This window comes from Paenibacillus algicola, from assembly GCF_005577435.1.
Lineage (GTDB): Bacteria > Bacillota > Bacilli > Paenibacillales > Paenibacillaceae > Paenibacillus_AQ > Paenibacillus_AQ algicola.
This window is the reverse complement of record NZ_CP040396.1, coordinates 3,985,001-4,100,343: the sequence shown is the minus strand read 5'-3', so window position 1 is coordinate 4,100,343 and position 115,343 is coordinate 3,985,001. Positions and strand designations below refer to the sequence as shown.

Annotated in this window: 94 protein-coding genes (2 of these 94 running past the window's edge); 83 read left to right on the top strand and 11 right to left on the bottom strand. The window is 50.9% G+C overall.

Annotation, left to right across the window (positions count from 1 at the left end):
- The 34 genes from E6C60_RS19160 to argH all read left to right on the top strand — a co-directional run.
- On the top strand, positions 1 to 347 hold the end of the coding sequence (locus tag E6C60_RS19160) for a ComFC family protein (protein WP_233281064.1). 658 nt of this gene lie to the left of the window's left edge; only the last 347 of its 1,005 coding nucleotides appear in the window; its start codon lies beyond the left edge, outside the window; it ends in the stop codon at positions 345 to 347.
- A gap of 108 nt (positions 348 to 455) precedes the next feature.
- Positions 456 to 869: a TIGR03826 family flagellar region protein gene (locus E6C60_RS19155; RefSeq protein ID WP_138227266.1), complete on the top strand. Its 414-nt coding sequence runs from the start codon at positions 456 to 458 to the stop codon at positions 867 to 869.
- Between the two features lie 135 nt (positions 870 to 1,004).
- Entirely contained in the window at positions 1,005 to 1,286 is a 282-nt protein-coding gene (flgM, locus tag E6C60_RS19150) for a flagellar biosynthesis anti-sigma factor FlgM (protein WP_138227265.1), read from the top strand.
- A 10-nt stretch (positions 1,287 to 1,296) separates the two neighbouring features.
- Positions 1,297 to 1,800: a flagellar export chaperone FlgN gene (flgN, locus tag E6C60_RS19145; protein ID WP_138227264.1), complete on the top strand. Its 504-nt coding sequence runs from the start codon at positions 1,297 to 1,299 to the stop codon at positions 1,798 to 1,800.
- An 18-nt stretch (positions 1,801 to 1,818) separates the two neighbouring features.
- On the top strand, positions 1,819 to 3,411 hold the full coding sequence (gene flgK, locus E6C60_RS19140; RefSeq protein ID WP_138227899.1) for a flagellar hook-associated protein FlgK: 1,593 nt from the start codon (positions 1,819 to 1,821) through the stop codon (positions 3,409 to 3,411).
- Between the two features lie 17 nt (positions 3,412 to 3,428).
- The gene (gene flgL, locus E6C60_RS19135) at positions 3,429 to 4,346 is read left to right on the top strand and encodes a flagellar hook-associated protein FlgL (protein WP_138227263.1); all 918 of its coding nucleotides are present in this window, start codon (positions 3,429 to 3,431) and stop codon (positions 4,344 to 4,346) included.
- Between the two features lie 125 nt (positions 4,347 to 4,471).
- Positions 4,472 to 4,912, top strand: a complete 441-nt coding sequence (gene fliW / locus E6C60_RS19130) for a flagellar assembly protein FliW (protein ID WP_233281062.1) — start codon at positions 4,472 to 4,474, stop codon at positions 4,910 to 4,912.
- 2 nt (positions 4,913 to 4,914) lie between these two features.
- Positions 4,915 to 5,148, top strand: a complete 234-nt coding sequence (gene csrA / locus E6C60_RS19125) for a carbon storage regulator CsrA (RefSeq protein ID WP_138227262.1) — start codon at positions 4,915 to 4,917, stop codon at positions 5,146 to 5,148.
- Positions 5,149 to 5,296: 148 nt separating this feature from the next.
- Entirely contained in the window at positions 5,297 to 6,067 is a 771-nt protein-coding gene (locus E6C60_RS19120) for a flagellin N-terminal helical domain-containing protein (protein WP_138227261.1), read from the top strand.
- A 178-nt stretch (positions 6,068 to 6,245) separates the two neighbouring features.
- Complete coding sequence (locus tag E6C60_RS19115; RefSeq protein ID WP_138227260.1) at positions 6,246 to 6,620, top strand: flagellar protein FlaG; 375 nt, start codon at positions 6,246 to 6,248, stop codon at positions 6,618 to 6,620.
- 11 nt (positions 6,621 to 6,631) lie between these two features.
- Entirely contained in the window at positions 6,632 to 8,131 is a 1,500-nt protein-coding gene (gene fliD, locus E6C60_RS19110) for a flagellar filament capping protein FliD (protein WP_138227259.1), read from the top strand.
- Positions 8,132 to 8,147: 16 nt separating this feature from the next.
- Positions 8,148 to 8,531 carry a flagellar export chaperone FliS gene (fliS, locus tag E6C60_RS19105; protein WP_138227258.1) on the top strand — a complete coding sequence of 128 codons (384 nt, stop codon included), beginning with the start codon at positions 8,148 to 8,150 and terminating at the stop codon, positions 8,529 to 8,531.
- A 74-nt stretch (positions 8,532 to 8,605) separates the two neighbouring features.
- Complete coding sequence (locus E6C60_RS19100; RefSeq protein WP_138227257.1) at positions 8,606 to 8,872, top strand: hypothetical protein; 267 nt, start codon at positions 8,606 to 8,608, stop codon at positions 8,870 to 8,872.
- Between the two features lie 172 nt (positions 8,873 to 9,044).
- On the top strand, positions 9,045 to 10,850 hold the full coding sequence (locus E6C60_RS19095) for a motility associated factor glycosyltransferase family protein (RefSeq protein WP_138227256.1): 1,806 nt from the start codon (positions 9,045 to 9,047) through the stop codon (positions 10,848 to 10,850).
- A 48-nt stretch (positions 10,851 to 10,898) separates the two neighbouring features.
- Complete coding sequence (locus E6C60_RS19090; RefSeq protein ID WP_138227255.1) at positions 10,899 to 11,933, top strand: UDP-N-acetylglucosamine 4,6-dehydratase family protein; 1,035 nt, start codon at positions 10,899 to 10,901, stop codon at positions 11,931 to 11,933.
- On the top strand, positions 11,917 to 12,621 hold the full coding sequence (locus tag E6C60_RS19085; protein ID WP_138227254.1) for an acylneuraminate cytidylyltransferase family protein: 705 nt from the start codon (positions 11,917 to 11,919) through the stop codon (positions 12,619 to 12,621). Before E6C60_RS19090 ends, E6C60_RS19085 begins: the two co-directional genes overlap by 17 nt.
- 26 nt (positions 12,622 to 12,647) lie before the next feature.
- Positions 12,648 to 13,676, top strand: coding sequence for an N-acetylneuraminate synthase (gene neuB / locus E6C60_RS19080; protein ID WP_233281061.1), 1,029 nt, complete (start codon positions 12,648 to 12,650; stop codon positions 13,674 to 13,676).
- The gene (gene neuC / locus E6C60_RS19075; protein WP_138227253.1) at positions 13,673 to 14,812 is read left to right on the top strand and encodes a UDP-N-acetylglucosamine 2-epimerase; all 1,140 of its coding nucleotides are present in this window, start codon (positions 13,673 to 13,675) and stop codon (positions 14,810 to 14,812) included. The genes neuB and neuC overlap by 4 nt, the downstream gene beginning before the upstream one ends.
- A gap of 12 nt (positions 14,813 to 14,824) precedes the next feature.
- A complete protein-coding gene (locus E6C60_RS19070; RefSeq protein WP_138227252.1) occupies positions 14,825 to 15,457 on the top strand; it encodes an acetyltransferase in 633 nt (210 codons plus the stop codon).
- Between the two features lie 6 nt (positions 15,458 to 15,463).
- Positions 15,464 to 16,609, top strand: coding sequence for a DegT/DnrJ/EryC1/StrS family aminotransferase (locus tag E6C60_RS19065; RefSeq protein ID WP_138227251.1), 1,146 nt, complete (start codon positions 15,464 to 15,466; stop codon positions 16,607 to 16,609).
- Between the two features lie 166 nt (positions 16,610 to 16,775).
- Positions 16,776 to 17,963: an IS256 family transposase gene (locus E6C60_RS19060; protein ID WP_138227250.1), complete on the top strand. Its 1,188-nt coding sequence runs from the start codon at positions 16,776 to 16,778 to the stop codon at positions 17,961 to 17,963.
- 764 nt (positions 17,964 to 18,727) lie between these two features.
- Positions 18,728 to 18,925, top strand: coding sequence for a cold shock domain-containing protein (locus E6C60_RS19055; protein WP_138227249.1), 198 nt, complete (start codon positions 18,728 to 18,730; stop codon positions 18,923 to 18,925).
- 187 nt (positions 18,926 to 19,112) lie between these two features.
- Entirely contained in the window at positions 19,113 to 19,679 is a 567-nt protein-coding gene (hpf, locus tag E6C60_RS19050) for a ribosome hibernation-promoting factor, HPF/YfiA family (protein WP_138227248.1), read from the top strand.
- A 449-nt stretch (positions 19,680 to 20,128) separates the two neighbouring features.
- Complete coding sequence (gene secA, locus E6C60_RS19045) at positions 20,129 to 22,636, top strand: preprotein translocase subunit SecA (RefSeq protein WP_138227247.1); 2,508 nt, start codon at positions 20,129 to 20,131, stop codon at positions 22,634 to 22,636.
- A gap of 216 nt (positions 22,637 to 22,852) precedes the next feature.
- Positions 22,853 to 23,966 (top strand): peptide chain release factor 2 gene (gene prfB, locus E6C60_RS19040; protein WP_233281264.1). Its coding sequence is split into 2 segments (ribosomal slippage): positions 22,853 to 22,924 and positions 22,926 to 23,966, totalling 1,113 coding nucleotides; the frame shifts between segments, so codons are not numbered across the junction.
- Positions 23,967 to 23,984: 18 nt separating this feature from the next.
- Positions 23,985 to 24,869 (top strand): YitT family protein, encoded by an 885-nt coding sequence (locus tag E6C60_RS19035; RefSeq protein WP_138227245.1) that lies wholly within the window; start codon positions 23,985 to 23,987, stop codon positions 24,867 to 24,869.
- A 330-nt stretch (positions 24,870 to 25,199) separates the two neighbouring features.
- Positions 25,200 to 26,612 carry a methyl-accepting chemotaxis protein gene (locus E6C60_RS19030; RefSeq protein ID WP_217496354.1) on the top strand — a complete coding sequence of 471 codons (1,413 nt, stop codon included), beginning with the start codon at positions 25,200 to 25,202 and terminating at the stop codon, positions 26,610 to 26,612.
- 340 nt (positions 26,613 to 26,952) lie between these two features.
- On the top strand, positions 26,953 to 28,005 hold the full coding sequence (gene argC, locus E6C60_RS19025) for an N-acetyl-gamma-glutamyl-phosphate reductase (RefSeq protein ID WP_138227243.1): 1,053 nt from the start codon (positions 26,953 to 26,955) through the stop codon (positions 28,003 to 28,005).
- A gap of 15 nt (positions 28,006 to 28,020) precedes the next feature.
- Positions 28,021 to 29,247: a bifunctional glutamate N-acetyltransferase/amino-acid acetyltransferase ArgJ gene (gene argJ / locus E6C60_RS19020; RefSeq protein ID WP_138227242.1), complete on the top strand. Its 1,227-nt coding sequence runs from the start codon at positions 28,021 to 28,023 to the stop codon at positions 29,245 to 29,247.
- Between the two features lie 62 nt (positions 29,248 to 29,309).
- Positions 29,310 to 30,137, top strand: coding sequence for an acetylglutamate kinase (gene argB, locus E6C60_RS19015; protein ID WP_138227241.1), 828 nt, complete (start codon positions 29,310 to 29,312; stop codon positions 30,135 to 30,137).
- Positions 30,138 to 30,167: 30 nt separating this feature from the next.
- The gene (locus E6C60_RS19010) at positions 30,168 to 31,394 is read left to right on the top strand and encodes an acetylornithine transaminase (RefSeq protein ID WP_138227240.1); all 1,227 of its coding nucleotides are present in this window, start codon (positions 30,168 to 30,170) and stop codon (positions 31,392 to 31,394) included.
- 72 nt (positions 31,395 to 31,466) lie between these two features.
- Complete coding sequence (gene argF, locus E6C60_RS19005) at positions 31,467 to 32,426, top strand: ornithine carbamoyltransferase (RefSeq protein WP_138227239.1); 960 nt, start codon at positions 31,467 to 31,469, stop codon at positions 32,424 to 32,426.
- A gap of 78 nt (positions 32,427 to 32,504) precedes the next feature.
- Positions 32,505 to 33,737, top strand: coding sequence for an argininosuccinate synthase (locus tag E6C60_RS19000; RefSeq protein ID WP_138227238.1), 1,233 nt, complete (start codon positions 32,505 to 32,507; stop codon positions 33,735 to 33,737).
- Positions 33,738 to 33,890: 153 nt separating this feature from the next.
- The gene (gene argH / locus E6C60_RS18995; protein ID WP_138227237.1) at positions 33,891 to 35,294 is read left to right on the top strand and encodes an argininosuccinate lyase; all 1,404 of its coding nucleotides are present in this window, start codon (positions 33,891 to 33,893) and stop codon (positions 35,292 to 35,294) included.
- A 122-nt stretch (positions 35,295 to 35,416) separates the two neighbouring features.
- Here argH and E6C60_RS18990 read toward each other — a convergent pair whose 3' ends face one another.
- Complete coding sequence (locus E6C60_RS18990) at positions 35,417 to 36,199, bottom strand: alpha/beta hydrolase (RefSeq protein WP_138227236.1); 783 nt, start codon at positions 36,197 to 36,199, stop codon at positions 35,417 to 35,419.
- Between the two features lie 203 nt (positions 36,200 to 36,402).
- Here E6C60_RS18990 and E6C60_RS18985 point away from each other — a divergent pair, with 203 nt between their 5' ends.
- The 3 genes from E6C60_RS18985 to E6C60_RS18975 are packed head-to-tail and all read left to right on the top strand — an operon-like array spanning position 36,403 to position 39,330.
- Positions 36,403 to 36,975 (top strand): type IV pilus modification PilV family protein, encoded by a 573-nt coding sequence (locus E6C60_RS18985; RefSeq protein WP_138227235.1) that lies wholly within the window; start codon positions 36,403 to 36,405, stop codon positions 36,973 to 36,975.
- Positions 36,959 to 37,504, top strand: coding sequence for a type II secretion system protein (locus E6C60_RS18980; protein ID WP_138227234.1), 546 nt, complete (start codon positions 36,959 to 36,961; stop codon positions 37,502 to 37,504). The genes E6C60_RS18985 and E6C60_RS18980 overlap by 17 nt, the downstream gene beginning before the upstream one ends.
- Before the next feature lie 14 nt (positions 37,505 to 37,518).
- Positions 37,519 to 39,330: a hypothetical protein gene (locus E6C60_RS18975; RefSeq protein ID WP_138227233.1), complete on the top strand. Its 1,812-nt coding sequence runs from the start codon at positions 37,519 to 37,521 to the stop codon at positions 39,328 to 39,330.
- Between the two features lie 251 nt (positions 39,331 to 39,581).
- Here E6C60_RS18975 and E6C60_RS18970 read toward each other — a convergent pair whose 3' ends face one another.
- Complete coding sequence (locus E6C60_RS18970) at positions 39,582 to 44,057, bottom strand: collagen-binding domain-containing protein (RefSeq protein WP_138227232.1); 4,476 nt, start codon at positions 44,055 to 44,057, stop codon at positions 39,582 to 39,584.
- A gap of 312 nt (positions 44,058 to 44,369) precedes the next feature.
- On the opposite strand from E6C60_RS18970, the gene E6C60_RS18965 reads away from it, so the two are divergent.
- From E6C60_RS18965 to E6C60_RS21205, 9 genes are all read left to right on the top strand, one after another.
- The gene (locus E6C60_RS18965) at positions 44,370 to 46,034 is read left to right on the top strand and encodes a GspE/PulE family protein (RefSeq protein ID WP_138227231.1); all 1,665 of its coding nucleotides are present in this window, start codon (positions 44,370 to 44,372) and stop codon (positions 46,032 to 46,034) included.
- A gap of 14 nt (positions 46,035 to 46,048) precedes the next feature.
- On the top strand, positions 46,049 to 47,107 hold the full coding sequence (locus E6C60_RS18960) for a type IV pilus twitching motility protein PilT (protein WP_138227230.1): 1,059 nt from the start codon (positions 46,049 to 46,051) through the stop codon (positions 47,105 to 47,107).
- On the top strand, positions 47,107 to 48,312 hold the full coding sequence (locus tag E6C60_RS18955; RefSeq protein WP_138227229.1) for a type II secretion system F family protein: 1,206 nt from the start codon (positions 47,107 to 47,109) through the stop codon (positions 48,310 to 48,312). The genes E6C60_RS18960 and E6C60_RS18955 overlap by 1 nt, the downstream gene beginning before the upstream one ends.
- A 294-nt stretch (positions 48,313 to 48,606) precedes the next feature.
- Complete coding sequence (locus tag E6C60_RS18950) at positions 48,607 to 49,080, top strand: type II secretion system protein (RefSeq protein ID WP_138227228.1); 474 nt, start codon at positions 48,607 to 48,609, stop codon at positions 49,078 to 49,080.
- Positions 49,081 to 49,147: 67 nt separating this feature from the next.
- Positions 49,148 to 49,495, top strand: a complete 348-nt coding sequence (locus tag E6C60_RS21210) for a hypothetical protein (RefSeq protein ID WP_217496353.1) — start codon at positions 49,148 to 49,150, stop codon at positions 49,493 to 49,495.
- A 1,178-nt stretch (positions 49,496 to 50,673) separates the two neighbouring features.
- Complete coding sequence (locus E6C60_RS18945; protein ID WP_138227227.1) at positions 50,674 to 51,423, top strand: prepilin peptidase; 750 nt, start codon at positions 50,674 to 50,676, stop codon at positions 51,421 to 51,423.
- A 13-nt stretch (positions 51,424 to 51,436) separates the two neighbouring features.
- Positions 51,437 to 53,017, top strand: coding sequence for a pilus assembly protein PilM (gene pilM / locus E6C60_RS18940; RefSeq protein WP_138227226.1), 1,581 nt, complete (start codon positions 51,437 to 51,439; stop codon positions 53,015 to 53,017).
- A complete protein-coding gene (gene pilO / locus E6C60_RS18935; RefSeq protein ID WP_175415362.1) occupies positions 53,001 to 53,612 on the top strand; it encodes a type 4a pilus biogenesis protein PilO in 612 nt (203 codons plus the stop codon). The genes pilM and pilO overlap by 17 nt, the downstream gene beginning before the upstream one ends.
- Before the next feature lie 61 nt (positions 53,613 to 53,673).
- A complete protein-coding gene (locus E6C60_RS21205) occupies positions 53,674 to 54,024 on the top strand; it encodes a hypothetical protein (protein WP_138227224.1) in 351 nt (116 codons plus the stop codon).
- Positions 54,025 to 54,067: 43 nt separating this feature from the next.
- On the opposite strand, the gene E6C60_RS18925 is transcribed toward E6C60_RS21205, so the two are convergent.
- A complete protein-coding gene (locus E6C60_RS18925) occupies positions 54,068 to 55,489 on the bottom strand; it encodes a VanW family protein (protein WP_138227223.1) in 1,422 nt (473 codons plus the stop codon).
- 210 nt (positions 55,490 to 55,699) lie between these two features.
- Here E6C60_RS18925 and ftsE point away from each other — a divergent pair, with 210 nt between their 5' ends.
- The 7 genes from ftsE (at position 55,700) to E6C60_RS18890 (ending at position 62,999) form a co-directional block, all read left to right on the top strand.
- Positions 55,700 to 56,386, top strand: a complete 687-nt coding sequence (gene ftsE / locus E6C60_RS18920; protein ID WP_138227896.1) for a cell division ATP-binding protein FtsE — start codon at positions 55,700 to 55,702, stop codon at positions 56,384 to 56,386.
- Positions 56,376 to 57,293: a permease-like cell division protein FtsX gene (ftsX, locus tag E6C60_RS18915; RefSeq protein ID WP_138227222.1), complete on the top strand. Its 918-nt coding sequence runs from the start codon at positions 56,376 to 56,378 to the stop codon at positions 57,291 to 57,293. The genes ftsE and ftsX overlap by 11 nt, the downstream gene beginning before the upstream one ends.
- Before the next feature lie 158 nt (positions 57,294 to 57,451).
- Complete coding sequence (locus tag E6C60_RS18910; RefSeq protein ID WP_138227221.1) at positions 57,452 to 58,789, top strand: murein hydrolase activator EnvC family protein; 1,338 nt, start codon at positions 57,452 to 57,454, stop codon at positions 58,787 to 58,789.
- A gap of 129 nt (positions 58,790 to 58,918) precedes the next feature.
- Entirely contained in the window at positions 58,919 to 60,391 is a 1,473-nt protein-coding gene (locus E6C60_RS18905) for a S41 family peptidase (protein WP_138227220.1), read from the top strand.
- A 48-nt stretch (positions 60,392 to 60,439) separates the two neighbouring features.
- Positions 60,440 to 61,816, top strand: a complete 1,377-nt coding sequence (locus E6C60_RS18900) for a PDZ domain-containing protein (RefSeq protein WP_233281060.1) — start codon at positions 60,440 to 60,442, stop codon at positions 61,814 to 61,816.
- A gap of 448 nt (positions 61,817 to 62,264) precedes the next feature.
- Positions 62,265 to 62,591 carry a hypothetical protein gene (locus E6C60_RS18895; RefSeq protein WP_217496352.1) on the top strand — a complete coding sequence of 109 codons (327 nt, stop codon included), beginning with the start codon at positions 62,265 to 62,267 and terminating at the stop codon, positions 62,589 to 62,591.
- A 51-nt stretch (positions 62,592 to 62,642) separates the two neighbouring features.
- On the top strand, positions 62,643 to 62,999 hold the full coding sequence (locus E6C60_RS18890; RefSeq protein ID WP_138227218.1) for a hypothetical protein: 357 nt from the start codon (positions 62,643 to 62,645) through the stop codon (positions 62,997 to 62,999).
- A gap of 137 nt (positions 63,000 to 63,136) precedes the next feature.
- Here the strand turns inward: E6C60_RS18890 and E6C60_RS18885 are convergent, their stop codons facing one another.
- A complete protein-coding gene (locus E6C60_RS18885; protein WP_138227217.1) occupies positions 63,137 to 64,015 on the bottom strand; it encodes an OmpA/MotB family protein in 879 nt (292 codons plus the stop codon).
- Positions 63,999 to 64,799: a flagellar motor protein gene (locus tag E6C60_RS18880; protein WP_138227216.1), complete on the bottom strand. Its 801-nt coding sequence runs from the start codon at positions 64,797 to 64,799 to the stop codon at positions 63,999 to 64,001. Before E6C60_RS18880 ends, E6C60_RS18885 begins: the two co-directional genes overlap by 17 nt.
- Before the next feature lie 215 nt (positions 64,800 to 65,014).
- Between E6C60_RS18880 and uvrB the strand changes: the two genes are divergently transcribed.
- The gene (gene uvrB, locus E6C60_RS18875) at positions 65,015 to 67,006 is read left to right on the top strand and encodes an excinuclease ABC subunit UvrB (RefSeq protein WP_138227894.1); all 1,992 of its coding nucleotides are present in this window, start codon (positions 65,015 to 65,017) and stop codon (positions 67,004 to 67,006) included.
- Between the two features lie 19 nt (positions 67,007 to 67,025).
- Positions 67,026 to 69,929, top strand: a complete 2,904-nt coding sequence (gene uvrA, locus E6C60_RS18870) for an excinuclease ABC subunit UvrA (RefSeq protein WP_138227215.1) — start codon at positions 67,026 to 67,028, stop codon at positions 69,927 to 69,929.
- 200 nt (positions 69,930 to 70,129) lie between these two features.
- Here uvrA and E6C60_RS18865 read toward each other — a convergent pair whose 3' ends face one another.
- On the bottom strand, positions 70,130 to 71,758 hold the full coding sequence (locus E6C60_RS18865; protein ID WP_138227214.1) for a nitrite/sulfite reductase: 1,629 nt from the start codon (positions 71,756 to 71,758) through the stop codon (positions 70,130 to 70,132).
- 259 nt (positions 71,759 to 72,017) lie between these two features.
- On the opposite strand from E6C60_RS18865, the gene E6C60_RS18860 reads away from it, so the two are divergent.
- From E6C60_RS18860 to E6C60_RS18840, 5 genes are all read left to right on the top strand, one after another.
- A complete protein-coding gene (locus tag E6C60_RS18860; protein ID WP_138227213.1) occupies positions 72,018 to 72,233 on the top strand; it encodes a hypothetical protein in 216 nt (71 codons plus the stop codon).
- A 228-nt stretch (positions 72,234 to 72,461) separates the two neighbouring features.
- Entirely contained in the window at positions 72,462 to 73,484 is a 1,023-nt protein-coding gene (locus tag E6C60_RS18855; RefSeq protein WP_407669172.1) for a S1C family serine protease, read from the top strand.
- Entirely contained in the window at positions 73,481 to 75,421 is a 1,941-nt protein-coding gene (locus tag E6C60_RS18850) for a copper amine oxidase N-terminal domain-containing protein (protein ID WP_138227211.1), read from the top strand. Before E6C60_RS18855 ends, E6C60_RS18850 begins: the two co-directional genes overlap by 4 nt.
- Positions 75,422 to 76,224: 803 nt before the next feature.
- Complete coding sequence (locus E6C60_RS18845; protein ID WP_138227210.1) at positions 76,225 to 78,738, top strand: U32 family peptidase; 2,514 nt, start codon at positions 76,225 to 76,227, stop codon at positions 78,736 to 78,738.
- Positions 78,739 to 78,859: 121 nt separating this feature from the next.
- On the top strand, positions 78,860 to 79,468 hold the full coding sequence (locus E6C60_RS18840; protein WP_138227209.1) for a hypothetical protein: 609 nt from the start codon (positions 78,860 to 78,862) through the stop codon (positions 79,466 to 79,468).
- Positions 79,469 to 79,470: 2 nt separating this feature from the next.
- Here the strand turns inward: E6C60_RS18840 and E6C60_RS18835 are convergent, their stop codons facing one another.
- Positions 79,471 to 80,499 carry an acyltransferase family protein gene (locus tag E6C60_RS18835; protein WP_138227208.1) on the bottom strand — a complete coding sequence of 343 codons (1,029 nt, stop codon included), beginning with the start codon at positions 80,497 to 80,499 and terminating at the stop codon, positions 79,471 to 79,473.
- 193 nt (positions 80,500 to 80,692) lie between these two features.
- Between E6C60_RS18835 and galU the strand changes: the two genes are divergently transcribed.
- Positions 80,693 to 81,568: a UTP--glucose-1-phosphate uridylyltransferase GalU gene (gene galU, locus E6C60_RS18830; RefSeq protein ID WP_138227207.1), complete on the top strand. Its 876-nt coding sequence runs from the start codon at positions 80,693 to 80,695 to the stop codon at positions 81,566 to 81,568.
- A gap of 125 nt (positions 81,569 to 81,693) precedes the next feature.
- Here galU and E6C60_RS18825 read toward each other — a convergent pair whose 3' ends face one another.
- Positions 81,694 to 84,036, bottom strand: a complete 2,343-nt coding sequence (locus E6C60_RS18825) for an S-layer homology domain-containing protein (RefSeq protein ID WP_138227206.1) — start codon at positions 84,034 to 84,036, stop codon at positions 81,694 to 81,696.
- A 489-nt stretch (positions 84,037 to 84,525) separates the two neighbouring features.
- Between E6C60_RS18825 and E6C60_RS18820 the strand changes: the two genes are divergently transcribed.
- A complete protein-coding gene (locus E6C60_RS18820) occupies positions 84,526 to 86,673 on the top strand; it encodes a DUF2325 domain-containing protein (RefSeq protein ID WP_138227205.1) in 2,148 nt (715 codons plus the stop codon).
- A gap of 104 nt (positions 86,674 to 86,777) precedes the next feature.
- Here the strand turns inward: E6C60_RS18820 and E6C60_RS18815 are convergent, their stop codons facing one another.
- The gene (locus E6C60_RS18815; protein WP_138227204.1) at positions 86,778 to 89,237 is read right to left on the bottom strand and encodes an O-antigen ligase family protein; all 2,460 of its coding nucleotides are present in this window, start codon (positions 89,235 to 89,237) and stop codon (positions 86,778 to 86,780) included.
- A gap of 102 nt (positions 89,238 to 89,339) precedes the next feature.
- On the opposite strand from E6C60_RS18815, the gene E6C60_RS18810 reads away from it, so the two are divergent.
- The 21 genes from E6C60_RS18810 (at position 89,340) to ligA (ending at position 113,570) form a co-directional block, all read left to right on the top strand.
- The gene (locus E6C60_RS18810) at positions 89,340 to 90,644 is read left to right on the top strand and encodes a glycosyltransferase (RefSeq protein WP_138227203.1); all 1,305 of its coding nucleotides are present in this window, start codon (positions 89,340 to 89,342) and stop codon (positions 90,642 to 90,644) included.
- Positions 90,641 to 91,717, top strand: coding sequence for a mannose-1-phosphate guanylyltransferase (locus E6C60_RS18805; RefSeq protein ID WP_138227202.1), 1,077 nt, complete (start codon positions 90,641 to 90,643; stop codon positions 91,715 to 91,717). The genes E6C60_RS18810 and E6C60_RS18805 overlap by 4 nt, the downstream gene beginning before the upstream one ends.
- A gap of 26 nt (positions 91,718 to 91,743) precedes the next feature.
- On the top strand, positions 91,744 to 92,739 hold the full coding sequence (gene gmd, locus E6C60_RS18800) for a GDP-mannose 4,6-dehydratase (RefSeq protein ID WP_138227201.1): 996 nt from the start codon (positions 91,744 to 91,746) through the stop codon (positions 92,737 to 92,739).
- A gap of 7 nt (positions 92,740 to 92,746) precedes the next feature.
- Complete coding sequence (locus tag E6C60_RS18795; protein WP_138227200.1) at positions 92,747 to 93,688, top strand: GDP-mannose 4,6-dehydratase; 942 nt, start codon at positions 92,747 to 92,749, stop codon at positions 93,686 to 93,688.
- 2 nt (positions 93,689 to 93,690) lie between these two features.
- The gene (locus tag E6C60_RS18790; protein WP_138227199.1) at positions 93,691 to 94,317 is read left to right on the top strand and encodes an acetyltransferase; all 627 of its coding nucleotides are present in this window, start codon (positions 93,691 to 93,693) and stop codon (positions 94,315 to 94,317) included.
- 17 nt (positions 94,318 to 94,334) lie between these two features.
- On the top strand, positions 94,335 to 95,456 hold the full coding sequence (locus E6C60_RS18785; protein WP_138227198.1) for a DegT/DnrJ/EryC1/StrS family aminotransferase: 1,122 nt from the start codon (positions 94,335 to 94,337) through the stop codon (positions 95,454 to 95,456).
- 32 nt (positions 95,457 to 95,488) lie between these two features.
- Entirely contained in the window at positions 95,489 to 96,274 is a 786-nt protein-coding gene (locus tag E6C60_RS18780; RefSeq protein ID WP_138227197.1) for an ABC transporter permease, read from the top strand.
- A gap of 35 nt (positions 96,275 to 96,309) precedes the next feature.
- Positions 96,310 to 97,044 carry an ABC transporter ATP-binding protein gene (locus E6C60_RS18775; RefSeq protein ID WP_217496351.1) on the top strand — a complete coding sequence of 245 codons (735 nt, stop codon included), beginning with the start codon at positions 96,310 to 96,312 and terminating at the stop codon, positions 97,042 to 97,044.
- 17 nt (positions 97,045 to 97,061) lie between these two features.
- Entirely contained in the window at positions 97,062 to 99,269 is a 2,208-nt protein-coding gene (locus E6C60_RS18770) for a glycosyltransferase family protein (RefSeq protein ID WP_138227195.1), read from the top strand.
- Positions 99,266 to 100,843, top strand: a complete 1,578-nt coding sequence (locus E6C60_RS18765) for a glycosyltransferase (RefSeq protein ID WP_138227194.1) — start codon at positions 99,266 to 99,268, stop codon at positions 100,841 to 100,843. Before E6C60_RS18770 ends, E6C60_RS18765 begins: the two co-directional genes overlap by 4 nt.
- Complete coding sequence (locus E6C60_RS18760; protein ID WP_175415360.1) at positions 100,840 to 101,424, top strand: hypothetical protein; 585 nt, start codon at positions 100,840 to 100,842, stop codon at positions 101,422 to 101,424. The genes E6C60_RS18765 and E6C60_RS18760 overlap by 4 nt, the downstream gene beginning before the upstream one ends.
- Positions 101,425 to 101,455: 31 nt before the next feature.
- A complete protein-coding gene (locus E6C60_RS18755) occupies positions 101,456 to 102,199 on the top strand; it encodes a sugar phosphate nucleotidyltransferase (protein ID WP_138227192.1) in 744 nt (247 codons plus the stop codon).
- Positions 102,200 to 102,219: 20 nt separating this feature from the next.
- Entirely contained in the window at positions 102,220 to 102,768 is a 549-nt protein-coding gene (gene rfbC, locus E6C60_RS18750) for a dTDP-4-dehydrorhamnose 3,5-epimerase (RefSeq protein ID WP_138227893.1), read from the top strand.
- Between the two features lie 15 nt (positions 102,769 to 102,783).
- A complete protein-coding gene (rfbB, locus tag E6C60_RS18745) occupies positions 102,784 to 103,806 on the top strand; it encodes a dTDP-glucose 4,6-dehydratase (protein WP_138227191.1) in 1,023 nt (340 codons plus the stop codon).
- Positions 103,803 to 104,687: a dTDP-4-dehydrorhamnose reductase gene (gene rfbD / locus E6C60_RS18740; RefSeq protein ID WP_138227190.1), complete on the top strand. Its 885-nt coding sequence runs from the start codon at positions 103,803 to 103,805 to the stop codon at positions 104,685 to 104,687. The genes rfbB and rfbD overlap by 4 nt, the downstream gene beginning before the upstream one ends.
- Before the next feature lie 81 nt (positions 104,688 to 104,768).
- Positions 104,769 to 105,701, top strand: a complete 933-nt coding sequence (locus E6C60_RS18735) for a glycosyltransferase family 2 protein (protein ID WP_138227189.1) — start codon at positions 104,769 to 104,771, stop codon at positions 105,699 to 105,701.
- Positions 105,702 to 105,814: 113 nt separating this feature from the next.
- Positions 105,815 to 106,741, top strand: a complete 927-nt coding sequence (locus E6C60_RS18730) for a glycosyltransferase family 2 protein (RefSeq protein WP_138227892.1) — start codon at positions 105,815 to 105,817, stop codon at positions 106,739 to 106,741.
- Entirely contained in the window at positions 106,738 to 108,138 is a 1,401-nt protein-coding gene (locus tag E6C60_RS18725; RefSeq protein WP_138227188.1) for an undecaprenyl-phosphate glucose phosphotransferase, read from the top strand. The genes E6C60_RS18730 and E6C60_RS18725 overlap by 4 nt, the downstream gene beginning before the upstream one ends.
- Positions 108,139 to 108,381: 243 nt before the next feature.
- Positions 108,382 to 109,080: a heptaprenylglyceryl phosphate synthase gene (gene pcrB, locus E6C60_RS18720; protein ID WP_138227187.1), complete on the top strand. Its 699-nt coding sequence runs from the start codon at positions 108,382 to 108,384 to the stop codon at positions 109,078 to 109,080.
- 75 nt (positions 109,081 to 109,155) lie between these two features.
- The gene (gene pcrA / locus E6C60_RS18715; RefSeq protein WP_138227186.1) at positions 109,156 to 111,486 is read left to right on the top strand and encodes a DNA helicase PcrA; all 2,331 of its coding nucleotides are present in this window, start codon (positions 109,156 to 109,158) and stop codon (positions 111,484 to 111,486) included.
- A gap of 68 nt (positions 111,487 to 111,554) precedes the next feature.
- Positions 111,555 to 113,570 carry an NAD-dependent DNA ligase LigA gene (gene ligA, locus E6C60_RS18710; protein WP_138227185.1) on the top strand — a complete coding sequence of 672 codons (2,016 nt, stop codon included), beginning with the start codon at positions 111,555 to 111,557 and terminating at the stop codon, positions 113,568 to 113,570.
- Positions 113,571 to 113,675: 105 nt separating this feature from the next.
- Here ligA and E6C60_RS18705 read toward each other — a convergent pair whose 3' ends face one another.
- A complete protein-coding gene (locus E6C60_RS18705; RefSeq protein ID WP_138227184.1) occupies positions 113,676 to 114,929 on the bottom strand; it encodes an MFS transporter in 1,254 nt (417 codons plus the stop codon).
- 146 nt (positions 114,930 to 115,075) lie between these two features.
- Positions 115,076 to 115,343, bottom strand: partial view of a molybdopterin-dependent oxidoreductase gene (locus tag E6C60_RS18700; protein WP_138227183.1) — the 3' portion only. It continues 1,004 nt past the right edge of the window; only the last 268 of its 1,272 coding nucleotides appear in the window; its start codon lies beyond the right edge, outside the window; it ends in the stop codon at positions 115,076 to 115,078.

Sequence of the window (115,343 nt, the reverse complement as noted above, 5' to 3'; positions counted from 1 at the left end):
GACTGTCCTCCGCGGTTTCCGTCCCTTATTGTGAGCTTCTGCACCGAACTCGACATACAGATAAGCAGAGCTTCAAGAGCCGGATGGACCGGGTGCGGGATATGGAGAACCTTTTTGCCATGCTGCCATCTGCACCGGATGCTCTGCTCCTGAGATCAGAGGCTGTTCACGAAAGGAACAGCGCTGACAGCCGCTCCAAGACCCTCCGCCCACTTCGCATTCTGCTGCTGGATGACATTTATACTACAGGAAGTACGGTTAATGCCTGCGCTTTAGCCTTGAAGACAGCCGCGGCTTCCGCCGACATCCCGGCGGAGGTGTGCTGTCTGACTTGGGCGAGGTCGTGAGTGGAAAGGGAATATTTTATATTTTTTTCCTGTCATAATAGACGTAGACCTGCATATGCGCTAATCTAGGGATAGATCAGATTTATGGGTGTGTGGAGGGCGATGAGCATGAATTTGGGAAACTGTCCGCGGTGCGGCAAGCTGTACGCGTTGAACTTTAAGGATATGTGTTCTGACTGTATTAAGGATATTGAAGCAGAGTATCAGCGCTGCGCCGATTTTTTGCGGGAAACGCGTGGAGCGACAATCCAAGAGGTGTCTGAAGCGGTGGATGTGACGATCCGCCAGATTACCAAGTTTATTCGAGAGGGACGAATCTCGATTAAGGACGCGCCAAATCTGTCTTATCCGTGCGAGGTATGCGGTCATCTGATCCGGGAAAGCAACATATGCGAGTCATGCCGGACGCGACTGACGAAGGAGCTGCGGGGTGCATCTGCTGATGGAATGGAGCATGTCAGCCAGCAGAATCAGAAGAATCAAGCAACGTATAAAGCGATAGACAAATTACGCAAATACTAAAACGATACCAGCGAACTATTAAATATGTTTCAACAGCGGCCGATAATCTTAGTAAAGGTTATCGGTCTTTCACATAAATCATCAAGGATGATGAGGATGTTTATGAAGTTCTTATATATAAGGAAGGTGAACGTGATGAAAATCAACGAAACCGGACGCATTGGAGGCGTGAACTCTTACCAGCGGAGCATGGAAACACAGCGGCAGGAGCAGCAGCCGAAGGCCCGCCGTAAGGATGAGGTTTCAATCTCCACTGAAGCGATGGAGATGCTGCAGGCACAGGGTGCGAAGGACCCGGGCCGTGCGGAGAAGATTCAAGCGCTGAAGGAGCAGGTATCCTCAGGGACATACAAGGTCGATGCTGACAAGCTTGCGGAGAAGCTGCTGCCCTATTTCAAGCAGTTTCCCGAGAAATAAGGGTGCCTAAATGACAGTTCAATCGTTAATTCAATCGTTAGAGAATCTGGAGACTGTCCATCACGATATGATGGAGCTGTCGGATCTCAAGAAACAAGCCATTATGGAGAACAATATGGATGAGCTGGTAAAGCTGCTGAACCGGGAATCCAAGGGAATGAAGCTCATTGAGCAGCTGGAGCGTGAGCGGGTTGAGGCTGCGTATGCTTTTCTGCATTCCGTAGGCGTGAAGTCCCAGCTGGAGCTGACCGTAACGGAGCTTGCCAGGCTGGTATTTGATCCGGATGATAAGCAGAAGCTGCTTGAGGTACAAGCGCGCTTGTCCTCGGTGCTTCAGGAGCTGAAGCTGAAGAACGAGCTGAACCAGCAGCTTCTGCAGCAATCCCTTGAGTTTATTGATTTCTCTCTGGATATGCTGACGGGAAAGTCTTCTCAGGAGGAAGCGATTTACCACCATCCGTCCGATCGGGGCGGCAGTACAGGAAGGCCTGGGCTATTCGATACCCGGGCGTAAACAGGAGGATTGAGCGTGATGAGATCAACTTTTCATTCTATAGAAACGGCCAAGCGAAGCCTGTTTACTCAGACTGCTGCCCTTAGCACGACAGGACATAATATTGCTAACGCCAACACTGAAGGGTATTCCAGACAGGTTGTGAAGATGCAGGCCTCTCTGCCGATTGAAGCCTATGGCATCAATCGCTCCACGGCTCCGGGCCAGCTGGGCACGGGTGTGGAGTTTACTAGCATTGAGCGCATTCGGGAGCAGTTCTTAGACGACCAGTTCCGCGGAGAGAACAGCTCTTATGGCAGCTGGGGAATTCAGTATGACACGCTGGATAAGCTGGAAGCTATCATTAATGAGCCTTCCAATAGCGGCATTCGCAAGGTCATGGACCAATTCTGGAATTCATTTTCAGAGCTTTCGAAGAATCCGGAGGATCCTACAGCGCGCAAGATCGTGAAGCAGACCGCTGAATCATTAACCGACGCGCTGAATCACATGGACACCCAGCTGAACAATCTTAGCCGAGATTTGAATTCTAACATTGAAGTGAAAGCGAAAGAGATTCAGGGATACTTGACCTCTATCGCAGATTTGAACCATACAATTACCAGAATTGAGAGTGCAGGTAATCATGCAAACGACCTGCGGGATCAGCGTGATCTGATGGCGGACAAGCTGTCGCGCATTATGAACATCACAGTTTCTGAAGGAGCCGGCGGATATAACATATCTATGGGCGGGCAGAGTCTGGTAGAGGGCAGTGCGGTGACGGCAGCAGTGGACAGCACGTTCCTTGGCGCTGCCTTTGCTGGCGGTGATCTCAACAGCGGTGAGGTTCACGGGATGATCATCTCTCGGGATACGCTGCTGTCCGATTACCAGTCTCAGATTAATACACTGGCCAATACCCTTGTAAACGGCGATGTTACAGTGAAGCTTCCTGCGGGCGCAATGCCACCGGCAGGTACCATCCTGACGTCAGATGCTGAAGTGTCTGTGAGTGGTGTAACCAGCACGGTGACAGCCGGTCAACCGATCCCTGCCGGCGCTGTTCTGCAGAAGGATGTATCGACGGTCGTTCAAGGCTTCAATGGCCTGCACCAGCTGGGCTATACGATGGACGGCTCTACCGATCCGGGTGTTCCTTTCTTTACAGCCGCGGATGGCGGCAGCGTGATTACCGCCGGCAATATCCGCCTGAACCAGGTTATTTCGGACAATCCAGACAAGATCGCTACCTCCATGCGCCTGTCCTCCGACGGCAATTCAGTCATTAAAGGGAATAATGATATGGCGAAGCTGCTGACGACGCTGAAGGACTCCATGTTTACTGTTCCTGGCGGCAGCAATAGCTCCACCATCAACGGTCTATTCAGCTCTATGGTCGGACAGCTGGGTGTGCAAGCCCAGGAGACGGGACGGCAAACCGATAATGCTTCTTTTTTGGTGACACAGGTCGAGACTCGCCGCATGTCCGTCAGTGGCGTTTCCTTGGATGAAGAGATGACGAATATGATTAAATTTCAGCATGCCTACAGTGCGGCGTCTCGTTTCCTGACGACATTCGACCAGCTGCTGGATAAGCTGATTAATTCAACAGGCGTTGTTGGCCGATAAGGAAGGGGTGAGATAGCATGTTAAGAGTCACATCCAATATGATGAGCAATCAGCTGCTGCAGAACCTGAACCGTAATGCGAGAAGTATGAATGAGACACAAATTCAGATGTCCACTGGCATGAAGATTAACAAGCCGTCGGATGATCCTGTAGGGATCACTTATTCGCTTCGGTATCGCGGAGAGATTGCGTCGAATGAACAGTATCAGAAGAATGTGGACAGCGCGCTGTCGTGGCTTGGTTTTACGGATACGATGATGGATCAAGCCGGAAATGTTCTGCACCGACTGAAGGAAATAACAGTTCAGGGCTCCACAGGTACAAATCCTCAATCAGCCCTGGACAGTGTCAGCCAGGAAGTCTTGCAATTAAAGAATCAGCTTGTTGATATAGCAAATAGTAGATTGAATGGCAAGTATGTTTTTAACGGACAGCAGTATGATAAGGCCCCTTTTGATTTTCCTAACTATTTAGACGGCTCTATAGATACCTCTGGAGCATACGTAATTCAGACTGATCATGGATCGGTCGAATATCTTGTAGGAGAGAACGTAAAGATCGGGATTAACGTTTCAGGAAATGATGCTTTTGGTTCTGGAAATGATAACGTCTTTGTTATGATGGATCGCATCTCACATTCTCTTCTTGCAGGAGATCAAAGTGCCGTGAGTGATGAATTATCAAATATTGAGACGAGCCTCGAACGTATTCTTACGATGCGTGCGGAAGTAGGGGCCAAGACAAATCGGGTTGAGCTAATTGAAGGGCGATTGAAAGATCTTGATCTGAATTTATCAAAGTTGCAAGCTAAAACTGAGGATGCTGATTATACTGAATTAATTATGCGTTCGCAAATACAGGAGAATGTTTACAACGCTTCACTATCTGCTGGTGCCAAGATTATTCAGCCTTCGTTGGTGGATTTCCTGCGATAAATTTATAAATGAAGTGAATGAGTTAGAATAGTAATAGAAAGTACAAGATTAGAAAGTCGTAGATGCACGTAAACGTCTATGGCTTTCTTTCATTTATAATGAAATTAGGAGTGATCCCTCTGAACTTGAATACTGCAGTATTTGGAGAAATTGAAATGCCTGAAGAACAAATTTATCATTTCCCTAAGGGGATTCCGGGCTTCGAGAACGAACATCAATTTGCTCTGTTATTTGAAGAGAATAGTCCTTTTATGTATATGCAATCCCTGCAGAATAAGGACCTATCTTTTGTGGTGACCGATCCCTTTTCATTTTATCCAGATTATGAATTTGATCTACCGGATAACGAAGCAGAAGAGTTACACATTGATGATGATTTATTCATAAAGTGTATCTTAACCGTTAGGGACAGCGTTAAAGATTCCACGGTTAATCTCTTGGCTCCACTTGTGTTTAATCCGAAGAACAGGCTAGCCAAACAGATCGTTCTTCGTCAGGTTCCATATCAGACCAAGCATTTATTGTGGCAGCATCCACAAGGACTGAATGAAAAGGAAGGTGTATAGCCATGCTGGTGCTATCTCGGAAACTAGGAGAATCTATCGTTATTCAGGATCAAATCGAGCTTACGGTTCTTAGTGTTGAAGGAGAAACGGTTCGAATTGGAATAAAGGCTCCTAAGCATGTAGATATTTTCAGGAAGGAAGTATACCTTTCTATTCAGGAGTCGAATCAGGAATCTGCTAAACCATCACCTGCCGGAATGTTAGCGTTAATGAAAATGATGGATGATAATAAATAAATATTATAAAAAATTAGTTTAGCTATTAAATGACGATTCTTTCTGACGATATATATAATAGAGCGGCAATTCTTCAGGGCGGCCGACCTGTGAAGACGCTCATACCACAAGGATGTGGGATTAAACGATTTCAGGGAGGAAATAAACAATGATTATCAATCACAATATTCCAGCTTTGAACACTCACCGTAACATGGGTCTGAATACGAACGCAACTAGCAAGAACATGGAGAAATTGTCTTCCGGTCTTCGTATCAACCGTGCTGCTGACGATGCTGCAGGTCTTTCGATCTCCGAGAAAATGCGTGGTCAAATCCGTGGTCTTGAGCAAGCTCAACGTAACGTTCAAGACGGTATCTCCTTTGCTCAAACAGCTGAGGGTGCAATGAACGAAGTTAGTGCGATGCTGACTCGTATGAAAGAGCTTGGAGTACAGCAAGAGAACGGAACATACAGTGCTGGTGACAAGTCCAATATCAAAGCTGAGCTCGGACAATTGGGTGCACAAATCGACAGCATTTTGGAAAACACGAAGTTTAACGGAATTAACATTTCCGGTTCTTCTGTTGCTATCCAAGCAGATGATAATACTTTCCAAATCACGATTAATGGTATCGACTCAACTGGCTTTAAAGGTTTGGATTCTTCAGTAACACTTACAGCAACAACGGATGCAATTGAACAGGTTGCTAAGCAACGTGCTAAATTGGGTGCTGTTCAAAATCGTCTGGAGTACACTTCTAACAACCTGGGTACAACAGTAGAAAACCTGACTGCTTCCGAATCCCGTATTCGTGATACCGATATGGCTAAGGAAATGGTTAACCTGTCCAAGAACAATATTTTGCTGCAGGCTTCCCAGTCAATGCTTGCACAAGCAAACTCTGCGCCACAAGGCGTACTGTCACTGCTTCGTTAATAGCAACGGACATAGCAGCCTGAAAGAGCAAAAGATCCTGCGTTTAGCAGGATCTTTTTTTTTATTTTTCATAAATATATGTAATGATTGTCCGATATATAATGTAACAGCTATTTATAAATATCATCCTTGATCACACTCACTGAGTTTGTAATAACAATATGTGGAGGTTTATGATATGGATCGAATAGTCTCATCCAATAATGTTCCAGTCGTTACACAAACATCTGTAAACAAGCGAGTTACTTCAATGTTGGGTACAGAAAAGAGCCTGTCAATTATACAAGCAACGGCTCAGGTGCCATCAGGAGATACCAAACCACAGCAGACGATGGATGAAGCTATCCAGCAGCTTCAAAAGGCAATTGATGCAATACAAGGCCCGCAAAAGACACTTGAGTTTTCTATTCATGAGAAAACGAATACAGTGATGATTAAAGTCTTGAATAAAGAGACCGGTGATCTGATTCGAGAAGTTCCACCAGAAAAGATTTTAGATTTAGCAGCAAGGATGATGGAAATAACAGGGTTCATCATAGATGAGAAAGTATAGGAGATGAGAGCATGGTAACTAGAATTAGTGGTCTAGCATCCGGCATGGATATTGACGCAATGGTGAAGAAATTGATGCAAGCCGAGCGCAAGCCTCTAGATAAGCTAAATCAACAAAAGCAATTGCTGGAGTGGAAACGGGAGAGTTATCGTGAGACAAGTACGAAATTAGTATCGTTTCTTCAGGAAAAGCTTTCGAAGCTGAGTCTAAGCAGCTCGATCAGTGCTCAAAAGGCAAACGTCTCCGGTAACCTAGATATCTTGTCTGCCGTTGCTTCGTCTACAGCTAGTGGAACAATGGAAATTACCGTAAAGGACTTGGCGACGTCATCAAGGGCAGTTACAGCACTAAATGTAGATGCTAACGGAGATTCTATTAGCTTTAATGTAGCTAGCTCAACTTTGCTATCTAATTTGAATCCGAAAATTCTCCCAGGAGAGGTCCAAGTTGGTGAAGCAATGATAACCGTTACTGCTGAGGATACAATTGAATCCTTCGTGAAAAAGATTAATAGTAGCAAAGAGGCTGGTGTAACAGCCATTTATGACAATAGTTCCGGTCTATCCCTAACGAGTAAAGCAACAGGTTCAGCAGCAATTAAACTAGATGCAAATGTTGCATCAGCTTTTCAATTACACTCTAAAGCAGGTACCGATGCAGCATTAACGGTTAATGGATTGGCAATTACGAAATCGTCCAATTCATTTGAACTTAACGGAGTAAACATTACATTAAAGAGTAAGACACCGATCGGAGCCATTACTCGCATAGAGGTTTCGAAGGATACAGATAAAATTGTAGAGAATGTTCAAAGCTTTGTTGATGCATACAACGATGTCTTGGCCCTCTTAAACAGTAAGGTGGGCGAGGAGCGGTTTAGAAAGTATCATCCTCTCAGTACCGAGGAAAGAGCGGCTATGAGTGATGAGGAAGCCAAGCTTTGGACCTCTAAGGCTAAGAGTGGTATGCTGAAGAGTGATGGTATTTTGCAGGATACGATTACTCAGATGCGTACGGCTCTCATGCAAGGTGTAGATATCGGAAGAGATGATGGTAAACCGTTAATCCTGACAGAGCTTGGCATCACGACTGGAACGTACGATACTAAAGGGAAACTTATCTTGGATCAGGATAAGCTCAAAAAGGCATTAGAAGCTGACCCTGAGATCGTCAGCAACTTTTTTGTTAAAAAGGATCCTGCGACGGCTTTAAAAAGCGAATATACCCAGCTGGATGGTGTGTATACAAAACTGACAAAAATCACAAATCTAAGTCTTCAGCGGATGGCCGAGACTGCAGGTACGTCTAAGGTCAGCAGTGATTTATCATCAACGTTCCTTAATACGAGCTCAATGGGAGAGCAATTAACAAGTTTAGATCGCAGAATTAGCGATATGACAAGTCGGTTGAATCGAATTGAAACGAATTATTTCAAGAAATTTAGTGCAATGGAAACGGCTATTAATCGATATAACAGTACGTCTTCAAGTCTTGCAGGTTTTATGGCGTAAAAGGAGGTTATAAATAATGATTAACTCCCCCTATCAGAAATATCAGCAGGTACAGGCTCAGACTGCTTCGAAACCAAAACTTCTTATCATGCTTTATGATGGGGCTATCCGGTTTTTGCGCTCCGGAATTGAAGGAATTGAAGAGCGGGATATTGAGAAGTCAAACAATAACCTTTGTAAAGCGCAAGCAATTATACATGAATTAATATCTGCCTTGAATTTTGATTATCCGATTTCAAATGACTTATTGAAGATATACGATTACATGGTAAGTCAACTCATTGTAGCTAACGTAAATAAGGATGCGGCACCTGCTCGAGAAGTGCTGAATCATTTAACTGAATTACGTGAAGCTTGGGTGGAAGCGAGCAGAATGCCGGGAGCTGGTGGGGCTGTATGAGTTCGAATAGGCTGACTGAGTTGATTGATGGACTTGAATACCTGACGTTAAATCAGCTTATTAAACTGTCTAACATGGATGAGGATGGTTTTGAGCAATTTACGATGACAAGAGAAGATATCGTGAACCAGATGGAACCACTTCAAAAATTAATGAACGAAGAGCATAAACGAAGAATCGGTGAGATTTTAAAGCATGATCCCATCATTTTGGAGCGAATGCATTCTTTAAAAGATGAGGCCGGAAATTGGATGGAGCGAAGAGAGTCCATTCGTGTTCAGCAAAATGCGTATATGCATACTCATCAACTGGATAGCTACTTCATTGATAAAAGAAAATAAATAAGATTAAGCATCTCTGTTGTTGTAATTAAATCTACCAGATTTAATAAAGCGACAGGAGATGCTTTTTTCCTTTCTAGAGGGGTTTTTTTGATGTGATATTCACTACCGTAGAACCGATACCGATATATTTATTATAGAATCAACTTACTTTTGGATTGGTGGTATTCTCATGTCAATTTTACAATATAACTATAATCCGCTATCAGACCGATTTCCGCATGTTATAAAAGGACTAAATGATTCCAATAGTTTAAACAACCCTATTGATTATAAAGAAGCGATAGATCGTGATGACTTATGGCTTCAAGCTGTAGAAAATTCTATAAAAGACTGCAAAATTGTATTTGTATATGGCTTTGGAAGAGGGCTCAGTATTGCAGACCTGCTTGATCAATATCCGGATCGTTGGTTTTTTGTTTATGAACCAGATGTAAGCTTGTTTAATCAAACACTTTCCCAGTATGACGTTAGCCTGTTACTATCGCATCCTAACTTTTACTGGCTCTCTGTCGGAGAAAAACAATTAAACATGCTGTTTCATATGGTTTGTAGTTATATGATTAAAGATTTGGCATTTGTGGCCTTACGCCATTACTTGGAAATGGATATGGACCATTTACGGGATATTAAATCACAGTTTTTGGAATATAGAGACACCTTTTATGCCAATAAGTTCACGGAGAATCGTTTTCGAGAGGATTGGACTCAGAACTATTTGTATCATATAGCGGACACGCTACATACGCCATCAATTGAACAACTGTTTTACGCTTTTGAAGGAGTGACTGCGGTAGTTGTATCCTCCGGCCCGTCTCTTCAAGAGGACATTGACTACTTGAAAAAGCTAAAGCCACATGTTCTGATTATTGCAGCGGGTTCCAGTATACAGGCCCTAATTAAAAATGGTATTCAACCACATTTGACAGTTATTATGGACGGACACCCCATAAACAAAAAGGTTTTTTCAAACCCAAATGCTTTAAAATCACCACTGCTATTTACAACATCTTCGTATTATGAGATCTCAGATGCGAAGAAACATGAAAAGGTGCATAGCATTATGAAAGGTGATGCTGTCTCTCAATATTTTTTTCAGAAGGATAGAGATGAGCTTCTAATGTACCCTACAGCAACAGTTGCTGGGACATCCATTCAGGCGGCGGCTTATTTAGGAGCAAAGAGAATTATATTAGCTGGACAAGATCTATCATTTCCGAATCATCAACTGTACACGGATGGAATTAATCATTTTACCAATGAAACAGTAAATACAATGATTAAATCTGCGAATAAAGAGCTTCCTAATGTAAAGGGTGGTACAAACTTATCGAATGATACTTTTTTTCATATGAAAGAAAATATTGAAAGATTAATCGAAACACTGACCCAAGTAGAATTTATCAATACAAGTCGATATGGAGCTGTTATAGAGGGTGCGCCATTTCAGCCGATAGAGACATTGTATGATCAATTACTAGCTGAAAAAGATAATATTTCTCCAAATGCCATTGGGGACTGGATCAATGAAAATACAAACGGACTAGACCGTAATCGAGTATTGAACGTGCAACAAAGGGTGGAAGCTACGTTAACGGATTTACTTATTGTTCGCTCTGAAATCGTTGTTCTACAAAAAAACATGAATAAGTTACGGGAATTAAGCCGTACCAAGCCTTTAAAAGCTCAGAAAAAACTAGAACTTATCGAAAATTTATGGGGTTCTATTGCCAATAGAGATTGGTTTTCGCCGATTATGGAATCGATCATTCCGCTGCAAATTGCTAAATTTGATAAGCTGCTGCCTATCATTATTACGGAGCAGGATCTGATTCGTAAAACAGACTTGGTTTATGATCATTTGGGGCAGCTGCTTGTAGATATAGATGAACGGATCCCGCAGCTACAGGATATGTTCATGGAAGCCATTCGTCGAATGGATAAACTTCAAGAAGTCGAATCTTCGGATTTGGACTAATATTTTCTTATTTTATACATTCACAATGTCTTATATCCGGAGGTAAGCATGTTTACGAATAAAGTGATATTGATAACGGGTGGTACAGGCTCAATCGGCAGCGAAATTGTTCGAAAAATATTGATGCAGAGCCCTAAGGCAGTTCGTATATTTAGTCGAGATGAAAGCAAGCAGTTTGATCTGCAGCAGGAGCTCAAGCAATTCAATAATGTTCGTTATTTGATTGGTGACATTCGGGACAAGCAAAGGCTCAGCTACGCTATGGAAGGGGTGGATTACATATTCCATGCTGCGGCGCTTAAGCATGTTCCTTCTTGTGAATATAACCCGATGGAAGCGGTCAAAACAAACGTCATCGGGGTACAAAACTTAATCGAAACAGCGCTTGAGAACAATGTGGAGAAAGTCATTGCTATTAGCACAGATAAAGTAGTTAATCCAACGAACACCATGGGAGCAACAAAGTTGCTATCCGAAAGATTGATCTCTGCAGCTAGTCTATATAAAGGTAGTAAACGAACTGTATTTTCGTGTGTGAGATTTGGTAATGTGATGGGTTCGAGAGGCTCTGTCATTCCGCTGTTTCGGGAGCAGATCTTAAAGGGGCAGCAGGTGACGGTCACACATAAAGACATGACCAGATTTATGATGTCCATACCCCAAGCTGCTCAACTTGTTATAGATGCTGCGCAGTATTCTCAGGGCGGTGAGGTATTTGTTCTTAAAATGCCGATTCTCAAAATCACAGATCTTGCCCAGTGCTTGATCGAATCATTTCAAGAGGCGTCAGGGCACGGGTTTGCTGGCAAGATCACTGAAACGGGAATTCGACCGGGAGAGAAGATGTATGAAGAGCTGATGACGCTCGAGGAATCCGAGCGGGCTCTGGAGAATGACAGAATGTATATCATTCCTTCTTCATTCATAACGACTGAACCCCAATATGAAGGCTTTAATAAGGCTCCCCGTCAAGAATACTCATCTATGACGGCGCCGCGTATATACCCTAATGAGATACGGAAATTACTCGAAAATCATGGCTTGGGATTTGCGAAAGAGGCAACGTATGAAAAAGCTAGATAAATGTATAGCGATTATCCCTGCCCGGGGTGGATCAAAAGGAGTACCGCGAAAAAACCTGCGATTGATTAACGGGAAGCCGTTAATTCAATACACAATTGAGGCTGCCTTAGGCAGCCGATTTATTGATCAAACCATCGTATCGACAGATTGTCCGGAAATTGCACGGGTGTCAGTTGAAGCTGGAGCGAGGATTCCTTTCATGAGACCTGATGCATTAGCGGAAGATCACTCTAGAACGATTGATGTTCTCCAGCATGCTATTGAATTTTATGAGGGGCAGGGTAAGGTTTACGAGCATATCGTTCTGCTCCAACCAACCTCACCGCTGCGGAACTCACTTGATATTGATGAGGCGTACAGCATATTCCAACAAAATGATGCTGACTCTTTGCAGAGTGTCTGTCCGGTCATGCAGCATCCTTTTTTATTGAGGAAGTTTAATGATTCTCAGCTCAGTCCTTATCAATCGGTAGAAGATGAACGGTTAAGGAGACAGGATTTAGAAGAGCTATTTGTTTTAAATGGTGCGATCTATATCGTCAAGAAACAACTTTTAATGGAACAAAGCTCTTTAGTGGGAGCGAATAACTGTGGTTATATTATGCCGAAGAGCCGATCCATTGATATAGACGATGAGTTAGATTTAGAAGTGGCAGAGGTCTATCTACGCAAGACTCAGCATCACTGATATGACATGGGAGGGAGTGAGGAGCCATGAGTGAACCACGGCTATCCATGGGTGAGCATAAAGTATATGTTATTGCTGAAATTGGTGTTAATCACAATGGCTCACTTCAAAGAGCTAAGGAATGCATTGATCAGGCTGTGGCTTGCGGTGCAGATGCTGTAAAGTTTCAAACCTTTAAGAGCGAAAAGCTGGTGACTAAGCAAGCGGTGAAAGCGAAGTATCAAACAGAACATACGGATGCTACCGAGAGCCAGTTAAACATGCTCCGACAGTTAGAGCTGAGCTTTGAAGAGTTTATAGCTTTAAAGCAATATTGTGAGGACAAAGACATTGATTTTCTATCGACACCCTTTGATGAGGAAAGCGCTGAGTTTCTGAACCGTATTGAAGTGACTGCTTTTAAAATTGGATCAGGTGATATGAACAATCTTCCTTTTCTGGCTTGCATCAATCAATTTGAAAAACCGGTGATTCTGTCTACGGGCATGGCTAATCTTGAAGAGGTTGAAGCGTCCCTAGGTATGTTTACAAAGAGCGACGTCGCTCTTCTTCATTGTACATCTGATTATCCTGCTTCTTTGGAGGATGTGAATTTGTTGGCTATGAAAACGATGATGGACCGCTTCGGAAAAGTAACGGGATATTCCGATCATACCGATGGGATTGAAATTACTATTGCAGCAGTAGCGATGGGAGCACGAATCATAGAGAAGCATTTCACTTTAGATCGAACACTTCCAGGGCCCGATCATAAGGCGTCACTTGAACCTCAAGCATTCAAGCAGATGGTTCAAGCTATTCGTAATGTGGAACAGGCCTTAGGAGACGGTGTCAAAAGATGTATGCCCTCAGAAGAAAACACCAAATTAGTGGCTCGAAAAAGTATTGTCATGGCATGCCGAAAAAGTGCGGGGGACGTGCTAACACAGCAAGATATAGCTGTTAAGCGTCCTGGGACGGGAATAGAGCCGAAGTATTATTTTGAACTGATCGGAAGACAGTTGCTTCATGATGTGGAAGAGGAACAATTGCTTCAATGGAGCGACCTAAAATGAAGAAAATCGCGGTAGTAACAGGCACAAGAGCTGATTACGGCATTTATTATCCAATGCTGCGAGCGATAGAGAGCGATGTAGACCTAGATTTACATCTCATCGTAACCGGTATGCATTTATCGCACCAGCATGGCTATACTGTGGAGCAGATTCAGAAGGATGGCTTTATGATTTCAGCCCAAGTTTCATGCGTCCTTCAGGGGGCGACTCATGCCAATATGTCGCGAGGCGTCGGGCTGGCCATTATGGGAATGACTCAAGCTGTAGAGGAACTTCAGCCGGACAGCATAATCGTTCTAGGAGATCGAGGTGAAATGCTGGCGGCAGCCATTGCAGCCTCATATATGAACATTCCTCTGTTTCACATTCATGGTGGAGAGGTATCGGGCACGATTGATGAGTCTGTCCGTCACGCTATCAGCAAGCTTGCACATATTCATCTTGCAGCTACGGAAGGCAGTAGGCAGAGGCTTATTCAGCTAGGAGAAGACGAGTGGCGCATTCATGTCATAGGTGCTCCAAGGCTGGAGACGATAGAGAAGACAATATTACCTGAGTGGATGGAAGTAGCTGAACAATATGGCTTGCCCCTAGCGAAGGAGTATTTTTTATTCGCATATAACCCTGTGACAACAGAGGAGCATGATCTTCTGGTGCTTCGTTACATGCTGAATTCACTGCTCGCCAGTGGACGAGAGATCATATGCATCATGCCAAACTCGGATGCTGGAGCGGATTCTATTTTAGAAGTTTACGATTCATATGCTTCGGCACAAAAGCTGCACCGGGTGACGAATTTCAAACAACTGGAATATCTGACTGTTCTCAAGAATTGTTCTGTTCTGGTTGGTAACTCTTCCTCCGGAATTATTGAAGCTGCATCCTTTAATAAGCCTGTCATCAATATCGGTTCGCGTCAGAATAGGAGAGAAAGATCCGCTAATGTTATTGATATTCCCATCAGTGCAGAGGCTTTAATTATGGCGCTAAATGAGGTGTTCAGTGATTCGTTCCAGCGAAAGCTGAAGACTGTACATAATGTGTACAGTAGGCCGGATACAAGCGCTCGGATTGTGGAGCTATTAAAAAAAATATCGTACTCGCAGGAACTTATTCAAAAAACGATTACTTACTAAGGAGAGAGAGCCTTGAGTTATATCGTTTATGGAGCTGGCGGACATGCTAAGGTTGTCATTGACATTTTGCGCTCCCGTTCCGAGAAGATCGTTGGTGTCATGGATGATCAGGCTCAGACTAAAGAATGGAACGGTCTTTCGGTCTTAGGTGGTGCTGATCGTTTGCCAGATATCCAGAATCAATTTCCAGAGGCATTGTTTATCATAGCTATTGGTGACAATGAAACCAGAAAAAAAATAGCTTGTATGCTAGCTAAATCCGGTGGGCGCTTCGGTAATGCTATACATTCTAGTGCAGTCATATCATCTAATGTAACTATAGGAGAAGGCACTGTTGTCATGCCAATGGTCGTTATCAATACGGACGCGGTTATCGGTGAACATGTCATTATTAACACATCGGCAACGGTAGATCATGACTGTCATATTTCTGATTATGCCCATATATCTCCTGGGGTGAATATGGCTGGCTCTGTAAATATTGAAGCTTCTGTTCATATTGGAATCGGTACAGCTATCGTCCCAGGAGTGAGAGTAGGCCGCAATACCGTTATCGGAGCGGGTGCATGCGTAATCTGCGATTTACCTAATCATGCGGTAGCCGTTGGTTGTCCAGCGAAAATTATCAAATTACGTAAGGGATGATACAACATGGTAGAACGTGGTGGCAGAATTTATTTATCTTCCCCGCATATGAGCGGTCAGGAGCAGCAGTATATCTCGGAAGCGTTTGAGACAAACTGGATAGCCCCGCTAGGTCAAAATGTAAACTGTTTTGAACAAGAACTTGCACAATTTGTTGGTAGCAAAGGGGCTGTAGCTTTAAGTTCAGGGACTGCTGCCATTCATCTGGCACTTATATTGCTCAATGTTGGTCGTGGAGATGTTGTTTTCTGTTCATCACTGACTTTTGTGGCAAGTGCTAACCCTATTCTGTATCAAGGCGCAACACCTGTCTTTATTGACTCCACGCCTGAGACCTGGAATATGTCGCCTGAAGCTTTGAAGAATGCTCTTGAAGATTATGCGGCTAAAGGACATAAACCTAAAGCGGTTATTGTTGTTAATCTTTACGGGCAAAGTGCCGATTATGATCGGATCAAATCGATATGTGATGAATTTGAAGTGCCTATAGTCGAAGATGCTGCCGAATCCTTAGGTGCTACTTACGGTAAACGAATGAGTGGGACAATTGGTAAATTCGGAGTATTTTCTTTTAACGGAAATAAGATTATTACGACCTCAGGCGGTGGCATGCTCGTTTCCGATGATACCGAGCTTTTAGCGAAGGCTAGATTTTACGCAACCCAAGCTAAGGATTCCGCTAAGTACTATCAGCATAGTCATATCGGATTTAACTATCGTATGAGTAACGTATTGGCTGGTATAGGGAGAGGGCAACTGCAGGTGCTTCAAGATAGGATCTTTCGTAAAAGAGAGATTTTCAACCTTTATAATGAATCTCTAGCAACAATTAAAGGTATTTCATTTATGCCTGATGTTCCTTATGGTAAATCGACGAGATGGTTAACCGCCATGTTGATTGATCCTGACAATTTGAAGGTGACACCGTGTGATGTCGTCGATTATTTAGAGCAATATAATATTGAATCCCGCCCTGTGTGGAAGCCCCTGCACTTGCAGCCTTTGTTTAAAGACTCAGTTTACTATCATTACGGAGAATCAGATGTAAGTCAACGACTATTTAGACGAGGAATTTGTTTGCCATCCGATACTAAGATGAGCAGAGAAGATCAAGGCAAGGTCATTGATAAGCTAGTACAATATATTACTTGAGTATATAAAATGATAAGGTTGGAGACATTAGTAGAACAACTTCTGCATACTCTGAACAATTCGAGAGCGTAAAATAAGTTGTGTACCAGAATTTGTGGTCTAGCCGAACACAAAAAAAGTAGGGTATTCTCGGGGTTGCGATGCCACCAGAGAAAGGACCCTACCGATGACTAATATAACCGAAAACACGATGAATAATCTATTTGAAAATCTTGTCATGCAATTTGTACAGGATAACCTCGAGCGCATAATGCGTGCTGAAATTACAGCCTTTATGGAATCGGACGAGTCCTGCAGACACAATAGCCGCAATGGCTACTACAAGCGCTCCCTTCACACGAAATACGGCAACATCGAGGACCTGTCGGTTCCGCGAGATCGTAACGGCGAGTTCCAGACGCAAGTGTTCGAACCGTATCAACGTCGTGACGGTTGGTTGGAGGAAGCTGTCATCCAAATGTACAAAAGCGGCATGGGCACCCGTGACGTCGCTCGCTTCATCGAGAGCATGTTCGGCAGCCACTATTCTCCGACGACGGTAAGCAATATTACGGCAACTGTGCTTGAAGACATTCAGATCTGGCAGGAACGTCCGCTCTCCAAGCGCTACGCCGTCATCTATTTAGACGGGATGCACGTCAAGTTAAAGCGCAGCACGGTAAGCGGCGAGGTCATCTATTTCGCGATGGGGATCGACGAGCACGGACATCGTCAGATCCTCGGCTTCTACATCGGCGGGCAGGAGAGTTCTAACGGCTGGCGCGAGGTGTTGAAAGACCTCTATAGCCGTGGAGTCGAAGAAGTACTGCTCGGCGTGTTCGATGGCTTGCCGGGCTTGGACGATGCCTTCCGGGAGACCTACCCGAAGGCCGATGTGCAACACTGCATCGTACACAAGGTCCGAGCGACCTTCCCGAAGATTCGGGTGGAGCACAAGACCGACGTGATAAACGATCTGAAAACGATCTATAACGCGATCGACCATGAGATGGCGCTTGCCGCCTTCGACACGGTGAAATCCAAATGGGGCAAGCTTTACCCGAAGGAGATGAAGTCATGGGAGAGCCAGCTGTCGACGCTGTTGACGTTCTACAAGTACCCCGCAGCACTGAAGAAGGCCATCTATACGTCGAACCCCATCGAGCGTATGAACAAGGAGTTTCGTAAGCGGCTCAAGCCAATGAACAGTTTAACGAATATGGATGCGGCCGAGAAAGTCGTCTACTTACAATGCATCGAGTACAACGATACGTATGCAGAACGCGTCACACCTGGATTCGGAATGACAGAGGTCAAAAAGAAGCTTGCTGAGATGTTTGACGAACGCTATCCGCTACCCATGAGTAACCAGTAACGACCGCACAAACGTGGGGCTTGTTCCCCACGAACAACACGGTCTCAACATTCAGACATCACTCATATCCATCGTCCCGATGGATATCCTTACCGCCTTACACAAACTTCTTGACGCTACCAGCACCACTATTGGGATCTTAGAGAGAATGATATATTAGATATCTTTGAGGGTTATTGCTGTATTAATAGTATTATAAGCCATGATTCCACGATAATGCTTTTGATAATAAGAAAATCACAGGGTAAACCTGCTAAACATTACAAAAATCAGTTATAATTTTTAGAATGAGCAAAATCGCACGAATGCGTTGTCAATTTCGTTCGACGAACTTTCGTACCGATACGTTCGCTAAGATGAGTCTCGATACGGATGTCCTGATTCGATTTTGGTCGCAGAATCCTGAACCGAGATGCGGATGTCTTGCGGGTACAGAATGCGAGTGGACTTCAATAATGCCTCCAATCAAGTGATAATCTGTCACTATGTAGTTGGCTATGCCACGAGCTTAGACAAACCAGAAATGTATCTGCCATAAGACTTGAGCGAGGAGGTGGCAAGATTCATTTAAATACATTAAACTACTAAATTCCTTCCCCCTGTTTCACCCCCTTCTAAAGCGGGTAAAAACTCCATGACAGCCTTTTCATTTTTGATTTCCGCCCGAATTGCCGCTGCGTTGACAACGCAAGTGACCCGGTGGTATAGTCGAAAATGTGGACAGGGTGCCACACTTTATTTGATGATGAAGGGAATGTTAGTGCATGCAAGGTAAAGTTAAATGGTTCAACGCTGAGAAGGGTTATGGCTTCATTGAGACAGAAGAAGGCGGCGACGTATTCGTACATTTCTCCGCAATCCAAACCGAAGGTTTCAAGACCCTCGAAGAAGGACAAGACGTGGAGTTTGAAATCGTTGAAGGCGCGCGTGGACCGCAAGCAGCTAACGTAATCAAATTATAATCATCCCGGCTTGGCCGACCTACATATAATGGTTCGATGGTTAACAATTAAAGATTCGTAGCGAGAAGACCCTGGAGGATCCGGGGTCTTTTTTATGGACTTATGGTGACTATGATGGTGACAAAAAGCTTCTTTTTACATCCCCATAACAAAGTGCTATAATGAAGGAGCAAAGGAGGAGTGCCCTATGCAATTCAGTATTCGAGGACAACAAATTGAAGTGACCGACGCCTTGAAGGACTATGTTGACAAGAAGCTCAGCAGACTCGAAAAGTATTTCGATGCACCCCCCACCTCGGAAGGCTATGTCACGTTGAACGTGATCCGGGGATTGCACACCGTGGAGGTGACCATTCCCTTGCCGGGCGTTATGCTCCGTGCAGAGGACCGAAGCGACGATATGTATGCTTCCATTGACGCGGTTGTGGACAAGCTGGAACGTCAGATCCGTAAGCACAAGACCAAGCTGAACCGCAAGTTCCGCCAAGAGGGCAGTCTGAAGACGCTCTTCGTGGAGAATGGCTCGGCAGCCGGTGTGGTTGCGCTGGATCAGCCGGAAGAAACCGATGATGATGATCTGGAAGTGGTGCGTACCAAGCGGTTTACGATGAAGCCGATGGACGTGGAGGAAGCGATCTTGCAGATGAACATGATTGGCCATGATTTCTTTGTCTTTACTAATATTGAATCACAGCAAGTGAATGTCGTGTACAAGCGGGATGACGGTAAGTACGGCCTCATTGAGCGGGACTAGCGGTCAGCGGCTGCAGGAAGCGGGATTCTTATCCTGAGATCCTCTGGCAGGTGTAACGCAGGACCGAATCTTGCACTGAATGACCTTGATCTTACCTGAAAAGGCTCATTTTCGTGACGACCGGTTAAACCATCCAGGATGGGGCGCTGCTCGGTACAGGACAATGATGAAACATGCAACGTAAATGTAAGGGGAGCCCTGCCGCTGGATCGCAGCAGGGCTCTTTAATGTGAGCCCGGAAGTCTCTCTTTGTGTTGCGGCATCTCTTACAAACTGTTACAATTCATATAACGTTTATCCTGCGGAAGAGGGCTGGTCCCTGCATGGCAGGATTATCACTATTTATTGAGGATATTGAGCTTCAACTGATCGATTTCATCCAGACAGCCCTTTGATCGTGAGTATGAAATCGGTTTGATTATATTCGTTTTGCACGAAAGGGGTAAACCATGCTAGGACTTGTCAAGAAGATCTTCGGCGACACCAACGAGCGTGATGTCAAGCGTCTGATGAAAACAGTCGATGTGATTAATAATATGGAGCCTGAGTTTCAGGCACTCTCGGACGAGCAACTGCAAGCCAAGACGGTAGAGTTTCGCGAGCGCTTGGAGAAGGGGGCTGCACTGGACGAGCTGCTGCCGGAAGCCTTTGCGACCGTGCGCGAAGCGTCCAGACGAACCCTGGGCAAACGCCATTATAATGTACAGCTTCTCGGAGGCATGGCTCTTCACGAAGGCCGCATTGCCGAGATGAAGACGGGTGAGGGCAAGACGCTGGTCGGCACCCTTCCGGTCTATTTGAACGCGCTGAGTGGCAAAGGTGTTCACGTGGTTACCGTCAACGATTATCTGGCAACACGGGACAGCGAAGAGATGGCGCAGATTTACAACTACCTGGGCATGACAGTTGGAGTCAACTTGAGCGGGATGGAGCATACCCAGAAGCAGGAGGCGTATGCCTGCGACATTACGTACGGCACGAACAATGAGTTCGGCTTCGATTACCTGCGCGACAACATGGTCCTGTATAAGGAACAGATGGTCCAGCGTCCTCTTCATTTCTGCATCATTGATGAGGTGGACTCCATTCTCGTCGATGAAGCCCGGACGCCGCTCATCATTTCTGGCCAGGCCCAGAAATCGACAGAGCTCTATTATGCCGCAGACCGTTTCGTTAAGCGCCTGGAGCCAGAAGAGGACTTCACGGTCGATATCAAGGTCAAGGCTGTATCTCTCACCGAAAAAGGGGTCGCCAAGGCGGAGCGCGCCTTCGGCATTGATAACCTGTACGATCACAACCATGTGACGTTGAATCATCATATTGTACAAGCGCTGAAAGCTAACGTCATTATGCGCCGCGATGTAGATTATGTCGTGACAGAAGATGAAGTCGTGATCGTCGATGAGTTCACAGGCCGCCTGATGGCCGGCCGCCGCTACAGCGACGGGCTGCACCAGGCGATTGAGGCGAAGGAAGGCATCGAGGTCCAGAACGAAAGCATGACGCTCGCTACGATTACGTTTCAGAACTACTTCCGGATGTACCGCAAGCTGGCCGGCATGACCGGTACGGCGAAGACAGAGGAAGAGGAATTCAAGAAAATCTATGGCCTGGAAGTGCTGCAGGTGCCGACGAATCGTCCGAACCAGCGCGTGGACAAGCCGGATGTGGTCTACAAGAGTGTAGACGGCAAGTTCAAGGCGGTTGTGGAAGAGATTGTGGAGCGCCACAAGAACAATCAGCCGATCCTTGTCGGTACGGTATCCATCGAGAACTCCGAGCGCCTGTCAGACATGCTGAAGCGCAAGGGCGTCAAGCATAAGGTGCTGAACGCGAAATACCATGCGGAGGAAGCAGAGATTATCTCCCGTGCGGGACAGCCGGGAGCGGTGACGATTGCCACCAACATGGCGGGCCGCGGTACGGACATCCTGCTGGGTGAAGGCGTACAGGATATTGGGGGTCTGCACATTATCGGCACCGAGCGCCATGAATCCCGCCGGATTGATAATCAGCTTCGCGGTCGTGCCGGACGTCAAGGCGATCCCGGCTCCACCCAGTTCTACCTGTCGCTGGGCGATGAGCTTATGAAGCGCTTCGGTACGGATAACGTGCTGAATATGATGGAGCGTCTCGGCTTTGAGGAAGATCAGCCGATTGAGAGCCGCATGATTACCCGGGCGGTCGAGTCCGCGCAGAAGCGCGTTGAGGGCAATAACTTTGACCTGCGGAAGGTCGTTCTGCAGTATGATGATGTGATGAACCAGCAGCGCGAGATTATCTACAAGCAGCGCCGTGAAATTCTGGAGTCCGGAGACATTAAGCAGATCGTGCTGGACATGATCAAGCCGGTGATCGACCGGGTCGTTGAGGCACACTGTGCGGATGACATTCCAGAGAACTGGGAGCTGGAGGAGGTTGCGGAATACGTTAACAGCAAGCTGCTGGAAGAAGGCGCCGTAACCCGGGACGAGCTGTGGGGCAAGGAAATGAACGATATTTCCGAATATCTCTTCGAGCGTGTGATGAAGAAATATGCCGAGCGTGAGGAATCCATCGGTACCGAGCTTGTCCGTGAGTTCGAGAAGGTCATCGTGCTGCGGGCAGTGGACAGCAAGTGGATGGACCATATTGATGCGATGGACCAGTTGCGTCAAGGTATTCATCTTCGCGCCTATGGCGGTACAGATCCGCTTCGCGAATACCAGTTCGAAGGCTTCGAAATGTTTAACACCATGATTGCTACGATCCAGGAAGAGGTTTCTACCTACATTATGAAGGCACAGATCCAGTCCAATCAGGAGCGTCAAGCGGTTGTGGAGGAGAGCAAGGTGTCCACGAACGGCGAGCCTGCCCAGAAGCGTCCGGTACAAGTTAAGGACGAAGCAGGGCGGAATGAGCCTTGTCCATGCGGCAGCGGCAAGAAGTATAAGAACTGCCATGGGCTGAACGCATAATTGTATAAATATCGGGCTGCCGTGAGTGCAGTCCTTTTCCCGAACTCCCTTGAGTACGAGCTATGGAGCATCACTCTGACCGTTAGGTCCGGTGCTGTTCCTGCCCGCTGCTTGAGGGAGTTTATGTGCACCGTGATGTTTAGCGTCTGAGGAACGTTTTTCCTGGCGGTCAGGGTATAATAGAGAGAAGTGCTAACCAAGAAAGGACGAGATATGATGATCGATCCAAGCATCAAGCAAGACCTTCGCGAAATCAGCAAGAAACTTACCAACCTTAGGGGGTCTCTTTGACTTAGATCTCAAGCAGGAATTGATTGAGAACTTTGAAGAGAAAATGGCCGCGCCCGATTTCTGGGACGATAATGAGAAAGCGCAGGGGATTATCGCGGAGATGAACGCGGTGAAATCCTCGGTCGATAAATACGAGAAGCTGCAGCAGGATTACGACGACATGGTCGTCATGATCGAGCTGGCTGACGAAGAGGGCGACGATGAGCTTGTCGGCGAGCTGGGGCAGTCCGTAGAGGAGCTTGTCAAGCGCCTGGAAGAGTTCGAGCTGCAGCTGCTGTTGAACCAGCCTTATGACAAAATGAACGCGATTCTTGAGCTGCATCCCGGCGCCGGCGGTACAGAGTCACAGGACTGGGGCCAGATGCTGCTTCGCATGTACACCCGCTGGGCGGAGAAGAGCGGCTTTAAGGTGGAGACGCTGGACTATCTGCCTGGGGATGAAGCGGGCATCAAGAGTGTGACGCTGCTGATCAAGGGCTTCAATGCTTACGGCTACTTGAAGGCGGAAAAAGGCGTGCACCGTCTCGTCCGGATCTCGCCGTTCGACTCCTCGGGCCGTCGCCATACATCCTTTGTCTCCTGTGACGTGGTTCCGGAGATTACGGACGATGTGGAAGTGGAGATTCGCACCGAGGATCTCAAGATTGATACGTACCGGGCGAGCGGCGCTGGTGGACAGCATATTAACACCACAGACTCGGCCGTAAGGATTACGCACCTTCCGACGGGTGTAGTCGTCACCTGTCAGAACGAGCGCTCCCAGATCAAGAACCGCGAGCGGGCGATGACGATGCTTCGCTCCAAGCTGTATGAGCGCAAAATTGAAGAGCAGCAGCAGCATCTGGCTGAGATCCGCGGCGAGCAGTCGGATATTGCGTGGGGCAGCCAGATCCGTTCTTATGTCTTCCATCCGTACAGCATGGTTAAGGATCATCGCACCCAGGTAGAGACGGGCAATGTAGGCGCCGTCATGGACGGCGATCTGAATCTGTTTATAGACGGGTACTTACGCAGTCAGATCAAGCAGGACGTGAAGTAAAGGAGCGAACAATCTCTGATGTCATCTTCTCACCGCCGCCGCCGGCGAGAGCCGTGGATTCCGGTGAACGGGCCGGTTCGCCGGGCGGCGGACCTGATTTTTATGACGGCAGGGTCATTGATGATGGCCCTGTCGTTCAATTTGTTTTTCCTGCCGAACGGCATTGCATCGGGTGGGGTAGCAGGACTGTCTATCCTGGCTCAGGAATGGCTGGGGATTCAGCCGGCGTATACGCAGTGGGGCATGAATATTCCGCTGTTCCTGCTCGGCTTTTTGCTGCTGGGTCGGGAGTATGGCCTGCGTTCCCTGCTAGGCAGCATCATTCTGCCTCTGTTCGTCTACCTGACGCAGGACTGGGCGGCGCCTACGGGAAATCCGCTGCTGGCAGCGATCTACGGCGGGATCGGGGTCGGAATCGGCCTGGGACTCGTCTATCGGGGCCGGGGCTCCACCGGCGGACTGACAATTCTTGCTCAGCTCGTGCAGAAGTATACGGGGCTCAGCTTCTCCTTCAGTGTCGTGCTGCTGGACGGCATTGTCATTCTATCCGCGGCCTGGGTGCTGTCTCTGGAGCAGGCGCTGTATGCCCTGATCGGACTTTATGTGACCGGAAAGGTCATCGACACGGTGGAGATGGGCTTTAACTTCACCAAAGTGGCTTATATCATCTCCGACCACACCGACTCCATCACACGAGCCATTCTGGAGGATCTGGACCGCGGCTTGACCAAGCTGACCGCCGAGGGCGGATATACAGGGGAGCATCGCACGGTGCTAATGGTCGTTGTAGGACAGAATGAAATTCCAAGGCTGAAGACCGTCGTTCAAGCGGTTGATCCGCAGGCGTTTGTTATTATTAGCAACGCGCATGAGGTGCTGGGCGAAGGGTTCAAAATGAAATGAAATAATTTTTGGGCATGCATAGAGGCTGGCGCTAAGTTCCAGCCCGGCATTTCACCGCTTTCTCCCTGCCTGTGGACGTGTTGCCGCTGGGCGAGGGGGAAAGCTTTTTTAGCATTCCATAAGTATAAGCGCTTACATAACTTCATCTTCAAAAGGAGATAGGGTGCGGAAGAGGCGGTATATTTTTGTAGATTCCCCTATTCATTTCTGCAAGCACTGTCGATATATAAAGTTAATACACATTTAAGTTTACAAAAGAGAAAGAGGGAGTCAGTCAAGATGGATGTCATAGAGCAAATGAAGCTAAAGGATACATCTAGTAAGAACAGAATGATGGTGATTGCCATGGGGATCACACTGATTGCGGTAACCTCCTTGTACCTGCTGTCTGGAGGCAGACGCTTGGCCGTTGTCTATGGTGTTGCACTAGCTTGCATCGTGCTGTCTTATTTGATATGCAGTTATGCGCTGAAGAAACCGTACGCCTTTCCGCTCACCGCTATTATTCTGGCGTACATCTTCACGGCAATCGGAAACTGGATGGATGGCTCCTCAATCGCCGTCATTCTGATCATTTATTTCTTATTGGTATTCTCGGCGATGCAGCTTCGGCTGAAATGGTTTCTGACCGGATTTATAGCGGGCTTGATCAATATGGTTATGAATTCTGTCTTATCGTCAGAGGAAGGCATCGTGCAGCTGTACACCTTCGCGATCTTGTTGTATCTCCTGATGGGCATGATGATGATCGTCATCATTCGTATCTCGGACGGCCAGTTCAAGCAAATATCAGAGCTGCTTGCCCGTACGTCTGAAGAGGCGGCAGCGCGTTCAAGGGAGAAGAGTGAGCTGGAGAATGCCGTAACGAAGATTACGGTGAGCATTCAGGGAATGAATGAGCGGATTCAGCAGCACAAGACAGCCCAGCGCGAGATGGCGTCTGCGGTCGATGAAATGTCCCGGGGCGGCCAGAGTCAGTCGCAGCAAATTTCCGATATTGCCCAGCACGCGGCTGAAACGAAGCAGGGAATGCAGAGTCTATGGGATACCTCGATTCAGCTGAAAAGCGAGTCGGCTGAGATTAATGAAGAAGCGAAGGAAGGCCGAAGCAAAATGGACCAGCTGGCCTCAGACCTGAGCCGCCTGAACCTTAACATCCAAGAGATGAACACATCGTTTGAGGATGTGGCGAATGTACTGGATGAAACGAATGAATTAACCGACTCCATCCGTAACATTACCCAGCAGACCCAGCTGCTGGCCTTGAACGCTTCTATCGAGGCCGCGAGAGCCGGTGATGCAGGAAGCGGCTTCGCTGTGGTGGCGGGAGAAATCCGCAAGCTGTCAGAGCTGACCTCCCGGACGACGGAGCAAATTACCGTCAACCTGATGAGGCTCAATCAAGGCAGTGCTAATACGATGGAGCGAATGAACGACAGCGGCCGGAATATTGCCCGGAATCTGGAGGCCTCTCAGGAGGTGTCTGCCTATCTCGATAAAGCGTCCCGGACGCTGGCTCATCTGGACGAGAATCTGGTTCATTTCACCGAGTTATCCCGGCAAGTGATGGGGCAGTCGGCCGAGATTGAATCTGCGACCGGAGAGCTGGCCTCCATTATTGAAGAGACCTCAGCCAGCCTGGAGCAGATGAGTGCCTCGATCGAGACGCTCACCCAGGACAGCGAGACGATCGCAGAAGGCATGAGCCAGGCCGCACAGCAGGCTCAAGAAATGATCAAGTAAGCATCGCCGAAGCAGCGTGGAGGGAGGCCCTCTGCGCTGCTTTTTTTATGGAGTCCAAGGTGAGGCAGAAATTCTGCTGCCGGGAGAGCGAATTTTAGAGAACCTCTTTAATCTCAGGGCGAATAGGGTCTATAATGGAACATAATGGCTGGGGGATTCATTCACGAATGCGAGGCAGAGATGTACGCAGGTGGAGCATCATGCCAGCAACTTCCCGGTTGTATTAATATGAATACAGTCGTATAATAATACATATTTATGAGACGGATAAAGTATAGGCACCTTCGTGTCAGCAAGCCGCTGTACGATACAGGTGTCAACGGGAGAGGATGAATTCAAGATGGCAGAGCAGCATATCAGAGTCGCAATTGTCGGTTCAACCGGATACGGGGGCGTGGAGCTGATCCGGCTTCTTCAGCACCATCCGAACGTGGAGATCACCTCGGTGATCTCCTCGTCCAGTTCCGGGGTGCCGATCTCGGACGGCTTTCCGCATTTGACGAATATAATCAAGCGCAACCTGGACGGTGTAGACCCGGCAGAGATGGCAGAGAGGGCGGACCTGGTGTTTACAGCTACGCCGTCAGGGGTCAGCGCAAAGCTGGTGCCTCAGCTGCTGGAGGCGGGCCTTAAGGTGGTCGACCTGTCCGGCGACTTCCGGCTCAAAGACGGCGCAGCATACGAAAAGTGGTATAAGCATGACGCTCCCGATGCTGACGTGCTTGCATCAGCGGTCTACGGTCTTTGCGAAATTTATGGCGAGCAGGTGCGGGAGGTGGATTTCATCTCAAACCCCGGCTGCTACCCTACCGCCACGCTGCTGGGCCTGATCCCGGCGCTGAAGGCAGGCTGGATTGATCACTCCGGCATCATTATTGATGCCAAGTCGGGAGTGTCGGGTGCGGGCCGCGGCACGAGCCTGACGACCCATTATGCGGAAATCAACGAGAACTTCAAGGCGTATAAGGTGAATAAGCATCAGCATATTCCGGAGATCGAGCAGGTACTCTCCCAGGAATCCGGACAGGAGGTAACGGTGACGTTCACCACCCATCTGGTCCCGATGACGAGGGGCATCATGAGCACGATGTACGCACCGCTGCTGGGTCATTACTCGGAAGAGGATTTTATACAGCTGTACCGGGAGTACTACAAGGACCGCCCGTTCGTCCGTGTTCGCAGTCAGGGCATTTGGCCTTCGACGAAGGAAGTGAGCGGCTCCAATTTTTGCGATATCGGCTTTGCAGTGGATGAAAGAACCGGAAGAGTCACAGTCATATCGGTAATTGATAATGTGGTGAAGGGCGCGGCAGGCCAGGCGATCCAGAACCTGAATCTGATGATGGGATGGGAGGAAAGCCTCGGTCTTGCGTTTACACCGGTGTATCCGTAAGGCAGAGGCGCGCATATGGGAGAGAAGCTGTACACGGTAGTTGAGGACGGAAGCATAGTTACGCCACAAGGGTTTCGGGCTGGCGGCCTGCATTGCGGATTGAAAAAAACCGAGCGCAACGATCTGGGGCTGGTGCTCTGCGACGTGCCGGCCGTATCGGCGGCAGTGTATACGACGAATGCCTTTCAGGCGGCACCGCTGAAGGTAACGCGGGAAAGCCTTGTGAATGGAAGTCTGCGCGCAGTAATTGTAAACAGCGGGAATGCCAACGCCTGCACAGGCAAGCAGGGGGAAGAGGATGCATACCGCATGCGCGCTTTGACGGCAGCCCGGTTTGATCTGGCGGAGGAGGATGTCGCTGTAGCCTCGACCGGAGTCATCGGAGAGCTGCTCAAAATGGATCGTGTCGAGAGCGGCATCGCAGCCCTGCCGGAACAGATCCATCCTGCGGCCGAGGGCGCAGAGGCGTTCAGCCAGGCGATTCTGACAACGGATCTGGTCAAAAAAGAAGCCTGCGTCGCTGTTCAGGTCGGCGGAAAGACCGTAACGATTGCCGGTGCCGCGAAGGGATCGGGTATGATTCATCCCAACATGGCCACCATGCTGGGCTTCATGACGACCGATGCCACAATTTCGCCCGATGCGCTGCAGCAGCTGCTGCGAAGCACCACGGATCTGACCTTTAATATGATTACCGTCGATGGAGATACAAGCACGAACGACATGCTGGTTGCCATGGCGAGCGGCCTTGCGGACAACGACACGTTGACGCCGGAGCACCCGGATTGGGAAGCTTTCGCGGCGGGCTTCGGCTACGTCTGTCAGGTGCTGGCGAAAGCCATCGCCCGCGACGGTGAAGGAGCAAACCGCCTGATCGAGGTGCGTGTTGCCGGCGCGGAATGCGACAGCGACGCCCAGGCCATTGCGAAGACGATCATCGGCTCCAGTCTGGTGAAATCCGCCATGTTCGGCGCCGATGCCAACTGGGGACGCATTATTGCGGCAGTCGGCCGGGCCGGACGTCCGGTCAATCCGGAGACGGTGGACATTGCCATCGGCCCGATTGCCGTGCTGGAGCAGTCCAGGCCGCTTCCTTTTGACGAAGAGGCCGCCCTTGCTTATTTGCAGGGCGATACCATTCACATTGATGTCCATCTGCATACCGGCAGTGGCTCAGCCGTCGCCTGGGGCTGCGATTTGACTTATGATTATGTACGAATTAACGCGGCTTACCGCACCTAATCCACCATAAACATCAGAATTTATGACCATTCACCTGCATCACAGGCAAGGGAGGACAGCACATGGATAGCATTACAGGAAGCGGGGCCCCGCAGCGCCAGCCGGCAAGCTTTGTCATGAAGTGCGGCGGCAGTACGCTGGCTGCGCTTCCGGACAATTTTTTTGAGGACTTAAGGTTGCTGCAGGAGCAGGGAAACCAGCCGGTCATCGTGCATGGCGGGGGTCCTGCCATCTCGGGGAACCTGGAGCGGCTCGGCATTGAGACAGAGTTCGTCAACGGACTGCGCAGAACGACGGAGGACGTTCTGGACGTGGTTGAAATGGTGCTGTCCGGCAGCATTAACAAGCAGATTGTGCGGCGCATACAGGCGGCAGGCGGCAGGGCGCTGGGACTGTCAGGCTCGGACGGCGGCCTCATTCAGGCAAGGCCGGTAGACAACAGCGCGGAGGTCGGATTTGTCGGTGAGGTTACCGAGGTCCGGTCCAACATCATCTCCGGCATTCTGGACCTGGGCTATATGCCGGTCATTGCCCCGATCGGGGTGGATGAGTCCGGACAGCGGTATAACATTAACGCCGACACAGCCGCAGGGGCCGTCGCCTCTTTTCTCGGAGCAGCCCGAATGATTGTCGTGACGGATGTCCCAGGAATCATGAAGGACAGCGGCAGCGGCAAGGCCGTACTCCCGGCGGTTACGGTTCAGGAGATTGATGAGATGATTGCATCTGGCGAAATATACGGCGGCATGATTCCGAAGGTGAAGGCAGCGGTCAGCTGCATTCACGGTCAGGTTCAAGAGGTCGTCATTGTGGACGGCAGTGTGCCGGGAATTTTGAGCCGGGTATTGTCCGGCGAAGAGATCGGTACGCGTATCGTTCAGCCTAAATAAAACCAAGATGGGATAAGGAGCGTGACAAGCATGGCCAAGGAACAGCAGCCACAAGCAGCACAGCAAGGAGCGGCGGGATTAAGCCCTCTTTTTCCGACGTATGCAAGATACCCGATCAGCCTGGTCAAGGGTGAAGGAAGCTGGCTGTGGGATGATCAAGGGAATAAATATCTCGACTTTATGTGCGGTCTGGCGGTCACGAACCTCGGCCATGCTCCGAAGCAGGTGAAGGAGAAGCTGAAGGCTCAGCTCGATGAGCTGTGGCATGTGTCGAACCTGTTCCACATTCCGGGACAGGAGAAGGCGGCAGCGCTGCTGACGCAGCATACCTGTGCAGACGCGGTGTTCTTCTGCAATAGCGGAGCCGAGGCGAACGAAGCGGCCATCAAGCTGGCACGCCGGTATCATCAAAAGGTGCTGGGCAACGGGCGTTTCGAGATCATCACCTTTACCCAGTCCTTCCATGGCAGAACCCTCGCCACCCTGACCGCAACCGGACAGGACAAGGTGAAGGAAGGCTTCCTTCCGCTGCCAGCCGGCTTCAAGACGGTTCCTTTGCATGATGTAAAAGCGCTCGAGAGCGCCATCACCTCCTCCACTGCTGCCATCATGATCGAGATGGTTCAGGCGGAGGGCGGCGTGTATCCGGTTGATCCGGCTTTCGTTAAAGCCATTCAGGAGCTTTGCCAGAAGCACGGCCTGCTGCTCATCGTCGATGAGGTGCAGACGGGCATGGGGCGTACGGGCAAGCTGTTCGCGCATGAGCATTACGGGCTGCAGCCTGATATTTTTACCTCGGCCAAGGGCCTGGGCTCGGGCTTCCCGGTCGGTGCCATGCTGGGCAAAGGATATTTGCGTGAAGCTTTTGCTGCCGGCAGCCACGGCTCAACCTTCGGCGGAACGCCGATGTCCATGGCGGTGGTGCAGGCTACCCTCGAGACGATGGTGGAGGAGAACGTGCCGCAGCGCGCAGCTGAAAGCGGACAATATCTCGTAGCGCGGCTTCATGAGGAGCTGGGCGGACACTCTTTTGTTAAAGATATTCGCGGCAAGGGGCTGCTGATCGGGATTGAATGTGCGGACGCAGTAGGAGAGATTGTGCTGGAAGGTCAGCGCCGGGGCCTGCTGTTCGTAACGGCAGGACCGAATGTGATCCGCCTGCTGCCTAATCTGCTTGTAAGCAAGGAAGAGATTGATCAGGCGGTCAGCCTCTTAGCAGAGCTGATTCAAGAGCACACCGCGGTAAAATCCTTGTAACAGGGGCAGCCTGGGGCATGTCATGTTACAATAGACTATAAAGCTAAAGGAAGCAGAGAAGGAGGCAGCTGCATGAGCGTGAACGGACAGGTACAGCCCATGACGTTAAAAGGGCGCGATATGATCGAGCTCGACGACTATACCCCGGAGGAAATTCAGTATTTACTGGATTTCGCCATCGAGCTGAAGCGCAAGCAGAAGAACGGTGAAGTGTTTGAGCCGCTGAAGGGAAAGACGATCGGATTGATTTTTGAGAAATCGTCCACACGGACACGGGTTTCGTTTGAAGCCGGCATGTTCCAGCTGGGCGGACACGCCTTGTTCCTCAGCAAGAATGACATCCAGCTGGGACGCGGTGAGCCGATCAGTGATACGGCGCAGGTGATGTCCCGTTATCTGGACGGCATCATGATCCGGACCTTCGGTCATGACAATGTGGTCAATCTGGCGCGCTACGCCTCCATTCCGGTCATCAACGGCTTGAGCGATGCCGCTCACCCTTGTCAGGTGCTGGCAGATCTGCAGACGATTCTGGAGCACAAGGGCAAGCTTGCCGGTCTCAAAATGACGTATATCGGCGATGGCAACAACATGGCCCACTCGCTGCTGATCGGCGGTGCCAAGATGGGCATGCATGTCGCTGTGGCGAGCCCTGAAGGGTATGCGCCGGATGAGCGTATTGTGGAACTGAGCAAGAGCATCGCGCAGGAAACCGGAGGACAAATTACGATCACTCATCATCCCCTGGAAGCGGCGCAGGATGCGGATGTCATCTATACGGATGTTTGGGCCAGCATGGGCTTTGAAGAGGAGCAGAAGCAGCGTGAGGCAGCTTTTGCCGACTATCAGGTGAATGAGGAGCTGGTCAAGGCGGCGAAGCCGGACTATCTGTTCCTGCACTGCCTGCCGGCGCACCGCGGCGAAGAGGTCAGCGAGGGCGTAATTGACGGCGGCAACTCGGTGATTTTTGACCAGGCGGAGAACCGTCTGCATGCACAAAAAGCATTGATGGCCGCGCTGATGGCGGATTGATTCCCGCGAAACCAACCTATAGAAATCCGGGTATGACAGGCATAACATCTGCGCCCGGCAAGAGAGGACGTTAAATACATGGCAAAACCTAAAATTGTGCTCGCCTACTCCGGCGGGCTGGATACCTCCATTATTTTGAAATGGCTGAAAGAAACCTATGATGCAGAAATTATCGCCTTTACGGCAGACATCGGGCAAAAGGAAGAGCTCGACGGCCTGGAGGAAAAAGCGCTCGCTACGGGAGCTTCTAAAGTGTACATCGACGATCTGCGCGAGGAATTTGCCCAGGATTTCATCTATCCGATGTTTCAGTCCGGGGCTCTCTATGAAGGACAATACCTGCTGGGCACAAGCATTGCCCGTCCGCTGATCGCGAAGCGGATGGTGGATATTGCGCGCGCTGAAGGCGCAACTGCTATTGCCCATGGCGCTACCGGCAAAGGCAATGACCAGGTGCGCTTTGAGCTGGGTGTGGCCGGACTGGCACCGGATATCGAGGTGATTGCACCTTGGCGTCTGGAGGAGTTCCGCAATCAGTTCCCGGGCCGCGCCGAGATGATCGCTTATGCGGAGGAGCATGGCATTCCGGTAACGGCATCCGCAGCTAAATCGTATTCGATGGACCGCAATCTGCTGCATATCAGCTACGAAAGTGGCGTGCTGGAGGATCCTTGGTTCGACGCCAGCGCGGACGAGAGCAAGGATATGTACCTGCTCAGCGTGTCGCCGGAGGATGCGCCGGATCAAGCGGAATATCTGGAGCTGGAGTTTGAGCAAGGTAACTGCGTAGCGCTCAACGGAGAATCCATGAACCCGCTGCAGGTGATGGAGAAGCTGAACGAGCTCGGCGGCAAGCATGGCATTGGCCGCGTAGACATGGTAGAGAACCGCTTTGTAGGCATGAAGAGCCGCGGCGTCTACGAGACTCCGGGCGGCAGTATTCTGTTCACGGCTCACCGCAAGATCGAGTCCATCACGATGGACCGTGAGGTCATGAACCTGCGCGACAGCCTGATTACCCGCTACAGCACCCTGGTGTACAATGGCTTCTGGTTCGCACCGGAGCGTGAAGCACTGCAGGCGCTGGTGACGGAGAGTCAGAAGAACGTCAGCGGCACCGTGCGCGTGAAGCTGTATAAGGGCAATGTGATTTCTGCGGGCGTCAAGAGCCCGGTAAGCCTGTACAACCCGGATATCGCTACCATGGAAGCCGATCCGACACAGGCCTATGACCAAGGCGATGCGACTGGCTTTATCCGCTTGAACGCACTGCGCTTGAAGGTCGCATCCGGCGTTAGCCAGAACAACTAAAGCCTGCCATCCGGCGTAACCGGCAGCAGCAATATAACCAAAACCAGGCGAAGGCCGTTTCAAGCAAGAACCTCTTCTTTTCTCAGGCTGGCCTGAGAGGAGAAGGCGGGCGCTGGAGACGGCCCTCTGCCTTAACGAGAGAGGGGCAGCAGTGTGAGCAAGTTATGGGGAGGCCGTTTTACGAAGCAGACGAATGCCCTGGTGGAGCAGTATACCGCATCCATCGGGTTTGATCAGCAGCTGGCGGAGGAGGACATTCAGGGCAGTCTGGCTCATGTCACCATGCTCGGCCGATGCGGGATTGTGCCGCAAGAGGATGTAGAAAATATTAAGGCAGGCCTGAACAAGGTGCTGGAGAAGATCCGCAAGGGTGAAGTGGAGTTCTCGGTGTCGGATGAGGACATTCACATGAATATTGAGAAGAACCTGATCCAGGAGGTAGGAGCCGTCGGCGGGAAGCTGCATACGGGACGCAGCCGGAATGACCAGGTGGCGACCGACATGCATTTGTACTTGCGCAACCGGGTCGTTGCTTTGACAGGGATGCTGTACGAGCTGCAAACGGCGCTGATTGGACAGGCCAAGAGCAATCTCGATACGATCATTCCAGGCTATACTCATCTTCAGCGCGCGCAGCCCATCCTGTTCGCCCATCATCTGATGGCTTACGTATCCATGTTCCAGCGTGATATCGACCGCCTGATCGACAGCTACAAGCGGATTAATATTCTTCCACTGGGTGCAGGAGCGCTGGCGGGCACGACGTTCCCGATTGACCGCCACTTTGTAGCCGAGCAGCTCGGGTTTGACGGGGTGTATGAGAACAGCCTGGATGCCGTTAGTGACCGGGATTTCATTCTGGAATTCCTGTCCGGCGCCTCCATGATTATGATGCATTTATCCCGTCTCAGCGAGGAGCTGGTGCTGTGGAGCAGCACGGAGTTTAACTTCGTGGAGCTGGATGATGCGTTTTGTACCGGCAGCAGCATCATGCCGCAGAAGAAGAACCCGGACGTGCCTGAATTGGTGCGGGGCAAGACCGGCCGGGTTTACGGCAACCTGATGGGGCTGCTTACGGTGCTGAAATCCCTGCCTCTTGCGTACAACAAGGATATGCAGGAGGACAAGGAAGGCATGTTTGATACCGTGGCTACGCTGGAGGGAGCGCTGCAGCTGTTCGCTCCGATGATTGCGACCATGAAGGTGAACAAGGGCCGCATGCGCGAAGCCGTCAACACCGACTTCTCCAACGCGACCGACATTGCTGACTTCCTGGTTGGCAAAGGTCTGCCTTTCCGCCAGGCGCATGAGGTTATCGGCAAAACGGTGCTGTACTGTATTCAGAACGACAAGTTCCTGCTGGACCTGAAGCTGGAAGAGTTCCAGCAGTTCTCGCCGCTGTTTGATGACAGCATTTACGAGGTGCTTCAGCCGGAGACGGTGGTGGATGCGCGGAATGTGTACGGAGGGACCGCATCGGTACAGGTTGAGGCCGCGATCGGCCGCGCCGAGGCGACTCTTGCAAAAGCTGCCGAGTGGATTGAGCAGCATTCCTGATAGTTCGGATAACGATAAAAGGCCGTTTCCTTCGGATCTAGTGATCCTGGGAAGCGGCCTTTTGGCGGTTCAAAAGGTCGTGACACCGTTCTGTTCTGCCCCGCCGCGCGCGCAAATCATGCTCAGGTTGGCTGAGATAGGGGCAGCCAGTTCAGCACGTTCTGGATGTACTGATCCCAGAGCCCCCAATCGTGTCCGCCGGGCCCTTCCTCATAGGTCAGCTCCAGTGAGGTTTGGCGGCAGGCTGCCAGAAACGTAAGGTTATCCTGGTAGAGGAAATCCTCGGTGCCGCAGTATTGATACAGCTTCGGCTTAGGCCCCTCGGTGGACTCTAACGATTGAAGCAGCGCCAGCAGATCATCGTCACTGCCGGCTACGGGGCGCTCACCCCAGATGAGCCTCCGATCCTCCTCAATGCCCTCACTCACAAAGTGCCCGGAAATATCGAGCGCGCCGGAGAGGCTGGCGGCGGCCGCGAACAGATCCGGTCTGCGCAGACCCAGCTTGAAGGCACCGTAGCCGCCCATCGACAGGCCGGCGACGAAGGTGTCCTCGCGGCGTTCCGACAGCGGGAAGAAGGAGCGGGCAAGTGCCGGCAGCTCCTCACTGATAAACGTCCAGTACTTGCCGCCATACTCCATATCCGTATAGAAGCTGCGGTGCACCTGCGGCATGATCACAGCAAGACCCAAGGAAGCGGCGTAGCGCTCGATGGAGGTGCGGCGAAGCCAGATGGAGTCGTCATCGGATAGTCCATGCAGCAGAAAAAGCACAGGATGGCGCCGGGAAGCAGCCCGGCTCTCCATGCCGATCTGTCCGGTGGTCGTATTTTGAGGAATAATGGCATGCATGGAGGTGCTTAGTCCCAGCGTTTCAGAGAAAAAATGACATTGCATCAGTGCCATATAAACACTCCTTTATGTGCTGTGTTAAGTGATCCTGCTATGATCATAGCATATGCGTATCGAAGGAGGCATCTGGTCTATAAACCTCCTGATATCAGACAGGTTTCTTCTTGCCCCCTGCCAAATCAAGGAATATAATAGGTAGGAATAATAGATCATGAACGGTGCAAATATGAAAGCGCGGTGAAGGGAGCGGAGGCTTGATGAAGAAGGCGTTTCAGAAGGAGCAGGGCTTTAGCCTGCTTGAGGTACTGGCTGCGATCGTCATCTTGTCGATCATCTCTCTGGTACTAACGTCATATTTTACGAATGCGTTATCCTACTCGAAGTCCAACCAGAACCGGACCGTGATGGTCAATCTGGCGAGGAACGCGCTTTTTTATATGGAGAAGCAGAATTTTGCAAGTATTAAGGACTTGCTCCTGCAGGAGCAGCAGAGCGGCTTGGCGCCTTCCATCCAGGGAAGCCGCTGCAGCAGTACGCAGCAATGCGCCTACACCGGTGTGTTCCTGAACCCCGAGGTGCTGCCAGAGGTGCTGAATCCGGTCGTCAATAATATCCAGTATGAGCTGGAAATTATGTATCAGGAAGAGCTGCATGAAGAGATGAAGCAGGGCAAGGTGCCAGGTACCGAGGAAAGTACAGAGGAACGGAAGGTCCAGATGTCTCAGTATCTGCTGCCGCTGCAGGTGAAGGTGACAGGACCGGGTGGACCGAAGGGCAGTATGGTAGAAACCATTGTGGAGGGATACATATCGGATGAGAAAATTCGTTGACCTGTGGCGGCGCCAGCATGGCTTCACCGTCATTGAGCTCATTGCTGCCATTGCTGTATTTTCCCTCGTAGCGGGGCTCATTTCAACCGTCACGATCATGGGCTTCAACCAGTACAACCGGATCTCCCTTGAGAACTCGCTGCGCGAAGAAGGCGACATCATTATGTCGGCTGTCATGACGGAGCTGTACACCTTTGCGCCGGACACGATTGTAGATATTCAGGACCGCAGCGGTATTCTTCTTCAAAAAGGAGAGGGCAGTACTTTACAGCAGCGCCGGATTGAGATCGCAGGCGGGAGCTTGAGCATAGGACAGGTTGATCCCCTGTCGGTAAGTGACGCTGCTAATCCTTACGACATCCAGGCGGACTTAAGCGGCTCGGTCATTGAGGCCACGTCTGCTGACGGGCGGATCTGTGGAACCGAGGCTACTTGTGCCAGCGGGCTGATTAACATCCGCTTGAATCTGAGCCGTACGGTGAAGGGTGATGAAGGCGGATTAGAGCTGGAAAGTAAATTTGGATTTTAGGAGGCTTTGGACATATGTCGGATCCCAAGAAGAAGCCGCGGCTCCGAAACGCAGACATGAGCCGGACAAAGATACCGCAGCAGGGTGATTTGTGCAGCCTACACAGGGAGATCAAGCTCGCTGATGAGCGCGGCTCGGCTCTGGTGCTGGTCATGTTCATTGCACTGCTGTTCACGCTTCTGGGCGTCACGGTGCTCAGTGCGACCGTTGGGGGTGCCCAGCGGACCGAGACGCGCAAGAATGAGGTTCAGAGCCTCCATCTGGCAGAGAAAACCTTAGAGGAAACGATTGCTTACATGACGGCAGAGCTGGAGGGCATCGTCAAGGATAGCATTAACGAAGCTCAGGGAGATCTGGAGCAGGATATTGATACCTATCTCCAAACCCTGCGGCAGGGCACAGAGCAGCTTCCGGCCAGCACGGAGCTCACTCGTGCCGACGGGCGGATTCTGGATATTTCCTATGAACGGGTCTCTGCGGCAGGTCAGCCGTCCAGCTATATCGTAAATCTGACGGCAGAGGCGATGGTGAACGGCGTCAAGCGGGAGCTGGTGCAGGAGATCACGTTCGATACTTATCCGGATTTCCTGAAATATACGCTGGGCTCGGAAGGCAATGTTATTCTGAATGGCTCACCGCAGATCCGGGGCAATATTTATGCAGGTAAAGGCCTGTACATTAATGATCAGGCAGAGTATTTGTATCAGTCGTCGCAGTTAAAGAGAATGGCGTCTTCTCCCTTTGAGCTGCAGGGTGAGGCCCATGTTCAATCTCTGGATGGGATGGAATATACCCGCAACGGCCGGACATGGACAGCGGCGGAGCTGGACCGGGAAGGGGTTACCTGGACTGGTGTCATTCCTCTGGATCAGATCCTGATCAAGAATCAGCGGAAGTTCGTACAAATCAATGTTCGGGAATCCTTTATTGATAAAGTGGTGGAGTCGATCGGGGCTCCAGCCGGCGGCGACATTCTCCGGCAAAATGTCCGTGGTCGCCTGAATGGCGGTCTGACAGAGCTGCTTAAGCAGCATCCGGCATTTTATGATGCCCCGGAGCAGCTTCCGCTTAAGCCGGAAGTGCCGGAGTATCCGGAAGGGTCAGACCCGGACGCCGAAGGACTGAGTGAGGAAGAGGCTCAGCGTATGAGAGAGAGTATAGAGCAATGGAGTACGTACCGGGAGGGCATCCAGCGCTTTACCCGACCAGCGCGTTCACTGGTGTATGAGGGCGATGTGGTCTTCGACGGTGTCGAGCTCACGGGCATTGAAGCCGGAGGTGCAAATGCCTGGTATGTCGTGGACGGCAATGTTAAGATCGATAACTTCAGCGATCAGCCGCTGCGGATTGCTGCCAACATGCTCATTACAGGCAGGTTAGAAATACGCGGCAATGTGGAGCTGGATTCTACCATTTTTGTACTGGGAGCGGCGCAGAACGAGACATCCACCTTGGTGGAAGACGCGTCCATCAGCGGGCTGGGTGTGATTATGTCCGAGGGACCGATCCTTGTGAACCGTCATGACGCGTTTCAGGATACAGTTCGTCCGTTGAACGCGTTCTTCTATACAGATGCTTCGGCGGAGCTTTACGGAGTGGGCTCGATCTTTTCGCTCAAGGGCGGGTTTTTCGCGAAGGGCGACCTCACGGTAAACGCGATCCGGGGACGTGCTACGGCGGGCAGCGGAGATATTGACGTGGATCCATCCAGCGAACTGATCCGCTTCCAGGCCGAGTATGACAGTGAGGTTTATCTGAAGCAAGCCGATGGACTGCCGCGAGTCAACCAGATTAGCGTAAAGGCAGGTAACTTGAGACTGAAGTAAAGAATAGGTCCAGCTATGCAATCAGGAATGAGATAACAGGAAGCGATGCCCCGGGATGCTGGGGCATCGCTTTTTTTTCTGTCAGGTTCCCGGCAGCTTCTCATGGTCATCACAAGCTCATGGGTTCGCAGCGTAATGCTTGGAGCCTGTCCCAAGCATGAAAAGGGCCTTGCCCAGGGTTCATTAAGAATCCTGGGCAAGGCCCTTTGGCTTATGCAGTATGACACGCTGCGATCAGCGCTAGTTACTGCCTAGTAACGATCGCCGCTGACGGTTCCGTTAACCTTTACGGTTCCCGTTGCGGTGAGCGTTCTGCCTTCAAAAGAGTAGGTTACTGTAATTTTGGCGACGCCCTTCTTCTTGCCGGAGACCATACCGTTAGAAGCATTAACGGTGGCCACATCCGGATTGTCACTTTCCCAGCGTAGATAGCCCTGCAGGAGCGTTCTCGGGAAGTCAGCCGGACGAGTAAGTAGGTTGCTGTCATACATATTTAGCGTCCCGCCTTGATTCAGGACAGCATCCGTCAAATACAGACCTTCCAGCACCGGCACGATCTTCAGCTGATGAAGTGCGGTCAGATTATCCTGATCCCAGCCGGTGGAAGCCCGAATGGTAATGGCTTCATTCGGTCTCAGGCCTGTGACGGTGACTGTTGAGCCATCTGCGGAAGGCGTCAGTCTGGCGTAGCTGCCGCCGTCGCCTTCCAATGTCCACTGGAAGCCGGTCTCATCGGCGTCATATGGCTCTGTCAGCAGGACGAGGGTAGCCTCAGCACCTACCGGAATACTGGCTGGACCGTTAATATAAATGGCATCCAGGCGCTGTTGAATGGTAACCGTATGCTCGGCCGTCGCCGCTCCCTGCGGGAACCGGTTCGTCAGCACTGTAACCATGATCGTGACCTCGCCCTTTCGGAGAGGGACTACCTCAACCAGGCTTGGATCCTGCGGGTTCGTGACCAGCCGGACCATATCAGACAGGTTCTGCCCGTTCACCGGCTTTACACTCCAGACATAGCCGGTTACCGTCTCATTGGCGGTAACATAGGTTGCTTCCAGCGGGAAGGTCTCCCGGGTAAATGCCGTGTCTGGGCCGGAAATGCTGAGATCGCGGTTAATTACGCGAATCTCTACCGCCTTCCGGATGCCGCTTCCGTCAGTGGCTGCCGCTGTAACTCTTGCGGTGCCTGCCTTCAGGCCGGTCACCAGACCCTCGCTGTTCACAGTAACAATGTCCGTGCGGCTGGAGGACCAGGTCAGCTGCTTCTGGTCGGCATCCTCCGGCAGTACTACCGGCGTCAGCTTATGCTCTGTACCGCTCAGGATGGTTGTACCCTCCATCTGAATCGCGGTCACCTTCACGACAGCCCGGAAGATCAGCTCCGGGAACACCGTGGATACTCTTGGCCGCGGAGCAGCCGGGTCCTCCTTCGGAGGATTCGACGGGCTGGCGCCAGGGTCGGACAGTACGCCTTCAAACGGCCGAAGATGAATATGGTGTCCGCTTCCGTCGGTCATAGACCGGACAACGACTGTGCCAAATACATTCCCATGCAGCTTGTAATCTGCAAGCGGAGCCAGAATCGAGCCTTTGACACTGATTGAAGAAGTATTCAGCGATACGGCGTCCGGGAAATGGAACAGAACATGTCCTTCGCCCACGCCTTTAAGCTCCAGGCCCCCGCTCATCTTCGCGGAGGTGCCCGTGACATTGATTAAGACCGTAGAGCCGGCAGGCGCGTCGATCACCAGGTTATGGGAGCGCTCCAGCTCCTGTGCCGTCAGGGTGAAAACATTCAAATCACTCCGGGTTCCTGTAAGGTTGATACTACAGGTCGGGTTGTTCCAGCATTGAATGACCGGCGCTGCCGTGGGTGTTAGAGCCGCTGCTGCTTGCGATATACTCTGTACAGCTTGTGTAGCTGCTTCAAAATCCACAGGCTGGTCCTGAACCAGCTTCGGCTTTAAATACTCCGGAACCGTGGCGGTACCGCCATAAGCTCCTTTACCATTATGAATCGTGCCCCCGTTCAGCGTCATATTCCCGCCGGCAATGAGGGTATAACGATTGGCAGAATTATTGCCCAGCTGATCCCCTACGGAGAAATTGTTCAGGTTCATATCGCCGCCAGCGGCAATCCGGCCGTCATTCGAAAATCCGGAGCTTGTAATCCATACATTCTCCAGCGCGAACACGGTATAATCCTTACCAATGCCTAGCGCTGATCGCGGAGCGGGGTCCTCCTCAAAGGGCTGAGGAGCCTCTTCCGGCTGCTCCTTCAGAGAATCCGGAAGATGAATGTCCTCGTAATCAATCCGCGAATTGTTGAGCAGATAAATGCCTTTGACGGTCGGGCGCATGCTCAGGTCAAACACAATCTGCTGCCGTTCCAGAGGCTCATACGATTTCACTCCATTGCTTTCCTTCAGCTCATATACAATGTCACCGAGCGCATACTTCACCGTGTATCCGGCAGACAGGCTTCCGCTGGACTCTGCACCTGCCGGAAGCTGAATGATGTCCAGACCCGGCGGGAACTGCTCTTCGTATCGGATGTCAGAGATGATGAGCTGCTGCTTGCCCTGCTCGTTAAGCTCAATGTCCATGTAAGGAATCGGCTTAGGCGTAATGGTATATGTGATGCCGACTTCTTCACCCCGGCGGACCTCATTGTTGATCACATTGGAGGAGAGGGTGCGTGACGTTTCCAGATTGATGCTGACCTTCTCGATCTGCACCTCAATGGTCTTGGTCGTCATGGCGCCCTGCTTGTCCCATGCGGAGATTTCAATCTCCAGCTTGCCGCCCTCTGGCAGTGGATTCTTGATGCTGTGAGTGAAGGTCTTGCCTGACTGAATTTGCTGATTATCTACCTTCAGCGAGTCCAGCGGCTGGCCATTGCCTTTAAAAGTAATGGCTGTAGTCAGGTCCTTGTCCTTCCAGTCCCAGTCATCCACGGTGTAGCTAATGACAAGATCCTGCAAGTATGACGGCTTGGTGCTCTGGTGCTCCGGCGTCAGTACTGTAATCTCAGGGGCATGGTTGGAACCGGTAAAGGCCCGGTACATCGTATTGACGAACAGCCGCTGCTCCCAGTCCGGGAAGGTCTGCACGTGACCGGTACCGGAGTAAGTGACATTGCCCTTGGAATAGGTGTAGTAATGGTTCCAGCTGTCGTTCACGTCCCGCTGGCTTCCTGAAATGTTATACCACGGAATGACGCTCTCATCATTCAGGTCCAAAGTGAAGTACTGGTTGTGCGTCGTAGCAATTTCCAGCACCTTTTTGCCGCCGGAGGAATCACTCAGGTCAAAAGGATACTGCGTCAGCAGTCCTTCGTTGACCGGCACAACGACTTTGGACGTGTTGGGTGCGCTAAGACCGAGATTCGTTTCGGGCTCGATCTGTCCGGTGATCGCTTGAAAACGGTTCGTCCACTCACTTTGCGTCTTGCTGCGGTAGATCGTATCATGCGTAAACATCGCACTCTGCTTCGTCTTCGTAATAAACTCCTCAACGCCCTGAGCCGCTTCCGCGCTGATCGGGGCGACCGTGTTATACACATCGGCAAAGCCGAAGATCAGCATGTCATACGTTCCGTTCAGGCCATAGCTGCCGTTCTCCTTGCGCTTGTTCTTCACATAATCGTTGAACTGGTTGATACTCTTAACCTCAACGTTCAGCTCATAGTCTGTGCCGGACAGGTAGCTTTGCTTCATCACGGCTGATTTCTTGAGGCTGCTCTTGTCGGTATTCGGCATGACCTGCAAAATGCTAACGACCGTCTTTTTGCCGCGATACCGGATCGTGCCGGTCTCATAATCCTTCAGCTGATTCGGATTGAGCCGATCGACGATTTCCAGCTTCCAATACAGCAGTCCGGAGTAGGTCTTCGGCAGCTTGTACCGGATTTCGCCTCCCGTGCCCTGGGTCAGGCTCGTGGTAGCGACAATCTGCTCCTTGTCCATCTTGGTCGATTTATCCACCGTCATGTAGAGATTGGCCGTAACCGGTCTGGTTTTGAAATCGCTGATGTTCGGGGTCTGGATCTGAAATACCAGCTCATCGCCGGTGTTGTACACATGGGCTGGATTGACTTCGTAATCGATCAGACTGCCCTTGTTGGCTAATGCCAGCTGTGGGCGCTGCTTCATCCCCGCAATATATGGGGAGTTGCCGGTCTGCAGTCCGGCAGCAAAGTCGGTGAGCTGCGTGCTGTTCAGAAACACGACATTCGGCTTCGGGCTCTCGCTGCGGTAAGTATTGAAATACTGATACAGGTTTCCGCGCTCATTCACCTTTTGTCTGTCGAACGGATCGGTAGAGAAGAAGACATACAGTCCCTTCTGGATGTACAAGTCTACGATCTGCTGCGCCTTCAGTGGCGTGATGTCATTCATCACCGTCGTCGTGTTGTGGTTCCTACCGTTGACCGGGAGGGTGCTGTAGAGGCCTTTACCGATGTAAATAGCATCGTACTTGCCATCGAGATCCTCACGGAGAGACACGAATCGCTTCATGCTCATTGTATCGACCTGGATACTTCCGTTCTTGTTCAGTTTTAGGTCTGAGGTCCCAGTATCTGTGATTTCCAGCAGAGAAATCGTGTAGCCGTCACTGTTGGCATTGGCTTTGCTGGTAAAGTCCCGAATCAGCACCATGACCAGCAATGCGAGAATGAACAGACCGGCTGCGTAAAATCCTTGTTTGACGGTGAGTCTCATGCTCTGGATCGCCCCTTAAATAAATAAAATAAATAGGTATGTCAGACTATGAAAATATGAAAAATCTTACATGGATGCACTAACATATCATTGTAAAATATACCAAGGTGTGATATATATCATTCTAGGTCAAAACACATATGTATTCAATACGAAAACGTGAAATATTTGCCAGTCTTAATAACTAGATTCATTAGATCTTCTAAATAATGTGAAACCTGGTTTAGGGCTGGCGAAGCAAGAGCATTTTGTCGATCAAACGTAGATTCCAAAGACAGAAATTCCGGATCAAACCTGGGATGGAGTGATAAGATGGCCATTGTAAAAAAACGGCTCGGTGACCTGCTGGTGGAGAACGGCGTCATTTCCGAGGAACAGCTGCAGGAAGCGCTTCTGGAGCAACGCCAGAGCAAGAAGCGGCTCGGTGACCTGCTGATCACTCAAGGATACATCACAGAGCAGCAGCTGATTGAGGTGCTGGAATTCCAGCTGGGCATTCCCCACGTGAACCTTTTTAAATTCAATATTGACTCGCATATTACGCAAATTATTCCCGAGAGTCTGGCCAAGCGCCATCAGGTGCTTCCTTTTGCAAAAGAAGGCGGCAAGCTAATGGTGGCGATGGCAGACCCGCTTGATTACTTTGCCATTGAGGATTTGCGGATGACGACCGGCTTCCGGATCGAGCCTGCAATTTCTTCCCGGGATGAGCTGCAGCGCGCGATTGCAAGGCATTACGGCCTGAGAGATTCCATGAGCCAGATGATGGTTGAGATGCCAAGTGAGGATGAGTTCGAGGAGACCGAGATTACGGATGAGACCTCCCCGATCGTCCGGCTGGTCAATCAGATGATTCAGCAGGCTGTGCAGCTTCGCGCTTCCGATATTCATGTTGATCCCGGCGAGAACAATCTTTCCATCCGCTATCGTATTGACGGCACGCTGAAGACGGAGCGGATGATTCCGAAGCAGATGCAGGGCTTTATCACAGCCAGACTGAAGATTATGGCGCGACTGAACATTGCCGAGCGGCGGCTTCCGCAGGATGGACGGATCAAAATGCAGTTCGATTACCGCATGATTGATATCCGCGTGTCCACCCTGCCGACCATGCACGGGGAGAAAATCGTACTCCGGCTGCTGGATCTGACGACCGGCGTACAGCCGCTGGAGCGTCTGGGCTTTAGTGAGCACAATCTGAAGGCGTTCCGCAGCATGATCGAGCGGCCATATGGTATTTTGCTCATTACAGGACCGACGGGAAGCGGCAAGACGACAACGCTGTATTCAGCCTTGCACCATCTGAATGACGAAGATGTGAATATTATTACGGTAGAGGATCCGGTGGAATATCAGCTGGAAGGCATCAATCAGGTCCATGTGAGTCCTGGCATCGGGCTGACCTTTGCGGCCGGCCTGCGCTCGATTCTCCGGCAGGATCCCAATATTGTCATGGTAGGGGAGATTCGGGACAGCGAAACCGCGGAAATGGCCGTACGTGCTTCATTGACTGGCCACCTTGTGCTATCGACACTACATACGAATGATGCGATCAGCACCGTTGTGCGGCTGCGAGATATGGGAATTGAGCCTTTTCTGATCGCTTCCTCCCTGCTAGGAGTTGTGGCCCAGCGTCTCGTCCGCAAAATTTGTACCGAGTGCAAGACCAGCTACTCCCCGCCGGAGCAGGAGCTGATCCTTTTAAAACGATATGGTGTTCATGTCGATACATTATATAGAGGAAACGGCTGCGGCTATTGCAACAATACCGGCTACCGGGGCCGGATTGCGATTCATGAGATTATGTCTGTCGATGACCGGCTTGCCGAGCTGATCGCCAGCTCCGCGACGATTGAGGAGATGCGTCAGGCGGCCCGCGCCAACGGACTGATTCACTTAATGAAGGATGGCATCATGAAGGTGGCGGATGGAATCACCACGATGCAGGAGGTCATGCGGGAATCCGTTTCACACTAGCTGGGGAGGCGCTTATGGAAGAAATAACATCCACATTCCGGCACATACGCCTGCTGCTGGAGCATACGTTCCAGGCGGGAGCCTCGGACCTTCATGTGTCTGTGCAGTCTCCGCCCATGCTGAGAGTGGACGGCGCGCTGCGGCCGATTGGCGGACCGCCGGTCGGCATTCAGGAAGCCGAGGATATGGCGCAGGAGCTGTTAGGAAGCGGCCACTATGCCGAGTTTGATGACAGAGGCGATTATGATTTCGCGTATGCGCTGAATCCAGAGGTTCGCTTCCGGGTCAATATTTACCGCCAGCGGGGAAGGGTCAGCATTGCTGCCCGCGCAATTCCGGTAGAGGTTCCGACGCTCGGACAGCTGGGCTTGCCGTCCTTGCTGTCTACGCTCGCCAGCCGCCCGCAGGGTCTGGTCCTGGTAACGGGTCCAACGGGGAGCGGGAAGTCGTCCACCCTGGCAGCGATGATCCAGCAGCTGAACCAGAGTGAGCGCAAGCATATCGTTACGCTGGAGGATCCCATTGAATATCTTCACGGACATGGCAGCTGCCTGATTGATCAGCGGGAGATCGGAAGTGACACGCGCAGCTTCGCGACAGGTCTTAGGGCCGCGCTGCGGCAGGACCCCGATGTGATTCTGGTCGGTGAAATGCGCGATCCCGAAACCATTGCCGCGGCCGTCACGGCGGCTGAAACCGGACATCTTGTGCTGTCAACGCTGCATACGAGCGACGCGCCGGGTACGATCGAGCGGATTATTGATGTGTTTCCGGCGGAGCAGCAGAACCAGATTCGCTCCCAGCTGGCCTCGGTGCTGGCGGGAGTCATCAGTCAGCGGCTGTTTCCGAAAGCCGAGGGCCGGGGAAGAGTGTGTGCAACAGAGATTCTGATCAATACGCCGGCGGTGGCCAACCTGATTCGCAGTGATAAATGCCACCAGATTCGGAACACGATGCAGACCGGAAGGGCACTGGGCATGCACACCCTGGACATGTCGATTCAAGATTACTTAAGAAGCGGGCAGATTCATCCTGCCGCTGCAAAAGCTTATCTCACGGAGGTGACCAGCTGATGCAGCAATTTGAGTATCAGGTCAAGACAGGTAACGGACGGATGCTGAAGGGCAAGCTGAGCGCAGCGGACAAGCCGTCTGCCATGGAGGAGCTGAGAAGACGGGGGCTGACGGTGTTTTCCCTGGTGGAGACCCGGCAAAGCATTCTCTCCATGGAGATTTACATCGGCAACCCCGTCAAAACCGTTCATTTTATTATTTATTGCCGTCAGTTTGCTACCCTGATCCGGGCCGGTGTATCCATCGTGGATGCTACCCGGATTCTGGCGGAGCAGACGGACAGCAAGCCGCTGCGAAAAGCGCTGATGGATGTCGGCACCAGCCTGCTTCGCGGCGTGGCCTTCTCCCAGGCGGTGCAGGAGCACCGGAAGGTATTTCCGGGGCTGTTTATCAGCATGATCCGGGCGGGAGAGGAATCCGGTGATCTGGAGGGAACGCTGGACCGGCTGGCACTGTATTACGAGAAGCAGCATGCCACTACAGAGAAGATCAAGTCGGCGCTGACGTATCCCATTACGGTAGGTCTCATGGCAATTGCCGCCGTGGTGTATCTCCTGTGGGCCATCGTGCCGCAGTTTGTGACCATGTTCGAGTCGATGAATGCGGAGCTGCCGGCCGTAACCAAGGTCGTGCTGGCGCTGAGTGAAAGCATTCAGAACCGCTGGTATTACTGGATGCTGGGACTATTGCTGCTCATTGTGTTGTACCAGGTGTTTAAGCGGACTGAGCGCGGGGCGTACCTGCTTGATTACGCCAAGCTCAAAATGCCGATCTTCGGCAAGCTGAACCAAAAAGGCTCCATCGCGCAGTTTACCCGGACCTTTGCGTCGCTTTATGCCAGCTCAGTGCCGGTTCTGCAGTCTCTCTCCATCGTTGAGGAGGTTGCCGGAAACCGCGTCATCGGCGCAGCGATCCGCAGCGCGGGAGACTCCCTGCGCCAGGGCAAGCCGCTCTCCGAGCCGCTCAAAAAGGCCTGGGTATTCCCGCCGCTCGTCACCCAAATGATCGCGATCGGCGAAGAAACCGGAGCCCTCGACCAGATGCTCTCCAAAATCGCCGATTTCTACGAAATGGACGTCGAGAACACCGTCGACCGCCTGAAATCCCTGCTGGAGCCGCTGCTCATCGCTTTTCTGGCCGGGATCGTCGGCCTCATCGTAGCAGCCATCATGCTCCCGATGTTCAGCATGTACGGTAATTTGTAGCGAAACAGGTGTGGCTACTCTGAAGCTGTGTAACCGGTAAGCGGTTGTGAAGGCGGGCTGTGTTGAGTTCTTATGAGATGCAGCTACTAGACTCACATGTAAATCATCTTGTACACAGCAGTGCGCATCTATCTATGCTAGATCTGCCTGCTCGGCCTTGTGCCCGTGTGAAGCATTAGAGCACAACACGGATTCCAGCGTTACCCTTGTTTTCGTTCACTAGCGTTTCACTAACCACGTATATCAGATTAATTTTCATGATATAAAACGAACCATTCTTAGGAGGAATGTAACATGTTAACCAAAGCACTCAAAGCAAGACAAGCTCGCCTGCAAGGCGAAAAAGGCTTCACCCTGATCGAGCTCCTCGCCGTTATCGTCATCCTGGGCATCATCGCCGTTATCGCTATTCCGCTCATCGGCAACATTATCGACAACTCCAAGGAAGACTCCGACGTAGCCACCGCGCGCCAGCTGTATGACGCAGCACGGTTGTATGTGATTGGTGAGAAGGCGGGGGATTTCGCAAACACAACAACAGTGTCTCTATCTGATCTGACAACTAGTAATTATATTGAAGATACTATTGCTCTTCCAAGCACTAAAAAGCCTATCACTGATGCAACCGTTACATTTGATGCTGATGGACAACTTCAAAGTGTCTCCATTACTCCTGCACCACAAGGAAGCGATGATGGAGAATATACTGCCAATGAAGTGCTTCAAGTAGATACTACAACTACAGCACCAGCTACTCCATCAAATTAAAGATTCAGCAACCAAGTCCGACGAAGCTAATCTAAGCGAAGGCGGCCCTACCCCCACCCCCGACCTAATGGGGTGGGCGGCTTGCTGGGCACACCCAGCGGAGGGGGCGGAATCGCACTGGAGAAACGAAGTGTCCGCCTTTATCTTTGGATTTCACCATCTACAAGTTCTATCAGGAAATCCAAAGATAACAGCGGTCGGAAGAGCGATCCGCACACGAAGCGGTCACCAGCGCCGGAGGCCATCGGCACACGAAGTGGGGCCACCAGGGGCCGGAAGAGCGATCCGCACACGAAGCGGTCACCAGTGGCCGAAGGCCATCGGCAGACGAAGCGGCCACCAACGGCCAAAGACCATCGGCGCCAGGCAATCACCAGCGCCGCAGGCTCCAGCGACAGCAATCATCAACGACTAGCACTCTAGCGTAAGTTTGCATAGCATGCCCTGAGCACACATGTGCATGTCAGATTGCCAATGCGCAGATCCTCAGTACTGATCAGCCGCCGCTTGCGTGCTAACGGTTGCCACTAGCGCTAAACCTTTCATATTTAGCTGGCATCTATTCTAACGGTTGCCACAAGAGTTATTTGAGACATTTCGGCAATAATCGGCGCTAATTTACAATATAAGTGTTGTCACAACCGTTAGAATTATCTTACCTGTCATTCGGCACAATTAGGCACTTTAGCAACCGTTAGAAGTAGTCAGAGTCCGATAATGTAGGCAGAAGTAAGCAAAAGTAAGCAGAGGCAAGCGGAAGTTAGTATAAGTAAGCAAAGGTAAGTAGAAGTAAGCACAAGAAAGTAGAATTATATAGAGTAAGTAGAAGTATACAGAGTAAATAGAAGTACGCAGAGTGGAAGTATACAGAGTAAGTAAAGTAAGTAAAAGTATCCACACAGATCAGGCAGCAATGAGTAGATATATGCAGATCAAGCAGTGGTATCTATATGAAGTAATAGTAAGCATAAGTAAGATAAGTAAGATAAGTAAGTAAGACCAAGTAAACTAAGTAAACTAAGTAAACTAAGTAAACGCAGGTAAAGTCCGTCAGAGGTGGACCGTCAGAAATATTCCGTCAGAGGTAGATAGATGAAGTAAAGGCAGATACAAGCCTGCTACCTCAAGCATCAAAGTCACGGTGTCTAGCTAGATGCTTGACTTGTCCCTGTCTGCCGAAGCTAATCCAAGCGAAGGCGGCCCTACCCCCACCCCCAACCTAATGGGGTGGGCGGCTTGCTGGGCATACCCAGCGGAGGGGGCGGAATCGCACTGGAGAAACGAAGTGTCCGCCTTTATCTTTGGATTTCACCATCTACAAGTTCTATCAGGAAATCCAAAGATAACAGCGGTCGGAAGAGCGATCCGCACACGAAGCGGCCACCAGCGGCCGGAGGCGATCCGCACACGAAGCGGCCACCAGCGGCCAAAGGCCATCGGCACACGAAGCGTGGCCACCAGCGGCCGAAGGCCCTCAGCGCCAAGCAACCCTGCGCCGCAGGCCACCAGCGCCTTAACAACAGCGCCAATATCACCAGCGCCAAAACCAAAGCAACCGCCCACACCATACCAAACCAAGGAGCATCCCAACCCATGCCCACCCTGATCATTACATACCTGTTCCTGCTGGGCCTGGCCCTGGGTTCGTTCTACAATGTCGTTGCCCTGCGGGTTCCTGCCGGGCAATCTGTCATTCATCCCCCTTCGCGGTGCGGGAGCTGCGGAACAAGGCTGCGTACACGGGACCTGATTCCCGTGTTCAGCTGGCTGCTGGCCAAAGGGCGCTGCCGACACTGCGGAGTACCGGTATCCTGGCTATACCCGTTGGGAGAAGCCGCGACAGGACTGTTGTTTGTGTGGACATACCTGCGGTTTGGCTTAAGTGGTGAAGGGATGCTGGGACTGCTGCTGGCAAGCCTTGCGGTTATCGTGACGATCTCGGATTTGCACAGCATGCTGGTACCGAACAAGGTGCTATTAGCATTCCTGCCGCTGCTCGCGGCGATGACCTTCAGCGTAACGGATCAGCCATGGTGGAGCCACGTTCTGGGGGTGGTGGCCGGCGGCGGTATTCTTCTGGTGCTGGTACTGCTGGGCGGCATGGGGATGGGCGATGCCAAGCTGTTCGCATTGTTTGGCGGAGTGATCGGATTTCCCGGTGTGATATTGGCTTTTTTGGCAGCATGCCTGCTGGGGACGCTCATCGGAGGTGGATTGCGGCTGGCCGGCAGCATCGGGCGCAGGCAGCCCATCCCCTTCGCACCTTGTCTTGCAGCAGGAACACTGCTGACATGGGGCTACGGCTCACAGATCATTAGCGGGTATCTCTCGCTCATCGGTTAGGAGGAACAAACGCATGCTCGGTATTTCTCAAAAAGCGGCCGGACTGTCCATCGAACAATCCGGCATTCGTTATGTCCGGCTGAAGACGAAGACCTGGGAGATGGACAAAACATTTTTTCTGCCGCTGCCTTCGGGTGTGATTGCAGAAAATCAGATTACAGACCGCTCGGCGCTGCTAAACCAGCTAAAAGGGCTCGTCAAGCAGGAACGGCTCAAAGGAAGCGAGGTTTCGCTTTCCGTACCGCCTTCTCAGCTCATTATCCGCAAAATGTCCATCCCCAGCACGAATCCGCGTCAGGTCGAGCAGCTGGTAAAGCTGGAAGTGGAAACCGGGCTGCATCTGCCTTTTGAAACCCCGGTGTACGATTACATCGAGACGGCCAAGGATGAGAACCAGACCCATATCCTCGTTTTTGCTGCCCCTCGCCAGACCATGAGCGATTTTGTTCAAGTGGTGGAGGAGGCAGGTCTGCGTGTATCGGGACTTGAAATGTCGGGTGTAGCCCTGGCAAGAGCCGTCACTGCCGGCTTCGGTGAGGAATTTCAGGAAACGATGCTTGTTCATTTGGAAAAAGGTCAGCTAGACGTGTATATGTACCATCGTGGAAATCCGGTGTTTATGAGAGCCCTGAATCTGCAGGATCTCTCATCGGACGAGGCTTGGCTCGAAAGTGCGGCCGCCTCGGCGGGTCAAGCACCAGGGCAGCCGTCGCTGTCTCCACTGCAGCTTTCTGAAATCACAGCAGAAATCTCCAGAATGCTGAACTTCTATCAGTACAGCCTTCATGATGGATCAGCGAGAGTTCAGGAGATTTTGATTACAGGCCCTGACCGAACCAGAATGCAGCTGAATACAGAGCTTGCCCGGTCTTTGCCGGAGCTGCAGATCCGGGAGCTTGATTTCTCGGCAGTCCAGCAGCCTGTCACGGGCAGCAAGGAGCATAATGCTTTCCGGATTGCGGTGGGCACTGCGCTTCGCCGTGCAGATGGCGGTCAGATGGATCTGCTTCCTCGGGAGGACCGGGAAGCCATGCTGTTTCCGTTCCTGGCCATTTCCCTCATGGGATTGTGGGTGCTGGGGCTGGCGGCTACGGTTACGTTTTTTGTGCTGAATCAAGGGGAAATCCGGGATCAAGAGAACCGGCTGGAAGCCTTGAGAGACCAGAGAGCGGCAGCAGAGCAGGAGTTGCTTGCCCTGCAGCAAAGCGGCCTGAGCCAGAATGGACGCCTGGAGGTGCTGGAGGGCATTGCGGAGCATCGGGAAAGTCCGGTCGTAATCCTGACGGAGCTGATTCGGGTGCTGCCGGAAGGTGCAATTCTCAAAAGTACCGGATATACCTACCGTTCGGAGATGGATATGACGGTGTACCTGACCAAAATGGAGGATGCCTCAGCCTATCTGTTAAATCTGCGGCGCCTGCCGTTTACAGAGAGTGCTATGATTACAAGGCTTTCTGAAGGCATTGCAGACAGCTCCGTTGTAGTCGGTGGACAAACCTACTATACAGCCGGATACCGCGTCCAGCTGGCGCCGGGCACGGTTAACACGCTAACCCCGGCAGAAGGGAGTGATGCAGGTGGAACTGCTGAATAAATACCGCTCACCGGTTGTGATGGGAGTGCTGCTGCTTTTTGTCGTGCTGTTGGGCTTTTATTTGCTGGGCTTACAGCCGACGATTGACACGATGGAGGAGCAGGAAGCTGAAATCGCCCGGGTATCTGATGAAAAAACGCTCCTCCAGCGGAAAGTAGACGAGCTGAAGGGCGCTGCCGACAGCCAGGATCAGGAGCTGTTAAGCTCCTATGATGCTTTGCCGGAAGGGGACGAAGCCGATCAGCTGGTATTGCAGCTAAGAACCGCCGGCATCCGTTCCAGCGCCCGCCTCAAAAGCATCGAATTTAATCTTACCGGCACCAACGGGCTCCAGCTCGTGCTGGGAGGGAATGAAGGGGCCTATCCCTTCATTAAAGAAGTCAGCATGAATGCTGAGGTAGAGGGCACGCGTGCTCAGATTATCGCCTGGATGGACCAGCTGGAGAAGATGCCAAGAATTATCAAAGTGGACTCCTTCAGCCTGCAGCGCCGCAGCGGTCCGTCCGAGCTGCCGGAGAATGCCCTCCTGACCGCCAATGTTGTCTTCACAGCGTACTATGAATCCAGCCAGCGGGCAGCGACTGTGACTCCTTAACCAGGAACGAGTGTGAAAAAGCGAACTCAATGCGCGGCTATGGCGTGTCCAGAGCAAACGAATGCGAAAAAGCGAACTCAATGCGCGGCTATGGCGTGTCCAGAGCAAACGAGTGCGAAAAAGCGAACTCGATGCGCCGCTATGGCGTGTCCAGAGCAAACGAATGCGAAAAACCGAACTCAATGCGCCGCCGTGGCGGATCTGGAGCAAACGAGTGCGAAAAACCGAACTCAATGCGCCGCTACGGCGGATCCAGAGCAAACGAGTGCGAAAAAGCGAACTCAATGCGCCGCTATGGCGTGTCCAGAGCAAACGAGTGCGAAAAAGCGAACTCAATGCGCCGCCGTGGCGGATCTGGAGCAAACGAATGCGAAAAACAAGAGCGTTTCCCGCGGGAAACGCTCTTGTTTAGGTTAAATGGCTGGCAGCGAGCCGCTCGAACCACAAACCACAAACTACGGACTGCTCACTCCATCCTCCACCACGGGAGCCTTCAGCTGTCCCTGCGTTCCCGGAATTTCGCCGTGGGACGGGTTCATGCCGATGAGGCTGCTTTGGCCTTTGTAGACGTCCCGGGAGAGACGCTCGCGTTCTACTATTTTTCCGTTGACCTGCTTGCTGCGATAGGTTTCTATTACATAGCCAGGCTTTCCTGGCTGGAGAAGCTTTTGCTGTCCGGGAGGCAGGGAGGAATCCCGAACATAGGAGCGCGGGGCCGGAATCTGCTCCACTAGCTTTGTGTCCAGCGAGTATACAATATTGTCCGGAAATGTCCCGAACAATTTCACGGTCAGCACCTTGTCCACGACCTGGGCCTGAAGCAGAAGGTGCTTGCCGGTGCTATTGCGGAACCGGAAGTTAATATAGCCTTCGGCGTAGGTCGCGTCGAGGCCTTTGGGAAGATAGTTGACCGGCAACGAGTGGTTGCGCCGTTCCACCACTTCGAGGCCCGTTAAGAGCACGGCATTGTAGATGGTGCTGGACACCTGACAGATCCCGCCGCCGACGCCCGGCACCAGCTTGCCGCTGATGATAACCGGTGCTTCCCGAAAGCCGTGCTGCTTGCGGGCCTGAGCTACCACCTTCGCATAGTCAAACACTTCACCAGGCTTCAGGATCATCCCGTCCACGGCCGCCGCCGCTGCTGTAATATTATGCACCCGGCCTGGTCCGCTGGCACCGAGGGAGGTGGAGAACTGGATGATTTTGCGCTGGATGCCCTCCGCCCGCAGCGTAGCCACCGTCACCTCAGGGCTTTGCAGCTGCAGAGGCAGCTCTATCGAGAGCGGCCCACCGGCATCGAGCATTGCGAAGTCACGGGGCAGCGCCGCAGCAAAAGAGGCCTCCAGCAGCGGCCATTGAATCCGGAGCACGGACTGCTCCGGAATGTAGCGTACCTCGTCGCCGGTAATCGTTCGGACAGCATTAACAGGCTTTCCGAACTGCTCCTGCTCCCACGACTCGTTCAGCCGCTGCTTCAGCAGCTCCAGATCCTGATGCACCTCCAGACTGTAGGCCTGCGCAAAAGTATAGCGGCTAAAGGCCCGCTCCCACAGCGTACCCTCCTGCAGCTGCGACACTGCAGCTTTAAAAGCCTCGGCCCGGTATGTTACGCCGGCTTCTCCAAGCGTCAGCTTTTCCTCGCCGGACCGGGGCCATCCCATCAAGGACAACGGCAGCTGCTCCAGCGCCGCAAGGCGCCGCTCCAGCTCATTCAGCACGTCCCCGTCCGGCTGGCCGCCAACGCTCCAGCCGGAAAGCGTCGTGCCGGCAGGCAGCCGGGGAGTGTTCACGTAGATGGAGAGAGCTCCGTATATCAAACAGCCGGCCAGCAGGAGGCTGAGAGACGCGATGATCATGACGTGTATTTTTTTCATCCCCAAAAACTCCCTTTCCCTTTGTGTAACAAAAAAGCTTAGGCATGTCTTCATGTATATGTCACAAAGCCCCCAAACTTTCGGGTACTCAAAAGGTAACAAATTTGTTACAATGGTTTTGGGCATTGAGGAATTTTCATGCATTTTAGAGGAATTCCGAGGACGGTGTCGAAATGATAAAGGCTGATATTGGAATTAGGAAGTGATGAATTGATTGAAATGCAGGATGTGTGGAAGACCTACCCGAGCGGAGCCCATGCGCTGCAAGGTGTCTCGGTAAAGATTGACCGCAATGAGTTTGTGTACATCGTCGGACCGTCCGGCGCAGGTAAATCGACATTCATGAAATTGATTTATAGAGAAGAAGTGCCCACGAAAGGGCAAATTTCCGTAAACGGCTTTAACATCGGCAAGCTGAAGCAGCGCAAGATTCCCTATGTGCGCCGCAACATCGGCGTCGTGTTCCAGGACTTCAGGCTGCTGCCGCAGCTGACCGCCTATGAGAATGTGGCTTTTGCCATGGAGGTTATTGAAACGCCGACCAAGCAGATGAAGAAGCGGGTGATGGAGGTGCTGGACCTCGTCGGTTTGAAGGAGAAGGCGAACCGGCAGCCGGCGCATTTGTCCGGGGGCGAGCAGCAGCGCATTGCGATCGCAAGAGCCATCGTGAACAACCCCGCGGTCATTGTGGCGGATGAGCCTACAGGCAACCTCGACCCGGAAACGTCCTGGGGCATTATGCAGCTGCTGGACGAGATTAATTTTCGTGGAACGACGATCGTGATGGCAACGCACAACAAGGATATCGTGAACAAGATGCGCAAGCGCGTGATCGCCATTGAGCGGGGACAGATTGTAAGGGATCAGCTTCGAGGGGAGTATGGATATGACTTTTAGAACCTTTCTCCGGCATTTGCGGGAAGGGGCCAAGAGTGTATTCCGGAACGGCTGGATGTCGGTAGCTTCCATTGTTTCGATCATTGTGTCCCTGTTTATCCTGGGTGTATTTATCCTGCTGGTGCTGAATGTCAACGCGCTGGCCGACGAGGCTGACAGTAACGTACAGGTCAGTGCCTATCTGAATTTGAATGTGAGTCAAGAGCAGCGGGAGCGGCTGCAGAAGGAAATCCAGATCATGCCCGAGGTGAAGGAGCTTCGCTTCGTTTCGAAGGAAGAAGGCATGCAGGAGCTCGTGGAGGGCTTTGGAGAAGAAGGCATGGACCTGCTGGAGGGCTTTACGGATGGGGATAACAACCCGCTGCCCGATTCCTTTGTCATTGATGTTGTAGAGCCTACTACCGTACCGCTGGTGGCGGACAAGATTCTGGCCTTGAATGAAACCTACGCGGAGAAGCCGATCATGCGCGTCAAATACGGCGAGGGCATGGTGGAGAAGCTGTTTGAAATTACGAAATACGTTCGAAATATCGGGTTTATTTTTGTAGCGGGGCTGGCCTTGATGTCAATTTTCCTGATTTCGAACACGATTCGGGTCACGATTCTCGCCCGGCGCCGGGAGATTGGCATCATGAAGCTCGTAGGAGCGACGAATACGTTCATCCGCTGGCCGTTTTTTGTGGAAGGTGCGCTGATTGGCATGATCGGCTCGCTGATCACCGTCGGCCTGCTGTACCTGGGGTACAGCCAGCTGCGATCCGCGATGATGGGTGACATTACGTTGTCGCGGAGTCTGATTCCTCTGGAGGAAATCGGGTATCTGCTGGGAGGTGCGCTCGTGCTTCTCGGGATGCTGATTGGTATTTTTGGCAGCACGATGTCCATCCGAAAGTCACTGAAGGTATAAGCTTGTCACCTGGAGGAAGGCAGCGCCTTCTTCAGTATGTATACATCTCATAACTAACGCACCAGAAGCTATAATGCTGAACTGCTGAACATGTAGACGCACCAATAATCGCAGAACTCATACAAATCTCAATTTTCGAAAAGGATGGGGAGTGCACGTTGAAAAAGATTGCTGCCGGATTAGCCGCTTTACTGCTTGCTGCTGTCGTATTCCAGCCCTCTGCCGGATTAGCCGAAAGTAAGACCTCTGCCGATGTAGACCGCGAGCTGAAGAGTCTCCAGAAGGAGGTTCAGGACGCCCGGAATCAGAAGAGCAAGGCAGCCGCCGAGAAGGAGGAAGCCCAGCATTATAAAGACAAGACCACCCTGAATCTGCAATATGTTATGGACCAGATTGAGCAGGTCAGCAGCCAGCTGACGAAGATATCCGTACAAATTGACGAGACCGAAACCAGCCTGCGGATCACGGCGGAGGAGCTTCAGGCTGCCCAGGACCGGATCGCGGCGCGCGAGAAGCTGCTGGAGCAGCGCATTCGTCTGATTTATATGGACGGCGAGGTGTCCTATCTGGACGTGCTGCTGTCTTCGACCAGCTTTACCGATTTTCTGAATCGTGCCGATTCCCTGAAGACGATTGTCGATCAGGATCAGGATCTCCTGGTTCAGCACAAGCAGGACAAGCTCTACGTGCTGGACAAGAAGAAGGAATTGGAAGGTCAGTACGCCAAGGCGAAGGATCTGTATGCACAGATGGAGGACCGCAAGAGTGAGCTGGCGGTCAAAGAGAAAGAGAAGCTTGTCCTGATTGCCAAGTATGACCAGGAAATCGAGCTTTCTGAAGAAATCTCGGAAGAGCAGGATATGCTGCTGGTACAGCTCGCCACCAAGCGCTCTCAGCTTCAGCAGGAGCGCGACAAGCTGGCGGCGGAGGAAGCGGCCCGCCGTGCCGCAGCCGCCAAGGCTGCAGCTGAGAAACGGGCACGGGAGATCGCCGCCGCCGAGGCGCGGGCTAAGGAGCAGGCGGCTGCGAAGGCTGCAGCCGCGAAGAAATCAGCTGCGGCTACCTCGCTGGGCAGCAGCCGGGCTGCGGCTAGCGGAAACGGTGGACCGTTCGCGATGCCGGTATCCGGGGCGTACATTTCGTCCGATTACGGTATCCGGACCCATCCGGTAACCGGGGAGCGGGGCACCATGCATACAGGCCAGGATTTTGCCGCTGCAGAGGGCACGGACATCCGGGCGGTAGAGAGTGGGACCGTCATCCTGGCGGAGTGGTGGAGCACGTACGGAAACTGTGTTATTGTCGATCATGGCGGCGGTGTCTGGACGCTCTACGCCCATATTCGCCAGGGCGGCATCAAGGTGTCTGAGGGCCAGCAGGTAAGCCGGGGTCAGAAGATTGCCGAGGTCGGCTCAACCGGCCGCAGTACAGGACCGCATCTTCATTTTGAAGTGAGAGTGAACGGTTCGCCTGTAAATCCAGCCCCTTATCTCTAAGCTGCAACATTGACATTGTTGTTACAGATTAGCCATTGTATAAATATTCCCGAGTAGTCAAACATATACTAGGATGACCGGGACGCTGCAAAGTGGTATGCTCAAATGTACAAGGGCGGTGAGACAGACATGAAAAAAAGATCGGTGTTATTGTTGGTCGTAGTCTCGATGCTCTGCGGTATGGTGCTGACGATGGTGTTCAATCAGCTTCCGGACGCGGCAGGGCCAGACGGCGGCGGCACCGGGCTGCTGGCCAGTATCGGCAAGAAAAGCGATGGCCTGGAGCAGGATGAAGCCGAGAAGCTGGGCACAGCATTAGAGATTATCGAAAGCAACTATTATAAAGATGTAGACCGGGACAAGCTTCTGGACGGTGCCATTAATGGTATGATGGAGGCGCTGGGTGACCCTTATTCCAACTATATGGGAAAGGTCACGGCCGAGCAGTTCTCGGAGAGCATTGAAGGCTCCTTTAGCGGCATTGGCGCAGAGGTCACCTCGGTGGACGGCTATGTTGAGGTGGTCTCCCCAATCAAGGGCTCTCCGGCTGAGAAGGCGGGGCTTCGGGCCAAGGATGTGATCCTGTCGGTGAACGGCGAATCGCTCCAGGGACTGGACCTCAATGCAGCGGTAGCCAAGATTCGGGGTCCTAAAGGCTCCAAAGCGGTGCTGACGGTGAAGCGTCCCGGCTCCGAGAGCAGCATTGAGTTTCAGATTACCCGGGATGATGTAGATCTAGAAACGGTAACCTCGCGTATGGAGGCTAACGGTGTCGGCGTCATTGAGATCAGCCAATTCTCCCTCAATACGGGAGAGCGTTTCGCGGAAGAGCTGAAGTCGCTGGAGAGTCAAGGCATGAAGGGCCTGCTCATTGATGTGCGCAACAATCCGGGGGGCGTGCTCTCGGTCGTTATCGACATTGCGGGACAGTTCGTACCGAAGGGCGAGTTAATCGTCCAGGTAGAGAACAAGGCTGGCAAGCGCGAAGAGTATCTCTCCAAAGGAAGCTCGAAGCCGTATCCGGTAGCACTGCTGATGAACAAAGGCAGCGCCAGCGCATCCGAAATCCTGGCCGGGGCTTTGCAGCAGTCTGCAGGAGCGGTCTTGATCGGAGAGCATTCATTCGGAAAAGGAACCGTGCAGACCAGCTTCGACAAGCAGTTTGACGATGGCAGTCTGTTGAAGGTAACCATTGCCAAGTGGCTGACGCCGAACGGTTCCTGGATTCATGAGAAGGGCATTGAGCCGGATCTCCAGGTATCCCAGCCGGATTATTTCGCAGTAGCTCCTCTTGATAAGAAGCAGACCCTGAAATTCGATATGAACAGCGAAGATGTAACGAATGTTCAGATTATGCTGGAGGCAGTGGGATATGAACCGGGCCGCAAGGACGGTTATTATGACCGGGCGACCGAGAAGGCCGTCAAGAGCTTCCAGAGTGCAAGCAAGCTGAAGGCCAGCGGAATTGTAGATGAACAAACCGCAAAGGCGCTGGAAGCGGCCTTGATCGAGGAAATTCAAGATCCTGGCAATGACACGCAGCTGAACCGCGGAATTGCCGAGGTTGTGAAGGAAATAAAAAGCCAGGCGTCGAACAAGTAAGAAGGCTGAATTCAGCCTTCTTTTTTTCTTGGAGATGCAGGTATAGAAATGACAAAGGAGAGTGACCGGATTTTGGATATAGCGATGGAGTGGGTCTGGATGGTGCTGGATGCTGGTCTGATGATGCTGGCACAACCCTTTTATTATATTTCTGTCATTCTGATCGGGATCTTGTACCGCAGACAGGTGCTGCTAGAGCGCAAGCTGTTTCACGTTCGGGTGAACGGCTGGCAGTCCCAGACGCTGCGGACGATGCTGGGCGGACTCGTGGCGGGGCTTGGCGTCTCGGTCATGATGGCCTTTCTTGGCATTACGCTCACGATGTCAGCGGTGCTGTGCCTATGGGCAGCGAGTCTGCTGCTCATGCTGTTCCGGGTGCGGTTTCTGTGCTTCGCTTATGCCGCCGGGCTGCTGGGCATTGTGCAGTCGGTGCTAGGCTGGTTTCCCGGCTGGCAGCCGGACGGATGGCTAGGAAGTGTACATACCGCGCTGCTGAATCTGAACGTGCCATCCCTGCTGGCCCTGGCCGCTGTGCTGCATCTGGCCGAAGCGGGACTTGTTATGCTGCAGGGTGGACGGTTTGCCTCTCCGCTGTTTCTGGAAGGCAAACGAGGCAAGCTGGTGGGGGGCTATCAGATGCAGAGCTTCTGGCCCTTGCCGCTGTTTCTGCTCGTTCCGTCAGCCGGCGGTCCGATGCTGCCATGGACCCCCTTCTTCGGAGGAGACGACTGGATGAGCGGTGCGGGCATCGCGGCCTTGCCGGTGCTGATCGGCTTTGGAGAAATGACGCAGAGCATGCTGCCGAAGCAGAAGGCAGTGATCAGCGGAAAGCGGCTCGTCATCTACAGCTCGATCGTGCTGATGCTGAGCCTGCTGGCGGATTGGTGGCCGCCGCTTATGCTTGCGGCTGCGTTAGCAGCGCCATTGCTGCACGAAGGGCTCGCCTGGTACAGCCGCTACGAGGAGCAGCAGCGCAGTCCGCTGTTCGTGCATCCTCCGAAGGGCTTGAAGGTGCTGGCGGTTCTTCCGGGCAGCCCGGCGGAGGAGCTGGGAATTCTGGCGGGTGAGACCATTCTTAAGGTCAATGGGACTCTTGTTCGCAGTAAGGAGCAGCTGCATGCGGCGCTGAGGCAGAATGCGGCCTTTTGCAAGCTGGAGGTTCAGAACTATGAGGGCGAGAGCAAGTTCATGCAGCGGGCTATGTATGCCGGAGAGCATCACCAGCTGGGCGTCATTCTGTCACCGGACCCGGATGCCGGGCTTGCAGTACGGCTGAAGCCGCTCAGTATCGCTGGTCTGCTGGGCATGAAGTGGAGCTTGAAGAATAAGATGGCGGCTGAAGAGGAAGGCGCGGAGACCCGAACACCAGCAGGGAAGGGTTCACCCGCCGCGGCTGGCCTGGAGAAGGACAGCCTGGATATGTAACGAGGCAGGCAAGGGCCTATATTTTTTGTGACTCATGCGTTCTTGAGATAAAAAATAGCAATCTGAGTACGATTTCTTCTCAAGTGCTGCGGCCTCCGTGCTGCAGCACTTTTATCATTTTTCCCTACATAATCTCCGATTTGCTGTACACCGACAGTCTGGTGACGACAGTAAAGGGCGTTTACCGGCTGACCTCCAGCCTGCCGCCGATCAGGGAGGTGATGAACTGAAGGGGGGCTGAACTTTGGTGGATCTGGAGTAAATAAGTGCGAAAAAGCGAACTCGATGCGAACGCATACCGCCCCCGCGCCAAACGAATGCGAAAAACCGAACTCGATGCGGCGCAGTGGCGGATCTGGAGCAAATGAGTGCGAAAAAGCGAACTCAATGCGGCGCGATGGTGGATCTGGAGTAAATAAGTGCGAAAAACCGAACTCGATGAATCACTGTGGCGGATCTGGAGCAAATGAGTGCGAAAAAGCGAACTCGATGCGGCGGTATGGCGGATCTGGAGCAAACGAATGCGAAAAACCGAACTCGATGCGGCGCAGTGGCAGATCTGGAGCAAACGAATGCAAACACCGAACTCGATGGGGCGGTATGGCGGATCTGGAGCAAACGAATGCGAAAAACCGATCTCGATGCGGCGCAGTGGCGGAACTGGAGTAAACGAATGCGAAAAAGCGAACTCGATGCGGCGGTATGGCGGATCTGGAGCAAACGAATGCGAAAAACCGAACTCAATGCGGCGCTATGGCGGTTCTGGAGTAAATGAGTGCGAAAAAGCGAATTCGATGCGACGCTATGGCGGATCTGGAGCAAATGAATGCGAAAAACCGAACTCAATGCGGCGGTGTGGCGGTTCTGGAGTAAACGAATGCGAAAAACCGAACTCGATGGGTCCGCATACCGCCCCCGCGCCAAACGAACGCGAAAAACCGAACTCGATGCGACGGTGGGGCGGATCTGGAGCAAACGAATGCGAAAAACCGAACTCGATGCGACGGTGGGGCGGATCTGGAGCAAACGAGTGCGAAAAACCGAACTCGATGCGGCGGTATGGCGGATCTGGAGCAAACGAATGCGAAAAACCGATCTCGATGCGGCGCAGTGGCGGAACTGGAGCAAACGAATGCGAAAAAGCGAACTCAATGCGGCGCTATGGCGGATCTGGAGTAAATGAATGCGAAAAACCGAACCCGATGAGTCACTGTGGCGGATCTGGAGCAAACGAATGCGAAAAACCGAACTCGATGCGGCGTGGTCGTTGACGGGCGTGCCGCCCGCCGCCCGCCCATCGCGTGCCGCCCGCCGCCGCGCCTACTCCGCCCGAAGCTGGCGGAGGACGGTGATTTCGACGCGGCGGTTCTTCTGCCGGCCGGCGGTCGTGCTGTTATCGCCGGCCGGCCGGGTGTCGGCGTAGCCCGCGTACTGGAAGCTGTCCGGGCTCAGGCCCTGACGGTCCAGGAAGAAGCGGAGCACGGACATCGCCCGGGCACCGGACAGCTCCCAGTTATCTGCATACGGAGACTGGAGCCCGACCGGCACATTGTCCGTATGTCCTTCTATGCTGACTACGGCGCTGAGGTCTTGAAAAAGGCTCGCCAGCTTGCCAAGCACCGGTGCTGCCCCGTCCTTGAGCTGGGCTTGTCCCGGGTCGAACAGAAAGCGGTCGCTCAGTGTAATGGCAATGCCCTGCGGCTCATCCGCGATAAAAATATCCCCTTCCAGTAGGTTTAGCGCCACATATTGTTTAATGACTTCCATAAAGTCTGCCAGCTCCTCCTCCTGCTCTCGGAAGGCAAGCTCCCGCTGAGTCATGGGACCAGAGGTACCTGGGTCTGTGTCAGATTCGCCATCTGCGTCAGGCACAGTCCCATCATTGCCGTCTTCATCAGGCCATACGCTGTCACCCGCAGCCCCGTCTCCATCAGGCGATCCGATGTCTCCCGCGCTGCCGCCCTGAATCAAGCCGGAGCCATGTTCCAGCAGGGAATCTCCGCTCTGGAAGGTGGCCTGCAGCGACTGGGTAACACGGTCATATTTCTCGGTATCCAGCCGGCTCATCGCGAACAGGACCACAAAGAAAATGAGCAGCAGCGTGATCAGATCGGCGTAAGTAATCATCCAGCGGTCTCTTTGATCTCCGGCGCCCTGGCGGCGGCGTTCCCGACGGGTGGATTTAATCGGCCGTCTCATGGGCCGTCCCCCTTGTTGTCGGCGTGGCAGCGGAGAAGCTGTTTTCGAGCGTGTAGGTGTTCAGCTTTTTGCGGACGAGAAGTGGATGCTGTCCCTGCTGAACGGCGAGAATGCCCTCTAGCAGCAGCTCCATATTTTGAATTTCTTCCTCGCTGCGTGCTTTAATCTTGGAAGCGATGGGAAGAAAGATAATATTGGCACTGGCAACCCCGTACAGGGTGGCGGTAAAAGCAACCGCGATCGACGGACCGAGCTGGGTCGGATCCTGAAGCCCGCCCAGAACGTGAACGAGGCCCATTACGGTACCGATGATCCCCATGGTCGGCGCATAGCCCCCCGCGGCCTCGAAGATTTTGGCATAGCCTTCATGCTTCTGCTCGGTGGCATCCATCTCCAGCTCCAGAATCTGGCGCACCGCGTCCCCGTCCGTCCCGTCGACAATCATCCCCATGCCTTCACGCAAAAAAGGATCGGGATGCTCAGCGGCCGCCTCCTCCAGTGCAAGCACGCCGGTGCGGCGGGCTAACGTGGCCATGTCGACCACGTCCTCAATAAGCTGCAGCGGCGAGCGGCTCCGCCGCCCGAAAGCGAAGCGGAGCGCGGCAGGAATTGTCCGCAGCCGGGAGGCTGGAAAGCTGATCACGACGGCTGCGGCCGTACCGCCGAAGACGATCAGGGCGGCGTTGCCCTGGAGCAGTCCGCCAAGCTGACCGCCTTCCCACAAGAAGCCGCCGATCAGTGCAGCAAGCCCTGCCAAAAGCCCGAGAATAATGGTAATATCCATGATGAGCAATCATCTCCTTTTATGTAGAGAACTATTATATAAGGTTTGCAACAAAAAAACGAAAAGAGTATAATTGCAGGGGAACAAATATTCTTATTAAACACAAAACGAAGAGGTCTAAACAAAAAATGCAGGTCTCTTTCTTTTTACATCGGGAAGTTACGATAGAAACGTTAATATACAATATTTTAGACGATAAGGGTGTGATTGAACACATGAGTGATCTCGTGGTCAGTACGAAATCCTTTGAGCTCCAATCGGAGTTTGATCCGCAGGGCGACCAGCCGGGAGCGATTGAGCAGCTGGTGCAGGGCGTGCGAGAGGGTAAGCGTCATCAGACGCTGCTCGGTGCGACGGGAACCGGCAAGACGTTTACGATTGCCCAGACGATTGCGAAGCTGAATCGGCCGACGCTCGTGATCGCGCATAACAAGACGCTGGCGGCACAGCTGGCGAGTGAGTTCAAGGAATTTTTCCCCAATAACTCGGTCGATTATTTCGTCAGCTATTACGATTACTATCAGCCGGAGGCGTACATTCCGTCCTCGGATACTTATATTGAGAAGGATTCCAGCGTGAACGAGGAGATTGACAAGCTCCGCCACTCCGCCACAAGCTCCCTGTTCGAACGCCGGGATGTCATTATCGTAGCGAGCGTGTCCTGCATTTACGGCCTGGGGTCTCCGATGGAGTACGGCGAGATGCTGCTCTCGCTGCGAGTAGGCATGGAGAAGCCGCGCAACCAGATCCTGTCCCGTCTGGTGGACATCCAGTACCAGCGCAATGATATTAACTTTGTCCGGGGCACGTTTCGGGTGCGCGGAGATGTCATCGAGATTTTTCCGGCATCAAAGGGTGAGCATGCAGTCCGTGTGGAGCTGTTCGGCGATGAGATTGAGCGCATTACTGAAATTGATGTTCTCACCGGTGAGCTGGTGGGCGAGCGGGATCACGTAGCTATTTTTCCGGCGTCTCACTTCGTGACCCGGGAGGAGACGATGCGCGCCGCGCTCGTGAATATTGAGCGGGAGCTGCAGGAGCGCCTGGAGGTGCTGAAGAGTGAGGGCAAGCTGCTCGAGGCCCAGCGTCTGGAGCAGCGCACGAACTATGACATCGAGATGATGAAGGAGGTCGGCTTCTGCTCCGGGATCGAGAACTATTCCGGTCCGCTGACCTTCCGGGAGCCGGGAGCGACGCCGTACACGCTGATGGATTATTTTCCGGATGATATGCTCATCGTCATTGATGAATCCCATGTGACGCTGCCGCAGATTCGGGCGATGTACAACGGGGATAAGGCCCGCAAAACCGTCCTCGTTGACCACGGCTTCCGCCTCCCGTCAGCACTGGACAACCGCCCGCTCAAATTCGAGGAATTTGAGGAGAAGGTGAGCCAGATTATTTACGTGTCCGCCACGCCGGGGCCTTACGAGCTGGAGCATTGCGATACGATGGTGGAGCAGATCATCCGGCCGACCGGCTTGCTGGATCCGCTCATTGAGGTCCGCCCGACGGAAGGGCAGATTGATGACATCATCGGCGAAATCCATGATCGCACGGCTAAGGACGAGCGGGTCTTGATTACAACACTGACCAAGAAAATGGCCGAAGACCTCACCGACTACCTGAAGGAGATCGGCATCAAGGTCCGCTACATGCACTCGGAGATCAAGACGTTTGAGCGGATGCAGATTTTGCGCGATCTGCGGCTCGGTACATTCCACGTGCTCGTGGGTATTAACCTGTTAAGGGAGGGGCTGGACCTGCCGGAAGTGTCCCTCGTTGCGATTCTGGATGCCGATAAAGAGGGCTTCCTGCGCTCGGACCGATCCCTGATCCAGACGATTGGACGGGCGGCGCGGAACTCGGAGGGACGCGTCATTATGTACGGGGATAAAATAACGGATTCCATGGACCGAGCCATCAAGGAAACCGAGCGGCGGCGCGCTGTACAGGAAGAGTACAATGAGAGACACGGCATTACGCCGCAGACGATCCGCAAAAAGGTGCGCGATGTCATCGAGGCCACCAAGGCGGCGGAGAGCAAGGCGGATTATTTGACCGGCCCGGCGGCCAAGATGTCGAAGAAGGACCGTCAGTCGGTCATCGAGCGTCTGGAGGTCGAGATGAAGGAAGCGGCCAAGAACTTGCAGTTCGAACGGGCGGCGGAGCTGCGCGATGCGCTGCTTGAGCTGAAGGCGGAGTAACAGTGAGGAGATGAAAGGTTTGGCGAGCGATAATATAGTAATCAAGGGCGCACGCGCCCACAACCTGAAAAATATTGATGTGACCATACCGCGGGATAAATTCGTCGTACTGACCGGCCTTAGCGGCTCCGGTAAATCCTCGCTGGCCTTTGACACGATTTACGCGGAAGGCCAGCGCCGATATGTAGAATCCCTGTCGGCGTATGCCCGCCAGTTTCTGGGGCAGATGGAGAAGCCGGATGTGGATTCCATCGACGGCTTATCCCCGGCCATCTCGATCGACCAGAAGACGACCAGCCGGAACCCGCGCTCTACGGTCGGAACCGTAACGGAGATTTACGACTATTTGCGGCTGCTTTTTGCCCGCGTGGGCCATCCGCATTGCCCGGATCACGGCATCGAGATTACTTCACAGACGGTGGAGCAGATGGTGGACCGGATTATGCAATATCCGGAGAAGACCCGGCTGCAGATTCTGGCTCCGGTTATTGCCGGCCGCAAGGGTGAGCACAAGAGCCTGTTTGCAGATATTTCCCGGCAGGGCTTTGTCCGCGTACGGGTCAATGGCGAGCTTCGTGACCTGTCCGAAAGCATTGAGCTGGAGAAGAACAAAAAGCATACGATTGACGTTGTGATCGACCGGATCGTCGTAAAGCCGGACGTTGAGGCCCGGCTGGCCGATTCCATTGAGACGGCGCTGAAGCTGTCCGGCGGCCAGCTGCTGGTCGATATTATCGGCCAGGAGGAGCTGCGCTTCAGCTCCAACTTCGCCTGCCCGGTGTGCGGCTTCAGTATGGAGGAGCTGTCCCCGCGGATGTTCTCCTTCAACACGCCATTTGGTGCCTGTCCGGAATGTGACGGCCTGGGGGTAGAGATGATTGTCGATCCGGAGCTGCTGGTGCCGGATCAGAGCAAGAGCATTGAGGATGGAGCGTTCCAGGCCTGGTCTGGCGGTACCTCAACGTATTATCCGCAATTTTTGAGCTCGGTCTGCCGCCATTTCAAAATCCCGATGGATGTGCCCGTAAGCTCGCTCAGCCCGGAGCAGATGAAGATTTTGCTGTACGGCACAGGCAGTCAGAAGATCCATTTTAAATATGAGAATGATTTCGGGCAGCGGAAGGAAGCGCATGTCACCTTTGAAGGGATTATTCCGAATCTGGAGCGCCGTTACCGTGATACGAACTCCGAAGGGATTCGCGAATACATTGAAGGCTATATGAGCTCGAAGCCATGTGATGTGTGTAAGGGCCATCGCCTGAAAAAAGAGAGCCTGGCCGTCACGATTAACGACCAGAACATGGCGTATGTGACGAGCCTGTCCGTTGGGGATGCCTCGCGCTTCTTTGACGGCCTGGAGCTGTCAGAGAAGGAGCAGCAGATCGCAAACCTGATCCTGAAGGAGATTAACAGCCGTCTCGGCTTTCTTGTAAACGTCGGGCTGGATTATCTCACGCTCAGCCGCTCTGCAGGGACACTATCCGGCGGTGAAGCGCAACGGATCCGCCTGGCTACCCAGATTGGCTCGAGCCTGATGGGCGTGCTCTACATTCTGGATGAGCCCAGCATCGGGCTGCATCAGCGGGATAACGACCGCCTGATCTCAACGCTTGAGCATATGCGTGACCTCGGCAACACGCTGATCGTGGTGGAGCATGATGAGGACACCATGCTGGCGGCGGACTATATTATTGATATCGGTCCTGGCGCGGGCATTCACGGCGGAAACGTGATTTCTCAAGGAACACCAAAAGAGGTTATGGAGGATGAGAACTCACTGACCGGGCAGTACCTGAGCGGCCGCAAGTTCATTCCGGTTCATAGCAAACGCCGCAAGCCGGATCAGCGCTGGCTGGAGATCAAGGGTGCGAAGGAGAACAACCTCAAGAACATTAACGTCAAAATTCCAATCGGTGTGTTTACGGCGGTCACGGGTGTGTCCGGCTCCGGGAAATCGACGCTGGTAAATGAGATCCTGTACAAAACGCTCGCCCGCGACTTGAATAAAGCCCGGGTTCGTCCAGGGCAATACCGGGAAATGAAGGGTCTGGAGCATATCGAGAAGGTAATCGACATCGACCAGTCGCCCATTGGCCGGACGCCGCGCTCCAACCCGGCAACGTATACGGGAGTGTTTGATGATATCCGGGATATTTTTGCCCTGACGAATGAAGCGAAGCTGCGCGGGTATAAGAAAGGCCGCTTCAGCTTCAACGTCAAAGGCGGACGCTGTGAAGCCTGCCGGGGTGACGGAATTATTAAGATTGAAATGCACTTTCTGCCGGATATTTATGTGCCGTGCGAGGTGTGCAAGGGCAAGCGCTATAACCGTGAGACGCTGGAGGTCAAGTATAAAGGCAAGAACATTTCCGACGTACTGGAAATGACCGTGGAGGATGCCACCGAGTTCTTCCAGAACATTCCGAAGGTGCACCGCAAGATGCAGACGCTGATGGATGTGGGTCTCGGATATATCAAGCTGGGACAGCCAGCCACCACGCTGTCGGGCGGCGAGGCCCAGCGCGTGAAGCTGGCATCCGAGCTGTACCGGCGCAGTACGGGCAAGACGATGTACATTCTGGATGAGCCGACGACAGGGCTGCATGTTGATGACATTGACCGCCTGCTCATTGTGCTGCACCGACTGGTTGACTCCGGTGAGTCTGTGCTCGTCATCGAGCACAATCTGGACGTCATTAAGACGGCGGATTATTTGATTGATTTGGGGCCTGAAGGCGGCAGCGGCGGGGGTACCGTCCTTGCTGTCGGCACTCCGGAGCAGCTGGTGAAGGTGCCGGAGTCTTATACCGGCAAATATCTGAAGCCGATCCTGGAGCGGGACACAGAGCGCACGGAGGCCATGAACCGCAAGGCACAGGAAGCCGCCGCGAAAGCGGAGGCAGAGGAGCCGGTCGTGAAGTAGCAGCTGATTCCAGCGCGCCCCTGGCTTAAGCGCTCTGACATGAGCCGCAAGGCGTGACGCCTGCGGCCTGTACACAGCGCCGACTGCACTTGCGGTCGCCAAGCCCCGGCTAGGCGCCGCAGGACAGCGCGCCTGACAACACAAATAGCCCTGCAGGCTCCCGGCCGGGAGCCTGCAGGGCTATTCATCATGGATCTGGCTTAAGAGGCTGCCGTCTCGGAGGCCAGAATCTCGGTCAGCTTCTCCTGGAAGGCCGGGATGCCGACACGCTGAGTATATTCAAAAAAGCTTTCCTCTGGAGACAATCGATTCTCCTTATAGAACAGCAGCAGCTGTGCCAGCACCGGACCGACGTGATCTCCTTTTACGCGGCCCTTCAGTGCCTTGTTCAGCTGAGCGCCTGGTCCCAGGGAGCCGCCAACGGCGATGTCGAACGCATCGACCATGCCGTCCGGCGTCTTGATCAGAGAGCCCTGCAGGCCGATGTCTGCAATATGCTTCTGACCGCAGGAATTCGGGCAGCCGATAAAGTGGATGCGGACCTTCTCATTCAGGGCTACATTCTCATCGAGGTACTCGGCGACCAGCTTGGCACGATTCTTCGTCTCGACAATCGCGAGGTTACAGAACTCATTGCCTGTGCAGGACACTGTGCGGCTCATGAAGTGACGCGGGTTCGGTGTCAGGCGCTGCAGCACCGGGGCGTCCAGCAGTTCTTCTACCTTCTCGTCCGGCACGCCGCTGAGAATGATGTTCTGGGACATCGTTGTGCGAATCTTGCCATCGCCGTAGATGTCCGCCGCATCGGCAAGCTGGATCAGCTCATCGGCATCCAGACGTCCGACCGGAACGTTCAGTCCGACATAGTTCAGTCCTTGGCCGCGCTGCGGATGAACGCCATCGAAATAAGCAGCCTCCCAGCCCAGCGTCTTGTCCTCGCCGCGCGAAGGCAAGTCGCCGACCAGCTCGACCAGCTTCTCCTTGAACTTCTCCGGTCCCCAGTCCGCGACCAGGAACTTCAGGCGTGCATGATGACGCTTCTGACGGTAGCCGTAGTCCCGGAAGATGGTGGTTACGCCGACAGCGACACGCAGGGCATCCTCAGGGCGGACAAAAATATCCAGGGGCTGCGCCAGATGCGGCTTCGCCGACAGGCCGCCGCCCACCATGACATGGAAGCCGATCACTTCCTGACCGTCAATCACCTTGACGGCCGGCGTCAAAGCCAGGTCGTTAATCTCGGCATTGGCATTGTTATACGGGTTCGCAGAGATGGAAATTTTGTATTTCCGCGGCAGGTTGGAGAAATCCCGGTTCATCAGGAAAAAGTCATTGATCTCCTCCACCAGGTCTGTCGTATCCATAAGCTCATGCGGATCAATGCCCGCCAGCGGGTTGCCGACAATCGTACGCGGGCAGTCTCCGCAAGCCTCGAAGGAGTACAGGCCTACATCCTCCAGGCGCTTGAAAATATCCGGCAGGCTCTCCACGGTCAGCCAGTGGAACTGAATAGCCTGACGCGTCGTCACGTCTACCAGGTCACGTCCGTACAATCTGGCGATTTCGGCCAGCGCACGGGCCTGGGCCGTCGTCATGATGCCGGTGTTGATGCGCACACGCATCATGAAGTGTCCGTCCTTCGGCTTCTGCTGATACACACCCGCCCATTTGAAGCGGTCCATATCATCTGCAGTGATGGAATCAAAGCCTTGTACAGAATACTCTTCTATAATGGTACGAATGACATCAAGTCCGTCTTTCTCCATTTTTACAAATTCGAATTTGTTCAGCTTGTCGGGATCGGCCATCCAGATTGGTTCATACGCCATATGAATTAACGCCTCCTGCAATGGTTAGAATTGATGATTACACGCCATAATTCCGATTAGAATAGTATGATATTGTGTTGATATTACCATAGATTCCTGTAACCGTAAACGAAAATATGGAAGCCCCCAGGGCGAAAAATCACAAAATTCACGAGAATTTCGTTATTTTTTCAATGAGAGGGCTTGCATCAGAACCCGGGCGCGGATAACATAGAAGAAGATATGTAATCATGTCCGAGAATTCAAGGGGGTACGTTTCATGTTCATTGCTACAGCTGCGGATAGCACGGCCGTTTTTAAGCATTTTGATGTTTTTATGATCCTGTTTACGATTGTAATTGCGATCGGCGTGGTTCGCTTGTTGATGGCCCGCCAGAAGAATAAATTTGCCATCGCATTCGGACTCGTCAGCCTGGGCGTGTTCCTGTATTCGGACTATGCTATGGTGCTGAACTGGATTAACGGCGGCAACTAAGCAAATAAGGCTACATAAGAAAGCGTCCTTTCGCAGCGTGCGGAGCGGGCGTTTTTTTGTTGTTTCTGGCCAAAGGAATTATAGATGGTCCGGTATGAATTTCGCAGGTAGTAGAATTCAAAGATTCATGGTAAATTGAGGAAGCGGCTGGATTGGGCGCAGAGAGGATGAATTCAATAAATGCACTTATGGAAAAAGACCACGGCAGCCCTTGTTGCTGCCGGCATCATGCTGCTTAGTTCAGTGCTCCATCCGGGCATGGCTGCAGCGGCTACCAAGAACAACAGCGCTTATACATATCCGCAGGATTCTGTGCCGCAGGTTATTCAGGGGATGTCACCGTCGGTGGTGGGCATTGCAGGCAAGCTGACGGGCGGCATGTATACCGAGGATCGATATAATCTGTCTCATGGAAGTGGAGTTATTTTGAGCAAGGATGGCTGGATTGTGACGAATGCGCATGTAGTGGACCGGCTAAGCACAATTCAGGTCGTCACCTCGGACGGCAAGACCTATCAGGCCCGCAGCGTGTTCAGTGACGATGTTAGCGATATTGCTGTCGTCAAAATCAATGCCAAAGGACTGAAGCCGGCTGTGTTTGCCGTAACAAGCCAGAACGCTCAGGTTGGCGAAAAGGTGGCTGCGATCGGTACTCCGATCTCCTTCTCCTTGCGCAACTCGGCCACGGTTGGGGTGGTCAGCGGTTTGAACCGCAGCATCGACAGCTCCTATCGCCTGATCCAGACGGATACGGCGATTAATCCGGGCAACAGCGGCGGGCCGCTCGTGAATATGAAGGGCGAAGTGATTGGCATTAACAGTATGAAATTTTCGGCGATCGGCGTGGAAAACATGGGCTTCTCCATCCCTTCCGAGACCGTGGGCTATGTCGTCAAGCAGCTGATTCAATACGGTGAGGTGAAGCGGGCAGGGCTGGGACTTTCGCTGGAGGAAAGCTTTTCGGCAATTGTCGGCTTCCCGAGCGAGGATCCGCTACAGGTGACCGACGTAACGTCTCTCGAAGCCATTCAGGCGGGGATCTCCAAAGGGGACGTGCTGTACGCTATTAACGGCAAGAGAGTATACTCCATTGTTGATATTAACGAGATGCTCAAGCTGTATGCGCCTGGTACGAAGGTGAAGCTGCTGATGCAAAGAGACGGTGATATTGTCAGCGTACCGCTTGTGTTAAGCAGTGGCATCAACGAGCCTGTGGAGGATGCCGAGTGGGAAGAAGAGGTGGAGGTATGACAAGCTCTCAGCGTTTCATTTCAAAATCACATCGTCAGCGTGCTATGAGTTTGCTGCTGGCGGCGTCTCTGCTGGGCAGCACGCTGGCAGCTTCTGCCGCCTGGGGCGCAGAGAATCAGAACGTCGTGCTGTCCCTGAAGCAGGGAAGCCCGAGCGCGGACATTAACGGGGCTGCCGCTCCCATTGTGAAGCCGGTCATCAAGCAGGGCCATCTCATGGTGCCGCTTGGCGTATTTTCAAAAGCGTTCGGCAGTCAGGTAACGCTGGAGGGCACGACGCGCGTGACGCTGCTGCAGGGACCGCACCGGCTGGTCATGACCATCGGCAGCAGTACAGCCTGGATCGACGGACGGAAGATCGTCTTGCCGGTTGAGCCGCAAATGATCTCAGATACCTTGATGGTTCCGCTTCGCGCGGTGGCGCAAGGCCTGGGAGCCAAGGTCGGCGTAGACTCCAAGGGCAGGGTGAGCATCACCATGAAGGTGCAGGATAAGCAGCCTTCGGAGGAAGAGGGCGGCTTTAGCGGAGAATCCGTCAATCAGCCGACCCGGATCGGTAACAGCTATTACGGCTGGAGCATCGATTATCCGTCGGGCATGATGGTCAACAGCTATGCCGGGGATGAGAGCTCCGTAGAATTTGTGGACGCCACCGGCCGCTATTATATGGAGCTGTATGTCAGCGATGCGCCAGAGGAGCAGGAGCCCAAGGCCCTGCTGGCTCAGCTTCTTCGCAATGCGGAGGATGCCGGAGATCTGGTGGTGCACCGGGAAATCGTGAGCCGGGGGAGCTACCCGTACGCGAGAATTTTTTCGCGGGACAGTGATGAATTCATTTGGGAAACCCGTATGTACTATGATAACGGCCGGGTGTATGAGCTTTATTTTGCCGATCGTGACGCGGTGCATTATAGAGATATGAGTGCTTTTGGCGGGCTGCTGAATTCTTTTCAGCCGGTATTTCCGGAAGGGAGCGCCAAGGCCAAGGTGAAGGATTTATCCTCTGTCGAAGAGGGGCTGCGCATGCTGAACGAGCCGGATTACGGGATTACCGTGGGGATTCCGGCAGACTGGATGTATTACGATGAGTATTACTATGGCAAAGAGGGAGAAGGCGGCTTCCTCATGGATGTCCATTCTGCTCCCGAGGGACAGCAGGGAGATCTGAAGCAGTGGGTGCAGCAGCTGGAGAGCTATTATGCCGACACCTTTGTACCGGATGCCTACGAGCTGGAGAAGGCCGTTCCGATCAGCATTTCCGGTCAAGAAGGCCAGATGGTGAAGGTGCGCTATGTGGATCGGGGGCGGTGGTATACCGAGTATAGCTTTTTGATACAGCATGAGGGGTACCGCTATGAGCTGACGTACCGGGTAGATGATGAAAGCACTCTCGCGGCAGATATGTGGGAGGCTGTGCTGGCGTCGATGATTATCGACTATGATGTCGTGCCCGGTGAGTTTGGTAATCTGGGGACGCCTGCGTATCTGCAGAATTCCAGCGCGATGGTCAAGCGATCCTCCAAGGCTTATGCTTACACCGTGAGCCTGCCAGAGAATTGGAGCTCGTCCAGGGACTGGTTTGAATCGGGGAATGTGGAATATGAGCTGCCGGGCGGCACGTTCGAGATCGATTCTGTAAAAAATACAGCCCGGAGCACGGTCCTCAAACATCTCCAGGCCTACTATAACGACAAAACGTCATCCAGCTTCGGCGAGTCGGAGGCCAAAGGCCTCGGCGTCCGCAATATTACGCTTGCCGGCGTGCCGGCCGTATCGTTCGAGCTGCACTTCCCGGGTAAAACATTCGGGCACACCGAGCGTTATCTGGTGTTTGAGCGGGATGGCATTGTGCACACCGTGACCATTCAGCTGGAGGATGCCAACGCTACAGCTACGCAGCTGCAAACCCTTGAGCGAGTGCTGCAAAGCGTGCGGTAGGTCATCCTTTCTACCCCGCCGGACGCTGGGGATGTGCGCGGTAGAAGTAACGATAGACTTCGTGGTAAAGGTCGCCGGGACAGAGCTGCTGCCGGCGGCCTTTTTCAGCGTGGCGGGGGTAACAGGGCGCGGCGGGCCGCGTCCGGGCCGCGTTCAGGCCGAACGAGTGCGAAAAAGTGAACTCATTGCGTCGGTATGGCGCATTTGGAGCAAACGAATGCGAAAAACCGAACTCGTTGCGGCGGCAGCCCGCCCCCGCGCCAAACAAACGCGAAAAACCGAACTCGTTACGTCGGCAGCCCGCCCCCGCGCCAAACGAACGCGAAAAACCGAACTGGTTACGTCGATACGGCGCATCTGGAGCAAACGAATGCGAAAAAGTGAACTCGTTGCGTCGGTATCGCGCATCTGGAGTAAACGAATGCGAAAAACCGAACCCGTTACGTCGGTATGGCGCATTTGGAGCAAACGAATGCGAAAAACCGAACTCGTTGCGTCGGTATGGCGCATCAGGAGTAAACGAATGCGAAAAACCGAACTCGTTACGTCGACAGCCCGCCCCCGCGCCAAATGAACGCGAAAAACCGAACTCGCTAGCAAGCACTCCAGCGCACAGCCCGCGCACCCGGGATACGCCGCGCCGAAGGGATGCCTATTTGTAGAAAGTCTTTTTATCTGTTGCGGTTTTTGCTACAATTAATAAGTTATAGCATGCATGGCTGATGGAATGTCGGGACGGCGTTTTGGACATCTTGGAAATATATAGGTACCGGCGATGGAAATCCCGGTTTGGGAGGATATACATGGATACACCGATGTTGCGCAGGGAGGATGTTGAGCTTCTTGCGCCTGCAGGCGATTGGGACTGCATGCGGGCTGCGGTGGCAAACGGCGCAGACGCGATATTTTTTGGAGTCGAAAAGTTTAATGCCCGGGCACGGGCGAACAATTTCCGGATGAATGAGCTGCCGGAAATTATGTCTTTTTTGCACAGCTATGGCGTAAAGGGCTTCCTCACGTTTAACATTCTCGTGTTTGAGAATGAGCTGGAGGAAGCGAAGGAGCTCATTGACGCCTGTGTGGATGCCGGCGTCGATGCCGTCATCGTGCAGGACCTGGGACTGGTGAAGCTGATCCGCGAGATTTCTCCGGATTTTCCAATTCACGGCTCTACTCAGATGACGATCACATCCCCGGAAGCGGTGGAGTTTACGAAGCCTTGGGGCATGGAGCGGGTCGTCCTGGGCCGCGAGAACAACCTGAAACAGATTCAAAAAATCGGAGAACAGGCCCGCCTGCCGATGGAAGTGTTCGTGCATGGAGCGCTGTGCGTGTCCTACTCCGGTCAGTGCCTGACCTCGGAGATGTGGGGCGGCCGCTCGGCGAACCGCGGCGAATGCGCGCAGGCCTGCCGCCTGCCGTACGATTTGATGGTTGATGGTGTGCAGCAGCCGATGGGCGATGTGGCGTATTTGCTGTCACCGAAGGATCTGGCTGCCATTGATCTGATGCCAGAGCTGATTGAGGCCGGCGTGACGTCCTTCAAGATTGAAGGACGCCTGAAGACACCGGAATATGTAGCCAATGTGGTCAGCAAGTACCGCAAGGCGATTGACCAATATTTTGACGGGGAGAACGCCAAGCCGAGCAAGGAAGACATCCGCGAGCTGCAGCAGAGCTTCTCGCGCGGCTTTACCCACGGGTTCCTTAGCGGAACGAACAATAAGCAGCTGGTCGATGGCACGTTTCCGAAGAGCCGCGGGGTATACCTGGGCAAGGTAGAGCAGATTTTGCGGGACGGCGTAGTCTGCCGCCTGGAGGCTCCGCTCAAGCGCGGGGACGGCATTGTGTTTGATGCCGGAGATCCGACGCGCAAGGAAGAGGGCGGCCGTGTCTATGATGTCCGCCGCAAAGGCGTGAAGCTGGAAGGCGAGGCTGGCGAAGGCTGGATCGTCGACATTGTGCCCGGCCGCAGTGATGTCGATCTGCGCCGGCTGCATGTCGGCGACCGGATCTGGAAGACGAACGACCCGGCGCTCGATAAGCGGCTGCGTCAGACGTTTGAGACAGACAAGCCGTACCGGGTATTCCCGGTGCACGTCCGCGTCAGCGGAAGTCCGGGACAGCCTCTGTCCACCTGGTGGACCGATGTCCAGAAGGGCACCACGGTCCGTGTGGATTCAGAGCTGGAGCTGGAATTCGCGAAGAAGCGCCCGATGAACCGCGAGCTGCTGGAGGAGCAGTTCGGGCGCCTGGGCGGCACGATCTATCAGCTGGAGCAGCTCGAGGCCGAGCTGCACGGCGATGTCATCGTGCCGATGCGCGAGCTCAACAGCATCCGCCGCCAGGCGGTGGAGCTGCTGTCGGGCGAGCGCCCGAAGCCTCCCGTCTACATCAAACGGGAGGCCTCGGTCTACGGCGATGCCTCCATACCGGCATCGCAAGTGCCGCGCGGTGAAGCACAGCTGACCGCGCTCTGCCGCAGCCTGCCGCAGGTACAGGCTGCGCTGGAAGCCGGCGTCGAGATGATCTACGCCGACTTCGAATTTATTAAGCAATTCCCGGCAGCCGTGGATGCCGTCCGGGCGGCCGGCAAGCAGATCGCGCTGGCTACGCCGCGCATTCATATGCCGGGCGAGAACGGCTACCACAACAACATTTTGCGCCTCCAGCCGGATGCCGTGCTGGTGCGCAACACCGGGGCGCTGTATTTCTACCTGCGCCACCGGCTGGAGCATCCCGACCAGACTCATCCTCGCCTGATCGGAGACTTCTCGCTGAACATTGCTAACCATAAGGCAGCTGACCTGTTCATCGAGTCCGGCTGCGAGCTCGTGACGCCGTCGTATGATTTGAACATCCAGCAGATGATTGACCTGCTTCGCCGTTCGGACACCTCCAGAATGGAGATTGTCATTCATCAGCATTTGCCGATGTTCCATACGGAGCATTGTGTATACTGCACGTTTATGAGTGAAGGCACCGACTTCACCAACTGCGGGCGTCCCTGCGAGGAGCACCGCGCCTCGCTTCAGGACCGGATCGGCATGTCCCACCCCGTGCGGGTGGATGAAGGCTGCCGGAATACCGTCTACAATGCGATCGAGCAGTCGGGAGCAGAGTATCTGAGTAATTTTATGGAGCTGGGCGTCTCCAGATACCGCGTAGAGTTCCTGGAAGAAACGCCGGAGCAGGTGCAGGAGGTCATTGACCTGTATCATCGCGCACTGCGCGGCGAAATTAGCGGAACCCAGGTGTGGAAGCAGCTGAAAGCAACGAACCAGCTCGGGGTTACCCGGGGACAGCTGGTGAAATAGGAACCATGAAGGAGTGCTGCCGCAAGTTCGGGCTGCGCTCCTTTTTGATATGACACTTTATGATTCATCAGCCTGGCTCTGACCGTACATACTTATGAACCCCGTCGAAAGGAGATTACGCATGACCACATCCTCACCCCAGCCCTCAACAGAAACAGAAACAGAAGCCCCCAAGCACCGATTAGAGCTCCTGTTTGAGCGGCATGCCAAAACCATGGCCCTGCTGCTCTTGGCCGGACTATTTATTGCGCTGTTATCATTTGTGCTGCTGAAGGATATCACCGCCACCGTGATTGCAGGCAGTATTATGCTGTTGTTTCTGCTGCTATACCTGATTTCCTCCAACCTCATTGCCGCTCACCGCGCAAACAGCTGGAAGGACTACGTCTATTCTGCAAAAATGGCATCCAACCTTCTCTTTCTCCTCGTCCTGGCCGGAGTTTGCTATTGGGGACGGAATGACCTGCTGGATATTCCCCATTACTATCAGAAGGACTTCAGAGTGTTTACCGGTGTGCCGCAGGATATCGAATATTTCCACGCCGCCTCCTCCAGAGGACCTGGCAGTTCGACCAAATTCATTCTGGAATCCGGGGAGGTGCTGAGATACAGCGGCCTGATTGAGAACCTGGACCCGGAGCATACTTACATGATTGAATACCTTCCCCACAGCCGGAGCATTGTGCTGCTGACGGACATGGATACGGGAGAGCGGTGGGAGATGCGCTAACCCTAAAACTCCTCCTTGCGCCGCACCTCCCGGGATCGTCGGGTCACGCGCGGCTTGAACAAAAAGCTCACATTGGGCTCCACCAGCCAGCTCATACTAGCTTTGACGACCCTGGATGACAAGAGCACCGTGACCAGCACGCCGAGCAGGATCGGCAGAATGCCGCCGGCAACGGAGCCGATCTCCTGCAGCACGCCAAAGTAGAGCAGCGACTTGACCACAAAGCCGTGCAGCAAAAACACATACATCGTGTTCATGCCCCGGTCAGTATACCAGTGCCGCTGCTGCGGGACCCAGGACAGAAATGCGGCCCCCATGAGCAGAGTAAACGTATACGTGAGCAGCCGGAACGCGCCCGCATACCATGTGTCCAGCCCAAACTGGGCATAGTTCATCGCGCCATAGAACCAGGCCGGCTCCAGTACGGGGGACAGCGTATGGAGCAGAACGGCTCCGGACAGGAGTATCAGGAGCGAGACCAGGCGCACCCTCGGTTTTTTTAAAGGGAGAAGCCATTCTCTTTTGAAATAAACACCCAGCAGGAAGAACGGCAAAAAATACAGCGTCCGCGAGACACTGGCATAATAATCGACATCAAGGGCATAACCGAGCAGCACGGAGGACCAAAGAGCAATCCACAGCGGCGCTTTGAGAACGAGCAGATAGGGCAGCAGCATTTTCCATAGCAGCATACTAAACAGAAACCATAGAATCCAATACGGATAAAAATACGTAAAATGCAGCTTCTCCAAGCCCTGCGTATAGAAGTCGAACCACGTGTACAGCGTCTCAAAGATCAGATAGGGCAGCGCCAGATTCGACACGAGCTGAACATAATATTTGGGATAAGTGATGCTTTTGGAGAAATAGCCGGCAACAAATACGAACAGCGGCATATGGAAGGAATAGATCCACGGATACAGCGTCCCCAGCGGCGACTCCCCATAGAACGGCTCCATGAAATGCCCCACGACCACGAGCAGAATGAGCCAGAATTTTAAATTGTCAAAATACAGATCTCTCTCGTTCATGGGGGTGCGCTCCTTTGGGCATGAGGTTATTGTTCAATAACCTATTTTGGCAAGCTTGATACCTGGGAAGACGAAAGAGCTTCTGTCCTCAAACAGGAAAAATAGCACGGCGCATGGTACAATATCTTCAGCCAATAAAGGAACGTGAGCCGATATAGCGTGCAGCAGGTGCTGCAGAAAGAGAGAGCATACGATGAGAATACGCAAAGCGATTATACCGGCCGCAGGACTGGGCACCCGCTTCCTGCCGGCGACCAAGGCGATGCCCAAGGAGATGCTTCCCATCGTCGATAAGCCCACCATCCAGTACATTATCGAGGAGGCGGTGGCCTCCGGTATTGAGGACATTCTGATCGTGACGGGCAAGGGAAAGCGGGCGATCGAGGACCATTTCGACTCCTCCTTCGAGCTGGAGCACAATCTAGCGGAGAAGGGCAAATGGGGGCTGCTGCAAGAGGTGCGGCGTCCCTCCGATATGGCAGATATTCACTACATCCGGCAAAAAGAGCCCAAGGGACTCGGTCACGCCATCTGGTGCGCCCGCAAATTTATCGGCCAGGAGCCGTTTGCGGTGCTGCTTGGCGATGATATTGTGGAGTCGCAGGTTCCGTGCCTGAAGCAGATGATCGACGTCTACGATCAGTATGGCAGCGCCCTGGTCGGCGTGCAGCCGGTGGAGTGGGATCAGGTGGGCCGCTACGGCATCGTGGACGGCGTGCCTGTGGCCGAGCGAATCTATGCCACGGAAAGATTGGTTGAGAAGCCCTCCCGGGAGGAGGCTCCTTCCAATCTCGCAATTATGGGGCGGTATATTTTGCCGCCGGGTATTTTTGAGGTGCTGGAAGCGCAGGAAGCAGGGAAGAACGGGGAAATCCAGCTGACGGATGCGCTGGCAGCCTGGTCCCGGAAGGAACAGATTCTGGCCTACCACTTTGACGGAATCCGCCATGATGTCGGCGAGAAGCAGGGCTTCATCGAGACGACCATTCATTATGCGCTGCAGCATGAGGAGCTGCGGGAAAGCCTGCTGCAGTATATGCAGAAGAAGCTGGAGCAGGAGCGGCCGTAGCGCTTTTGGAGGGATGGCAGGGGAAATGCAGGGGGAGAACGCAAGGCAACTTCATAGAGTCAAATAGGAAGAGGCCATCCCGCAAGATCTAAGATCTTATGGGACAGCCTCTTTGTGCTTGAATACTACTCCAAGCTGTCTAACAGGGTCTTGATTTCAGCGTTAAGGTTAAGGGTATTCAGGATGACCTGAAGCGCCTCGGCACGCGTGGAGCTGCTGCGGCCATCGAATTGACCGTTTCCTTTACCGTTGATGATCCCTGCCTGGACGGCCATATCGACATATTCCTTCGCCCAGGCTGATACAGGATCTGTGACTACTTTATTCACGTCCTTTTGAACGTTCTGGAAGTTAATGATGCGAGACAAGATCACTATCATTTCTTCACGAGTGATGGTGCCGTTGGGCTTGAATGTGCCATCCCCATAGCCGCTAATAATCCCGGCGGAGGCGAATTGGGCGATGGAAGCATTTGCCCAGTGATTTTGAATATCGTTAAAGGCTGCCTGCTTGTTGCCTTGAACAGGGAAGAGGCGAGACAGGATCGAGATAAACTCTGCCCGGGAAATATTTTTATCAGGCTGAGCCGTTCCATCCTTGTACCCTTTAATAACATCAAGCTTTACAAAAAGCTCAACCGTCTTTTCAGCCCAATGTCCTTTCGTATCCGACGGCTTTAATACAGGAGTTGTGAACGTTTGCGAGGCTATGCCCACATTCTCGAGCTTCTTCTGGATGACCGATACTACGTTAGAATCGGCTTTAACAATCTCACTGAGGAAAATATCAACGACAGGCTTTGCCGGCTTCGCTTCCACGACCGGGGGCGTGGTGGGAACCGTGACTACAGGGCTTGGTGTGACGGGTGGAACCGTAACCTCATTGCTCGGAGTGCCTGGATCAGGTACTACGACCGGCCGGGCCATAACATGGACCGTGACTGTTTCGGAGAAACCGGCAATTTTAACCCGGATGTCTGCTGTGCCTGCAGCTACCCCATACACTTCGCCCGTGTCTGAAACGGTTGCAATCGAGGTGTCTGAGGATGAATACGTTAACTCATCGGAGGCAGTCGTCGAGACGTTGGAGTCCTGAGCATCAACATCCAAGGTAGAGAACCGTGTCATCATAAAGATCTGTGGAGTGGAGTAATCGACATGAGAATCGATTTGAACCGTATCTCCAACGTACACTGAAGCTGTAACAGGGGTCACCGTCAATCCAGTCACAACCGGCTTAGGATCCACTACCGTGATCGACGTCTCATAGTCGAGCTCTCTGTAAGTACCTGTAATTGTAGCTGTGCCTGCAGCATGAGCTTCAATCATGCCTGCCGGATTAACCGAAGCTACATTCGGATGACTGGAGGCCCAGATAATATCTGTGTGTAACGCATTGATAGATGGCAAGTCTGTGAAGGACAATTCGAGACCATTTTGTAAATGGTTGCCTACATGAAGCACTAAATCGGAATAGTGTGGCTTAACTGAGGTTACAGGGGCAGGAATGAACTGCACAGCATATGACCTTGTAGTTCCATCTTCAGCGGTGACGGTCAGTCCTTCTGATTTTAAGTCATCTAAGGAAACTACGTAAGGTGATGTCAGAGGACTTTGCGTCATTCTCAAGCTTTGCCCCGTGTGACTGAACGTTAATGTGCCAGAATCGGAAGGGCTTTGACCATGGGGCATGAGAAAGAACACCACATCCGATGCATGATCAACCATACCGCGAAAATGATCAAACTGAGCGGTTAATAAATTTTTTTCAGAGGAAAGAACGGGAATGGGAGGATCAGTAGGGAAATCGGGAGGGAGATCGGGGTTGGGGAAATCAGGAATATAATTGATATTCACCTGCACCGGAACACCTACGATTGAACTCATGGACGGATTAAAATCATTGGAAACCTTATGGGAATCCGCGATATTAATATTAGCAAAAGAAATCGTTGAACTTGAGACCTGCACATCCTCTTTCACCTTGAACTTGAATGTAAACAGATCGTCATAGCTACCGTTATAGATCAGAGTGTGGTCTAGTGCCTCAATGGAAGTGTCGAGAGAGAATTCTCCATTGCCATTATCACTTATGACTGGTGTAGTTACACGGTAGTTTGGATGATCCAAAAAACCCGTAACGGTGTAATCCGCGTGAGAATATTTCATTGTTTGAGCAGGATCCGGATACGTATAATCTGAATAAGAAAAGACCGAGCTATCGAACTTGAGTTGAAACATTAATTGGGAAAAACCGAGCGGATCGAGGGCGTCCATGTTCGTTAATCCGACTACCAGCGTCATTTCTTCGTCAGCGTTGTAGGACATTTGGGGGGTGGACAGGGAGAACGTAGTAGACTGCTGTGGCGTTGCACTCGCGTGGCCGGCACCTCCCAATACACACATTACACATAAAACAACTGCCAATAAACCTGATGTGAAGCGATGGACAATCTTGCTGACTAGCATTCAGACTCCTCCTGATGTTGAACAATTTATACTATACGTTACGCATAATGAGGTAACGGTAATATCGGTGCCGGTCTTTAGCTAAAGGAGCACAGCCTGTGCTTCATCGCTTTCCATACGCTTTGAATCATCCATAAATCAATGCGCATATAAGCAAAGTATCAATAATAATAGCTCTATACACCTATTAATTCGCTGAGATTGAGTATATTTCAAGACCATGAGCCTATATATTACCATGTTTTTACTAAAAGTAATAGACAAAATATGTCGAATTTTACGAGTATAGCTTGTGTGCAGAACAGAAACATGGACTGTAAAATGGGCTGTAAAAGGCCCCCCTTTCATCAGCAGGAATCCTATAATATAATGGACACAATAGAAGATAGATACAAGTTTCGATAAAGCATCTCGAAGTAGGCACCGTCTAACTTGAGGTGCTTTCCGTGTATATTAGGACCTTTATAAATTTGGGATTGGAGGCAGATTATGAAGCATAAACTCGCAGGCAGGCTCATGAGCCTGATTCCGGATGATATGGATCTCGACAAAGCAGAACCCTTTAAGCACGTCCTCATGAGACAGCTGGCCGAGCCGTTTCCTTATAGGCCATTTCAGCTGCTATTAAGTGAACTGACGGACAAGCAGAAGAAATTTATGGTTGATTTTCTGAATATTAAGATTAAAATCCCCCAGCATCAGCCCTTCCCAGACGCAACCTTTATGCAGCTTCTACGCATGCGTATAAGTAAAAATAATGAGAAAGTCAAAGCGATCCGCTCTATTTTGCCCATGATTCTGCCGCTCTTGAAGGATGCGGATTCCAGCCAAGCGACAGGGCATTTGCAAGCTGAAAGCGAGCTGGTGCAGCAGTACGGGAAATGGCATTACTACTGGTCCTTGCGTTTTTTCCCGATCGAGGATGAGTCCATTCAGCACCGCTTGGCGGAGCTGGATACAGAGCCCGCGAGTCCCCATCCGCAGCAGGCCATAACGCCGGCGGCAAGCCTCATCGCGAGCACCTGCGAAGCGCCGGAAGCCGAAGAAGCGGCAGCAGCTTCGGAAGCGGACCCGGAAGCTGTAGAAGCGGAACAGACAAGCGTTTCGGAGATCACAGCGTCTCTTCAATCGGAGAAAGGCAAGGCGCTGGTGGCCAAAGAACGGGAGCTTCGCCAGAAGGCGGAGCTGGAAGCAGAGAAGCTGCGCAAGCAATTGAGATTGCTGGAGAAGAGTCATCAGCGCACCTCTGAGCTATATTCCGGCCTGGAGCATCGTTCCCGGGAGCAGCAAGGACGACTGGGCGCACTGGAAGAGGCTTTGGAGCAAGAGAAGAAGAAAGGCTACGCCCTGGAGCGGACAAAGGTGCAGCTGGAGAGTGAGCTGCGGCAATTGAACAAGGGGCTGGAGCAGCAGCAGGAGCGTGAGCACCGGCTTCAGTCGCAGAGCCAGGAGCAGCTGGATGAGCTGAAGGGTAAGATGAAGCTGCTGGAGCAGGAAGTAAGAAGCCAGTCCCGGCCTCAGCTGAGCGCAGAGCAGGTCCTGCGGTTTTTTCAGGAGAAGGCAGGGCAGTACTTCGCGGATGTGGCCAAGGTTCAAGATCCCACCGCCAGAGTCAGCCTGCGTGAAAGAATTAGCAGCACCATGCTCCTGATGAATACGATCGAGACATGGCTTCAAGAGGATATGGCTCCAGCAGATCACCCGGCGACTGAGCAGGCAGAGTCAGCCCCCCAGCCAGACCGCGATCCAGAGCAAGCAGCTTCACCTGTAACTGAAGAGACTCCGGACCCCTCAGCAACTCAGGACGATCCCGCTCCCGAAGACCGTGCCCCGTTCTATTCCGGCACCTTCTACCGGCGGGATCATGGTGGGTATATCGTGCTGGAGCACGGAGAGACCTTCAATATTACGGAATCCATGGTGAACAGCATCGGGCTGGAGCATGAAGCAGAGGTGCAGTGTGAGCCGCAGCAGCGGGAAGACGGAACGACCTCGTATTATATCCGTTTGCTCCTGCAGGGTGATGATTCGCTGGCGCCTGTCCAACAGTTTATGGGCTATGTGAAGCTGGGCGAGCATTTTACATACTATTGTGTAGACATGAACAATGAGGAGCTGCGGTTTCCGATCCACGAAAAGGATGTCGCGATCCAAGATCCGAAGGACGGCGATCCCTGTCTGTTTAATGTGGCAGTGGATGGCCGGTATGCGCGCTTGTCGAAGCTGTTCACAGCAGCCGAGCTGCCTCAGACAGACCATGCTGTCAAAGCGCGTCCTGCAAGCCGTCCCAAGATGACCCGGGAAGAAGAGCCGGAGCGCTACCTGGAAGGCTGCACCATCGTGATCATCGGCGGGCTGGCGAAATGGTTCGAGTCTGTCGTCGCAGAGACCGGGGCGAAGCTGGTCCATGACACGGGACGGAGTGCCGAACGAGTACATCCTCACCTGCGCCGCGCCAACGCCCTGTTTATGCTTCTGAGCGCCAATTCCCATGACGCCACAGGCAGCTGCGTTCCGATCGCCAAGGAATGCGGCGTGCCACACTTCAAGATTGAAGGCTCCAAATCCAATCTGCGCAAGCAGCTGTGGGATCATCAGGCGCTCATTCGCAGCAGCCCTCAGCTGGTCGATGGATAAATCAAAAACCCACCGAAGGCACGCAGCCTTTACGGTGGGTTTTTGCTCTTTCCTAAGCATAGCCTCCGCAAGCCCCGGAAAGCTGTTCTCTATTCATAGGTAGTCTAGAATTGCAGCTGTGACCAGCTCTGAATCCGCTCTTCAGCGGTAGGATCGACTTGCTTTAGCTTATTCATGAGGTCGGGATCCCCCTGCTCCTGCTTCTGCAGAGCAGCCATATACCATGCGGCAATATCCTGCTGCAGGGGCTGTGACAGATCCTCCTGCAGCCCCAGGGCGAGCACGGACGATGCCTGTTCAGGCTCGTTTATCATATAATTCATTTTGCCGGCGTTTAGAATCATGGTTGGCGTAATTTCAAATGGGCGTCCCTGCATCTGCCCCTCCGGCAGCGTCTTCAAATGCTCCACGCCTTCCTGCACATGCCGGAACGTAGCGATCCCTTCTCTGAAATATTTGTCCTTGGCGTCCAGAGCCCCGGCGCCGAGCGACTGATAGCCCAGCTCAAAGGCCTGGTTGATGATTTTTTCATGCCATTCGATATCCCAGTTGAACTTGTAGGCGTGGCTCGTTAACAGCGCAAAAGCCTTGTCCTGCTGGCCTTTCAGCTCATACGCCTGCATCAGGCGGCTCAGCATCGCTTTGTTGTAGGGCTCATCCTCCAGAGCATTATTCAACAGGGCGATCAGCTGGCTGTAGAATCCTTCATCCTGGGTCTGCTGGTAAGCTGTCGAATATAGAGAGGACAGAAGCAGTACAGAATCCGGATGGCTGGAGCGGATCTTCAGATCTTTTTCCAGAGCTGTCTTGATCTCTTCGAAAGAAGTGCTGGTCTTGGCGACCTGACGTGCATCCAGCGCTGCGCTGCTGGCTTGTACATACCGGATGGACGTAATAAGCAGCAGGATCAGTCCAATCCCCGCCAGCGCGGCATACACCCCTTTGGCCGTCGAAGGTGACAGCTTCAGCCGGGTGACCGGCTGGTGATCCATCGCCGCCGCCATACCGCCAAGGCCCAGAAAGACGAGAATGCCGATAAACACATAGCTCATATTAAAGTCCAGAATGCTGTGCAGCAGAATCGACAGCACCACGATCATATATAAGAAGTGCGAGCGCTGCTGCGCCTCACCTGACTTGAAATAACCGCGGATATATTTATAGAAGATATACAGGATAAAGGACATAAAGATCAGGAACCCGACAATGCCCACTTCAATGAAATACTGCAGAAAAAAGTTATGGGCCTGGCGGCTCGTATACGGATTGTTCTGGTACTGCTCGTACAGGGCTGCCCAGGCACCGCCGCCTGCTCCAAATATCGGATAATCACCGACCACCTTCATCGCATCCTTATAGAACGTAAAGCGCTCCAGGACACTGTGCTGGTTGAAGTTAATGTTGTCGAGACGGGTGTTCAGGTTATCCGGAAGCAGATTTTTGAGGCTCGTTCCAATGAACAGCGCGATCAGCAGACCGCCCAGCACCACCGAGCCGATGGGAATCCAGAGTGTGGAGCCTTTGCGGTCACTCCATTTGTGAAAAGCGTTCTCCAGCACCGGAGCAGCATACCGCTGAATGGCCCAGCCGAGCAGCCCGACAAGTGCAGAAACGCCGAGTACATATCCCCAGCCCTTCAGAGCACCGCTGCCGCTGAAGCTTTCATTTAACTGCAGGCCCAAATCCGTCACCGGTTTGGAGATGAGCAGCGAGGCTGCCCCGGCCACCCCCAAATGCACCATCCACAAAATTTGCTGGGCGGGCTTTAGGAACAGAAGCAGCAGCACGAACGCCACCGGCAGCATCACCAGTCCCCCGCGGGAGAGCGTCAGCAGCAGGGAGACTATGATGGGAACCAGCATGAAGCTGTGAAAGGCCTGAGCATACGCTTTGCGGGAAGAGGTGATAAAGAACACCGCCGCAAACAAAAAGGCCATCAGAAAAGCCGCATATGTATTTGCGTACTGAAAGACCGAGGTCAGACGTAATCCGTTCGAGTCGGTCATGACCGCATTCGTATAAATACCGTTCGCTACCGTGTTAGAGAACCATTGTGCGATAGCACCGGCGGTTTTGCCTTGGCCAAACCAATGCAGCAGCCCGAAACCGACGATCAGATAAGACACCGCCATCATCGCAGCCTGAATGATCCGATTCCCTACCGGATGCCGCAGCAGATACAGACCCGTAATGAACAGAATTGCCTGCACACCCTGGATCACGACCATATTCATCGCTAAATAATGCGAGGCCGCCCCGGCCAGCGACACCACATAGCTCAAAGGCAGCAGCAGCACCGCGACCGCGAGCCAATCCCGCTGATCCTCCAAACGGACCTGTTTGAAATACGCTGCAAACCACAGCACACCCATTCCGCAGGCCAGAATCGCAGCCCAGAAGATCGGTCTCTCAAAATCTAGCATCTGACCATTAAACAGCCCCGTCTGAAACGGAGTCCATGCCAAGAAAATCACCATGCCAATAATTAACACCCACTGCAGCGCAGAGGGTTGTTCGACTTCTATCGACCTTTTGGTCGATTTACCGTATACTGGTTTAGACAAAGTTTCCATTCTCCTTTTTGTGAGATACGACAATATTTTACCATAGGTGTTAAAATGGTACTAGGATTTAGGGTTAATCGTGTGTGCTTATTAAAAGAATCCATGGTGGTGTTAGAGATAAGAAAAGCAATTATACGATTTATTTATCGAATGATTCCAATTGTTAAGCCAATTACTTCAGTTATTTTGTCGGATAAAGGAAAAAAAAAGCTAAAAAAATTTTTCTTATCAACTACAAGCTCTGGAGGTCATAGAGCATCAAATTTATTACCCAATAGCCCAATGATTGAGGGTATTAATCTCATTGGCTACTCTAGAGCTGAGATGGGGATAGGAGAATCCTGTCGGATAGCTGCTAATAGTATATCAGCTGCGGGCATACCTTTTGGGATTATTAATTTTCAAGGAACTAGTAGTGCTAGAATGGAAGATTTGACATGGTTATCAAAGGAAATTAAATATCCGATTTATAAAATTAATGTTTTTCATATCAACGCTGAGCAGATGCCCGAACTAAATGTGCGTTACAATGATTTGTTATTTAAAGATAGATATAATATAGGCGTTTGGCACTGGGAGCTCCCTGATTTTCCGGAGGATTGGACAGACAGTTTTCAGTATGTCGATGAAATATGGGCGCCATCCACTTTTGTAGCTCAAGCACTTGCAATCAAAAGCCCTGTTCCAGTTATCAAAATTCCGCATTCTATTGAGGTGACAATAAAAGAATATAGAGATAGGAAATATTATGATTTACCCGAGAATTCTTTTCTTTTTCTAACGATGTATGACGTCAGAAGCTATCAAGAAAGAAAAAATCCTGAGGCCTCCATAAATGCTTTCAAAATTTCATTTGAGCCCGATGATATGTCAGTAGGCCTCGTAATAAAAGTGAATAGCTATAGATCTAAGTCCAATGAATTTTTGAAGTTAAAAAGTATGATTGAGGGTTACAGAAATATTTATATAATCAACGAAACTCTAAGTAGAAATGACGTGAATGCACTTTTGAATGTTTGTGATAGTTTCATATCGCTGCACAGGAGCGAAGGGTTTGGCTTGGGATTGGCTGAAGCTATGTATTTAGGCAAACCTGCTATCGGAACGAATTGGTCATCAACTACCGATTTTATGAATTATGACAATTCTTGTCTAGTGAAATATACCTTGGTTCATCCTACTAGAGATTTTGGGCCTTATAAGGCATATCAATACTGGGCCGAACCAGACATTAACCATGCTAGCGAGTTTATGAAGAAACTGGTGGATGATAATAAGTTTTATACTGATATTGGTAGCGAAGGTCAAACATTCATAAAAAAGTATTACTCACCAAGTTCTGTTGGTCAAGAAATAAGTAAAAGACTGAAATATATCGGTAAGTGGAAGTTTGGGGGGGGAATATGAAGACAACCTGTTTAATAATGGCTGGCGGTAAAGGGGAACGCTTTTGGCCAAAAAGCCGGACAAATTTACCTAAACAATTTTTAAATATATCAGGCAATAAATCGATGATACAGCAGTGTATAGACAGACTTCAAAACTTTATTCCAATTGATCAAATCTTCGTTATAACAAACGAATTATATGCTGAGTTAATTAAAGCACAAATACCCGCGCTGCCATTTGAAAATATTATAATTGAACCGATTGGACGTAACACAGCTCCTTGTGTCGGTCTAGCATCAATTATCATTGAAGAAAAATACCGAGGTAGTTCAATGATTGTATTACCCTCAGATCATATCATCAAAGATGAGACTGAATTTATTGAAATCTTAAAAACCGCTGTTTCTGTTAGTCAACTCGGAGGAAATTTGGTCACTTTAGGTATAACTCCTACATATCCTGAAACTGGTTACGGATACATTGAGAGCACTAACGAGACAATTGAAATGAATAATTTAAGAGTTTACAAAGTGAATCAGTTTGTAGAAAAGCCTAGTGAGGATAAAGCACTCACTTATGTTAAATCTGGAAATTATTACTGGAATAGTGGTATTTTTGTTTGGAGAGTAGATGTTTTAAGAAAATATATTAAAGATTTAATGCCAGAAATGCACGATATCTTAGAAACTATGAAATCCGGGTTTCAAACAAATGAGAGGAATGATGTCATTCGTGCAGAGTTTCCTAAAATGCCTGATCAATCAATTGATTATGGAATAATGGAAAAGGCTCATGATATATATGTAATTCCGTGTGTTTTTGGATGGGATGATGTTGGGAGTTGGACTGCACTTGAAAGAATTGGAAACCTGGACGACAGTGGAAATGTTATAAGGGGGAATACACTAAGTATAGACACGCAGCGTTGTATTATCGAGAGTAATGGAAAGTTGATAGCTACTCTTGGTGTGGAGGATTTAATCATTGTGGAGACAGATGATGTAACCCTTATATGTAAAAAGGATAAGGCACAAGAAATTAAATCACTTATCAAGGAACTAAAAGTACAAAAGCTTGAACACTATTTATAGGTTTATCGAGAAGGAGAACGTTGAAAATGACTAAAAAAGCATTAATCACTGGAATAACTGGACAAGATGGATCTTACCTGGCTGAGTTGCTGCTAGAGAAGGGTTATAAAGTTTATGGCGTAAGAAGAAGAACGAGTGTACCAATTTTGGAGAATATTAAACATATTGAGAATGAGATTGAGTTAATTGAAGGCGATCTATTAGATTTGAGTTCTTTGGTACGTGCTGTGCAAGTCTCAAACCCTGATGAGGTTTACAACTTAGGTGCCCAATCATTTGTAGGAACCTCATGGAATCAACCGATTATAACAGGTCAGGTAACCGCTCTAAGTGTCACAAATATGCTAGAATCTGTGAGGATCGTCAAGCCTGATGCGAAATTTTATCAAGCTTCAAGTAGTGAGATGTTCGGTAAAGTAGTAGAGACCCCACAAAAAGAAACAACTCCGTTCTATCCTCGAAGCCCATATGGAGTAGCGAAGGTTTATGGACATTGGATGACTGTTAATTATCGTGAGAGCTATGATATGTTTACATGCTCAGGAATCCTCTTCAATCATGAATCTCCGCGTCGTGGTATCGAATTCGTTACTCGAAAGATTTCTGACGCAGTAGCGCGAATAAAGTTAGGGCTGCAGAGCGAACTAAGGCTGGGGAATCTTGATGCATTAAGAGATTGGGGCTACGCTAAAGACTATGTTGAATGCATGTGGCTAATGCTTCAACAAAAAGAAGCAGATGATTATGTAATTGCAACAGGAGAAGTACACTCGGTTAAAGAGTTCTGTGAATTGGCATTTAGCCATGTAGGATTGTCGTATCAAGATTATGTTGTAACAGATCCCAAATTCTTTAGAGCCGCTGAAGTTGACTTGTTACTGGGTGATCCATCTAAATCTATAGAGAAGCTTGGATGGAATCCGCAAAAAACTACGTTTAAAGAATTAGTGCATCTTATGGTTGATCAAGATATGGAGAGAATTAGACAGTATAAAAGTCAGTATAACGTTCTAGGGAAGTGATGTGTGAGTGAAAGCCCTAATAACTGGGGTGAGCGGTTTTGTAGGGACTCACTTGAGTAAAGCTTTGTTAGATCAGAATTATGAGGTGTATGGAATATCTCGCTCCCAGCCTTCAAATAACGAAATTAAATTTTATCACTGTGACATAAGAGATGCCGATAAGCTTGAAATCCTGTTAAGAGAGATTAATCCAGATGAGATATATCATATGGCAGGACCGGCTTACGTACCACAGTCTTACGAGAACCCTATAGATGTATACAATATTATTGCAGGCGGAACATTAAACTTATATGAGGCTGTTAAGAGGTTGGGTTTGGCCTCTAAAATCTTGTATGTAGGATCAGCTGAAGTTTATGGAGCGGACAGTACGCATCCATTTAACGAATCTGATTTGTTACGTCCCAAAAATCCTTATGCAGGAGCAAAGGCCTGTGCTGATATCATCAGTCAACAGTATGTACTCACCTATAACTTAAATATTATAAGAGCGAGACCTTTTAATCACACAGGTCCATACCAGTCTGCAAACTATGTGAGTTCTGACTTTGCTAAACAGGTAGCAGAGTGTGAGCGCAGCGGGAGACGCGAAGTGAGGGTAGGTAACATCCACTTACAAAGAGACTTTCTCGATGTAAGGGATGTTATAGATGCATATCTGCTTCTAATGAGGTATGGCAGCTCAGGGAATGTCTATAATGTTTCGTCTATGAAAGCTAAGCCGATTTCGGTCCTCCTGGATTACTTGCTTATGGAAACAAAATATAATGATTGGGAGATTTATGTAGATCCTTATAAAACCAGGTTAAAGGATATCACGATAAGAATAGGGGATAACTCAAAGTTAATTCAGGAGACTGGATGGACTCAAAAGTATGAACTAAGTGAGACGATGAGAGACCTTTTAAATTATTGGCGAGTACATGTACAAAGAGTGGAACGAGGTTAGCGATGGCTCGAGAAAAGGTAGTAGTAGTGGGCGGCGGAGGCCATGCCAAGGTTGTAATTGATATTCTTCAAGAAAATGCCGAATTCCATGAGATTCTGGGATTTACATCCCTTGATTTTAAGGGGGAAAGCCTGCTTGGGGTGCCCTATCTCGGAGATGATTCAATGATGACTACTTTGAGAGACGTAGATTCATTTATCGTTGCAATTGGAGATAACTCTCTTAGAAAGAAGATATATCAAAGCTTAAGCAAGGTGGGTTTGAGGCCCATAAATGTTATTAGCAAAAAAGCCTACGTATCACCCCATGCATCACTAGGACAAGGTGTTGTAATTTGTCCTGGCTCAGTAATAAATCCTAGTGCAGTGTTGCATGATAATGTGATTGTTAATACCTTGGCTGGTGTTGATCATGACTGTGTCCTTAACTCACACTGCCATGTAGGCCCAGGAGCTTCATTGGCTGGCGGTGTGGTGGTTGGAGAAGGAGCGTTTGTGGGGATGAAAAGTAGCATATTACCCGAGAGATTAATTGGTGAATGGTCAGTCCTAGGAGCGGGAGCAGTAGTAATTAAAGATATAAATCCATACACAACTGCAGTGGGAGTGCCCGCAAAGAAAATCAAATAACAAAGGATGAATAAGTGATGAAGGCAGTGAAAAGAATTCCTTTGGCAGGACCGGTTTTAAACGGAAATGAGAGAGAGTATGTAATTGATTGCATTGACACTGGGTGGATTTCTGCAAATGGAAAATATGTAAATGAGTTCGAGAGACAATTTGCCGAGTATTGTGGGGTAAAACATGCAATCTCATGCGCCAATGGTACTGTAGCGCTACATCTGCCGTTGGTTGCTTACGGAGTGCAGCCTGACGATGAAATTATTATCCCTACTTTCACTTATATCGCTACTGCAAATGCTATAAAATACTGTGGGGCAAAACCCGTTCTTGTAGATAGTGAGGAGGATACTTGGAACATCGATCCTCATAAAATCGAAGAGAAAATTACAGAGAAGACAAAGGGGATCATAGTAGTTCATTTGTACGGTCATCCTGTAGACATGAAACCTGTAATGGACATTGCTAAGAAGCACAATTTGTTTGTCATTGAAGATGCGGCTGAAGCTCATGGAGCAGAATGTAATGGCCAAGTGGTTGGATCCATAGGTGATGTAGGCACATTTAGTTTTTTTGGTAATAAGATTATATCTACTGGTGAAGGCGGCATGATCACGACAAATGACAGTGAGTTGGCTGGCAAAATGCGTCTCTTAAGAGGGCAGGGAATGGATCCTAATCGAAGGTATTGGTTTGACGTAGTAGGCTATAACTATCGTATGACCAATCTCCAAGCAGCTGTGGGGCTGGGTCAACTGGAGAACATTGCATGGCATCTGGAACAACGAAGAAGGGTCTCAGATCTCTATATTGATCAGCTATCAAACTACAAAGAATTATTTACTCTGCAGCCAGAGATGGATTGGGCTAGACATTCATACTGGATGGTTTCTGTGTTATTAACGGATAAAGTAAAGCTTGAGCGGGATGAAATAATGCAGTTACTGGAGGACGATGGTATAGAGACTAGGCCTTTGTTCTACCCTATGCATCAGATGCCTCCTTATTACGAAGAAAAAACTTATCCTGTGGCGGATAGAGTATCCTCCAGAGGGTTCAATATACCTACTAATGCTATGCTTACAAATGAGGAGATAAACTATATCTGTAACAGAATTGTACACCATTGTAATGGATATAATGCGTAGCTGCAGAGCAGCTTGTACGGAGGAATAATATATTGCGTAAGTATATAGGAAAGATTTATAAAACTAGATACTTTTGGTCTCATCTTGTTAGAGCAGAACTGAAGAACAAGTTCAGACGTTCAAAATTAGGAATTCTATGGACCTTTATAAATCCCCTACTCTTGACGTTGCTCATGTCTACAGTGTTTGGTGTTGTCTTTAAGATGGAGTTTTCAGATTATGCGCCTTATGTACTATCAGGCTTAATCGTATGGGAATTAATTAGTTCATCTTTTATTGGTGGAGGTCACTCCATTATGGCCGGAGAGCAATATATACGACAATTTAATCATCCTGTAACAATATACACATTAAAAACGGCACTTGTATATACAATCTCATTTGTAATTGCTATGATTTCTCTTGCCGGCTGGGTTCTGTTTAAAAATGTGGAGAACGTAATTTTGGGAATACTTACAATGCCTATAACGATTTTACTTTATTTTTGTCTTTCCTGGGCGATTACAACGATTGCAGGTTATACCAACGCTAAGTACAGGGATTACCCACAAGTGATGGCTTTAGTCATACAAGCTACATGGTATGTTTCACCAGTTTTTTTTAAAAAGGAGATGTTTACCTCTAGCCCAGCGCTAGAGGCAGCCTTTTATATGAACCCTATAACTCACATATTGAATTTAATCAGAAATCCATTTCTATATGGAATAATGCCTTCAGTCAGTGACTACCTATTCACTATTGGTTCGATTTTAATTCTGACCCTTGTAGCGATAGTAGTTAATTCTAGAAACAGTACTAAAGTTATATTCTATTTATAAAAGGGAAGTTAAACATGGATAATTGTTATATTAAAATGGAAAACGTTAATCTTTACTATCCCTCGCATATATATAATGCCACTACGTTGAAACAAGAGGTTTTTTCTTTCTTAAAGTTACAGAAGAAAAAGGAGAAATTAGAGGACGTTCATGCACTGAAAAACTTTAATTTAAATATTAAAGAAGGCGAAAAAGTCGGCATTATAGGTCACAATGGCGCGGGGAAGAGCACTTTATTAAAAACAATTGCTGGAATCTATCCTATTAAAGATGGAATTCGAGATATAAGAGGTGAGATCCGTTCGTTATTTGATTTAAGTTTAGGTTTTGATCTAGAGTCATCAGGTAGAGAGAACATCATGTACCGAGGACTCTTATTAGGAGAAACCCCTAAAACGATAAAGGAGAAAGAACAAGAAATTATTGATTTTGCCGAACTCGGAGATTTTATTGACTATCCTATTCGTTCCTACTCGTCGGGCATGCTTGTCAGATTAGCATTTTCAATATCTACTTCTGTTGCAGGTGAGATTTTACTGCTTGATGAAGTTATAGCAGCAGGCGATGCGGCTTTTCACAAAAAAGCTAAAAAGAGAATGGGAGATCTGATGGACACAGCTAAAATTTTAGTTTTTGTTTCGCATGACTTAACGACAATACAGGAAATTTGTACGAGAATTATATTAATGGAACACGGTAGAATAATAGCTGATGGTGATCCTGATGAAATAGTACATCATTATAACAGCAACCATTTCTCCCTTAACTAGAAGTTGGAGGTCCTAAAGTGAAAAAAAGAGTGCTCTGGATATTGAACCATGAAACATTAAGTAAATTTGAACTTCCATTACTTCAAGAATTAGGAGTGGAAATTTACACTCCAAAAAAGGTGCCAATAGAAATATTGAAAGCAAGTGGTTCAATAACTTATGATTACGATCATACACTTAGTATTCCAAAAGATGCTATCAAACAACTAAATGAATTCAACTTCTATGATCATTTTGAAATGCCTCTGAATATTAAGAGTATTCTCAATCAATATTTTGACTTAGCATTTGTAATGTTTGATTTTTATGCAATAAATAAAGTCGTGAATAACTTTAATGGTGTTATTCTAACCAGAGCCTTCGGCTTAGGGAAAGATAACAGTTATGTAGATATCACCAAGCAAGTTCTAGGTGATAATTTTTTATATAGATTAGAAGAAATTAAGGATCGATATTGGTTTTCTCAATGCTACGATAATATATCGGATAATGAGTCAGGGATTTACAAAGAGCGATCACTATTTTTACCCTTAGGATTACCTAGTGAGTTCTACAGTATCAAAAATGAGTGGGTCGGTAACAGAGAAAAGTTGCTCTTCTTTTGCAGTAGAATAAAAGGATATGAAGAATCAGAGAAGATATACAAAGAATTCAAAGAAAATTTTAAAACATTCGACTATATTATAGCAGGTAATCAACCTGTGCCAGTGAACGATAGCAGGGTGACGGGATTCCTAGAAAGAGAAGAACTTAATAATCTCTTTAAAGAATGTAAAGTTATGTTCTATCACTCTACGTATCCTAGACACGTGCATTATCATCCGCTAGAAGCTATGATTGCTGGTATGCCTGTAGTTTATCTTGAGGGAGGATTACTAAGTACACTAGGCAATGAAAGACAAGCAGGTAGATGTACTGATGTGGCAGAAGCCAAAAGAAAAATAAACAGAATTATGAGTGGAGATGAAGTATTAATAAGTAAAATCTGTGAGGATCAAAAAAGTATATTATATAAATTTTCTCACGTGTTTAATAAGAATAAATGGATTGAAAACTTTTTTCCAATACTTGAGTCCGTAAACAAATTAAAGGATATTTCAACGTCTAAAAAAATAGCAATCTTTGTTCCTACTGGTGTTGGTCAGCATATTGACGACTATATACAATTTATATTGACTCTGAATAGCCATTTGGAAGAAGTCGATCCATCAAGTAAACTAATTATAAATACACCTAGAGAATTGTATGACATATCTGAAATGCTTCCTGTTAATGAATATAATTTAGACGTTAGACAATATAATTTTAGAACAATGTTAAGAAGCGATGTATCAGAAACTTTAGAGTTAATGTTCAAAAAGGAACCACTTTGGTCAGACCAATATATAATACCTGTTGATCATATTCAGAATAATATCGATGCGGAGTTTTGGATATTTATGGAAGATAAAATAGAAGGAGTTATAGGCCAAGTTAAAAGATATGGGCTATATGTTCAAGATATTGGGGATAGATTTTATAGTGCGTTGTCTCACGATAGAATTATGAATTATAAACGTGCTTCATTTTTAATTACAAATACGGAGAAAACAAAACATGATCTAACTAAATATCTTGGTATTTCACGCGATAAAGTGTTTGTGATTCCCTTAAAATACCCAAGTCATTTCAATATGAATAAATTTGAGAGTTCAAATTATATTCTTATTGAGTCAGACATGAAATACCCATTAAGCATAGATCACATCCTGGATAGTATTATAGACTTTTATAAGTTTCAAGAAAACGGACCGAAGATATATATACATTTAAATGGACCTCTCACAAAAGAAAACCAAGAACTCGTAAATAATTTAAATGCGTTTATTCAAAAGTTGCCATTATTAAAAAACAAAGTTAAAGTATTCGCTAATCTAAAATATTCAGAATATAACACTCTGATAATGAATTGCAAGAAAATTATAATACCATATTATGTCCAAAATATAATTTTCAAGGTTAGAAAGGCTGTATACTTTGCTAAGCCCATTGTAATTAATGAACTCTTTAACTGTGATGATCCGATTTATAAGTATCCAACATTTAAAAAATTTGATTATAATCACAATAAAATCTCTAATGAATTATTTGAGATTATATCTCTCGACAGTAGTCGAAATGAGCTAGAAGCTATTAATTCTTCTTATTCACAAGATGTTTTAAAGATGTGGAAGGAGCTATTATGAAGAAAACAGGTATTTTTTTAGGCTTCTATCCTGGGGATCAACTTACTATTCATGGGATAGGGAGACTACTGGCTTTTATAATTAAGGGAAGCGAAAGTAGCAACATTGCGGTGTTTTATCCCAAATGGTTGGAGAAGGAAATTGAGGATTTGATGAAAGAGCACGCTATAGATTGCCACTCGTTAGAAATGATCTCAACTAAGCATATACCAATGGGGGTTAAATTGAGGGACTTCGTAAAAAAAAGGAGATCCCCAAAAAAACGATCATTAACTTTGTTGAAGTTAGAAAATAATTTCAAGAAGTTATTCAAAATAATATTGACTAATTATTTGAGTACTCCGTTCGGTGCGCAATTAATTTTAAAAACTTTGTTTTTATTTATGGTATGCATGGTGGCTACTCCGCTTATTTTATTGCCGACAATAGTATACTTTATTATACGAGTATTTAAACTTACCACAAAAAAAACAATTAGTTTAGGAAAGAGTTTCGCTTTTAAATCCCCCATAAGGATACTGAAAAAAGCTATAGTTGGAGCTCAAGGCAGAATATATCAAAATGTGCTAGACAATGAATTAATTAGATTAACAACATTAATTAATGGTAGGAAGGATATAACTTCTTGTTATATTCCATCCATGGCTTGGCCTCAGATTCAATATATTAAGTGTAGAAAAATTTTAGCTGCTCCTGATATTGTATTTTATGACTTTCCTACCCAATTTTCAGGTGTAGGAGATATTCATAGACGGTTAAGAGAAAGTATTTCTTCTTCGGACAAAATAATAACTTATAGCGAGTATGTAAAAGAGCAGCATTTAATAAAAAAATCCGGAGTGGATCCTGATAAAATCATTGTCATAAAGCATGCTAATGTAGATATGTCAGAGCATTTAAAAGTGCCGAAATCAACTGAGAAATTCATCACAATCAGAGAACATGCAAAACAAATTATCAGTAATCACGTAAATGTTAATCATGGTCCGAGTCATATTTTTTATAATGCGGATTTGGAAGACTTTGATTGTCTGATTTATTCTTCTCAGAATCGCCCACACAAAAATATATTTAATCTTATACAAGCTGTTAAAATAGCTAATAGAGAATATCAGAGGAATTTTAAATTAATTATAACTGCTGATATCTACCAAGATGCTTTTATAGCGGATTATATACGATCTAATAATATGGAAAATGAAATTATAGTCATGCACGATATTCCATCAAATTTATTAGCTGCGTTTAACTGCTTGGCTAGTCTTGCGGTTAATCCAACTTTGTTTGAAGGAGGATTTCCATTTACTTTTTCAGAAGCGTATTCCGTAGGTACTCCATCAATAATGAGTGATATTCCTGTAGTTAGAAGCGAAATAGAGGATAACTTGTTAAAAAAAATGATGCTGTTCAACCCTTTTAGTCCCCAAGCCATTGCACAAAAAATAATATGGGGATTGGAAAATAAAGATCAACTATATTACTCACAGAAACAACTATATAACAAATTTAATAATCGCGATTGGAATAAGGTATCTAAACAATACAGTGATGTTTTCAAGGAAACTGTCAGGTGAATATTATGAGAAAACCCTTTCTTTTATTGACCATTTTTTTTATTGTAATTGCTAATGGTGGTTCTATAATGGCGAAACCTGATAACACAGTGAAGATTGAAGTGAATACGGAAGAAGAACAGTTTTCGCTAAGGTTCTCAGTTGATCTAACAATCAAATTTCAAGATAAAGAACTGTACAACAATAAAACATATCTCTCATATCATATTTATGATACGAATGATAATGAATTGTTGTGGGAAGGGGAAAGGTTCCCGTTCAACATTAATTCAATTGGTCTTGCCCAACAGTCAATTGAATTAGATTTAGAAACCATTGCTGCTTCCAATGATTCGAAAAATTTAAAAGTGGAATTTGATTTAATCAATGAAAGTGAAGAATACTGGTACTCAACAAACTCTGATGTTCAATTTCAAACGGATACAATATTAGTTGATCAAAGTTATTTTAAAAGATTTATTGGTACATTTAAAAACTCTTTCTTAAATTCCCCTATTATTTTTAGTTTGAACTTAATAGGTTTCATAACATTATTAATAACTTTTCATAAGCTTAGAAAAAGCCAACTATTTTACTACTAATACGAATTGAAAATTAAAGGGAGATACACCTATGAAAGCCATCATCCTAGCCGGCGGCACAGGCTCACGACTGTTTCCACTAACTAAAGTAACCAACAAACATCTGCTTCCAGTTGGTATGTACCCGATGGTCTTTCACCCGGTTGCTAAACTCAAGCAAGCTGGATTAACCGATATCCTCGTGGTTACGGGCAAAGACCACATGGGCGATGTCGTGAACCTGCTTGGCAGCGGTAAGGATTTTGGTGTTACATTCACCTACAAGGTTCAGGATGAGGCGGGCGGGATCGCTCAGGCACTCAGTTTAGCTAAAGAATTTGTTGGACAAGACCAGGTTGTTGTAATACTCGGGGATAATGTTTTCTCAAACGATATTTCTACCTATGTAGATAACTTTCGGAAACAGCGGCAGGGAGCAAAAATTCTCATTCAAGAGGTCGCAGATCCTACTCGGTTTGGTGTCCCGGAATTGGACGACAATCAGATTCTCTCGATTGAGGAGAAGCCGCTGCAGCCTAAATCCAGCTACGCTGTAACAGGGATTTACATGTTTGATCATCATGTGTTTGATATTATACATACTCTAAAACCATCTGCGAGAGGCGAACTGGAGATCACCGATGTAAACAATGCATATATTAAACGAGGAGAGCTTACGTTTGACATTCTGCCTGGCTGGTGGTCGGATGCAGGAACTCATGCTTCATTGGCTCGGGCCAACGAGTTGGCCAAAGATATTGTATTCGGTGAAGAGTTTGGGAAGCTTAAACTTTAACAATCAAGGAGTATGATATGATGAAAATGACTCCTCTAACCTTAAAAGGCGTTACTCTGCTTGAACCGGTTGTCCACGGCGACAACCGGGGCTTTTTCATGGAAAGCTACAACGAGTCATTGTTCCACAAGCACGGTATCACGCATCACTTTATTCAAGATAACCATTCACTGTCTGCGGAGCCGGGAGTGCTGCGGGGGCTGCATTATCAGCTGGAGCCGAAAGCACAGACGAAGCTCATCCGTGTCTTAACCGGAGCGATCTATGATGTAGTCGTAGATATCCGCAAAAGCTCTCCTACGTTTGGTCAATGGGTCGGGGTCACTTTATCCGAAGCCAACAAGCGCCAGCTTCTGGTGCCCAAGGGCTTTGCTCACGGCTTCTGCACAATCGTGCCGAATACACAGGTGCTCTATAAGGTAGATGAATATTATTCTCCCGAGCATGACCGCGGCATAGTATGGAATGATCCGGCTTTAGGCATTGACTGGCCTACTTCGCAGCCCATTCTTTCGGAGAAGGATCAGAAGCACCCGCTGCTGAAGGATGCGGAAATGAATTTTGAGTAGGAGGCCAACAGGCACATGAAACTTATGGTTACCGGCGGGGCCGGGTTTATTGGCAGTAACTTTGTGATGTATATGCTGAAAGAGCATCCGGGCTATGAGATTGTCAACATGGATGCTTTAACGTATGCCGGAAATCTAGAGAACCTGAAATCTATTGAAAATAACCCGAACTATACCTTCGTCCAGGGAGATATTGCAGACATGGAAGAGGTAGACCGCGTCTTTCAGCAAGGTATCGATGTGGTCGTCAATTTTGCAGCAGAATCTCACGTAGACCGGAGTATTCTGGAGCCGGAGATTTTTGTGAATACCAACGTTCTGGGTACTCAGGTGCTGCTGGATGCAGCGAAGCAGTATGGAGTGACGAAGTTCGTCCAGGTTTCCACGGATGAGGTGTACGGCTCCTTAGGCGAAACAGGCTTGTTCACGGAGACCACCCCCCTTGCTCCCAACAGCCCGTATTCCGCAAGCAAGGCGGGCGGCGACCTGCTGGTTCGTGCATATCACGAAACGTTCGGCTTACCTATAAATATTACCCGCTGCTCCAATAACTACGGACCGTTTCAATTCCCGGAGAAGCTGATACCGTTAATCATTTCCCGGGCGTTAAAGGATGAAGCTCTTCCGATCTACGGTGATGGCCTGAATATTCGGGACTGGCTGTATGTGGAAGACCACTGCAGTGCGATTGACCTCGTTATCCATGATGGCGTGAACGGTGAAGTATATAACATCGGCGGCAATAACGAGCGGACCAATCTGCATATTGTAAAAACCATTTTGCAGGAGCTGGGGAAGCCCGAGTCTCTCATTACGTACGTTACAGATCGTCCGGGTCATGACCGCCGCTATGGCATCGATCCCGCCAAAATCACCCGGGAGCTGGGCTGGAAGCCCAAGCACCATTTCGAGACAGGCATTCAGGAAACCATTCAATGGTATCTGAATCACCAGGAATGGTGGACCCGCATCCAGTCGGGTGCTTATCGGGAATATGTTAACAAGCAATACGGCGATCGCTTCGGAGACGCTCCATGAGGGTGCTGGTCACCGGCGCCGGGGGACAGCTGGGCCGAGATGTGGTAGCCGCTTATGAAGAAGCAGGCCATGACGTGTTGGCATGTGGACGCAAGGAGCTGGATATTACCAATCTGGATCAGTGCCAGCGGGTCATGACTGCGTTTCAGCCGGATTGCATAGTTCATTGCGCGGCATATACCGCAGTCGATGCTGCGGAGAGTGACATCTACGGGGCTTATCTTGTGAATGCGGTTGGAACCCGGAATCTGGCGGTGTCATCAGAGCAGGCGGGAGCAAAGCTGATATACATTAGTACGGATTATGTGTTTGATGGCAAAGGTAACGTCCCCTATTATGAATATGATGCGGTAAGCCCGGAAAGTGTGTACGGCCAAACCAAACACGCCGGGGAACGGCTTACCCAGTCGCTATGCTCCAGATGGTTTATTGTGCGAACATCCTGGGTGTTTGGCCTTCACGGAGCGAACTTTGTCAAAACGATGCTGAAGCTTACCCGTGACAAGCCGGTACTGCAAGTCGTAGACGACCAGAAGGGCTCTCCTACGTATACGGTAGATCTAGCCGCCTTTTTGTTGGAGTTATCTCAGACAGAGAAATACGGGATCTATCACGCTACGAACAGCGGGGCCTGCACGTGGTATGAGTTTACGCAGGCGATTCTGGAAGACGCGGCGGAGCAGCTTCACTGGCCTGTGACAGCCCGCCTTGAGCCGTGCACCACGGCTCAATTTCCAAGACCGGCTCCGCGTCCGGCTCATTCAGTGCTGGAGCATATGTCGATAAGGACCAACGGCTTTAAGGACCTGCCCCCTTGGCGGGAGGGACTCAGACGGTTCCTGCTAGCCATGCAGCATGACCCTGAACTATACTTGAATTAAATACAGCATTATGGAGCCTGGTCTGTATGACTGGGCTTTTTTGGATTGATACATACCATACCATACCGGGGAGGGAGCCGCGTGGCCCGAAAAGTACAGGTTCTCTTGTCCGCTTATAACGGAGAACGATACATACAGCAGCAAATAGAAAGTGTCATGGAGCAAAGCTGGCGCGAGGTGTCATTGCTCATCCGCGATGACGGTTCCAGCGATGGCACCCTCAAGGTGATTCAGCGGCTGGCCGAGCAATATCAAGGACGGATTACCTGGGTGCAAGGGGGAAATCTCGGGGTGATCGGCAGCTTTTTCGAGCTGCTGAAGATGTCGGATGAAACAGCAGATTACTATTGCTTCTGTGACCAAGATGACGTGTGGCTGCCCCACAAAGTGGAATCTGCGGTGGAGAGGCTGGAGTCGAGCGTCAATTGCAGGACCCCGGCCATGATGTTTACGTCGGTACAGCTTGTCGATGAACAGCTTCGGGAGAAGGGGATTTGGCCGAAACCTCCTCGACGTGAGCCTTCGTTTTACAATGCTCTTTATGAGAATATCGCGATTGGGGCGACGATTACCTTCAATAAAGAAGCCTGGCATCTCTGCCAGCAATATTCATATCCGAATCCTTCCAGACTGCTTATGCATGACTGGTGGTTCTACATCATGATTTCCGCGTTTGGCCATGTTATTTATGATCATAAGCCCTCTATGCTATATCGACAGCATGGCGGAAATCTGGTAGGAGGCAGCAATACGATCAGCGGCAGATTAAAAAACAAGTGGAGAAGCTTCAAAAAGCATTTTGGCCGGGATCTATTGCTCCAGCAGGCAAAGGAATTTCATATCATCTATGGAGCACAGCTTTCTGATGACATGAAGCAGGAACTGCAGCAGTGGATCGCACCCCGGTCTAGCCTTGCGGAACGTATCCGCTATAGTCATCATAGCAAGCTATATCGGCAATCCGGACTGGAGAATATATGGTTCAAATTGATGGTACTGATAGGGAAGCTATAATAAATAGATATGTACTTTTTTTATTCAAACGATAGCAATCCTACCACCCCCTTCCAGCTTTACCTGTGCTATAATGTCGATAGATTGATAAACTTGTCAGGAGTTTTTACATGATCGATTTAAGTATTCTTATCGTAAATTACAATACCCGGCAGCTGACCGTGGACTGTCTGCAGTCTGTTTATGCTTCGCGCACCGCGTACACCTATGAGGTCATTGTGATCGACAACGACTCGCAGGATGATTCCGTAGCGGTGATCCGGAAGCAGTTCCCGCAGGTCACGCTGATTCAGAACCGGGAGAATACCGGCTTTGCGAAGGCCAATAATCAGGGGATGGAGATCAGCGAGGGGCGGTATCTATTGCTGCTGAACTCCGATACGCTGGTGCAGGACGATACGCTACAGGTCATGCTGGACTTTATGGAAGAGCGCACAGACCTTGGGGCATCGGGCTGTAAGGTGGTGCTGCCGGATGGCGGGCTGGACAAAGCGTGCAAGCGCGGGTTTCCCACGCCATCGGCTTCCTTCTATTATGTGTCGGGTCTGGGCAGACTGTTTCCGCAAAAGCGGGAGTTTAACCAATACCAGCTGGGCTATCTCGACCCGGATCAGGAATATCCGGTGGATTGCCTGGTCGGGGCGTTTATGCTCGTGCGGCGGGAGACGGTTCAGCAGGTGGGCGGCCTGGATGAGACCTTTTTTATGTACGGGGAAGATATTGACTGGTGCTACCGAATCAAGGCGGCGGGCTGGGGAATCCATTACACACCGCGTACGCAGATTGTGCATTACAAGGGCGGCAGTGCACGCCGGCGGTCGTTCAAGATTATTTACGAGTTTCATCGGGCGATGCTGCTGTTTCACCGCAAGCACTATCACAAGCGCTATAATCTATGGATTAACGGAGCGGTCTATCTCGGCATCGGCCTCAAAATGACGCTCTCCCTGCTTCTCAACCGCTTGAAGCCCTCCCGCCCGGCCTTGCGCCCGGTGACGACTGCTGCGCCGGCTCCTGCAGCCGTGGAGGTGGAATCGTGATTCGGCGGAATCAAGGATTTCTGACCAAATTATATATGCTGATGGATTTCGCCGTCGTACAGCTGGCGTTTCTGCTGGCCTGGTGGATCAAGTTCGAGAGCGGCTGGCTGCCGTATGAGCACCCTTTGCCGATCGAGACTTACGGCGGGTGGAGCGTCGTGTTTGGGGCGGTGGCGGTCATCGCGGGCTCCATGGTGTCCTTTTATTCTCCGAAGCGGAAGCAGCGCTTTGCCGACGAATTCATTAAGATTATAAAAACCCATTTCATCAGCATGTTTGTTCTGCTCAGCCTGATGTTCTTCTTCAAGGAGGTCGATATCTCCCGGATGTATCTGGCGCTGTATATGGTGCTGAACGTAGTGTTCATCTCGCTGTACCGGTACATTCTGAAGAGGACACTTCAATATTTCCGCGAAAAAGGCTATAACCGCCAGTTTGTGCTCATCATCGGGGCAGGCTCGCTGGGCCGGCGGTTCTACAAAAACCTGAACCAGCATCCCGCACTCGGCTACGAGGTAGTCGGCTTTCTGGACGATTACCAGCAGTGGAGCGAGCTGGATGCGCGCAGGTATAGTCCGATTCTCGGCACGGTGGAGGAGCTGGAGCATGTACTGGCTGCGAAGCTCGTGGATGAAGTGGTGCTCGCGCTTCCGCTGCTTGCGCATGACAAATATCCCGGCATTATCGAGGTCTGTGAAAAAGCAGGCGTGCGCACGCTCATCATCCCGGATTTCTTCGACTTTTTGCCGGCGCGTCCGGTGTTCGATAACTTCGCGGGGATGCCGCTCATTAACGTGCGGGACATTCCGCTCGACCTGGCGGTCAACCGCTTGTTCAAGCGTGTCTTTGATATCGCCTTCTCGCTGGCGGCCATATTGCTGACACTGCCGGTAATGGTGCTCATTTATGCCGGCATCAAGCTGACGTCCCCGGGACCCGCGATCTTCAAGCAGGAGCGGATGGGGCTGAACCGGCGTACATTCCATATGTACAAATTCCGCTCTATGAAGCTGCTGCCGGAAGGTGCGGAGGATACCGGGTGGACGGTGGAGAATGACCCGCGGCGCACGAAGCTGGGCTCTTTCCTGCGCCGGACGAGCCTGGATGAGCTGCCGCAGTTCTTCAATGTGCTGATGGGTCATATGAGCGTGGTGGGGCCAAGGCCCGAGCGGCCGTATTTTGTTGAGCAGTTTAAGGAGGCCGTGCCGAAGTACATGGTGAAGCATCATGTGCGGCCCGGCATTACCGGCTGGGCACAGAGCAACGGACTGCGGGGCGATACCTCGATCGAGGAGCGGATCAAGCACGATATCTTTTACATCGAGAACTGGTCTCTTCTCTTTGACGTCAAAATCATTCTGCGCACGATCCGCAACGGCTTCAAGAATGCCTACTAGCGCCTCAGTGCGTCCGGCAGCCGGCTGTCCCGCGGCGGCTCTTGAAATGCCAGTCATCCACATTTTCGCTTACTTGATAAACCAGGCCTGACGCCTCCTCAAAGGGAGTAGCGTCAGGTCTTTCCTTGTTAATCCCAATTTTCAAAAAATGTTCGCATGATATACGAACATCAAATTGACTTGCAACTCATGCTGTCATAGACTTATTCTAGCAGGTTAACCGTTAACGTGGAGGAATGACGCTTGAAAGACATAATCAAGTCGTGGAGGCATGTGTTTAAGCTGGATCCGGAGAAAGAGCTCTCGGAGGAGGCGCTGGAGGCCCTATGCATGTCAGGCAGTGATGCCATCATGGTGGGCGGCTCGACCGGCATAACCTACGAGAACACGGTCGATTTGATGTCCCGGGTCCGTCGGTTTGAGCTGCCATGTGTGCAGGAGGTCTCGGATCTGGAGGCTGTAGTGCCTGGCTTCGATCTGTACCTGACACCGATGGTGCTGAACACCGAGGATGTCACCTGGATTCTGGAGCGCCACCGCCAAGGCATTGAGCGTTACGGCTATATGATTCCGTGGGAGCTTGTGGTGCCGGAAGGGTATATTGTGCTGAATCCGGAGGCTGCTGTAGCGAAGCTGACGGGAGCGAAGGCAAGCCTTACGGAAGATGCAATAGCCGCTTATGCCCAGATTGCGGACAAGCTCATGTCGCTGCCGATCGTGTATCTGGAGTACAGCGGCATTTTTGGAGAGATGGATACCGTTCGCCGGGTACGCCGGGGACTGGAGCAGGCGCGGCTTTTTTACGGGGGCGGCATTACAGGCCCGTCACAGGCTATAGAGGCTGCAAGCGCAGCCGATACGGTCATTGTAGGCAATATTATATATGATGATTTGGAGCAGGCCCTGTCCACGGTGGCAGCGGTAAAAGGCACTGCCGAATAGAGGAGTCCGGAGCGACCCTGATGCTGCTGCGCCGTGCGCAGCTGGAGACAACGATGAATAGGAGGCTTTTGTATCATGCAGCCGATTGACATACACGAGGCCATTAGCCGCCTCAATCCCCCGCAGCGCCAGGCGGTTGAATCTACCGATGGACCGCTGCTGATTATGGCGGGTGCAGGCTCGGGCAAGACGCGAGTTCTGACGCACCGTATTGCGTATCTGATTGCTACGCGCAAGGCACCGCCATGGAGTATTTTGGCGATCACGTTTACGAACAAAGCAGCTCGGGAAATGCAGGAGCGGGTATCCCGATTGGTCGGGAATGAAGGAAGAGATATTTGGGTATCCACCTTCCACTCCATGTGCGTGCGCATTCTGCGCAAGGACATTGAGCGGATCGGCTATACGTCCAACTTCAGCATTCTGGACTCTACAGACCAGCTTTCGGTCATTCGCAGCTGTATGAAGCAGCTGAATATCGATCCCAAGAAGTTTGAGCCGAAGGCCATTCAGGCCATGATGAGCACCGCCAAGAATGAGCTGATCACGCCGCAGCAGTACGAGCAGAAGGCTGCGGATTATCTGGAGAGCATGACCGCCAAGGTGTATAAAGAATACCAGAAGCGCCTCAAGAGCAATAACTCGCTCGATTTTGATGACCTGATCATGTCTACCATTCAGCTGTTTAAGGAAGTGCCGGAGGTGCTGGATTTCTACCAGCGTAAATTCAAATATATTCATGTGGACGAATACCAGGATACGAACCGGGCGCAGTACATGCTGTGCCGGATGCTGGCTGACAGCCATCACCGGATCTGCGTGGTGGGGGACAGTGACCAGTCGATTTACCGGTGGCGCGGCGCGGATATCAGCAACATTCTGAATTTTGAAGAGGACTATCCGGAGGCCCGCACCATTATGCTGGAGCAGAACTACCGGTCTACGTCGAACATCCTGAGCGCGGCGAACAGCGTCATCGGGCTTAACTCCGGGCGCAAGCCGAAGAATCTGTGGACGGATCAGGGCGAAGGCTCAAAGATCAAGGTGTTCCGCGGGGATACAGAGCATGATGAGGGCTATTTTGTCACGTCAGAAATCAATAAAAATGTGAAAAACGGCCAAAACTATCAAGATCACGCCATCTTGTACCGTACAAACGCCCAGTCCCGGGTGATCGAGGAAATTCTGATTAAATCGGACATTCCGTATCAGATTGTCGGCGGCATCAAGTTCTACGATCGAAAAGAGATCAAGGACATGCTTGCCTACCTGCGGCTCATCTCGAACCCGGACGATGACGTCAGTCTGACGCGGATTATTAACGTGCCGAAGCGAAGCATCGGGGATACGACGGTAGGCAAGCTGGCGGCAGCAGCGACGGAGCGGGGCGTCTCCATGTATCGGGCACTGGAGGTTGTGGATGATCTCGGCTTTGCGGGGCGTACCCGGAACGCGCTGGTGGAATTCTACGATATGATTGCTTCTCTGCACCGGATGGTGGAGTTTCTGTCGGTGACCGAGCTGAGTGAGAAAATGCTGGAGCTGTCCGGCTACCGCAGCGAGCTGAAGAATGAGAACACGATTGAATCCCGCTCACGCCTGGAGAACATCGACGAGTTTCTGTCGGTAACCCAGGAGTTTGAGAAGAACAATGAGGACAAGTCGCTCGTCTCCTTCCTCACCGATCTTGCACTCATTGCAGATATTGACTCCATGAACAATGATGGCGAGGAGGACCGCAGTGATGCTGTTGTCCTGATGACGATGCACAGTGCGAAGGGACTGGAGTTCCCGGTGGTATTTATCATTGGTATGGAGGAGGGAGTATTCCCGCACAGCCGCGCCCTGATGGATAATGAGGAGCTGGAGGAAGAGCGCCGGCTGGCTTATGTCGGAATTACCCGGGCGGAGCAGCAGCTATTCCTGTCCTGTGCGCGGATGCGCACTCTGTTCGGGCGGACGACAGCGAACCCGGCTTCCCGCTTTCTGGACGAGATTCCGGACGAGCTGAAGGAGGATACGCACATCGCCCGTGACCGTTACCGCCGGGGTGCTGGGGCTGGCGGCTCTTATGCGGGCCGCGGCTTTAGCGGCAGCGGGGGCGGCAACTTCGGGGCAGACCGCACAAGAGATCTGTCTCTTGGCGGCTCGACCGCCTCCGCCGTACCTTCTCCCAGCAGCCGCGTTACCGTAACGAACGGACCGGTATCCCGCACGGCAGCCGGCGCCAGCAGCGCCGGGGCCTTCCAGGCCGGTGACAAGGTGGCCCATGGCAAGTGGGGCACCGGCACCATTGTGTCCGTGAAGGGCAGCGGCAATGATACGGAGCTTCAGATTGCGTTTCCAGCGCCGGTTGGCGTCAAGCGCCTGCTCGCCGGCTTTGCGCCCATCACCAAGGTGGAGTAGCGCTTAGCTGCATGAGCAGGGCTTTCCCCGCCATGCGCCATTTTTTATCAAGGAGGATGTCCCCGTTCATGAATGCCAAGGACCAGATGGAGAAGCTGATCGCGGAGCTGAACAACTATAACTACCATTACTATACCCTGGATGAGCCGCTCATCAGCGATAAGGAATACGACGCTATGTATGATCGCTTAATATCTCTGGAGCAGGAGAGCGGAATCGTGCTGCCGGACTCTCCAACCCAGCGTGTGGGAGGCGAGATCCTGAAAGGCTTTGCGCCCCACCGCCATCTCGCCCCCCTGTGGAGCCTGGACAAGGCGCAAAATATTGAGCAGCTGCGTACCTGGCATGAGCGCGTCGTCCGGCTCATAGATGATTACAACGCCAAGAACCCGTCCAACCCGCTGCCGAAGCCTGGCTATGCGCTGGAGCTGAAATTCGACGGATTGACTCTGAATTTGACCTACACGGACGGTAAGTTGGTTCAGGCATCGACCCGTGGCAACGGCGCCGTGGGCGAAGGCATCCTCGCTCAGGTTAAGACCATTCGCTCCGTGCCGCTGGACATTCCATTTACGGACGGAACGATTGAGGTGCAGGGTGAAGGCATTATGAACCTGTCGGTGCTGGAGAAATATAACCAGACAGCGGCAGTTCCGCTGAAGAATGCGCGGAACGCCGCCGCCGGGGCGCTGCGGAACCTGAACCCGAAGGTGACTGCCGAGCGCCGGCTGACCGCGTACTTCTATAACGTTGGCTATTCCGATGGCGTAAGCTTTCAAGATCATAAGGATATGATGGATTTCCTGCGGGAGAATCGGTTTAAAGTGAATCCGTATATTTTTTATTTCCAGAGCTTTGACGATGTCATGGAGCAGTTAGCTGACATTGAAGCCAAGCGCGCCTCCCTGGACTACCTGATCGACGGCGCGGTGATGAAGCTGACGGACATGCGCACGCGGGAGATCCTTGGCTACACCGATAAATTTCCGCGCTGGGCCGTGGCCTACAAGTTCGAGGCGGAGGAGACGACCACCGTCCTGGAGTCTGTTGTCTGGAACGTAGGCCGCACCGGCAAGGTAACGCCGCTCGCCCGTGTCGAGCCTGTGGAGCTGGCTGGGGTGACGGTACAGAACTGTACGCTGAACAATGTCGGCGACATTGAGCGCAAGAATCTGAAGTACGCCCTGGGCACGCGTGTGTTCATTCGCCGCTCCAACGATGTCATTCCGGAAATTCTCGGCAAGGTAACAGAAGAGAATGACGGGGAAGAGATTCAGTATCCGGAGCAGTGTCCTTCCTGCGGTTTTCCGCTGGAGCAGCGCGGGGCTCACTTGTTCTGCAATAACAAGTCAGGCTGCAAGCCGCAGATTATTGCGAGAATTTCGCATTTTGCTTCGCGGGACGCGATGGACATTGAGACGTTCAGCGACAAGACGGCTATTCAGCTGCATGAGGAGCTGGGAGTCAAAGAGCCTGCAGATTTGTATACGCTGGAGTTTGACAGCCTGGTCAAGCTGGAGCGCTTTGGGGAGAAGAAGGCCCAGAACCTGCTGGATGCTCTGGAAGCCAGCAAAGGCCGCGATCTGGCCGCCTTCCTGTATGCGCTAGGCATTCCGAACACGGGCAAATCGACCACCAAAATGCTGGCAGACCACTACCGCGACCTGAGCCGGATTATGGAGGCTGACGCGGAGGAGCTGGTGGAGCTGCCGGATGTCGGCGGAATTGTGGCAGAGTCCATTGCAGGGTATTTTGCCGATCCATTCAACCAGGCCTCTATTGAGCGCATGCTCTCACTCGGGGTTCAGGCCAAGGCGCCGGAAGCGCCAGCTGTGATCAGCAGTGATTCCTTTTTCAGCGGCAAAACCGTCGTGCTCACCGGTACGCTGCACCTGCTCACCCGGGATGAGGCAACGGAGAAGCTGGAGGCCCTGGGCGCCAAGGTCACCGGCAGTGTATCGAAGAAAACAGACCTGCTGATTGCAGGCGAGAAAGCCGGCAGCAAGCTGGCCAAAGCCAAACAGCTCGGCATCTCTGTGCTGGAGGATGAGGAAGAGTTTGTTCGGCTGTTGAACGAGGGCTAACCATTCGGATGGATCAAAAAACACCGTATCCGCACCTGAACTCAGGTGCTGGGATGACGGTGTTTTTGACGTCTGGCAGTCTTCCTAGATCTGCCTTAACGCAGGCTACACTTTAGACCATTGCTCGATCACCCGGTCCTTGGGCAGCAGGAACGAGAACAGGCCCAGCAGCGGCAGGAAGCTGGCGGCGATCATCACATTGCCGATGCCCCAGGCGTCGCCCAGGTTGCCGAGCGCGAGAGCGCCGACCCCGCCCATGCCAAAAGCGAAGCCTGTAATGAGGCCGGATACCGTCCCGATGTTGCCAGGGTGCAGCATCTGGGCATACACGACAGTGACCGAGAAGCTGGAGAGCAGAATGAAGCCGCCGATCGTAAGCAGCACGCCTGCCCAGAACAGGGATACATAGGGCAGCAGCAGCGCGATAGGGGCTGTGCCCACCATGGACAGCATAATCAGGTTACGGCGCCCGAAGCGGTCGGCAAGCGGTCCGCCAAAGAAGGTGCCGACCGCCCCGGCAGCAAGGAACAGGAAGATGTAAATTTGAGCATCATCCAGGCCGATCCGGTAAGCGTCCATCAGATAAAACGCATAGTAGCTGCTAATTGCAGCCCCGTACCAGGAGCGCACGAATACGAGCAGCACGAGCACCAGCGTCGCATGACGGATGCTGCGGCGGCGCGCCGGATCCAGAAGGCGGCCCTTGGCGCGCTTCGTAAAGGTGTATCCGGCGTCCAGCATGGAGCGGTACCAGCGGGCCACATAGCTTTGCACGGCGACCCCGGCCGCAGCGATGAAGGTGAAATAGACCGCCCCGCTTTGACCCAGTGGTACAAAAATAAACCGTGTCAGCAGCGGCGCCAATGACTGTCCGGCGTTACCGCCCACCTGAAAGATGGACTGGGACAGGCCCTTGCGCATCCCTGCTGCCATATGAGCTACTCTCATGCCCTCGGGATGGAAGGTGGCCGAGCCGAGGCCGATCAGGATGACCGCGAACAGCACCAATATGTACGAGCCCGCATAGGCAAGGATGCCGACACCGGCAAGGGTACAGCACATTCCGAGCGGCAGCAGGATCGGCCGTGGCTTGCGGTCTGCGGCATAGCCGATTACCGGCTGGATGATAGAGGATGTGAAGTTGATGGCAAATGAAATCCAGCCGATCTGCGTGAAGGTTAACAGCAGGTTCTCCTTCAGAATGGGAAAAATCGCCGGAATCACCGCTTGAATCGAGTCATTAAACAAATGTACAAAGCTGATCGCGAGCAATATCCGGTACACGGTCTCCTGCCCCGCACCGCGGTCTGCAGCAGGAGTGGGTGCCGGCTTGGCCAGCTTCAGCGACTTATCCGCCATGATGTTCTCTCCTAACATGGGCTATCATTTCAGCATTGCTGTGGAGTGTGCCCTAAGGAACAACCTTAAGACCTTTTTCCACGAAAGACAACACTTAATTTTCCAAAAAAGCTTGCATGGCGAGTCGTTCACACGCTGTTACAGTCTCAGCTTTTCTTCGCATCCGGAATCCATGCGTCCTTGTCATAGCCGCGAACCTCCCAATATCCGGAGTAATCCCCTTCAATCAGCTCAATGCGGTTGAGCCATTTGACGGACTTGTAGGCGTACATCTGCGGCGTGACCAGACGCACCGGACCTCCGAGCTGACTCGGTATAGGCTTGCCGTCATGCAGAACAGCGACCATCACATCATCCATCCGGGCCTGCTCCATCGTTAAAGAATCGGTATACACCCCGTCGCCGGAGTAGAAC

What these genes read in the sequence shown, in the direction of transcription:
- argF (WP_138227239.1), top strand. Translation starts at nt 31,467, where the DNA reads ATGAGCGTGAACGGACAGGTACAGCCCATGACGTTAAAAGGGCGCGAT.
- E6C60_RS18845 (WP_138227210.1), top strand. Translation starts at nt 76,225, where the DNA reads ATGGATACACCGATGTTGCGCAGGGAGGATGTTGAGCTTCTTGCGCCT.
- E6C60_RS18705 (WP_138227184.1), bottom strand. Translation starts at nt 114,929, where the DNA reads ATGGCGGATAAGTCGCTGAAGCTGGCCAAGCCGGCACCCACTCCTGCT.
- E6C60_RS19085 (WP_138227254.1), top strand. Translation starts at nt 11,917, where the DNA reads ATGAAAAAGCTAGATAAATGTATAGCGATTATCCCTGCCCGGGGTGGA.
- E6C60_RS18970 (WP_138227232.1), bottom strand. Translation starts at nt 44,057, where the DNA reads ATGAGACTCACCGTCAAACAAGGATTTTACGCAGCCGGTCTGTTCATT.
- E6C60_RS18855 (WP_407669172.1), top strand. Translation starts at nt 72,462, where the DNA reads ATGCTGCTTAGTTCAGTGCTCCATCCGGGCATGGCTGCAGCGGCTACC.
- E6C60_RS18840 (WP_138227209.1), top strand. Translation starts at nt 78,860, where the DNA reads ATGACCACATCCTCACCCCAGCCCTCAACAGAAACAGAAACAGAAGCC.
- csrA (WP_138227262.1), top strand. Translation starts at nt 4,915, where the DNA reads ATGCTGGTGCTATCTCGGAAACTAGGAGAATCTATCGTTATTCAGGAT.
- E6C60_RS18990 (WP_138227236.1), bottom strand. Translation starts at nt 36,199, where the DNA reads ATGGCACTGATGCAATGTCATTTTTTCTCTGAAACGCTGGGACTAAGC.
- ligA (WP_138227185.1), top strand. Translation starts at nt 111,555, where the DNA reads ATGAATGCCAAGGACCAGATGGAGAAGCTGATCGCGGAGCTGAACAAC.
- E6C60_RS18785 (WP_138227198.1), top strand. Translation starts at nt 94,335, where the DNA reads ATGAAGGCAGTGAAAAGAATTCCTTTGGCAGGACCGGTTTTAAACGGA.
- E6C60_RS19090 (WP_138227255.1), top strand. Translation starts at nt 10,899, where the DNA reads ATGTTTACGAATAAAGTGATATTGATAACGGGTGGTACAGGCTCAATC.
- E6C60_RS21205 (WP_138227224.1), top strand. Translation starts at nt 53,674, where the DNA reads ATGCGAAAAAGCGAACTCAATGCGCGGCTATGGCGTGTCCAGAGCAAA.
- E6C60_RS18950 (WP_138227228.1), top strand. Translation starts at nt 48,607, where the DNA reads ATGTTAACCAAAGCACTCAAAGCAAGACAAGCTCGCCTGCAAGGCGAA.
- pcrA (WP_138227186.1), top strand. Translation starts at nt 109,156, where the DNA reads ATGCAGCCGATTGACATACACGAGGCCATTAGCCGCCTCAATCCCCCG.
- gmd (WP_138227201.1), top strand. Translation starts at nt 91,744, where the DNA reads ATGACTAAAAAAGCATTAATCACTGGAATAACTGGACAAGATGGATCT.
- hpf (WP_138227248.1), top strand. Translation starts at nt 19,113, where the DNA reads ATGCAATTCAGTATTCGAGGACAACAAATTGAAGTGACCGACGCCTTG.
- E6C60_RS18900 (WP_233281060.1), top strand. Translation starts at nt 60,440, where the DNA reads ATGACAAAGGAGAGTGACCGGATTTTGGATATAGCGATGGAGTGGGTC.
- E6C60_RS18925 (WP_138227223.1), bottom strand. Translation starts at nt 55,489, where the DNA reads ATGAAAAAAATACACGTCATGATCATCGCGTCTCTCAGCCTCCTGCTG.
- pilM (WP_138227226.1), top strand. Translation starts at nt 51,437, where the DNA reads ATGCTCGGTATTTCTCAAAAAGCGGCCGGACTGTCCATCGAACAATCC.
- E6C60_RS18880 (WP_138227216.1), bottom strand. Translation starts at nt 64,799, where the DNA reads ATGGATATTACCATTATTCTCGGGCTTTTGGCAGGGCTTGCTGCACTG.
- galU (WP_138227207.1), top strand. Translation starts at nt 80,693, where the DNA reads ATGAGAATACGCAAAGCGATTATACCGGCCGCAGGACTGGGCACCCGC.
- E6C60_RS18835 (WP_138227208.1), bottom strand. Translation starts at nt 80,499, where the DNA reads ATGAACGAGAGAGATCTGTATTTTGACAATTTAAAATTCTGGCTCATT.
- rfbD (WP_138227190.1), top strand. Translation starts at nt 103,803, where the DNA reads ATGAGGGTGCTGGTCACCGGCGCCGGGGGACAGCTGGGCCGAGATGTG.
- argC (WP_138227243.1), top strand. Translation starts at nt 26,953, where the DNA reads ATGGCAGAGCAGCATATCAGAGTCGCAATTGTCGGTTCAACCGGATAC.
- flgL (WP_138227263.1), top strand. Translation starts at nt 3,429, where the DNA reads ATGTTAAGAGTCACATCCAATATGATGAGCAATCAGCTGCTGCAGAAC.
- E6C60_RS18755 (WP_138227192.1), top strand. Translation starts at nt 101,456, where the DNA reads ATGAAAGCCATCATCCTAGCCGGCGGCACAGGCTCACGACTGTTTCCA.
- E6C60_RS19115 (WP_138227260.1), top strand. Translation starts at nt 6,246, where the DNA reads ATGGATCGAATAGTCTCATCCAATAATGTTCCAGTCGTTACACAAACA.
- flgK (WP_138227899.1), top strand. Translation starts at nt 1,819, where the DNA reads ATGAGATCAACTTTTCATTCTATAGAAACGGCCAAGCGAAGCCTGTTT.
- E6C60_RS19060 (WP_138227250.1), top strand. Translation starts at nt 16,776, where the DNA reads ATGACTAATATAACCGAAAACACGATGAATAATCTATTTGAAAATCTT.
- E6C60_RS18805 (WP_138227202.1), top strand. Translation starts at nt 90,641, where the DNA reads ATGAAGACAACCTGTTTAATAATGGCTGGCGGTAAAGGGGAACGCTTT.
- E6C60_RS19065 (WP_138227251.1), top strand. Translation starts at nt 15,464, where the DNA reads ATGGTAGAACGTGGTGGCAGAATTTATTTATCTTCCCCGCATATGAGC.
- E6C60_RS18960 (WP_138227230.1), top strand. Translation starts at nt 46,049, where the DNA reads ATGGAAGAAATAACATCCACATTCCGGCACATACGCCTGCTGCTGGAG.
- fliD (WP_138227259.1), top strand. Translation starts at nt 6,632, where the DNA reads ATGGTAACTAGAATTAGTGGTCTAGCATCCGGCATGGATATTGACGCA.
- E6C60_RS19035 (WP_138227245.1), top strand. Translation starts at nt 23,985, where the DNA reads ATGTCATCTTCTCACCGCCGCCGCCGGCGAGAGCCGTGGATTCCGGTG.
- neuB (WP_233281061.1), top strand. Translation starts at nt 12,648, where the DNA reads ATGAGTGAACCACGGCTATCCATGGGTGAGCATAAAGTATATGTTATT.
- flgM (WP_138227265.1), top strand. Translation starts at nt 1,005, where the DNA reads ATGAAAATCAACGAAACCGGACGCATTGGAGGCGTGAACTCTTACCAG.
- E6C60_RS18765 (WP_138227194.1), top strand. Translation starts at nt 99,266, where the DNA reads ATGAAGAAAACAGGTATTTTTTTAGGCTTCTATCCTGGGGATCAACTT.
- E6C60_RS18955 (WP_138227229.1), top strand. Translation starts at nt 47,107, where the DNA reads ATGCAGCAATTTGAGTATCAGGTCAAGACAGGTAACGGACGGATGCTG.
- E6C60_RS18825 (WP_138227206.1), bottom strand. Translation starts at nt 84,036, where the DNA reads ATGCTAGTCAGCAAGATTGTCCATCGCTTCACATCAGGTTTATTGGCA.
- E6C60_RS18890 (WP_138227218.1), top strand. Translation starts at nt 62,643, where the DNA reads ATGCGAAAAACCGAACTCAATGCGGCGGTGTGGCGGTTCTGGAGTAAA.
- argB (WP_138227241.1), top strand. Translation starts at nt 29,310, where the DNA reads ATGGATAGCATTACAGGAAGCGGGGCCCCGCAGCGCCAGCCGGCAAGC.
- neuC (WP_138227253.1), top strand. Translation starts at nt 13,673, where the DNA reads ATGAAGAAAATCGCGGTAGTAACAGGCACAAGAGCTGATTACGGCATT.
- E6C60_RS18860 (WP_138227213.1), top strand. Translation starts at nt 72,018, where the DNA reads ATGTTCATTGCTACAGCTGCGGATAGCACGGCCGTTTTTAAGCATTTT.
- E6C60_RS19155 (WP_138227266.1), top strand. Translation starts at nt 456, where the DNA reads ATGAATTTGGGAAACTGTCCGCGGTGCGGCAAGCTGTACGCGTTGAAC.
- fliS (WP_138227258.1), top strand. Translation starts at nt 8,148, where the DNA reads ATGATTAACTCCCCCTATCAGAAATATCAGCAGGTACAGGCTCAGACT.
- E6C60_RS19100 (WP_138227257.1), top strand. Translation starts at nt 8,606, where the DNA reads ATGGATGAGGATGGTTTTGAGCAATTTACGATGACAAGAGAAGATATC.
- E6C60_RS18980 (WP_138227234.1), top strand. Translation starts at nt 36,959, where the DNA reads ATGAGAAAATTCGTTGACCTGTGGCGGCGCCAGCATGGCTTCACCGTC.
- secA (WP_138227247.1), top strand. Translation starts at nt 20,129, where the DNA reads ATGCTAGGACTTGTCAAGAAGATCTTCGGCGACACCAACGAGCGTGAT.
- uvrB (WP_138227894.1), top strand. Translation starts at nt 65,015, where the DNA reads ATGAGTGATCTCGTGGTCAGTACGAAATCCTTTGAGCTCCAATCGGAG.
- flgN (WP_138227264.1), top strand. Translation starts at nt 1,297, where the DNA reads ATGACAGTTCAATCGTTAATTCAATCGTTAGAGAATCTGGAGACTGTC.
- rfbC (WP_138227893.1), top strand. Translation starts at nt 102,220, where the DNA reads ATGAAAATGACTCCTCTAACCTTAAAAGGCGTTACTCTGCTTGAACCG.
- E6C60_RS18810 (WP_138227203.1), top strand. Translation starts at nt 89,340, where the DNA reads ATGGTGGTGTTAGAGATAAGAAAAGCAATTATACGATTTATTTATCGA.
- argJ (WP_138227242.1), top strand. Translation starts at nt 28,021, where the DNA reads ATGGGAGAGAAGCTGTACACGGTAGTTGAGGACGGAAGCATAGTTACG.
- E6C60_RS18905 (WP_138227220.1), top strand. Translation starts at nt 58,919, where the DNA reads ATGAAAAAAAGATCGGTGTTATTGTTGGTCGTAGTCTCGATGCTCTGC.
- E6C60_RS19010 (WP_138227240.1), top strand. Translation starts at nt 30,168, where the DNA reads ATGGCCAAGGAACAGCAGCCACAAGCAGCACAGCAAGGAGCGGCGGGA.
- E6C60_RS19030 (WP_217496354.1), top strand. Translation starts at nt 25,200, where the DNA reads ATGATGGTGATTGCCATGGGGATCACACTGATTGCGGTAACCTCCTTG.
- E6C60_RS18945 (WP_138227227.1), top strand. Translation starts at nt 50,674, where the DNA reads ATGCCCACCCTGATCATTACATACCTGTTCCTGCTGGGCCTGGCCCTG.
- ftsX (WP_138227222.1), top strand. Translation starts at nt 56,376, where the DNA reads ATGACTTTTAGAACCTTTCTCCGGCATTTGCGGGAAGGGGCCAAGAGT.
- rfbB (WP_138227191.1), top strand. Translation starts at nt 102,784, where the DNA reads ATGAAACTTATGGTTACCGGCGGGGCCGGGTTTATTGGCAGTAACTTT.
- E6C60_RS18885 (WP_138227217.1), bottom strand. Translation starts at nt 64,015, where the DNA reads ATGAGACGGCCGATTAAATCCACCCGTCGGGAACGCCGCCGCCAGGGC.
- E6C60_RS18985 (WP_138227235.1), top strand. Translation starts at nt 36,403, where the DNA reads ATGAAGAAGGCGTTTCAGAAGGAGCAGGGCTTTAGCCTGCTTGAGGTA.
- E6C60_RS18965 (WP_138227231.1), top strand. Translation starts at nt 44,370, where the DNA reads ATGGCCATTGTAAAAAAACGGCTCGGTGACCTGCTGGTGGAGAACGGC.
- E6C60_RS19055 (WP_138227249.1), top strand. Translation starts at nt 18,728, where the DNA reads ATGCAAGGTAAAGTTAAATGGTTCAACGCTGAGAAGGGTTATGGCTTC.
- E6C60_RS21210 (WP_217496353.1), top strand. Translation starts at nt 49,148, where the DNA reads ATGGGGTGGGCGGCTTGCTGGGCACACCCAGCGGAGGGGGCGGAATCG.
- E6C60_RS18820 (WP_138227205.1), top strand. Translation starts at nt 84,526, where the DNA reads ATGAAGCATAAACTCGCAGGCAGGCTCATGAGCCTGATTCCGGATGAT.
- E6C60_RS18850 (WP_138227211.1), top strand. Translation starts at nt 73,481, where the DNA reads ATGACAAGCTCTCAGCGTTTCATTTCAAAATCACATCGTCAGCGTGCT.
- E6C60_RS19000 (WP_138227238.1), top strand. Translation starts at nt 32,505, where the DNA reads ATGGCAAAACCTAAAATTGTGCTCGCCTACTCCGGCGGGCTGGATACC.
- E6C60_RS18775 (WP_217496351.1), top strand. Translation starts at nt 96,310, where the DNA reads ATGGAAAACGTTAATCTTTACTATCCCTCGCATATATATAATGCCACT.
- E6C60_RS18865 (WP_138227214.1), bottom strand. Translation starts at nt 71,758, where the DNA reads ATGGCGTATGAACCAATCTGGATGGCCGATCCCGACAAGCTGAACAAA.
- E6C60_RS19120 (WP_138227261.1), top strand. Translation starts at nt 5,297, where the DNA reads ATGATTATCAATCACAATATTCCAGCTTTGAACACTCACCGTAACATG.
- E6C60_RS18975 (WP_138227233.1), top strand. Translation starts at nt 37,519, where the DNA reads ATGTCGGATCCCAAGAAGAAGCCGCGGCTCCGAAACGCAGACATGAGC.
- E6C60_RS19095 (WP_138227256.1), top strand. Translation starts at nt 9,045, where the DNA reads ATGTCAATTTTACAATATAACTATAATCCGCTATCAGACCGATTTCCG.
- E6C60_RS18790 (WP_138227199.1), top strand. Translation starts at nt 93,691, where the DNA reads ATGGCTCGAGAAAAGGTAGTAGTAGTGGGCGGCGGAGGCCATGCCAAG.